Annotated in this window: 107 protein-coding genes and 4 tRNA genes (1 of these 111 running past the window's edge); 72 read left to right on the top strand and 39 right to left on the bottom strand. The window is 62.7% G+C overall.

From position 1 onward, the window contains the following. The 5 genes from G522_RS26365 to G522_RS0109960 form a co-directional block, all read left to right on the top strand. Positions 1–1,441: the 3' portion of a stimulus-sensing domain-containing protein gene (locus tag G522_RS26365; RefSeq protein ID WP_425414052.1), read on the top strand. It extends 332 nt beyond the left edge of the window; the window shows 1,441 of its 1,773 coding nt (coding positions 333–1,773); the start codon falls outside the window, past its left edge; it ends in the stop codon at positions 1,439–1,441. Continuing rightward, entirely contained in the window at positions 1,438–1,890 is a 453-nt protein-coding gene (locus G522_RS0109975; RefSeq protein ID WP_026790910.1) for an HPr kinase/phosphorylase, read from the top strand. Before G522_RS26365 ends, G522_RS0109975 begins: the two co-directional genes overlap by 4 nt. 261 nt (positions 1,891–2,151) lie before the next feature. Next, a complete protein-coding gene (locus G522_RS0109970; protein WP_026790909.1) occupies positions 2,152–2,553 on the top strand; it encodes a PTS sugar transporter subunit IIA in 402 nt (133 codons plus the stop codon). Beyond that, on the top strand, positions 2,550–2,843 hold the full coding sequence (locus G522_RS0109965) for an HPr family phosphocarrier protein (protein WP_026790908.1): 294 nt from the start codon (positions 2,550–2,552) through the stop codon (positions 2,841–2,843). Before G522_RS0109970 ends, G522_RS0109965 begins: the two co-directional genes overlap by 4 nt. A gap of 5 nt (positions 2,844–2,848) precedes the next feature. After that, entirely contained in the window at positions 2,849–3,355 is a 507-nt protein-coding gene (locus tag G522_RS0109960) for a GNAT family N-acetyltransferase (protein ID WP_036838826.1), read from the top strand. A 95-nt stretch (positions 3,356–3,450) separates the two neighbouring features. Here G522_RS0109960 and mutL read toward each other — a convergent pair whose 3' ends face one another. Next, complete coding sequence (gene mutL, locus G522_RS0109955; protein ID WP_026790906.1) at positions 3,451–5,322, bottom strand: DNA mismatch repair endonuclease MutL; 1,872 nt, start codon at positions 5,320–5,322, stop codon at positions 3,451–3,453. Between the two features lie 149 nt (positions 5,323–5,471). On the opposite strand from mutL, the gene G522_RS0109950 reads away from it, so the two are divergent. Further along, the gene (locus G522_RS0109950) at positions 5,472–6,224 is read left to right on the top strand and encodes an NAD-dependent deacylase (protein WP_036838823.1); all 753 of its coding nucleotides are present in this window, start codon (positions 5,472–5,474) and stop codon (positions 6,222–6,224) included. Here the strand turns inward: G522_RS0109950 and G522_RS0109945 are convergent. Then, a complete protein-coding gene (locus tag G522_RS0109945; protein ID WP_026790904.1) occupies positions 6,213–6,740 on the bottom strand; it encodes a P-loop NTPase family protein in 528 nt (175 codons plus the stop codon). The two genes, G522_RS0109950 and G522_RS0109945, sit on opposite strands and share 12 nt — an antisense overlap. An 82-nt stretch (positions 6,741–6,822) precedes the next feature. On the opposite strand from G522_RS0109945, the gene G522_RS0109940 reads away from it, so the two are divergent. Continuing rightward, the gene (locus G522_RS0109940) at positions 6,823–7,674 is read left to right on the top strand and encodes a TIGR01459 family HAD-type hydrolase (protein WP_245586635.1); all 852 of its coding nucleotides are present in this window, start codon (positions 6,823–6,825) and stop codon (positions 7,672–7,674) included. Positions 7,675–7,734: 60 nt separating this feature from the next. On the opposite strand, the gene G522_RS0109935 is transcribed toward G522_RS0109940, so the two are convergent. After that, entirely contained in the window at positions 7,735–8,370 is a 636-nt protein-coding gene (locus tag G522_RS0109935; protein ID WP_210162910.1) for a protein phosphatase CheZ, read from the bottom strand. A 159-nt stretch (positions 8,371–8,529) separates the two neighbouring features. Then, positions 8,530–8,913, bottom strand: coding sequence for a response regulator (locus G522_RS0109930; RefSeq protein ID WP_026782148.1), 384 nt, complete (start codon positions 8,911–8,913; stop codon positions 8,530–8,532). A gap of 457 nt (positions 8,914–9,370) precedes the next feature. On the opposite strand from G522_RS0109930, the gene G522_RS0109925 reads away from it, so the two are divergent. The 5 genes from G522_RS0109925 to G522_RS0109905 all read left to right on the top strand — a co-directional run bounded on the left by G522_RS0109925 (position 9,371) and on the right by G522_RS0109905 (position 17,008). Continuing rightward, positions 9,371–10,345 carry a bifunctional riboflavin kinase/FAD synthetase gene (locus tag G522_RS0109925; RefSeq protein ID WP_026790901.1) on the top strand — a complete coding sequence of 325 codons (975 nt, stop codon included), beginning with the start codon at positions 9,371–9,373 and terminating at the stop codon, positions 10,343–10,345. Positions 10,346–10,469: 124 nt separating this feature from the next. Continuing rightward, on the top strand, positions 10,470–12,437 hold the full coding sequence (locus G522_RS26360; RefSeq protein WP_051228499.1) for a methyl-accepting chemotaxis protein: 1,968 nt from the start codon (positions 10,470–10,472) through the stop codon (positions 12,435–12,437). A gap of 379 nt (positions 12,438–12,816) precedes the next feature. Further along, the gene (gene ileS / locus G522_RS0109915) at positions 12,817–15,768 is read left to right on the top strand and encodes an isoleucine--tRNA ligase (protein WP_026790900.1); all 2,952 of its coding nucleotides are present in this window, start codon (positions 12,817–12,819) and stop codon (positions 15,766–15,768) included. After that, on the top strand, positions 15,765–16,265 hold the full coding sequence (lspA, locus tag G522_RS0109910; protein WP_026790899.1) for a signal peptidase II: 501 nt from the start codon (positions 15,765–15,767) through the stop codon (positions 16,263–16,265). The genes ileS and lspA overlap by 4 nt, the downstream gene beginning before the upstream one ends. An 86-nt stretch (positions 16,266–16,351) precedes the next feature. After that, complete coding sequence (locus G522_RS0109905; RefSeq protein WP_026790898.1) at positions 16,352–17,008, top strand: hypothetical protein; 657 nt, start codon at positions 16,352–16,354, stop codon at positions 17,006–17,008. A 104-nt stretch (positions 17,009–17,112) separates the two neighbouring features. Here G522_RS0109905 and G522_RS28940 read toward each other — a convergent pair whose 3' ends face one another. Beyond that, positions 17,113–18,516: an EAL domain-containing protein gene (locus tag G522_RS28940; protein ID WP_051228498.1), complete on the bottom strand. Its 1,404-nt coding sequence runs from the start codon at positions 18,514–18,516 to the stop codon at positions 17,113–17,115. A 243-nt stretch (positions 18,517–18,759) separates the two neighbouring features. Between G522_RS28940 and G522_RS0109895 the strand changes: the two genes are divergently transcribed. The 7 genes from G522_RS0109895 (at position 18,760) to groL (ending at position 24,948) form a co-directional block, all read left to right on the top strand. Next, complete coding sequence (locus G522_RS0109895; RefSeq protein ID WP_026790897.1) at positions 18,760–18,954, top strand: heavy-metal-associated domain-containing protein; 195 nt, start codon at positions 18,760–18,762, stop codon at positions 18,952–18,954. A 207-nt stretch (positions 18,955–19,161) separates the two neighbouring features. Beyond that, a complete protein-coding gene (locus tag G522_RS26350) occupies positions 19,162–20,490 on the top strand; it encodes a sigma-54-dependent transcriptional regulator (RefSeq protein ID WP_026790896.1) in 1,329 nt (442 codons plus the stop codon). A gap of 219 nt (positions 20,491–20,709) precedes the next feature. Then, positions 20,710–21,294 (top strand): hypothetical protein, encoded by a 585-nt coding sequence (locus tag G522_RS0109885; RefSeq protein WP_026790895.1) that lies wholly within the window; start codon positions 20,710–20,712, stop codon positions 21,292–21,294. Between the two features lie 7 nt (positions 21,295–21,301). Then, positions 21,302–21,790 carry a GNAT family N-acetyltransferase gene (locus G522_RS0109880; protein WP_026790894.1) on the top strand — a complete coding sequence of 163 codons (489 nt, stop codon included), beginning with the start codon at positions 21,302–21,304 and terminating at the stop codon, positions 21,788–21,790. Positions 21,791–21,939: 149 nt separating this feature from the next. After that, the gene (locus G522_RS0109875) at positions 21,940–22,821 is read left to right on the top strand and encodes a DMT family transporter (protein ID WP_169453500.1); all 882 of its coding nucleotides are present in this window, start codon (positions 21,940–21,942) and stop codon (positions 22,819–22,821) included. 154 nt (positions 22,822–22,975) lie between these two features. After that, the gene (gene groES, locus G522_RS0109870; RefSeq protein WP_026790892.1) at positions 22,976–23,263 is read left to right on the top strand and encodes a co-chaperone GroES; all 288 of its coding nucleotides are present in this window, start codon (positions 22,976–22,978) and stop codon (positions 23,261–23,263) included. A gap of 53 nt (positions 23,264–23,316) precedes the next feature. Further along, complete coding sequence (gene groL, locus G522_RS0109865) at positions 23,317–24,948, top strand: chaperonin GroEL (RefSeq protein ID WP_026790891.1); 1,632 nt, start codon at positions 23,317–23,319, stop codon at positions 24,946–24,948. 168 nt (positions 24,949–25,116) lie between these two features. On the opposite strand, the gene G522_RS30265 is transcribed toward groL, so the two are convergent. Continuing rightward, entirely contained in the window at positions 25,117–25,257 is a 141-nt protein-coding gene (locus G522_RS30265) for a hypothetical protein (protein WP_169453499.1), read from the bottom strand. Positions 25,258–25,279: 22 nt separating this feature from the next. Here G522_RS30265 and G522_RS0109855 point away from each other — a divergent pair, with 22 nt between their 5' ends. The 5 genes from G522_RS0109855 to hisG all read left to right on the top strand — a co-directional run bounded on the left by G522_RS0109855 (position 25,280) and on the right by hisG (position 31,446). Further along, complete coding sequence (locus G522_RS0109855; RefSeq protein ID WP_026790890.1) at positions 25,280–27,085, top strand: ABC transporter ATP-binding protein/permease; 1,806 nt, start codon at positions 25,280–25,282, stop codon at positions 27,083–27,085. Between the two features lie 166 nt (positions 27,086–27,251). Then, entirely contained in the window at positions 27,252–27,668 is a 417-nt protein-coding gene (locus tag G522_RS0109850) for a DoxX family protein (protein WP_026790889.1), read from the top strand. Positions 27,669–27,824: 156 nt separating this feature from the next. After that, positions 27,825–29,321, top strand: a complete 1,497-nt coding sequence (gene hisS, locus G522_RS0109845; protein WP_036838813.1) for a histidine--tRNA ligase — start codon at positions 27,825–27,827, stop codon at positions 29,319–29,321. Continuing rightward, positions 29,318–30,454 carry an ATP phosphoribosyltransferase regulatory subunit gene (locus G522_RS26345; protein ID WP_036838808.1) on the top strand — a complete coding sequence of 379 codons (1,137 nt, stop codon included), beginning with the start codon at positions 29,318–29,320 and terminating at the stop codon, positions 30,452–30,454. The genes hisS and G522_RS26345 overlap by 4 nt, the downstream gene beginning before the upstream one ends. Then, entirely contained in the window at positions 30,451–31,446 is a 996-nt protein-coding gene (hisG, locus tag G522_RS0109835) for an ATP phosphoribosyltransferase (protein WP_026790887.1), read from the top strand. The genes G522_RS26345 and hisG overlap by 4 nt, the downstream gene beginning before the upstream one ends. 38 nt (positions 31,447–31,484) lie before the next feature. Here the strand turns inward: hisG and G522_RS0109830 are convergent, their stop codons facing one another. Beyond that, positions 31,485–32,105 (bottom strand): DNA-3-methyladenine glycosylase I, encoded by a 621-nt coding sequence (locus G522_RS0109830; protein WP_156886896.1) that lies wholly within the window; start codon positions 32,103–32,105, stop codon positions 31,485–31,487. 117 nt (positions 32,106–32,222) lie between these two features. After that, on the bottom strand, positions 32,223–32,927 hold the full coding sequence (locus G522_RS0109825) for a protein phosphatase CheZ (RefSeq protein WP_026790885.1): 705 nt from the start codon (positions 32,925–32,927) through the stop codon (positions 32,223–32,225). Between the two features lie 315 nt (positions 32,928–33,242). Here G522_RS0109825 and G522_RS0109820 point away from each other — a divergent pair, with 315 nt between their 5' ends. Together G522_RS0109820 and G522_RS26340 are read left to right on the top strand one after the other, a co-directional pair. Continuing rightward, positions 33,243–33,950 carry a L,D-transpeptidase gene (locus G522_RS0109820; RefSeq protein WP_026790884.1) on the top strand — a complete coding sequence of 236 codons (708 nt, stop codon included), beginning with the start codon at positions 33,243–33,245 and terminating at the stop codon, positions 33,948–33,950. A gap of 158 nt (positions 33,951–34,108) precedes the next feature. Further along, complete coding sequence (locus G522_RS26340) at positions 34,109–34,786, top strand: L,D-transpeptidase (protein WP_245586634.1); 678 nt, start codon at positions 34,109–34,111, stop codon at positions 34,784–34,786. 42 nt (positions 34,787–34,828) lie between these two features. Here the strand turns inward: G522_RS26340 and G522_RS26335 are convergent, their stop codons facing one another. After that, a complete protein-coding gene (locus G522_RS26335; RefSeq protein WP_036838905.1) occupies positions 34,829–35,161 on the bottom strand; it encodes a lysozyme inhibitor LprI family protein in 333 nt (110 codons plus the stop codon). A 319-nt stretch (positions 35,162–35,480) separates the two neighbouring features. On the opposite strand from G522_RS26335, the gene G522_RS0109800 reads away from it, so the two are divergent. Genes G522_RS0109800 through G522_RS0109785 form a run of 4 tightly spaced genes read left to right on the top strand, consistent with a single transcriptional unit; the run spans position 35,481 to position 38,959 of the window. Continuing rightward, the gene (locus G522_RS0109800) at positions 35,481–36,248 is read left to right on the top strand and encodes a (Fe-S)-binding protein (protein WP_026790883.1); all 768 of its coding nucleotides are present in this window, start codon (positions 35,481–35,483) and stop codon (positions 36,246–36,248) included. Next, on the top strand, positions 36,245–37,669 hold the full coding sequence (locus tag G522_RS0109795; protein WP_026790882.1) for a LutB/LldF family L-lactate oxidation iron-sulfur protein: 1,425 nt from the start codon (positions 36,245–36,247) through the stop codon (positions 37,667–37,669). Before G522_RS0109800 ends, G522_RS0109795 begins: the two co-directional genes overlap by 4 nt. After that, the gene (locus tag G522_RS0109790; RefSeq protein ID WP_342663885.1) at positions 37,666–38,340 is read left to right on the top strand and encodes a LutC/YkgG family protein; all 675 of its coding nucleotides are present in this window, start codon (positions 37,666–37,668) and stop codon (positions 38,338–38,340) included. Before G522_RS0109795 ends, G522_RS0109790 begins: the two co-directional genes overlap by 4 nt. 4 nt (positions 38,341–38,344) lie before the next feature. Further along, on the top strand, positions 38,345–38,959 hold the full coding sequence (locus G522_RS0109785; RefSeq protein WP_026790880.1) for a LysE family translocator: 615 nt from the start codon (positions 38,345–38,347) through the stop codon (positions 38,957–38,959). A 16-nt stretch (positions 38,960–38,975) separates the two neighbouring features. On the opposite strand, the gene G522_RS0109780 is transcribed toward G522_RS0109785, so the two are convergent. Then, entirely contained in the window at positions 38,976–39,869 is an 894-nt protein-coding gene (locus tag G522_RS0109780) for a LysR substrate-binding domain-containing protein (protein ID WP_026790879.1), read from the bottom strand. Between the two features lie 272 nt (positions 39,870–40,141). On the opposite strand from G522_RS0109780, the gene G522_RS0109775 reads away from it, so the two are divergent. The 6 genes from G522_RS0109775 (at position 40,142) to xseA (ending at position 45,192) form a co-directional block, all read left to right on the top strand. Further along, positions 40,142–40,465, top strand: coding sequence for a YjiS-like domain-containing protein (locus tag G522_RS0109775; RefSeq protein WP_026790878.1), 324 nt, complete (start codon positions 40,142–40,144; stop codon positions 40,463–40,465). A gap of 187 nt (positions 40,466–40,652) precedes the next feature. Then, complete coding sequence (locus G522_RS26330; protein ID WP_036838799.1) at positions 40,653–40,991, top strand: DUF1127 domain-containing protein; 339 nt, start codon at positions 40,653–40,655, stop codon at positions 40,989–40,991. After that, entirely contained in the window at positions 40,988–41,224 is a 237-nt protein-coding gene (locus G522_RS26325; protein ID WP_156886894.1) for a glutathione S-transferase, read from the top strand. Before G522_RS26330 ends, G522_RS26325 begins: the two co-directional genes overlap by 4 nt. 166 nt (positions 41,225–41,390) lie before the next feature. Further along, positions 41,391–42,134 (top strand): 16S rRNA (uracil(1498)-N(3))-methyltransferase, encoded by a 744-nt coding sequence (locus tag G522_RS0109760; RefSeq protein ID WP_026790877.1) that lies wholly within the window; start codon positions 41,391–41,393, stop codon positions 42,132–42,134. Positions 42,135–42,257: 123 nt separating this feature from the next. Beyond that, entirely contained in the window at positions 42,258–43,646 is a 1,389-nt protein-coding gene (locus tag G522_RS26320) for a glutamate--cysteine ligase (RefSeq protein ID WP_051228495.1), read from the top strand. A 112-nt stretch (positions 43,647–43,758) separates the two neighbouring features. Further along, positions 43,759–45,192: an exodeoxyribonuclease VII large subunit gene (xseA, locus tag G522_RS0109750; protein ID WP_026790876.1), complete on the top strand. Its 1,434-nt coding sequence runs from the start codon at positions 43,759–43,761 to the stop codon at positions 45,190–45,192. Positions 45,193–45,196: 4 nt separating this feature from the next. Here the strand turns inward: xseA and G522_RS0109745 are convergent, their stop codons facing one another. Continuing rightward, positions 45,197–46,831: a histidine kinase N-terminal 7TM domain-containing diguanylate cyclase gene (locus G522_RS0109745; protein WP_026790875.1), complete on the bottom strand. Its 1,635-nt coding sequence runs from the start codon at positions 46,829–46,831 to the stop codon at positions 45,197–45,199. Positions 46,832–47,044: 213 nt separating this feature from the next. Here G522_RS0109745 and G522_RS0109740 point away from each other — a divergent pair, with 213 nt between their 5' ends. The 8 genes from G522_RS0109740 to G522_RS0109705 all read left to right on the top strand — a co-directional run bounded on the left by G522_RS0109740 (position 47,045) and on the right by G522_RS0109705 (position 58,882). Continuing rightward, positions 47,045–49,213, top strand: coding sequence for a malate synthase G (locus G522_RS0109740; RefSeq protein WP_026790874.1), 2,169 nt, complete (start codon positions 47,045–47,047; stop codon positions 49,211–49,213). A 123-nt stretch (positions 49,214–49,336) separates the two neighbouring features. Further along, positions 49,337–50,167 carry a universal stress protein gene (locus G522_RS0109735; protein ID WP_026790873.1) on the top strand — a complete coding sequence of 277 codons (831 nt, stop codon included), beginning with the start codon at positions 49,337–49,339 and terminating at the stop codon, positions 50,165–50,167. Between the two features lie 66 nt (positions 50,168–50,233). After that, complete coding sequence (locus G522_RS0109730) at positions 50,234–52,924, top strand: bifunctional acetate--CoA ligase family protein/GNAT family N-acetyltransferase (protein WP_026790872.1); 2,691 nt, start codon at positions 50,234–50,236, stop codon at positions 52,922–52,924. A 314-nt stretch (positions 52,925–53,238) separates the two neighbouring features. Then, complete coding sequence (locus tag G522_RS28935; RefSeq protein ID WP_051228494.1) at positions 53,239–55,626, top strand: methyl-accepting chemotaxis protein; 2,388 nt, start codon at positions 53,239–53,241, stop codon at positions 55,624–55,626. Between the two features lie 189 nt (positions 55,627–55,815). After that, complete coding sequence (gene tal, locus G522_RS0109720; protein WP_026790871.1) at positions 55,816–56,775, top strand: transaldolase; 960 nt, start codon at positions 55,816–55,818, stop codon at positions 56,773–56,775. A gap of 66 nt (positions 56,776–56,841) precedes the next feature. Continuing rightward, on the top strand, positions 56,842–57,849 hold the full coding sequence (locus tag G522_RS0109715; protein WP_026790870.1) for a sugar-binding transcriptional regulator: 1,008 nt from the start codon (positions 56,842–56,844) through the stop codon (positions 57,847–57,849). Positions 57,850–57,910: 61 nt separating this feature from the next. Then, on the top strand, positions 57,911–58,315 hold the full coding sequence (locus tag G522_RS0109710) for a YybH family protein (protein WP_026790869.1): 405 nt from the start codon (positions 57,911–57,913) through the stop codon (positions 58,313–58,315). 168 nt (positions 58,316–58,483) lie between these two features. Continuing rightward, positions 58,484–58,882, top strand: coding sequence for a dihydrofolate reductase family protein (locus G522_RS0109705; protein ID WP_026790868.1), 399 nt, complete (start codon positions 58,484–58,486; stop codon positions 58,880–58,882). A 117-nt stretch (positions 58,883–58,999) separates the two neighbouring features. Here G522_RS0109705 and G522_RS0109700 read toward each other — a convergent pair whose 3' ends face one another. Both G522_RS0109700 and G522_RS0109695 read right to left on the bottom strand, forming a co-directional pair. Beyond that, positions 59,000–59,698, bottom strand: a complete 699-nt coding sequence (locus G522_RS0109700; RefSeq protein WP_026790867.1) for a beta/alpha barrel domain-containing protein — start codon at positions 59,696–59,698, stop codon at positions 59,000–59,002. 230 nt (positions 59,699–59,928) lie between these two features. Further along, the gene (locus G522_RS0109695; RefSeq protein WP_026790866.1) at positions 59,929–60,480 is read right to left on the bottom strand and encodes a hypothetical protein; all 552 of its coding nucleotides are present in this window, start codon (positions 60,478–60,480) and stop codon (positions 59,929–59,931) included. A gap of 200 nt (positions 60,481–60,680) precedes the next feature. Between G522_RS0109695 and G522_RS0109690 the strand changes: the two genes are divergently transcribed. Together G522_RS0109690 and G522_RS0109685 are read left to right on the top strand one after the other, a co-directional pair. Beyond that, the gene (locus G522_RS0109690) at positions 60,681–61,394 is read left to right on the top strand and encodes a response regulator (protein WP_026790865.1); all 714 of its coding nucleotides are present in this window, start codon (positions 60,681–60,683) and stop codon (positions 61,392–61,394) included. Then, positions 61,391–62,704: an ATP-binding protein gene (locus tag G522_RS0109685; protein WP_051228493.1), complete on the top strand. Its 1,314-nt coding sequence runs from the start codon at positions 61,391–61,393 to the stop codon at positions 62,702–62,704. Before G522_RS0109690 ends, G522_RS0109685 begins: the two co-directional genes overlap by 4 nt. Positions 62,705–62,773: 69 nt before the next feature. Here G522_RS0109685 and G522_RS0109680 read toward each other — a convergent pair whose 3' ends face one another. The 4 genes from G522_RS0109680 to G522_RS26310 are packed head-to-tail and all read right to left on the bottom strand — an operon-like array spanning position 62,774 to position 67,204. Then, on the bottom strand, positions 62,774–63,781 hold the full coding sequence (locus G522_RS0109680) for a DUF4340 domain-containing protein (protein ID WP_026790863.1): 1,008 nt from the start codon (positions 63,779–63,781) through the stop codon (positions 62,774–62,776). Positions 63,782–63,803: 22 nt separating this feature from the next. Further along, positions 63,804–65,678, bottom strand: coding sequence for a GldG family protein (locus tag G522_RS0109675; protein ID WP_026790862.1), 1,875 nt, complete (start codon positions 65,676–65,678; stop codon positions 63,804–63,806). A 9-nt stretch (positions 65,679–65,687) separates the two neighbouring features. Next, entirely contained in the window at positions 65,688–66,434 is a 747-nt protein-coding gene (locus G522_RS0109670) for an ABC transporter permease subunit (RefSeq protein ID WP_026790861.1), read from the bottom strand. A gap of 29 nt (positions 66,435–66,463) precedes the next feature. Continuing rightward, the gene (locus tag G522_RS26310; protein ID WP_036838791.1) at positions 66,464–67,204 is read right to left on the bottom strand and encodes an ABC transporter ATP-binding protein; all 741 of its coding nucleotides are present in this window, start codon (positions 67,202–67,204) and stop codon (positions 66,464–66,466) included. 256 nt (positions 67,205–67,460) lie between these two features. Here G522_RS26310 and G522_RS0109660 point away from each other — a divergent pair, with 256 nt between their 5' ends. From G522_RS0109660 to hcp, 4 genes are all read left to right on the top strand, one after another. Beyond that, complete coding sequence (locus G522_RS0109660; protein WP_156886911.1) at positions 67,461–68,864, top strand: ethanolamine ammonia-lyase subunit EutB; 1,404 nt, start codon at positions 67,461–67,463, stop codon at positions 68,862–68,864. After that, on the top strand, positions 68,861–69,610 hold the full coding sequence (gene eutC / locus G522_RS0109655) for an ethanolamine ammonia-lyase subunit EutC (protein WP_026790859.1): 750 nt from the start codon (positions 68,861–68,863) through the stop codon (positions 69,608–69,610). The genes G522_RS0109660 and eutC overlap by 4 nt, the downstream gene beginning before the upstream one ends. A gap of 118 nt (positions 69,611–69,728) precedes the next feature. Continuing rightward, the gene (locus G522_RS0109650) at positions 69,729–71,045 is read left to right on the top strand and encodes an ABC transporter substrate-binding protein (RefSeq protein ID WP_026790858.1); all 1,317 of its coding nucleotides are present in this window, start codon (positions 69,729–69,731) and stop codon (positions 71,043–71,045) included. Positions 71,046–71,283: 238 nt separating this feature from the next. Beyond that, positions 71,284–72,867, top strand: coding sequence for a hydroxylamine reductase (hcp, locus tag G522_RS0109645; protein ID WP_026790857.1), 1,584 nt, complete (start codon positions 71,284–71,286; stop codon positions 72,865–72,867). A gap of 84 nt (positions 72,868–72,951) precedes the next feature. Here the strand turns inward: hcp and G522_RS30630 are convergent, their stop codons facing one another. Continuing rightward, on the bottom strand, positions 72,952–73,086 hold the full coding sequence (locus G522_RS30630) for a hypothetical protein (protein ID WP_281168455.1): 135 nt from the start codon (positions 73,084–73,086) through the stop codon (positions 72,952–72,954). A gap of 216 nt (positions 73,087–73,302) precedes the next feature. Between G522_RS30630 and hydE the strand changes: the two genes are divergently transcribed. The 3 genes from hydE (at position 73,303) to G522_RS26300 (ending at position 75,519) form a co-directional block, all read left to right on the top strand. Next, entirely contained in the window at positions 73,303–74,352 is a 1,050-nt protein-coding gene (gene hydE / locus G522_RS26305; protein ID WP_051228492.1) for a [FeFe] hydrogenase H-cluster radical SAM maturase HydE, read from the top strand. A gap of 322 nt (positions 74,353–74,674) precedes the next feature. Further along, entirely contained in the window at positions 74,675–75,067 is a 393-nt protein-coding gene (locus G522_RS0109630) for a DUF1236 domain-containing protein (protein WP_026790855.1), read from the top strand. A gap of 179 nt (positions 75,068–75,246) precedes the next feature. Next, entirely contained in the window at positions 75,247–75,519 is a 273-nt protein-coding gene (locus tag G522_RS26300) for a YMGG-like glycine zipper-containing protein (protein ID WP_051228491.1), read from the top strand. A gap of 146 nt (positions 75,520–75,665) precedes the next feature. On the opposite strand, the gene hydF is transcribed toward G522_RS26300, so the two are convergent. From hydF to hydG, 3 genes are read right to left on the bottom strand one after another with little or no spacing between them, the layout of a single operon-like run. Beyond that, complete coding sequence (gene hydF, locus G522_RS0109620) at positions 75,666–76,898, bottom strand: [FeFe] hydrogenase H-cluster maturation GTPase HydF (RefSeq protein WP_026790854.1); 1,233 nt, start codon at positions 76,896–76,898, stop codon at positions 75,666–75,668. A gap of 14 nt (positions 76,899–76,912) precedes the next feature. Beyond that, entirely contained in the window at positions 76,913–78,304 is a 1,392-nt protein-coding gene (locus tag G522_RS0109615; RefSeq protein WP_026790853.1) for an aspartate ammonia-lyase, read from the bottom strand. A gap of 24 nt (positions 78,305–78,328) precedes the next feature. Continuing rightward, positions 78,329–79,729: a [FeFe] hydrogenase H-cluster radical SAM maturase HydG gene (gene hydG, locus G522_RS0109610; protein WP_026790852.1), complete on the bottom strand. Its 1,401-nt coding sequence runs from the start codon at positions 79,727–79,729 to the stop codon at positions 78,329–78,331. Positions 79,730–79,974: 245 nt separating this feature from the next. On the opposite strand from hydG, the gene hpaR reads away from it, so the two are divergent. The 6 genes from hpaR (at position 79,975) to G522_RS0109575 (ending at position 82,537) form a co-directional block, all read left to right on the top strand. Continuing rightward, complete coding sequence (gene hpaR, locus G522_RS26295; RefSeq protein ID WP_084633105.1) at positions 79,975–80,520, top strand: homoprotocatechuate degradation operon regulator HpaR; 546 nt, start codon at positions 79,975–79,977, stop codon at positions 80,518–80,520. 15 nt (positions 80,521–80,535) lie between these two features. Beyond that, positions 80,536–81,120, top strand: coding sequence for a DUF1349 domain-containing protein (locus G522_RS0109595; protein WP_425414055.1), 585 nt, complete (start codon positions 80,536–80,538; stop codon positions 81,118–81,120). 16 nt (positions 81,121–81,136) lie between these two features. Continuing rightward, on the top strand, positions 81,137–81,940 hold the full coding sequence (locus tag G522_RS26290; RefSeq protein ID WP_036838788.1) for an ABC transporter ATP-binding protein: 804 nt from the start codon (positions 81,137–81,139) through the stop codon (positions 81,938–81,940). Positions 81,941–81,979: 39 nt separating this feature from the next. Next, a tRNA-Pro gene (locus tag G522_RS0109585) sits at positions 81,980–82,056 on the top strand. 67 nt (positions 82,057–82,123) lie between these two features. Further along, on the top strand, positions 82,124–82,429 hold the full coding sequence (locus G522_RS0109580) for an ETC complex I subunit (RefSeq protein ID WP_026790850.1): 306 nt from the start codon (positions 82,124–82,126) through the stop codon (positions 82,427–82,429). Positions 82,430–82,460: 31 nt separating this feature from the next. Then, positions 82,461–82,537, top strand: a tRNA-Arg gene (locus G522_RS0109575). Positions 82,538–82,613: 76 nt separating this feature from the next. Here the strand turns inward: G522_RS0109575 and G522_RS0109570 are convergent. Then, positions 82,614–83,378, bottom strand: a complete 765-nt coding sequence (locus tag G522_RS0109570) for a methyltransferase domain-containing protein (protein ID WP_026790849.1) — start codon at positions 83,376–83,378, stop codon at positions 82,614–82,616. A 533-nt stretch (positions 83,379–83,911) separates the two neighbouring features. Here G522_RS0109570 and G522_RS26285 point away from each other — a divergent pair. Continuing rightward, positions 83,912–84,286: a VanZ family protein gene (locus G522_RS26285; RefSeq protein WP_036838786.1), complete on the top strand. Its 375-nt coding sequence runs from the start codon at positions 83,912–83,914 to the stop codon at positions 84,284–84,286. A 2-nt stretch (positions 84,287–84,288) separates the two neighbouring features. Here G522_RS26285 and G522_RS0109560 read toward each other — a convergent pair whose 3' ends face one another. The 5 genes from G522_RS0109560 to G522_RS0109540 form a co-directional block, all read right to left on the bottom strand. Then, a complete protein-coding gene (locus tag G522_RS0109560) occupies positions 84,289–85,053 on the bottom strand; it encodes a DeoR/GlpR family DNA-binding transcription regulator (RefSeq protein ID WP_026790848.1) in 765 nt (254 codons plus the stop codon). A 155-nt stretch (positions 85,054–85,208) separates the two neighbouring features. Beyond that, entirely contained in the window at positions 85,209–86,027 is an 819-nt protein-coding gene (locus G522_RS0109555; protein WP_026790847.1) for an ABC transporter permease, read from the bottom strand. A gap of 3 nt (positions 86,028–86,030) precedes the next feature. Further along, entirely contained in the window at positions 86,031–86,909 is an 879-nt protein-coding gene (locus G522_RS0109550; RefSeq protein WP_026790846.1) for an ABC transporter permease, read from the bottom strand. A 1-nt stretch (position 86,910) separates the two neighbouring features. After that, a complete protein-coding gene (locus G522_RS0109545; RefSeq protein ID WP_026790845.1) occupies positions 86,911–88,017 on the bottom strand; it encodes an ABC transporter ATP-binding protein in 1,107 nt (368 codons plus the stop codon). Positions 88,018–88,093: 76 nt separating this feature from the next. Then, positions 88,094–89,233 carry an extracellular solute-binding protein gene (locus G522_RS0109540; RefSeq protein ID WP_026790844.1) on the bottom strand — a complete coding sequence of 380 codons (1,140 nt, stop codon included), beginning with the start codon at positions 89,231–89,233 and terminating at the stop codon, positions 88,094–88,096. Positions 89,234–89,534: 301 nt separating this feature from the next. On the opposite strand from G522_RS0109540, the gene fabG reads away from it, so the two are divergent. Beyond that, positions 89,535–90,311 carry a 3-oxoacyl-ACP reductase FabG gene (fabG, locus tag G522_RS0109535; RefSeq protein WP_026790843.1) on the top strand — a complete coding sequence of 259 codons (777 nt, stop codon included), beginning with the start codon at positions 89,535–89,537 and terminating at the stop codon, positions 90,309–90,311. A gap of 96 nt (positions 90,312–90,407) precedes the next feature. Here fabG and G522_RS0109530 read toward each other — a convergent pair whose 3' ends face one another. The 10 genes from G522_RS0109530 to G522_RS0109485 form a co-directional block, all read right to left on the bottom strand. After that, positions 90,408–91,736 carry an aspartate aminotransferase family protein gene (locus tag G522_RS0109530; protein ID WP_026790842.1) on the bottom strand — a complete coding sequence of 443 codons (1,329 nt, stop codon included), beginning with the start codon at positions 91,734–91,736 and terminating at the stop codon, positions 90,408–90,410. Then, positions 91,733–92,737, bottom strand: coding sequence for a phosphotransferase enzyme family protein (locus G522_RS0109525; protein WP_026790841.1), 1,005 nt, complete (start codon positions 92,735–92,737; stop codon positions 91,733–91,735). Before G522_RS0109525 ends, G522_RS0109530 begins: the two co-directional genes overlap by 4 nt. Before the next feature lie 186 nt (positions 92,738–92,923). Continuing rightward, positions 92,924–93,859, bottom strand: a complete 936-nt coding sequence (locus tag G522_RS0109520) for an ABC transporter substrate-binding protein (RefSeq protein WP_026790840.1) — start codon at positions 93,857–93,859, stop codon at positions 92,924–92,926. A gap of 263 nt (positions 93,860–94,122) precedes the next feature. Beyond that, entirely contained in the window at positions 94,123–95,130 is a 1,008-nt protein-coding gene (locus G522_RS0109515; RefSeq protein ID WP_026790839.1) for an ABC transporter permease subunit, read from the bottom strand. 32 nt (positions 95,131–95,162) lie between these two features. Beyond that, positions 95,163–96,710, bottom strand: coding sequence for a sugar ABC transporter ATP-binding protein (locus G522_RS0109510; protein WP_026790838.1), 1,548 nt, complete (start codon positions 96,708–96,710; stop codon positions 95,163–95,165). Beyond that, positions 96,694–97,962: an ROK family protein gene (locus G522_RS0109505; protein ID WP_026790837.1), complete on the bottom strand. Its 1,269-nt coding sequence runs from the start codon at positions 97,960–97,962 to the stop codon at positions 96,694–96,696. Before G522_RS0109505 ends, G522_RS0109510 begins: the two co-directional genes overlap by 17 nt. Before the next feature lie 272 nt (positions 97,963–98,234). Further along, positions 98,235–99,794: a D-aminopeptidase gene (locus G522_RS0109500; RefSeq protein WP_026790836.1), complete on the bottom strand. Its 1,560-nt coding sequence runs from the start codon at positions 99,792–99,794 to the stop codon at positions 98,235–98,237. Between the two features lie 129 nt (positions 99,795–99,923). After that, positions 99,924–101,045: a DmpA family aminopeptidase gene (locus G522_RS0109495; RefSeq protein WP_026790835.1), complete on the bottom strand. Its 1,122-nt coding sequence runs from the start codon at positions 101,043–101,045 to the stop codon at positions 99,924–99,926. A 475-nt stretch (positions 101,046–101,520) separates the two neighbouring features. Beyond that, positions 101,521–102,891, bottom strand: coding sequence for a PleD family two-component system response regulator (locus G522_RS0109490; RefSeq protein ID WP_026790834.1), 1,371 nt, complete (start codon positions 102,889–102,891; stop codon positions 101,521–101,523). A 25-nt stretch (positions 102,892–102,916) separates the two neighbouring features. Then, positions 102,917–103,288: a response regulator gene (locus G522_RS0109485; protein ID WP_026790833.1), complete on the bottom strand. Its 372-nt coding sequence runs from the start codon at positions 103,286–103,288 to the stop codon at positions 102,917–102,919. Positions 103,289–103,462: 174 nt separating this feature from the next. Between G522_RS0109485 and G522_RS0109480 the strand changes: the two genes are divergently transcribed. Together G522_RS0109480 and G522_RS0109475 are read left to right on the top strand one after the other, a co-directional pair. After that, entirely contained in the window at positions 103,463–103,750 is a 288-nt protein-coding gene (locus tag G522_RS0109480) for a DUF3572 domain-containing protein (protein ID WP_026790832.1), read from the top strand. 35 nt (positions 103,751–103,785) lie between these two features. After that, positions 103,786–105,072: a DNA polymerase IV gene (locus G522_RS0109475; protein WP_026790831.1), complete on the top strand. Its 1,287-nt coding sequence runs from the start codon at positions 103,786–103,788 to the stop codon at positions 105,070–105,072. Positions 105,073–105,110: 38 nt separating this feature from the next. Here the strand turns inward: G522_RS0109475 and G522_RS0109470 are convergent, their stop codons facing one another. Then, positions 105,111–105,557: an Lrp/AsnC family transcriptional regulator gene (locus tag G522_RS0109470; RefSeq protein ID WP_026790830.1), complete on the bottom strand. Its 447-nt coding sequence runs from the start codon at positions 105,555–105,557 to the stop codon at positions 105,111–105,113. A gap of 132 nt (positions 105,558–105,689) precedes the next feature. On the opposite strand from G522_RS0109470, the gene rocF reads away from it, so the two are divergent. After that, positions 105,690–106,616, top strand: a complete 927-nt coding sequence (gene rocF, locus G522_RS0109465; RefSeq protein ID WP_026790829.1) for an arginase — start codon at positions 105,690–105,692, stop codon at positions 106,614–106,616. Then, on the top strand, positions 106,613–107,668 hold the full coding sequence (locus G522_RS0109460) for an ornithine cyclodeaminase (RefSeq protein WP_026790828.1): 1,056 nt from the start codon (positions 106,613–106,615) through the stop codon (positions 107,666–107,668). Before rocF ends, G522_RS0109460 begins: the two co-directional genes overlap by 4 nt. On the opposite strand, the gene G522_RS0109455 is transcribed toward G522_RS0109460, so the two are convergent. Further along, the gene (locus G522_RS0109455; RefSeq protein ID WP_026790827.1) at positions 107,661–108,140 is read right to left on the bottom strand and encodes a hypothetical protein; all 480 of its coding nucleotides are present in this window, start codon (positions 108,138–108,140) and stop codon (positions 107,661–107,663) included. The genes G522_RS0109460 and G522_RS0109455 overlap by 8 nt on opposite strands. A gap of 383 nt (positions 108,141–108,523) precedes the next feature. Between G522_RS0109455 and G522_RS0109450 the strand changes: the two genes are divergently transcribed. The 7 genes from G522_RS0109450 to G522_RS0109420 all read left to right on the top strand — a co-directional run. Continuing rightward, on the top strand, positions 108,524–110,230 hold the full coding sequence (locus G522_RS0109450; protein ID WP_026790826.1) for a methyl-accepting chemotaxis protein: 1,707 nt from the start codon (positions 108,524–108,526) through the stop codon (positions 110,228–110,230). 96 nt (positions 110,231–110,326) lie between these two features. After that, positions 110,327–110,403 (top strand) — tRNA-His (locus G522_RS0109445). A gap of 419 nt (positions 110,404–110,822) precedes the next feature. After that, positions 110,823–111,149 (top strand): hypothetical protein, encoded by a 327-nt coding sequence (locus tag G522_RS0109440; protein ID WP_026790825.1) that lies wholly within the window; start codon positions 110,823–110,825, stop codon positions 111,147–111,149. 255 nt (positions 111,150–111,404) lie between these two features. After that, positions 111,405–111,481, top strand: a tRNA-Arg gene (locus G522_RS0109435). Between the two features lie 54 nt (positions 111,482–111,535). Continuing rightward, positions 111,536–112,153 (top strand): TetR/AcrR family transcriptional regulator, encoded by a 618-nt coding sequence (locus G522_RS0109430; protein ID WP_245586632.1) that lies wholly within the window; start codon positions 111,536–111,538, stop codon positions 112,151–112,153. Between the two features lie 71 nt (positions 112,154–112,224). Beyond that, positions 112,225–112,968: an SDR family NAD(P)-dependent oxidoreductase gene (locus G522_RS0109425; protein WP_026790823.1), complete on the top strand. Its 744-nt coding sequence runs from the start codon at positions 112,225–112,227 to the stop codon at positions 112,966–112,968. A 245-nt stretch (positions 112,969–113,213) separates the two neighbouring features. Beyond that, the coding region (locus tag G522_RS0109420) for a transposase (protein ID WP_036838783.1) at positions 113,214–113,456 on the top strand (243 nt) is incomplete at its 3' end.

The following is a 113,456-nucleotide window of genomic DNA, read 5'->3' as shown; positions in this document are numbered from 1 at the left end:
GGCCGGTGGCGAAGTAACCCTCCCGACCGATACGGAGAGTCTCGATTTTCCGATCAACCCGGAGAAGGTGGCGCCGCTGTTGCGGCGACTGATCACACCGACCAAGACACGGGCGCGGATCTATGACCGTGACGGCATCCTGATCCTCGATTCGCGCTTTCTCTATTCCCGAGGACAGGTGCTGCGATTCAACCTGCCGCCGGCCAAACCGGAACCGCCGTCACTGATCGAACAGGCCATCAACGCCGTTACCTACCGCCTGAGGCGGTTCGATCTCCCCGTCTACCGGGAGCTTGGCGGAGCCAACGGGCGCGGGTATCCGGAGGTGGAGCAAGCGCTCAACGGCTCGCCCGGCACTGTGGTGCGCGTCACCGAAGCCGGCGAGATGATCGTGTCGGTGGCTGTGCCGGTGCAGCGCTTCAACGTCGTCGTCGGCTCGCTGCTGCTCTCCACCGAGGGCGGCGACATCGACGCCATCGTCACCGCCGAGCGCTGGGGCATCTTCCGCGTCTTCCTGGTGGCGGCGGCCGTCACCACAACGCTGTCCTTCCTGCTGGCCGGCACCATTGCCCGGCCACTTCGCCGCCTTGCCGCCGCGGCCGACCGCATCCGGCGGGGCATCAAGCAGCGCGAGGAGATCCCCTCCTTCGACCGCGAGGACGAGATCGGCGATCTCGCCCGCGCCTTCCGCGACATGACCAACGCGCTCTATAGCCGGATGGACGCCACCGAGAGCTTCGCCGCCGACGTTGCCCATGAACTCAAAAATCCGCTGACCTCGCTACGCTCGGCAGTGGAGACGCTACCGCTCGCCAAGAGCGACAACAGCCGGGCACGCCTCCTGGAAATCATCCAGCACGACGTCCGTCGCCTCGACCGGCTGATCACCGACATTTCCGACGCTTCGCGCCTCGACGCCGAGCTTGCGCGCGAGGACGTAGCGCCGCTCGATGTCGGCCGGCTCGTCGAAGGCGTCGTCTCGCTGGCCCGTGAGACGGGCCGCCATCAGGAGATCGGCATCGACCTCAGAATCGACCGTGGCGAAGGCGACAAGCCACTGATGGTACTCGGCCATGACAGCCGGCTCGGACAGGTGTTCAACAATCTGATCGATAATGCCCGCTCCTTCTCGCGGGAGGGAGGGCAGGTCGAGGTCACCGTCTGCCGCGACGATCACAAGATCGAGGTCATTGTCGACGACCACGGGCCAGGCATCCGTGCTGAAAAGCTCGAGCGGGTGTTCGAACGCTTCTATACCGATCGCCCGGAAGGCGAAGGCTTCGGCAATAATTCCGGCCTGGGTCTGTCGATTTCCAAGCAGATCGTCGAGGCCCATCGCGGAACCATCACGGCCATCAATCGCAAGGATGACCCCGCTGACCCCGACCGCGTCACCGGTGCCCGCTTTGTCGTGTGTCTGCCAGCGGATCTCGCTGCATGACCCAGCCAACCGTCCATGCCACTGCCGTCGTTGTCGGCGAAACCGGCCTGCTGATCCGAGGCGCATCGGGCGCCGGGAAGACATCGCTCGCCTTCGCGCTTGTCGATGCTGCCCGGCGGAGCGGTCTCTACGCCGCCTTCGTTGCCGATGATCGCGTGGCGCTCACCGTCTTGAACGGCCGGCTCATTGCTCACTGTCCTGAGACCATCGCCGGCCTTGCCGAACGGCGCGGTCGCGGCATCGAATCGGTGGAGTACGTGCCATCCGCAGTGATCCGGCTTGTTGCCGATCTCATCGATGCCGGAACAATGATGCGCCTGCCCGAAGCGGCGGAGGAGGAGGCGGACATCGACGGGTTGAGACTGCCCAGACAGGCGATTCCGGCTCGGCAAACCTCCGTTTCGCTACCGCTGCTCCATGCCGCGCTCGTGGAAATGAACAAGTTTTAACGATCGAAGCCGCAATTCCGACAAACCTTACGCTTTTCCCCTAAAGTCCCTCAAGGTCCGGCTTTTCGGGCCCGTATCAAGCATCTTTTGTTAAGTTGACTGTCTCATCCCGGTCTCGGAACAGGCGCCGCACCGGCTCACAATCCGATTTCCTCTTGCAAGAAATCCCGCTCTGGTGAAGATGTGGCCCGTTCCAGCTTGGAGCGAAACCAACATGGCGTGCCGCATGATCTTCGCAATCTACAGGGATCGGACCCCAGCATGATCGGGTTGGTTCTGGTGACACATGGTCGCCTGGCAGACGAATTCCGGTCGGCACTCGAGCATGTGGTCGGTCCTCAGGCCGATTTCGAGACGATCTGCATCGGTCCTGAAGACGACATGGAGCAGCGGCGGAGCGACATCATCGCCTCGGTCGGTCGGGTCAATTCCGGCAAGGGCGTCATCCTGCTCACCGATATGTTCGGCGGCACTCCGTCAAATCTCGCCATTTCCGTCATGGACATCGGCGATGTCGAGGTGATCGCCGGCGTCAACCTGCCGATGCTGGTCAAGCTCGCAACGGTGCGCAAGGAACGGCCGCTCGCTGAGACCGTCACCGAGGCTCGCGACGCCGGTCGGAAATACATCTCTGTCGCCAGCCAGGTACTTGCCGGATCATGACAGACGACACAGACGACGGTGCCATCGTTCGTGAACTGCAGATTCTCAACAAGAAGGGCCTGCACGCCCGCGCTTCGGCGAAATTCGTTCAGTGCGTCGATCGGTTCGAGGCGGAAGTCTTCGTGCTGAAGGATGGCCAAAGTGTATCGGGCACGTCCATCATGGGCCTGATGATGCTGGCCGCCGGCATCGGCTCGTCGATCGAGGTGCGCGCCGCAGGGGCTGAGGCCGAGGCGGCCATCGAGGCGATCGCGGCGCTGGTCAACGACCGCTTCGGCGAGGGTGAATAGGCCCGATGGCCCCACCGCTCCGCGTCGTTCCGGCCACCCCTGAGCTTCTCGCACCGCTACCCTCCTGGTTTTCAACGCCGGAAGCACTTGCCCAATGGGGCGGCAGCGGCCTCCGCTTTCCTCTCGACGCCGGCCAGATTGCCACGATGCTCTCGGAGACGCTGACGACGCCGCCCCTTCGGCTAGCCTTTGTCGGCCTCGTCGGCAATGCGACGGTGGCTCACGCTCAGGTGGTCCTTGATTGGACGGACGGCGTGGCTCGTCTCGCGCGCTTTGCCGTGGCTCCAAATTATCGCGGACAGGGAGTGGCACGGCCATTTCTGGCTGAGGTGTTCGCCCGGCTCGATGCGATCGGCGACTTTCCGCGGTTGGAGCTCAACGTCTATACGTTCAACACGCCAGCCATCGCGCTCTACGAATCCCTCGGCTTCGTTCGCGAGGGCGTACGCCGCTCGTCCGTCAAAGTCGGCGCTGCCCGCTGGGACACGGCGATCTACGCCATCATCCGCTAGAGCGTTTCCATCTTCTACGGAAACGCTCTCTTCCTGAGTTGACGCATTTTCTTCCAGCGAACCGGTACCCACTTCGCTGGAAAATGCTCTCATGATCAGCGGCGGCCAAACAGCCGTTCGATGTCGCTGAGCTTCAGCTCGACAAAGGTTGGGCGGCCATGGTTGCACTGACCCGAGTTGGGTGTCGCTTCCATCTCGCGCAGCAGCGCATCCATCTCTTCCACTCTGAGACGGCGGCCGGCACGGACCGAGCCGTGGCAGGCCATGGTGGCGGCAATGGCGTCGAGCTTCTCCCTGAGGCGTGTCGCCTGGTCCCATTCGGCGAGGTCGTCGGCAATGTCGCGCAAGAGCGCTGCCGTATCGGTGCGGCCAAGCAGCGCCGGGATTTCTCGGATGGCGATGGCGCCCGGTCCGAAGCTTTCGACAACGAGGCCGAGCTCGGCAAGCTCTTCGGCACGCTCGATGAGGCGATCGACATCCTCCTCGGGCATGTCGACGATTTCGGGGATCAGCAGCATCTGCGTCTCGACGCCCTTGGCGATCTCCTGCTTCAGCCGCTCGTAGACGAGGCGCTCGTGCGCCGCGTGCTGGTCGACGATGACGAGGCCGGTTGCGGTCTGGGCGACGATATAGGTCTCGTGGATTTGCGCACGCGGCGCGCCCAGCGGCCGTGACACGCTCTCCACCGGCGCCTCGGCAAGACCAGGGCGGGCATCAGCGGAGACAGCGTCATCGACAACCGAGAAACTGGTCTGCGGCGAACCGGCATCGAAGGAAACCGCGTCTTCCGCGAAGGCGCGCGACAGGGGGACCTCGCCCGGCAGCGGCCGATCCGGAGCGGTCCGCCAGTCGAAGGCGACCGGCCGGCTCTGATAATCCGACCGCCAGGCTGAAGATGCGCTGGTCGGCATCGGGCGAACGGCGGCCGTGAGTACGTCGAGCGTCGCCGCGCCATGGGTAGAAGCGGCGCGATGGCCGGCGTCGGCATGCGCCCGTCGGAGCGCGCCGACCAACAAGCCGCGCACCAAGCCGGGATCGCGAAAGCGAACGTCGGCCTTGGTCGGATGCACGTTGACGTCAACCTCGTGCGGGTCGAGGTCGACGAACAGCACGGCCGCCGGAAATCGATCGCGGGCCATGACGTCGGCGTAGCCGGCGCGGATGGCGCCGATGAGCAATTTGTCGCGCACTGGCCGGCCATTGACGAACAGATACTGGCTCTGGGCATTGGCCTTCTGCAGCGTGCCGAGACCGGCAAGACCGGTGAGGCGCACGCCTTCGCGCAAGGCGTCGATCTCGATCGAGTTCTCCGCAAAATCGGCGCCCATCACTTGCAGCGCCCGCCCCCTGAAATCGCCTGCCGCCAGCGCCGGATAGTCGAGGGGCGAACGATCGGAGCCTGACAGAGAGAAGCGGATCTCAGGGTGGGCGAGTGCCAGACGCTTGACGACATCGGTGATGGCGCCGGCCTCGGCGCGTTCGCTCTTCAGGAACTTGAGGCGGGCCGGCGTTGAGAAGAAAAGATTTCTGACCTCGATGCGCGTGCCCCGGCTCAACCCCACCGGCTCAATGTCCGAGCGGCTGCCACCGGAGACCGTGATCGCCCAGCCATTATCCTCCGACGCATGCCGCGTCTCGATCCTGAGGTCGGCCACCGAGCCGATCGACGGCAGCGCCTCGCCACGGAAACCAAGGGTGCGGATGTCGAGAAGGTCGTCCTCGATCAGCTTGGAGGTACAGTGCCGCTCCACAGCCAGAGACAGGTCCGCCGCCAGCATGCCGACGCCGTTGTCGGTCACGCGGATCAACGTCTTGCCACCGCCCGACGTCACCACCTCGATGCGATCGGCGCCGGCATCGATGGCGTTTTCCACCAGTTCCTTGACCACGCTCGCCGGCCGCTCCACCACCTCGCCGGCGGCGATGCGGTTGATGGTGACGGGCGAGAGCTGGATGATAACGGACATGGGGCCGGGATTCGCTCGCGTCTGATGGGCTGGAAGGGTGACCATAACCGAAGCCGCCAAGCGGCGCGAGGTCGTCGCCAGCCACAAATTCGTCAACACCGCCGCCCATCCACGGGTCTATAGTCGGCAGCGTGTTATGAGGAGACCCCATGAAGAACGTCGAAATTTCGGCGGCGACGTCGATCGTCGTGCTGACCGGCGCCGGCATTTCCCAGGAATCGGGCCTCGACACCTTCCGCGACGCCGGTGGCATCTGGGCGCGCTACGACATCGAGGACGTGGCGACGCCGGAGGGCTTCCGGCGAAATCCGCCGTTGGTGCACGACTTCTATAATACGCAACGTCGCGAGGCCGCGCTCGCCCTCCCCAACCCCGCGCATGTCGCGCTCGCCGAGCTTGAGAAGGCCTGGCCGGGGCGATTCCTTCTGGTCACCCAGAACATCGACGGCCTGCATGAGAAGGCCGGTTCCCAAGCACTGTTCCATATGCATGGCACGCTCGACGGCTTCCTGTGCGAAGCCTGTGGGAGACGCGGCCCTTGGGTGGATGACATGTCGACGAGTTCGGCCTGTCCGCTTTGCGGCCGCAGTGGCGGGCTTCGGCCCGATATCGTCTGGTTCGGCGAAATGCCCTATCACATGCCCGAAATTTATCGAGCGCTCGGCGAGGCCGACCTCTTCCTCTCCATCGGCACGTCGGGCACCGTCTATCCGGCGGCCGATTTCGTGCGCGAGGCGCGGCAGGCCGGCGCCGTTACCGTGGAATTGAACCTCGAAGCCTCCCGCAAGGGACACGGTCTGTTCGATCTTGAGATCGAGGGCAAGGCGGGCGACTGCGTGCCGGCTTTCGTCAGCGATCTCCTAAGTGGGCGACTTACCCGAGGCCGGACGTCAGAGGCTTAAGTTCCAGTCCGCGTAACAACGCCGGATGGCGTCAGCCGAGGCCAGTTGAACCCTGGGCAAGTCCAAGCCCTCGAACATTCCGGCATAACGCCGACGGTTCCCAGGGGTCACAACGACGATATGGTGGAGCATCTCCCACTTGACGCTGTCGCGTCCGCCGGCCAGTCCACCTTTTCGCTCGGACTGAAACAAGCAGCGCCTGATATAGCGCCAGAGACTCAGCGCTGTCGAAACCTCCAGCAAGATGACGCCAGTCGCCCGCTCAAAGCGTTGGGGCATGCAGACGGAATAGTTTCCCTCCATCACCCAGCTCTCTCCCTGGATTGCTTCATCATGGAGAGCAACGAACTCTTGCCTCGGACGAGGCACCCAATCGGTATCTGGGAGATGAAAGAGCTGATCGAGATGGACCACCGGTAGACCGCGCTTACGGCCGATCGCCACGGCCAATGTTGATTTGCCGCTGTTGGAAGGACCCAAGATACAGATTCGGTCGCCGAGATGCTCCAGCCGCATGGTGCCAGGCCCCTTTCGCCCCTGCCACTGCCTTGACCTTGTCATGTAGCGCCCTTATCGGGATGGCATGCAAGAGTTCGACATGATCGCGGGGCTTTCGGCCCTCGCCGAGGCCTATGACGGCGTCATCTGCGACGTCTGGGGCGTTCTTCACAACGGCATATCGCCCTATCCGGCCGCGGCCGAAGCCCTGTCCCGCTTCCGTGCGCTCGGCAAGGCGGCGGTGCTGCTCACCAACGCACCGCGCCCGACGAAAGCCGTCGAGGATCTCCTTAGCCGGCAATATGCCATCGGTCCGGCCAGCTATGACGAGATCGTCACCTCCGGCTCGGTCGCCCGCGAAGTATTTGCGAATGAGTCACGCCGACGACTGTTCCATCTTGGACCGGCGCACAATGTCGGTCTGTTCGACGGGCTCGACGTCGAACTCGTCGGCGAGGAAGCAGCAGAATACGTGGTGCTGACCGGTCTGTTCGACGACGAGAAGGAAAGCCCCGAATCCTACCGGCCGATGTTCCGACGCTTTATCGAGCGCGGCCTCAAGGCCTATTGCGCCAATCCCGACGTCATTGTCGAACGCGGCGATCGGCTCGTCTACTGTGCCGGCGCACTCGCCCAACTCTACGTCGAGCTTGAAGGCGACATCACCATCATCGGCAAGCCCTACAAGCCGGTCTACGACGCGGCGCTTGCCGCCATTGAGCGAGCACTCGACCGCCCGGTGGCGAAAAGCCGCGTGCTCGCCATTGGCGACGGCTTGCCGACGGACATCAAGGGCGCCCATGGACAGGGCATCGACGTGCTGATGGTGACGGCCGGCATCCATGGCGCCGATTTCGGCGAACTGATGAACCCCGACCCGAAAAGACTGGCCGCACGGCTCGATGCTGAGGGTCTCGGCATCCGCGCCGCCATTCCGCGCCTTGTCTGGTGATGATACCTACGAAAAGAGGCCCGATCGGGCCTCTTTCATTCGAACCTGATGCAAGTGTCCTCAGAAGAAGGCGTCGACGTCGTCCTGGCTGACGCCCTCGCCACTGAACTGAGGCCCATTCAGCATCAGCTCGCGGGCGCGCTTCTCGGCCGCCGTCTCTTCACCTGCAACGTCGGAAATCCGCAGGATTTTCAGCTTTTCCACCAGGGTGGTGATGCGCTTGTCGAGGGCGTTCAGGGTGGAAACGACCTTGGAAATACGCTGCCCCGTAATGTCCTGGAACGAGCAGGCCTGGAAGATGTCGATCACCTTCTCGCTCACCAGGCCCTGATAGGCCTCGATGTCGGCCGCGTCGGCTCCCATGATCTCCTCGGCCGCCGACATGATGGTGTTGGTCGCCTCCTCGGTCGCCTCGACGATGGCGTCGAGCTCCCGACCGGCGGTGGGGATGTGTTCGTCGCGCATATCGCTGAGACGGAGAAGCGCCAGCTCTTCCTTCATGTTGGCGATTTCGCGGGCCATCTCGCCGAGTTCGGAATAAATGTCGAGGTCCATCGTCTTGAAGAAGGACTGGAAGCTCTCGGCCATCAGTTCGGCAAGCCGCATGACGTCCTCAAGCGACACATCCTCCGACTTGCGACCATTGCGCAGGAAGTCGATGATCTTGGCCACGTGCTCTGAAGACATGTCAGACATCGAAGGGCCTCTTTCTGAGGTGCGCGCCGAGGGTCGCCCAGAAGGGGCGGCGATACGGACATCTCGATCTTGTGATAAATGCAACGGCAACGTTGTGCCTCTCCGGGTCCGCGGTAAGCGGCACATCACCGCTCCGCGTTGTCCCGGTCCGTTCCAGCATCAGTCGCCGAATACGGCTTCGATCTTGCTCTTCAGCGTCGGCGCGTTGAAGGGCTTGACGATGTAGTTGTTGACGCCGGCCTTCTTGGCGGCGATCACATTCTCGGTCTTGGATTCGGCCGTCACCATGATGAATGGCGTCTTCGACAGCGACGAATCCGAACGAACCTGCTTCAGCAACTCGTAGCCGGTCATCGGCTCCATGTTCCAGTCGGAGATGACGAGGCCATAGCGGCGCTCTTTCATCTTGCCGAGGGCTTCGGTCCCGTCAGCCGCCTCATCCACGTCCTCGAAACCGAGCTGCTTCAGGAGGTTCCTGATGATTCGGATCATGGTCTTATAGTCGTCGACCACGAGAACCGGAATCGATGTGTCAAGTGCCATCGTTTACTCCACACTGCCGCGGCGCCACCCGCGCCTCGATGACGAGCTCAATGCACGAGCGGGTGAACGTCCCTGCCGGGGCCCGTGCTTGAAGGAAACCATACAACGGGGACCTGAAAAGTCGGTTAATTCTCATCCCCGTGGCTTTTTCAGCTGTTGCTGTCGAGAGAGACGCTTGATTTACAATTCGTTTTTCCTCTGAATCGTTTTTGTGGCGCTGTTCGGCGGTTTTTTCCTGGGTTTATCGTAAATTTCCCGTCGGCCGATTTACGTTTCGCCAACCATGTCGGAGATTCCCTTAGCTATTGTGTATCTTCTTGGGCGTCGCGAAGGCGCTCCTGTCCCGGCAATTAGCCGCTTGACCTTGCCTGGGGCAGAAGGCACGGTCACGCCGCGCTGCCGAGCCGCTTGACATGCGGCACGATGGCGTTTCCAGCGACAGCAGATTTCAGAGCCCATGCCTCCGTTCCAGTTCGTCGATCGTCAGTCCGTTTCGCCGTCCCTTCGGGGAGGCGCCGTCGCCATCGGCAATTTCGACGGCGTGCATCGCGGCCATCAGGCAGTTCTGGAGGCGGCCCTCACCGTGGGCCGTCAGCGCGGCATTCCCGCCGTCGCCGTCACCTTCGAACCACATCCGCGCGACGTTTTCCGGCCGGAGCATCCGGTGTTCCGCCTGACGCCGGCGCCCGTGAAAGCGCGACTGGTCGAGGCCATGGGTCTCGATGGTCTGGTCTCCATACCATTCTCATCTTCCTTTGCGGCCCAAAGCCCGGAAGAGTTCGTCGAGCGTGTGCTGGTGGACGAGCTCAGCATCCGCCATGTTGTGGTTGGCTGGAACTTTCATTTCGGCCAGGGCCGGCACGGCACGCCGCAAAAGCTTCGCGAGCTCGGCGAGAAGCACGGTTTTTCGGTGGAGGTCATCGCTCCCTTTGAGACCGAGGACGGCTACACTGTTTCCTCGAGCGAAGTGCGCGATCGGCTTGCCGAAGGCGTGTTGGCCGAGGCCGCTGGCCTGCTCGGCTGGCACTGGTTCTTCGAGGGAACCGTCGTCGATGGCGACAAGCGGGGGCGCACCATCGGTTTTCCGACGGCCAATATTCGCCTGCCGTCACAGGTTCGGCTTTCCGAAGGTGTCTATGCGGTTTTTGCCGAGATCGACGGCATTCGTCACGCCGGCGTGGCAAGCTGGGGCCGCCGGCCGACCTTCGACAACGGCGCGCCGGTGTTCGAGACCTTCGTTTTCGACTTTACCGGAGACCTCTACGGCAAGACGATCACCGTTATGCCGATCGCCTATCTCCGCCCCGAACTGAAGTTCGATGGCGTTGCCCCCCTGATCGAACAGATGAATAGAGACGCCGACGAAGGGCGTGCACTGCTCGCCGCCTTCGACGGGTTCACGGCACTCGATCGGGCGCTTTGGCGGGTTTGAGCGCTGCTGACGCAATTGTCCGGTCAGTTGTTTTGACAATAGTCAATTTCTATTTGCGACATCAAAGGTCATTATTAATCAATCGACGCCAACCTGTTCAGACTTCAAGGCGCGAGTCACGAACATGCTTGGTAAAATTCGCATCGGACATCAGATTCTACTTAGTGTGATCATCGCCGGCATCGGCTTTACGGTGATCGCTACGAACCTGCTATACATGGGGCGGCAGGTCGACACCGCGACATCCTCTGCCCGTCTCGGGCGGGAGGTTGGTTCCGACGCAGCAAGCTTTCAACAGCTGATGCTGCAGGTTCGGCGCGCGGAAAAGGACTTTCTCCTGCGGTCGGACAAAACTTATGCCGATCGAAATCTCGCTCAGGTGGCCGAGGCACAGACCGCGCTCGCCGCCCTGCGCAACAAAGCAAGTCCTCTCGACGACAACGAGATCATGACCGCCATCGATGAGATCGGTCATCCGCTCGCTGCCTATCAAACCGCATTCTCCAAGCTAGCGACGACGCGCATCGCCATGGGGCTGACGCCGGATGAAGGGCTCGAGGGTGATCTTCGCAAAAAGGTGCATGATCTTGAGAGCGCCTTCAACGCGCTGCAGGACAAGGACCAGACGATCCGCGTGCTGATGCTTCGCCGCCATGAGAAGGACTTCATGTTGCGGCGGGACGATGCCTCCCTCGACAAACATGCCAAGATGATGGCCGAATTTCTGGCGGCAATTACCGCTGCACCGATCGATGGCGCCTTGAAAGCCAAGCTGACCGACCTTGCCAATGGCTACGGCACATCGTTCAAAGCCTGGTCGACAGCCGCGCGAGACCTGCAAGCTGACCAGCAGACGGTTTCCGACGCCTACGCTGCCCTTGAACCGCTGGTCACCACCGTTACCAAAGTGGCCGCCGACCTCGGCAACAGCCTCGAAGCCAGTGCGGAGGCCACCCGGCGCACCTCTGACCGGCTCACTTATCTCACCATCGTCATCGCTATGCTCACGGCCACTGGTTTTGCGCTGGTTGTCTGGCGTTACGTGTCAAAGTCGCTCGCACGTATCGAGGGATGGATGGGACGCCTATCGTCAGGCGACTATTCAGCCCAGTCGACCGATACGGCAGCCCGCAACGAGATTGGCTCGATGGCCCGCGCCCTGGCAGATTTCAGCGGCAAGCTCGCCGAGGCGGAGCAGTTGCGTCGCGAGGCAGCCGAAGCGGAAATCCGCCGACGCCACGAGAGAGCCGAGGAAATGCGCGCGCTCATGGCAGCTTTCGATTCCAGCGTTGGCGAAATCATCACCACCGTATCATCGGCGGCGCAGGAACTGCAGGCAGCGGCCGGCACGCTCACAGATACGGCTGCCAATACATCGATCAGATCGACCGGCGTCGCCAAGGCAACCGAAGTGATTGCCGAACAAGTGCAGGCTGTGGCGGCGGCATCGGAGGAGCTATCCGCCTCGATCGGCGAAATCGGCCGTGGTATCAACCAGTCGCACCAGATCTCGACACAGGCTGTCGGCGAAGCACGCGAAGCGGCTTCAACGGTCGGCGACCTCGCGGTCACCGCGGAAAAGATTGGCGAAGTCATTCAGCTCATCGACAGCATTGCATCCCAGACCAATCTCCTCGCCCTCAATGCAACGATCGAGGCGGCGCGAGCCGGTGAAGCCGGCCGAGGGTTTGCCATCGTCGCCGCCGAGGTGAAGAATCTGGCCGGCCAGACGTCCGAAGCGACCTCCCAGATCAGCGATCAGGTCACGCGTATCCAGGCGGCGACGGGCAACACGGTGGAGGCTATCCGCCGGGTGTCGGATATCATCGACAAGGTCAACGCGATCGGCGCCTCCATCGCCTCGGCGATCGAAGAGCAGGCCGCGACGACCCGTGAGATCTCGGATCGAATCCATAACGTTGCCACCGAGACCGGACGCACCTCGGTCAGCATTGGCGACGTTCTGATGGCGGCGGAGGAAACCTCCGGCGCTGCGACGCAAGTGCTCGCCTCGTCAGGTGATCTGTCACAGCAGGCGGCCAACCTCTCCTTGAGGGTGCGCCACTTCATTTCCAACGTCGCCGCCGCCTGACAAGGGATGCGCAGCAATTGGCTCGAGACCGGTTCGCCGCCAGAGAAATCTGGCGGCGAACCCTTTATTTCGCCGCGCTTTGTCGCTAGAGCTTCTCGATGAAATCAATGGGCCAGAGCCGGCCGTCCGGTCGGCTTCAACCCCGGTGCGCCGTGACAACATGGGTCGCGCCGTCATTCAGTATTTTCGGTCGGAACAGGCCATGTGCATCCGAACTTTCGGCGCCGCGACGTGCCGGATCAGAGAGCGAATTATCGGCCCGGCCCCGATGAACCGCCGCTAAGGTGGTGGGATCGAGGGACCGGGAGCCAAGCCCTGGCCGATCGCCGGCAATACCGCGCCGGCCATCCTTATTGTTGTTACACCGACGAGACATTCCATGACCGACACGCCCGCCCCGACGTCCGAAGCGACGCCGACCCGCGACTATTCGCCCACGCTCAATCTCCCCGCCACCGACTTTCCGATGCGCGCCGGCCTGCCGGAGAAGGAGCCGAAGCTGATCGCCCGCTGGGACGAGATGAAGCTTTACGAAAAGCTGCGCGAGACCGCCAAGGGACGCGAGAAGTTCGTGCTGCATGACGGCCCTCCCTATGCCAACGGCCACCTGCACATCGGACATGCGCTCAACAAGATCCTGAAGGACATCATCACCCGCTCCAGGCAGATGATGGGCTACGATTCCAACTACGTCCCCGGCTGGGACTGCCATGGCCTGCCGATCGAGTGGAAAGTCGAAGAAGAGTATCGCGCCAAGGGCAAGAATAAGGACGAGGTGCCGATCAACGACTTCCGCGCCGAATGCCGCCAGTATGCCGAGGGCTGGATCAAGATCCAGGCCGAGGAATTCCGCCGGCTGGGTGTCGAGGGGGATTTCAAGCGCCCCTACACCACCATGGCCTTCACCTCGGAGGCGGTGATCGCCACCGAGCTCCTGAAGTTTGCCACGTCCGGCCAGCTCTATCGCGGCTCCAAGCCGGTGATGTGGTCGGTCGTCGAGCGGACGGCGCTCGCCGAGGCCGAAGTCGAATATCAGGACTACCAGTCGGACACCATCTGGGTGAAGTTCCCGGTGACCGCTGGCGCAGCCGAATTCGCTGGCGCATTCGTGGTGATCTGGACGACGACGCCCTGGACGATCCCCGGCAATCGCGCCGTCAGCTACTCGCCGAAGATCGCCTATGGCCTTTATGAAGTGACGGAGGCACCCGAAGGCAATTGGGCCAAGACCGGTGAAAAGTACATTCTTGCCGACGCCTTGGCAGAGGCGGTGTTCAAGCAGGCCAAGGTAACTGGCCATCGCAAGGTGGCGGCCGTTCCGGCGAGCGTGCTCGCTGGCCTCACCTGCGCCCATCCGCTGCGCGGTCTGGACGGCGGCTACACCTTCGATGTCCCCCTCCTCGCCGGCGATCACGTCACGGACGACACTGGCACCGGTTTCGTCCACACCGCTCCCGGCCATGGCCGCGAAGACTTCGAGGTGTGGATGGACTATGGTCGGCAACTGGCGGAGCGCGGCATCTCGACGGCGATCCCCTTCACGGTCGACGACAACGGGTTCCTGACAGATGAGGCACCCGGTCTCGTTGGGCGCCGTGTCATCACCGACAAGGGTGAAAAGGGCGATGCCAATCAGGCGGTGATCGATGCGCTGGCCGCTGCGGGCATGATGGCGGCGCGCGGCCGCCTCAAGCATACCTATCCCCACAGCTGGCGTTCCAAGAAGCCGGTGATCTTCCGCAACACGCCGCAGTGGTTCGTCTACATGGATCGCCCCATCGGCAAGGGACCGGAGGGCGATACGCTGCGTGCTCGTGCGCTCAACGCCATCGACGCCACCACCTTCTATCCGCCCGCCGGCCAGACGCGCTTGCGGTCGATGATCGAAAACCGGCCCGACTGGGTGCTGTCCCGTCAGCGGGCCTGGGGCGTGCCAATCGCCGTCTTCCGCAACACTGAGACCGGCCAGCTCATCCCCGGCCCGGATTTCGCGCATAACGACGCCTATGCCAGCCGCATCCGCGAGGCCTTCCTTGCCGAAGGTGCCGATGCCTGGTTCGCCGATGGCGCCAAGGAACGTTTCCTGGCCGGCTTCGTCAAGGATACGTCCGCCTGGGAACAGGTGCGCGACATCCTCGACGTCTGGTTCGATTCCGGATCGACGCATGAATTCGTGCTGAAAGGCCGCCCCGACCTCAAGTGGCCGGCCGACGTCTACCTCGAGGGCTCGGACCAGCATCGCGGCTGGTTCCATTCATCCCTGCTAGAGTCTTGCGGTGTCAACGGTGTTGCCCCCTACAAGACGGTGGTGACGCACGGCTTCACCATGGCCGAGGACGGCCGCAAGATGTCGAAGTCGCTTGGCAACCAGGTGCAGCCACAGGACGTCATCCGGCAGTCGGGTGCCGACATCCTGCGCCTCTGGGTCGCCTCGACTGACTATTGGGAAGACCAGCGCATCGGCAAGAAGATCCTCGATGCCAACTCCGATGCCTATCGCAAGATCCGCAACACCCTGCGCTGGATGCTCGGCACGCTCGCCCATTACGATGGTGACGCGGTGGCCTATGCCGATCTGCCGGAACTCGAGCGGGTGATGCTGCACAAGCTCGCCGAAGTCGGCGCCCAGGTGGAGGAAGGCTATCGGGAATACGACTTCAAGGCCGTCTTCTCGTCGGTGCTCAACTTCATGAACATCGAACTCTCCGCCTTCTACTTCGACGTTCGCAAGGACGCGCTCTACTGTGATCCGAAGTCGAGCCTGAAGCGTCGTGCGGCACTTCATGTTGTGGCGGTGCTCTATGACCATCTCATCAAGTGGCTGGCGCCGCTGATCCCGTTCACCGCCGAGGAAGCTTGGCTAGAACGGCACCCAGGCGATGCGTCTTCCGTTCACCTCGAGCTTTTCCCGGCGGTTCCGGAAGAATGGACCAACGCGGCGCTCGACGAGAAGTGGGAGAAGGTAAAGCGGGTACGGCGTGCCGTCACCGGCGCACTTGAAATCGAGCGGCGGGAAAAGCGCATCGGCTCGTCTCTCGAAGCGGCGCCGATGGTGCATGTCGAGGACAAGGATCTGCTGGCGGCGCTCGACGGGCTCGACTTTGCCGAGATCTGCATCACCTCGCAGATCGCGGTTACCGACGCACCGGCGCCTGAAGCTGCGTTCCGCCTTGACGACGGCACACCGGTTGCGGTGGTTCCCAAGCTTGCCGAGGGACGCAAATGCGCCCGTTCGTGGAAGATCCTGCCGGAAGTCGGCAGCGATCCTGAGTATCCGGACGTGACGCTTCGTGACGCCCAGGCGCTGCGCGAGCTGGCGGCTGGCGCATGACGGCGGCGTCAAGCAATCTCACGACACGGCGGACGCGGCTTGCCGCGCTCGCCATCGTCTTGTTGACGCTGGTCGTTGACCAGGCGAGCAAATACTGGGTGCTGAACCATACCAGCCTGCCGGACGGCGATCGCATCTCGCTGCTGCCGGTGTTCGATCTCGTTCTGACCTGGAACATGGGTATTTCCTATGGCCTGTTCCAGCAGAATGAGGCCCTGGGACGATGGCTGCTAATCGGGCTCACCGCGTTGGCAACCGTTCTGCTTGCCGTCTGGCTGTGGCGGTCGCGAGACCGGCTGGTGGCCTGTCTGGCGCTGGCGCTGATCATCGGTGGTGCTCTGGGCAACCTCGTCGACCGCGTCGTGTTCGGTGGGGTCATCGACTTCCTCTACCTGCACTACGGTTCTTTTTCCTGGTACGTTTTCAATCTAGCCGACTGCGCCATCGTTGCAGGGGTGGGCGCACTCCTGTATGAGTCTCTGCGCTTGAGGTCATAGTGATGCCTCAAAAGTCGGCTAGGCGCTGACCGGAACAGGGTCTTACTTTGGCGAGGCCCGGCACGAGAGCGAGAGTGACGATATCAATGACCCATCTGCTGACCGGCAAGCGTTGCGCTCTTCTTGCCATAGCCGCTTTGAGTCTCTCTGCCTGCTCGGCGCTGGGCACCTCGGTGGCCGACGACGATCCCGAGACGGAAGTTCCCAACGTGTCGATGGGCCGCGCCGTCATGGAAGGCCTCGGCGCCGTTCCGTCGCGCAAGACAGCCATCAACTATACTCCGCGAGCCCCGCTGGTGGTGCCACCGAACAAGCTGGCTCTCGTGGCTCCGGAAGATCCCAAGCGTCTTGAGTCGAGCGGCACTTGGCCGGAAGACAACGACATCAAGGCGCGCAAGGTTTTGACCGACGCGGCGGCCCGCGAAGCCGGTCGCGACGACAAGGATCTGCTGCCAGCCTCTGAGATGACGGCTATTCGCGTTCCCGATGCAAGGACCGCCGAAGCTTCGGATGCCAGCGTTACGACGAGCGATTCCGACAGGCGGCGTCTTCTCCCAAGTCAGCTCGGCAACATACCGCGCGACAAGTCCACCCGACTCTATGATGCCAATGGCAAGCCGGTGCGCAGGGCGCTGGTCGAGCCGCCGGTGAGCTATCTCGAGCCAGCTCCCGGCGTGCCGGTGACGACCGACGATGGTGCTCCGCCGGAGCAGCAGACGAAGAAGTGGTGGAAGTTCTGGTGAGGCACCGGGGCGCTCCGCGCTCCTAGCCGTAACACCAATATAAAAAAGCCGCGGGTCCCGCGGCTTTTTTCGTTTCACATGAACTTCTTCGGTCTCTTCGCCGATCAGCGACGCGCCGCTCCCGCGCGCTCGCCCCCCGCCTGTGTCGGACGCGCCGGCGCGCTGGCCGAAGCCTGAGCGGCGCCGAGCACTTCCGGCCGCACCTGACGCGGGCTGGAGAACAGGTTGCCCTGCCCGAAGGTGAGACCGTAGTCCAGGAGATCAATCACCTGGGCTTCCTGCTCGACGCGATCGACGATCAGCGTCAGTCCCTGCCTCTGCAGATGCCCGGCCATATCCTCGACATGGATGTCGCCGGTGACCAGCGGGGCCCGGCCGAGCAACCGGTCAGCCGCCACCTTGATCGAGCGGAAGCCAAGATCGGACCAGCGACGGAAATCGGCACGCAGATCGGTGACGTTGTCGATCGAGAAGTGGAAGCCAAGGTCGGCGACTGCCCGAAGGCTCTCGACCTCGAGCGGACCCATCTCAGCGAGCGCATCCTGGCGGAATTCGAACTGTACCAGATCGGCCATGGCTCTGTTCTGACCGAGAAAGCCCTGGAACTCGCGGAAGAAGGCGGACGAGGCGAGGCTTTCCGCCGACAGGTTGATAAAGAGGCCGACATCACTGTTGCGCTGCGTGAGACGCTTCAGGATCTGGAACGACCGGATCACTTGGTAGGTATCGAGCTTGGCAATCAGCCGGCTCTTCTCGGCGACAGGAATGAACTCGGCAGCCGGAATCAGGCCTGAAGCTCCCTTGAGTCGGGTCAGCACCTCATAGGAGCGAACGAGCCGCTGCGGCAGCGTCACCACGGGCTGCAGATGCAACTCGATCTGCTCCTCGCGGATGAGACGCTCTACCTCGCGCTCCAGGGCCGGATCGGTGTCGGGAACGAACAAGGAGTTTTTCATGCTGGCGGAGACGTCACCCCGCCCCTCTCCCGATCGTCCACGACCCTCCTCGAGATAATCGTCGACTCGCACCCGGCGAGACCGCCGTCCGGTGTCCTCAGCTTCCCGGATATGCCGTTCGAGGGCACTAAAGCGCGCATTGACGCCATCGAGGCGGCCATCGACGGTGGATTCCAACTCGGCCAGCGTCTCCGTCACCTGCCGGAGCAGTTCTCCGACAACCTCGACCTCGGCAGCGAGTTCGCCGGTCTGCTCGCGCACCCGGCCCGGCAGCGCCTGCTCCAAGCGATTGAGGCGGGCGGCAATCTTCTCGATCTCGGCTTCGCCGTCGCCGGCGACGGCGGCAAGCTCGGCCAGCCGGCTCTCGATCCAGGCGCGCTCCCGGCGCCGCTCCATCGGCTGCTGCAGGCTGACCATGATCAGCATCAGGCCAATACCGACCACCAGTGCCGAGCCCGCCGACAGGCCGAGCTGGAAATACAGCACCACCGCGGCCGAGGCGGCGATCACGCCCATGGCGATCAGGATCATCGTCGATGACGACCGGTTCATTCGCCTGCCCACTCCAACACGAAACCCACGCAACGAATCACTCAGCATTGTTGCCGTTTTCGTGAGCGGAAGCGAAGACGGACAATGGTTTTCCAAGGGTTTTCAGGGGATTTCGCCAACCGAGAGTGCTTTCGGTGCTCCACGCGATGCTTATCGCCGCCTTGACCGCTGCCGAGCGCCGTCCCATGTTCGACGCGTCTCGTTGGCGGACAGTCGCCGACAAGAAAAAACCGGAGACGAAGCATGCTCGAACTCAACGTCAAAGGCATGATGTGCGGTGGCTGCGCCAGTTCGGTCGAGAAGGCGATCAAACGCGTCGATGCCGACGCCAGCGTCAAGATCGACCTGGCCTCCGGCAAGGTGAGCGTCGAGACCAAAGCCGACGCCAAATCGCTTGGTGAGGCCATCGAAGCCGCCGGCTACGAAGTGGCGGCCTGACGTCGATTCCCGATAGCGCTTCCGATTCCGGTCTCTGAGATGAGGTTGGGAGCGCTCGTTGCGAGCTGGTTTCCTTCGCGAAAAGCTGCCTTGAAAGACGTCTGTGACGTCCTGTTAACGGTTATCAACCCTTTATTTACCATGATCGGGGCAGAGTTCCGCCGTACGCAGTGCAATTTGCAACTGGTTGGCAGGGAACGCTTTCCGATGTCGGTTAGCCCGCGCAGCACATCGACGGTTCGTCTTCTAATCGTCGATGCAGACGTCTCGTCTCGGCGAGTCGTGCGCAAGGCGCTTGAGGCGCGCATCGCTCGGCCGATGTTGATTCTCGAGACTGCCGAGCGTGACGCTGCACGCGTGATGGCCGGCAAGCAGACATTCGACATCATCGCCATCGATTTGGAGACCATCGGCGGTCCCCAGGCCTTTCGAGCGTTCACCGAACAGCTGACGCCCACCACCGTGTATGCCATGGGCGATCCCACCAACGTCCAGGCGGCAGTCGCTTGCGTCCGGGCGGGTGCTGCCGATTTCATCGAGAAGCCGCTCGATGGCAACGCTTTTGCGCGCCGCGTCGAGCGCCAGTTCGTCGAAAGCATTGCCAACGCTGTCGATGAAGCCGATGGCCTCATTGGTTCATCACCGGCAACCCGTGCCCTTTCCGAGCAGATCCTGCGCGTTGCACCGTCGCTCGGGCCGGTGTTCATTTCCGGCGAGGCCGGCAGCGGCAAATCTCTGGTGGCTCGCTCCGTCCATATCCGCTCTCGGCGCCGCAACGGACCGTTCGTCACCATCGACTGTTCACGGACGCCGGTCGATCGGTTGGTGGCCGATCTCTCGGAAGCCGACGGCGCCCTGGCCTCCGCCGACGGCGGGACGCTGTTTCTCGACGAGGTTGGGCATCTTCCGGACCCAGCCCAGCTGGCGCTGATGCGCTTTCTCGATACAGGAGAGATCGCCGGCTTCGATGGAGGCCACCGTCTGTCAGTCCGCATCATCGCCTCATCGCGGCGACCGCTCGATGATCTCAGCGGTCCGGCAGGCCTCCGGCAGGATCTCTACTTCCGCCTCAACGTGCTGACGCTGGCCGTACCGCCGCTCCGGGACCGGACGGAGGACATCCCGCTCCTTGTCGATGCCATGGTGCGGCAGATCAATCGCGATAGCGGCTCCCGTTATACGCGCTTCACAGCCGCTGCCGTGCAGTGCCTTATCGGCCGCGCCTGGCCCGGCAACGTCGCCGAGCTTAGATCGGCGCTCGAAACCTTGATGACGCTCTATCCCGGCGACCTCGTGACAGCCGATATGGTCGTACCGGTGATCGTCGCGCCGGCAGCCATAGCCGCCGCGCCGAGGAAGAAACTGCCAGCCGAGGTCAGGCCACTTTGGATGGAAGAGGCGCGGGTCATCGAGGAGGCGATCACTGCTTTCGACGGCAATATCGCCAAGGCCGCGGCGGCTCTTGAGATCAGCCCGTCGACCATTTATCGCAAGCGCCGCGACATCGAAGATGCGATGGCTGCCCGCAGTGCCTGAGTAGTTCTGCGGAAAGTTTGGCCTGACCTTGGAAACCGGCAAATAGATCAGTAAGATAGTATCGGACCACAATCGCGTTGGCCGCCGGTCTCGGTTGACCTTGTCGGCGAGCTCCCGGCAGATGCTGTTGCGTTTGTGGAAGGGGTCAGATTATTCGCTTGAGCGGCCGCGTTTCGATCCGTCCGATCGGCCGGTGCTCTGGGGGAAGGACAAGCGGTCATGCACGGGTTGCGTTTTCTTGCTGCTTTTTCCGCCTGTGTGATGGCGGCATCCACCGTACTGGCGGGGCCGATCCTCGACGAGGCCAAGACAGCCGAGGCATTGCTGGCCGAGGGCAAGGCGGTGGAAGCGCTGGCGTCGCTGGAAGCGGCCTTCAATACTGCCTGGGACGCCGCACCGCTCGGCTTCTCGGAGGCGACCTTCGTCACCGGCAAGCCGGCCGGCTTCGGCATCTACGACACCCGCCCCAATGCCGTCTTTCAGCCAGACGAGCAAATGCTCGTCTATGCCGAACCCTTCGGCTACGGTTTTGGCAAGGAAGGCGATCTGTTCAAGATCGACTTCTCGGCCGACTTCGAACTCCGCACGCCGCGCGGCCAGATCCTGCATGCACAGGAAGGATTTGCCTCTCTCGACATGGTGTCACGCCGCCGCAACAAGGAGTTCCAGGTCTATATCGTGTATAATTTCAAGGGCCTGAAACCCGGCGATTATGTGCTGGTGACCAAACTCAGCGACCGCAATTCTGAGAAGAAGGGCGAGTTCGAGCTGCCGTTCACGATTGCCGACAAGCCGGCCGGCTGATCTGCCGATGACCGAACAGCCTCTTATTCGGCCCGCCGTCGACGCCGACGGCCTGGGTATTGCCCGATTGATCGCCGCCGTCTTCGGGGAATATGACGGCTGCCCGTTCGTCATGGCCGAGTTCCCCGAACTGGCGGCGCCCGCCAGTCACTATGAAAAGCGAGGCGGGCGGCTGTTGGTGGCCGAAGACAAGGGCATCATCGTCGCCTCCTTTGCCATATCGTCGCCCGATAGAGACGGCGTCTTCGAGCTCAACAAGGTCTATCTCGATCGCGACCGGCGCGGCTCCGGTTTGGCGCAGCGGCTTTATGCGACTGCCATCGAGGAAGTTCTTCGACGCGGCGGACGGACGTTGAAGCTCTGGACCGATACCCGTTTTCTGTCCGGTCATCGGTTCTACGAAAAGCTCGGCTTCGTTCGTCAGCCGGTTGTCCGCTTCCTTGCCGATGCTACCGACGGCTGGGAATTTGCCTATCGACTTGAACTGGATCGCTAAGCGCTGCTTTTCGGGTTGGATGCTGCCACGTTTTGACCTAGAGGCCACTTAGGCATGCCTGCTGACCTTGCCGGGAATACGCCCAAAGCGTAGAAGCCGCGCTCTGGCTGCGCTTTCGCTGCCCTTTCGGAGATGTCATGCAGCCGTCGATGCGCCTGCGGGCGGCAGGCGCCGCCCTCCTTGCCGTCCTCCTGTTCTCCGGGTTGGACGCGTTGGTCAAGGCGACCACCTACGGCACTCCCCTGGCCATGGTCGTCTTCTTGCGCTATGCGGCCGGCCTTATATTCTCTGCAGGATCGGCAGCCGCGCAAGGCCAGATTCAGCCCAGCCGGGCCACTTTCAGGCGCGCGGTCGGCCGGGCATTGGCGGGCCTCTGCTGCGCTATCCTGTTCTTCGGCGCACTCAAGTTGCTGCCCCTCGCGCAGACCGTGGCCCTCACGTTCACTTCGCCCTTTTTCATGGTGTTGATCTCCGCGGCCATGATCGGTGATCCGATGACGCGTCGGTCTCTGTTCGCTGCCGCCTTCGGTTTTCTGGGCGTCGTGATCATGCTGTCGGAGAAGCTGAGCTCGGAGGTTGGCAGCCCTCTCGGCTTTGCCATGGCACTCGCATCAGCTATCGCCTATGCCCTCTCCATGATCATGGCACGCCGCGATACCGCGCATGACAGCGTGCCGCAGATGATCCTGGTTCAGAACCTCATTTGCGCAGCGGTTTCCCTGCCTTTTGCGCTGTATTGGTTCGAACCGTTGCCGGCCAAAACCTTGCTGATGTTCCTGGCGATTGGCGCCCTTGGCACCGGCGGTAACTACGCCATCACCTGGGCCTACAAGCATGCGCCGGCGACGCTGCTCGGCCCCTTCGAGTTCACCGCTCTGATCTGGGCCGTCACATTCGGCCTGATCTTTTTTTCCGAAGTGCCGAGCATCTATACCCTGATCGGCGCCGCCATTATCATTGGCGCCTGTGTCTTGGTCGTACAGCCCACGTCTACGCCCGCCGTGCCCAAGGTGGACGACGCCTGTTCGTAAAACACCGGACCCACCCTTGACAGCCGCGCGCCATGCGCCTATCTCCGGCGCGCTTAGCACTCATCACAGGTGAGTGCTAACAGCAGATATTTTTTGCTGTGGCCTGCGAGGCAAAAGCGCGCTCGCCACAGGCAGTTCAAATAAGGAGCCGAACATGAAGTTCCGTCCCCTGCACGACCGTGTTGTCGTTCGCCGGCTGGAGTCTGAAGAGCGCACCGCTGGTGGCATCATCATCCCGGACACCGCCAAGGAAAAGCCCCAGCAGGGCGAAGTCGTGGCCGTTGGCCCCGGTGCCCGCAATGAGAAGGGCGAACTCATCGCTCTCGACGTCAAGGCTGGCGACAAGGTGCTGTTCGGCAAGTGGTCCGGCACCGAAGTGAAGATCGACGGTCAGGACCTCCTGATCATGAAGGAATCCGACGTGATGGGCATCATCGGCTGATCCGTTCAGTCCGTTTCGTCCTCCGTTAACCTCTCATTTCAAGGAAGAATCCCATGGCTGCCAAGGAAGTCAAATTCGGTTCCGACGCCCGCGAGAAGATGCTGCGCGGCGTGGACATCCTCGCCGATGCCGTCAAGGTCACGCTGGGTCCCAAGGGCCGTAACGTCGTGATCGACAAGTCGTTCGGTGCCCCGCGCATCACCAAGGACGGCGTGACGGTCGCCAAGGAAATCGAGCTTGCCGACAAGTTCGAGAACATGGGCGCTCAGATGGTCCGCGAAGTCGCTTCGAAGACCAACGACAAGGCTGGCGACGGCACCACCACCGCCACCGTTCTGGCCCAGGCCATCATCCGTGAGGGCGCCAAGGCGGTTGCCGCCGGCATGAACCCGATGGACCTCAAGCGCGGTATCGACCTCGCCGTCAGCGAGGCCGTCAAGGACCTCAACGCTCGTTCGAAGAAGATCTCCACCTCGGCCGAAGTCGCCCAGGTCGGCACGATTTCCGCCAACGGCGAGATCGAAATCGGCCAGATGATCGCCGATGCCATGCAGAAGGTCGGCAACGAGGGTGTCATCACCGTCGAGGAAGCCAAGACCGCCGAGACCGAGCTCGAAGTCGTCGAAGGCATGCAGTTCGACCGTGGCTACCTCAGCCCCTACTTCGTAACCAACGCCGAGAAGATGGTCGCCGATCTCGACGATCCGTACATTCTCATCCACGAGAAGAAGCTCTCCAACCTGCAGGCCCTGCTGCCGGTGCTCGAGGCTGTCGTCCAGTCGTCGCGTCCGCTGCTGATCGTTGCCGAGGACGTCGAGGGCGAAGCCCTTGCCACGCTCGTCGTCAACAAGCTGCGCGGTGGCCTGAAGATCGCCGCCGTCAAGGCGCCGGGCTTCGGTGATCGCCGCAAGGCCATGCTCGAGGACATCGCCATCCTGACCGGTGGCCAGGTGATCTCGGAAGATCTCGGCATCAAGCTCGAGAACGTCACGCTCGCCATGCTCGGCCATGCCAAGCGCGTGTCGATCTCCAAGGAAAACACCACGATCGTCGACGGCGCTGGCGCCAAGGCCGACATCGAGGCCCGCGTTGCCCAGATCAAGGCGCAGATCGAGGAGACCACCTCGGACTACGACCGCGAGAAGCTGCAGGAGCGTCTGGCCAAGCTCGCCGGTGGCGTTGCCGTCATCCGCGTCGGTGGCTCGACCGAAGTCGAAGTCAAGGAAAAGAAGGACCGCGTCGACGACGCGCTGAACGCCACCCGCGCTGCCGTTGAAGCCGGCATCGTCCCGGGCGGTGGTACGGCTCTCCTGCGCGCCAAGGCCGCCGTTGCCAAGCTCTCGTCCGACAACCTCGACATCGAGCGCGGCATCAAGATCGTTCTCGCCGCCCTTGAGGCGCCGATCCGTCAGATCGCCGTCAACGCCGGCGTCGAAGGTTCGGTCGTCGTCTCCAAGGTGCTCGAGAAGGGCGATACCTTCGGTTTCGACGCCCAGAACGAGACCTATGTCGACATGATCCAGGCCGGCATTATCGATCCGACCAAGGTCGTGCGTACGGCTCTGCAGGACGCTGCCTCGGTTGCTGGCCTGCTGGTCACCACCGAAGCCATGGTCGCCGAGCTTCCGCGCAAGGAAGCTGCTCCGGCCATGCCGGGCGGCGGCATGGGCGGCATGGACTTCTGATCTAAAAGATCTGAACGTCCATAAAAGCCGCCCATCACTAAAGGTGGTTCAAGTCGGCAACAGCCGACTTGAGCTGGCGGCATGGACTTCTGATCTAAAAGATCTGAAGCTCAACATGGGGCGTCGCGAAAGCGGCGCCCTTTCTTTTTGTCTGCCAAGACCCTCGCCTTACAAAAGCTTCATCCGCTCCGCCGCAATGTCGCCGCGATCGGGACGTGCTGTCACGTCAAGAAAATTGGCGGGGTCCTTGCCGAGGACAATGAATTTCATTGTAACCGTGGCGGGATTCTGCGTCAGTTCATCGAACAATTCGCCGTTCCGGGGACACCTGATGAAAGCACTCTTAGCGACGCTCGCACTGGCCTGGCGCCTCGCCGTTCCTTATTTCAAGGAAAAGCAGCAAGGCGAGCTGGCCTTCCGATGGTTCAAGATCCACCTGCAGGAGCGCTGGATCGCCCTCAGCCTTCTCGGCATCATTCTGGCCATCAACGTCGCCCAGGTCTATCTCAACGTCCAGTACAACGCCTGGAACAACCGCTTCTATACGGCGATGCAGGACCGCAACGGACCTGTCTTTTGGTACGAGCTTGGCTTCTTTACGATTATCGCGTTCTTGCTGATCGCTTCAGGCGTGATCGAGATCTATCTAACCAGTTGGCTGCGTATCCGCTGGCGCGACTGGATGACCCAGCGCTTCATCAACCGTTGGCTGGCCAACTCAAACCATTACCGTCTCAAGACGAGCTACGGGAAGACCGACAACCCCGACCAGCGTATCGCCGAAGACATCAGCGATTTCATAACCACCACGCTCAGTATCTTCGTTCAGGTCTTCAACACCGTTCTGACGCTCTATGCCTTCAGCAGGGTGTTGTGGGCCATATCTTCAGCTTTTCCCTATTCGATCGGCGGCTTCAACTTTTCGACCATTCCCGGCTACCTCGTTTGGGCTGCCGTTCTCTATTCGATCTTCGGAACCTATCTCACCCATCTCATCGGTCGGCCGCTGATCAAGCTGAACTTCCAGCAGCAGCATTTCGAAGCCGACTTCCGCTATTCCATGATGCGGCTGCGCGAGAACTCCGAGGAGATCGCGCTTCTCAAGGGAGAGCCTGCCGAGAAAAAGGTGTTCGGAAACGCCTTCCAACGGATTGTTGCCAACTGGTACCGCCTGATGGATGCCAACCGGAATCTGCGGACGTTCACCAGTTTCTACGATCAGTTCTCGGTCGTCTTCCCCTTCCTGATGCTGGCGCCGGCCTATTTTATTGCTGGCTCCACCATGCAGCTCGGCGTTCTTATGCAGACGTCACAAGCCTTTGGGCAGGTCCAGGGTAACTTCTCGATCTTCGTCACGCTTTACGGGGCGATTGCCAACTGGAAGGCTGTTCTGGACCGCCTTACCAGCTTCCAACAGGCCATGTCGGCCGCCGAAGTAGACGCAGCCCAGCCGGGCGTTGCCCTCAAGCCGGTCGGAGGGGACGCCATTGTCGCCGATGGAACTGTCGTCGCGCTGCCCGATGGACGGCCGTTGGTTCGCCTCGATGGCGCCAGCTTCGAAAAAGGCGATGCCGTTCTCATTTCCGGCCCATCCGGAATCGGCAAGACCTCGGTGTTCCGCGCGTTGGCCGGAATCTGGCCGTTCGGCAGTGGCGAGTTCGGCATTCCCAGCAACGCCCGGGTGATGGTGTTGCCGCAGACCGCCTATTTGCCGCTCGGCACGCTCCGCGAGGCGCTGGCCTACCCGAATCCAGTCGAGACATATGGTGATGCGGACGTCCGCGACGTCCTGTCCGCCGTCGGGTTGGGCGCGTTCATCGATCGGCTCGATGATCTTTCGGAAGGCACCAATCTCGCCAGCCGCCTCTCCGGTGGCGAACAGCAACGGGTGGCCATTGCCCGAGCGATTCTGGCAAAACCGGACTTCCTGTTGCTCGATGAGGCAACGGCCTCGCTCGATGAGACCTCGGAAGCGGCTCTCTACCAGTTGCTGCGAGACCGCTTGCCGCAGGCAGCCATCATCTCGATCGGTCATCGCTCGTCGCTCCGCGCCCTTCACGACGACCTCATCGAACTTCGTAAGCAGGACGGCGGACCAGCCATCCTCGGCCGGGCGACGCCAATCGCCGTCGGTTGATCGGGCCGACTTTCTGAACACCAAACGGCAAGAAGCGACGCATTGTTTCCTTGGCGGGAACAATGCGTCGCTTTTTTCATGTCTATGCCGATGAAGGCTGCGTAGCTATACGGACAGCAACGGCGTCAGGCGATGCCGCCCACCTCTCGTTTGTGGAGTCTCCGATATGGACAGCATCAAGGCCCCGGCTTTGCTCGCCGGACGCATTCTTCTCTCTATCCTCTTCATCACCTCCGGCTGGGGCAAGATTGTCGGTTATGCCGGCACTGCGGGCTACATGGAGGCCATGGGCGTGCCGTCCATCCTGCTGCCGCTGGTCATCCTGACCGAGTTCGTTGGTGGCCTCGCCATCCTGGTCGGTTTTCAGACTCGCATCGCCGCCTTCCTGCTGGCCGGCTTCTGCGTCATCTCCGGCTATCTGTTCCATTACAAGGCGATCAGTGGCACCGCCGGCCAGGAAATGATGGACATGATGAACTGGCTGGGCTTCATGAAGAACATCACCATTGCCGGTGGTTTCCTCGCGCTGCTCGGCGCCGGTGCCGGTGCGCTGTCGGCCGACGCCAAGCTCGGCAAGGCCTGATCAGACAATACAACCGAGGGGGCGACGAAAGGTCCGGACAGACCGCTTCGCCTTGCCCTTTCGGCGCTTATCGATTACTTGAAAACCCGCGCGCCTCGCTCGCGGGTTTTCGCGCGTTTTGGCCTGTTACGGCCGCTATTCCAGGGCACAAGACTGATGTCGGATTATCTCAAGGCGCGCCTGCCGCGCGGTCTCGTCGATCGTACCCCCGCCGAACTCAAGGCGACTGAGGCCATGATCGAGACCATCCGACATACCTACGAACTCTACGGTTTCGAGCCGGTGGAAACGCCGCTGATCGAGTATACCGACGCGCTCGGCAAGTTCCTGCCCGATCAGGACCGCCCGAACGAAGGCGTTTTCTCTTTCCAGGACGACGATGAACAGTGGCTGTCGCTCCGCTACGACCTGACGGCGCCGCTCGCTCGCTTCTACGCCGAGAACCATGAGAAGCTGCCGAAACCCTATCGCAGCTACCGCAACGGCTGGGTGTTCCGTAACGAGAAGCCCGGCCCCGGCCGCTTCCGCCAGTTCATGCAGTTCGACGCCGACACGGTCGGCGCGCCGTCGGTGGCCGCCGATGCCGAGATCTGCATGATGATGGCCGACACCATGGAGGCGCTTGGTCTCAGCAAGAGCCAGTTCGTCGTTCGCGTCAACAATCGCAAGGTGCTGGACGGGGTGATGGAAGTCATCGGTCTCGCCGGCGATGACAAAGCCGGGACGCGTCTCACCGTGCTGCGGGCCATCGACAAGCTCGACAAGATCGGCTCATCGGGCGTGCGCGACCTCTTGGGTGCTGGCCGCTGGGAGAATCCCGAGGAGAAGTCCGGCGACTTCACCAAGGGCGCTGGCCTTCCCTCTGAGGCGGCAGACGTCGTGCTCGCTTTCGTGGCGAGCGGCGCCGACAACGCGGCCGATACCGTTGCCAATCTCGGCAAACTGGTCACCGGCAGTACTCGCGGCAGCGAGGGCGTCGAGGAACTGAAGCTGATCGCCAACCTGGTTGACGCGGCTGGATATGCCGACCGGGTGAAGATCGACCCGTCGGTGGTGCGCGGCCTCGAATATTACACTGGCCCGGTGTTCGAAGCGGAGCTCACCTTCGAAGTAACCGGTGACGACGGCCGTCCCGTTCGCTTCGGATCGGTGGGTGGTGGCGGCCGCTACGACGGTCTCGTCGGCCGCTTCCTGAAGGAACCGGTGCCGGCCACCGGTTTCTCGATCGGCGTCTCCCGTCTGATGGCGGCGCTCCGGACGCTCGGCAAGATGGGTGTCGATAAGGTCAGCGGCCCCGTCTGCGTCCTGGTCATGGACAAGGGACCGGACGCGCTCGCCGGCTATCAGAAGATGGTGGCCGAGCTGCGTGCCGCCGGCATTGCCGCCGAAATGTATCTCGGCGCCTCCGGCATGAAGGCGCAGATGAAATACGCCGACCGGCGCAATGCGCCCTGCGTCATCATCGAAGGCTCCAACGAACGTGACGCCGGTATCGTGCAGATCAAGGATCTGGCGCTCGGCAAGGAGCTGTCGGCCGGCATCACCGACAACGCCGAGTGGCGCGCCTCGCGTCCCGCCCAGAAGGAGGTCGCCCGTGCTGACCTCGTGGCCGAAGTCAGGGCGATCGTCGAGGCAGCGGGAGGCGCGGCATGACCGACGCCATCCAGATTGCCCTCGACAGTTTCAAGGTGGCTGGGTTCACTGCTGTCGATGTGCCGGTTCTGCTGCCGATGGAGGACTTCGTCCGCATCTCCGGCGAGGAATTTCGACGCCGCATTTTCGTGACCTCGTCGAACGCCGGTCATGACTGGTGCCTGCGCCCCGAGTTTACCATTCCTGTGGTGCGCACCATGCTGGCTGCTGAGCCTGTCGGTGGCCGCTTCTGCTACTCCGGCCGGGTATTCCGGAACGGCAGGCCCGGTGAGGCCGACGAGGTGTGGCAGGTGGGCGGCGAAATTCTCGGCGACCACGATCCGGTGGCAACGGACGCTGCCGCGCTTGCCCATGCCGTGGCGATTACCGCCGCCTGCGGCGCATCCCGTCAGCGCATCATCATTGGCGATGTGGCATTGTTCTCAGCGCTGCTGGCCGCCCTCGACATTCCACCGGCCTGGCGTGCCCGCCTTACCACCCTATTCGGTGAGCCGGAAAAGATCGCCGACACACTGGCGCGCCTCGAGCAGCGGCGTTTCGGCTTCCCCAGCTTTGCCGCCCATGCTGAGATCATTGAAGCGCTCTCGGCCTTCCCGGCCGAGAAGGTCGGCCAGCTGTTCGCCGATATCCTGTCGATTGCTGGTGTGAAGACGGTCGGCGGCCGCACCACCGGCGAAATCGCCGAGCGGGTGCTGGAGCAGGCGATGCTCGCCGCCTCCGATGGCGTACCGGCGGAAACCATTGCAGCGATCGCTGAGTTCATGTCGATGCAGGACGAGAAGGGTGGCGATCTTTCCATCGCCGATGGCGTTCTCCGTCTCGAGGCGCTGTCGAGCCGCATCGGCGATCGCCCACCGTTCCGCGCTGCCGTCGATCGCTTCAAGGCGCGCGTCGCGGCGATCGCCGCGCTCGGCGTCGATCTCACGACGCTGCACTATGCCGCCGGCTTCGGCCGCCGCCTCGGCTATTACGACGGCTTCGTGTTCGATATTCACGATGCAACGCGCGTCGAGGTGGGACAGGTCAGCGGCGGCGGCCGCTATGACGGCCTAGTCCGCCACTTCAAGGCTGCAGAGACCGTCAAGGCGGTCGGCTTCGCCGTCTGGCCCGAGCGCTTCCGGAGGGCGTCATGACCGAACCCCTAATCGTTGCCGTGCCGTCCAAAGGCCGGCTGCAGGAACAGACGCTCGCCTTCTTCGAACGATCGGGGCTCCCGATCCGACAGGCGCGCGGCGCGCGCGACTATTTCGGCACCATCGACGGGCTGAAGAACGTCGAGGTGCAATTCCGCTCGGCCTCCGAGATTGCCCGCGAGATTGGCGCCGGCAACGTGCACCTCGCGGTGACCGGCATCGACCTGTTGCACGAGACGCTGGGCGGCGACGACGGCGCGCGAGTGGTTGCCGAGGAAGCCCCCTACCCGGCGCATATCGTGACGCGGCTCGGCTTTGGCCGTGCCGATGTCGTGGTGGCCGTGCCGCAGGCCTGGCTCGACGTGCAGACGATGGCCGACCTTGCCGACGTCGCCGCCCGTTTCCGCCTGAAGCACTACCGGCCGATGCGCGTCGCCACGAAATACGTCGCCCTGACCCGGCGCTTCCTGACTGCCCACGGGGTGCACGACTACCTAATTGTCGAGAGCCCTGGTGCCACCGAGGGAGCACCGGCTGCCGGGACCGCCGAACTGATCGTCGACATCACCTCGACGGGCCAGACGCTGGTCGAAAACGGCCTCAAGATCGTTGATGACGGCGTCATCATGCGGTCGGAGGCAGCGCTCGCCGCCTCGCTTGCCGCCTCCTGGACGGACGCTGCCCGCACGGCCTGTCGGGGCATGCTCACCCGCATCGCCGCCGATGATCGGGCGCGGTCGGTGCGGCGTATCGACGCCGTCATGCAGCCATCGTCGGTGCTGCCCGAGGAGCTCAGAGCGCGCACCGACCTGACACTGCTATCGCTGCACGATGAAGGGCTCAGCCTTCTGGCGCCGAAGGCACGCGCGCAAGCGGAAGCCGAGGCGCTGATCGCTCGTGGCGCGACGACGGCCGTGGTTTCGTCGGTGGAGTATGTCTTCGAAGCGAAGAACGCCCTCTACGAGACGCTCGAAGCGAAAATCAGCCGATAACCGATGGGCGCGGGAGGCCCCGCCTCCCACGCGATCGCTTATCTCGGTCGGATGAAGGCGGCCCGATCCCTTTCGACGGCCTCGCGAATGTCGCATCCCTCAAGGTGATCGTTGACGAGGCCCATCGCCTGCATGAAGGCATAGACGGTGGTCGGGCCGACAAAGCTCCAGCCGCGTTTCCTGAGCTCCTTGGAGAGTGCCGTCGATTCGGCCGTCTTCGGCTGAATGTCCTTCATGGTGAAAATCGCCGGCCGGTTTGCCGGATCGGGTTCGAAGCGCCAGACAAAGGCCGCCAGCGACCCGGCCTCCGCCTGCAATTCCAGGGCACAGCGAGCATTGTTGACGGTCGAGACGATCTTGCCGCGATGTCGAACGATGCCGGCATCACCCACCAGCCGCTCAACGTCGGTGTCGGTGAAGGACGCAACGGTGGGAATGTCGAAGCCGGCGAAAGCGGCGCGAAAGTTCTCGCGCTTCCTGAGTATGGTGATCCACGCCAAGCCCGACTGGAACCCTTCGAGACAGAGTTTTTCGAAAAGACGCGTGTCGTTTGCGACCGGCCTGCCCCATTCCTCGTCGTGGTAGCGGCGATAAAGCGGATCGCCGCCCGCCCAGAAGCAGCGTTTGATGCCGTCTTCGCCCGTGGTGATGCCGTCCATGCCTTCGCCCCCCATCAAGATAGCCGGGCGACCCTAGCGGCGCCTGCCGTCATGAACTGGCAGTAGCAAAAAGGCGGTCGGGTTCCGACCGCCTGGCAATCATGACCTGGATTGCGGTTAAGCGAACAGCGCGTCGATGTCGTCCTGGCTGGCGCAATCGGCGGTCGGCAGCGCCGGTCCGTTGAGCAGCGCGGCGTCGCCAACACGGCGCAAGGAATCGTCCGCTTCGATCGAGTTGAAGGCTTCCATGCCGCCCCAGATCTCCATCATGCGGTTGACGCGATCTTCAATGAAGCGAAGCACGTTGACCACCTTGGTTATGCGCTGTCCGGTGAGATCCTGGAAATTGCAGGCCTCGTAGATGGCGAGCACACGCTCCTGGATGTCGGCCGCCATTTGCTCCTGCTCACCCTTGAGGTGGGCGACGAGGTTATTGGCGTCCTCGTCGATTTTCTCTACCGCCGACAGGATGCTTTCGGTCGCCTGTTCAGTCCCTTCCACCACGGCGTCCAGCTCGTCGGTGACGCGGCTCATATCCTCGCCTTTGAAGCCCGACACATGAAGGCTGGCGATTTCCTGCTTGGTGCGAGAAATCGCTTCCTGAATGGTGTCCATTTCGCTCTTAAGCTTGTAGGCCTCGGTGAACTGCTTCTGATAGTCGGCGATGATGTCCTTGCTGATCTCCTGCTGCGGTTTGACCAGCTTCTTGATCTCGTTGAGCTCGCGAAGGATCACGTCGGCACCTATGCCGCTTGCCGGCTCAGACACCGCGCCGACGCCAAGCATAGCTTCGATACGATAAGCCTTGCGAGCCAACGCCATATTCCACTCCTCGCATCCGCGGTCGGATAGGGTCGCCAAGAATAGACGCCGCCGCTGAATGTCTTAACTCTAGGGCGAGGCGGTTAACAACGCGTATGCCTGGCGCAAGCTTGGGCGAAATTTCCCGTAGAGTTTCATATAGTTGGGAGCCCCCTCGATACGTTTCCTTAACCATGACGATAAATCGCTCGAATTGAATGGATATAGGTTGCATCTCGTTCACCATTCCTAGAGCGCCCATCCCTAGCCTCATCGGCTGTATGCGGGCGGCCGATCCGCCGGCCGCGCCGCCACCATCAACCGAGGTTCTCACCGATGAGAGCTGCTGCCTTGTTCTTCGCCGGAGTTGCCACCGTCATTGTTTCGACGGGCTCGGCCACCGCCCAAGCGGGCCGCTATCTTGCGCCGCCGCCGATCGTGCTGTCGCCAAATCTCACCGATCCCTGGGTGATGCAGCTCCAGCCAGGCAATGTGCCGATCTACGCGGCGCCCCAGGCGCGCAGCCCGCGTGTCTGGTCTACGCCACCAGATGCCACAGCGAACGTGGCACGCAAGATTGACCCACGGACGCTGCCGCTCGCGCCCGAGTTTCTGCCGCAGGAAGTCGCCTACAACGGTCCGGCGGCTCCCGGTTCGATCGTCATCGATACCGTCAATCGCTTTTTGTACCTCGTCGAGGATGACGGGATGGCGCGCCGCTATGGCGTCGGCGTCGGACGTCCCGGATTCACCTGGGCGGGGGAGCACCGCATCACGCGCAAGGCCGAATGGCCCGACTGGCATCCGCCGGTGGAGATGCGCCAGCGCCAGCCCGGCCTGCCGGTGATGATGCCAGGCGGTCCTAAAAACCCGCTCGGAGCCCGCGCCATGTATCTCGGCTCAACGCTCTATCGCATCCACGGCACCGCTGAGCCCTGGACCATTGGGCACGCCGTTTCGTCCGGTTGCATCCGGATGCGCAATGAAGATGTGACCGATCTCTACCAGCGGGTCAAAGTTGGGACGCGCGTCATCGTGTTGTAGCCGCCTCACCTTGCCCTTTTTTGCTTGGGGCCGGGCGATACGTACCCTTTTCGGCTGCGGCGGTCTCGACAGCGGAGACTGCCGCCTTCTAGTTTCACGTAATTGTCGTGATTCGCTTTGCTCCGCCGACCGGTGGAGTCACTTCCTCAGGTTTCTCCATGATGACACTATCCGTCGTTCCGGCGCGTCCGCTCATGCTGGCGTTCGCCGCTGGTCTTGCCCTTTCCGCCTGTGTTTCATCGAAGCCGGTGGAGCCGCCCAAGCCTCCGGTCGTCGAGGCGCCCATCCCCGTCAAACCGCTGTCTTATTTGCCCGACGACACCGCTGATGACGCCCGCGACCTCACCCTCGCCGGCGATCAGCTGCCGCCCGAACCCTTCCGGCGCGCCGAGGTCGATTTTCCGACCGACCAGCCGCCGGGCACCGTGATCATCGACACATCGGAAAAGCATCTCTATCTCGTCGAGGACGGCGGCAAGGCCCTCCGCTATGGCGTCGGCGTCGGCCGCGAAGGCTTTGCCTGGAAAGGCATGGTGGAGATCGGCAGCCGCCAGAAATGGCCGCGCTGGTTCCCGCCCAAGGAGATGATCGCCCGCGAGGACGCGCGCGGCCATCACATCCCCGACATGATGGAAGGGCAGATCGGCAATCCGCTCGGCGCCCGTGCCCTCTACCTCTACGACGGCACCAAGGACACGCTGTTCCGCATCCATGGCACCTTCGAGCCGAAGAGCATCGGCACCAATGCGTCCTCGGGCTGTATCCGCATGGCCAATGCCGACGTGATGGACCTTTACGAGCGCGTCAAGGTCGGCACCCGCGTGGTGGTACGCTAAACGATCTCCGAAGCCCGTCTCGGGAAAGCTCTGAGGCGGGTTTCAGAACTGGGCTATTCGCTTGGTATAGGCGTCCAGGACGCAGCCACGCGGATCGCCTGTTTGGGCGCATTTCAGCATTTGCGTCCGCCATGCGCGTTGAGACGACTTGAGCTCCGGGACCTGATCGGCGCTGGCGCGGGCAAGCGCCCTGGCAAAATCCCTGGCAAGGCGCAGATCGAGATCGGCGAGTGCATCGTCGCCGCAGATCATTTTCTCGACTTCCGACTTGGCGCCGTCGCAATCGAAGCTGGGTTGAGCCGCCCTGGCCGGCAACGTCCACATCGTCAGAAGGACGATGGCAACGATACCCGAACCTGCCACCAACCCATTCATGCTCGTACCCTTTCTTTGGCCACCGCGACCGTTGATGAGCCGACCTGACAGCTCCGGCGGCAACGCGCCAGTCTTTTTCCAAGATTAGCGCATGACCCTACAGTCCGTCCATGGTCCCTTACATGGAAGTGAACCACTGTCACTTCTATAGAACACTGGAAAGATGCCGTTTTTACGGGCGAAAGCAGACTTTTAAAAGTCGACGGCGATTTCCATGCAGCAGTGCTGAAAAGACCCGAGCGTCACGGCCTTCGCCGATTGCGAAGATCGATCGTTGCGCGTATCACCTTGGCCGCGAAATAAATAGAACGGGGCCACCATGACGACGCCGAAACCGCAGGTCGGACTCTTCGTGACCTGCCTTGTCGACTTCTTCCGCCCGACCGTCGGCTTTTCAGCCGTAAAGCTTCTCGAAGACGCCGGCTGCGAGGTGTCCGTGCCGGCCGCCCAGACCTGCTGTGGTCAGCCAGCCTATAACTCCGGCGACCGGGCCGGCGCGCGGGCGCTGGCCGAGCAGGTCATCGCTCTCTTCGAAACCTTCGACCACGTGGTTGTACCTTCCGGCTCCTGTGCCGGCATGATCAAGGTGCACTATCCGGATCTGTTCTCCGGCGAACCTGGCTGGCGGCTTCGCGCCGAGCGGCTCGCAGCCAAGACGCACGAGCTCACCTCGTTCCTGGTCGACGTCCTCGGTGTGGCTCCGCTGCCGGTCAGTTGGGAGGGAACGGCGACCTACCATGATTCCTGCTCCGGCCTTCGGGAGCTGGGCGTCAAGGCGCAACCGCGCCGGCTGCTGTCGGCCGTTGACGGTCTCGCAATCAAAGAGATGCGCGATCCGGAGGCCTGCTGCGGCTTCGGCGGCACCTTCTGCGTCAAGTATGACGAGATTTCCAATGCTATCGTCGACCGCAAGACGGCGGACATCAAGTCCACCGGCGTCGACCTGCTGCTGTCGGGCGATCTCGGTTGTCTCCTCAATATGGCGGGCAAGCTGAAGCGCGAGGGGAGCAGGGTCGAGGTGCGTCATGTCGCCGAAGTGCTGGCCGGCATGGCCACCGGACCGGCCATCGGGGAGAAGACAAAATGAGTGGCGGTCTCAGTTCCGCGTCCTTTCCGAAGAATGCCCATGCGGCGCTGGCCAATCCGCCGCTCCTGAAGGCGATCGCCCATATCGAGGAGACGCTGGTCAGCGGCCGCCGCCGGGCCGTCGACGCGCTGCCGGAGTTCGAGGCGCTGCGCGACGCCGGACGCGATATCAAGGCGCACACGCTTGCTCATCTCGACCTTTACCTCGAAGCCTTCGAGAAGAAGGTGGTGGAGGCGGGAGGCTTCGTTCACTGGGCGGCCGACGCCGCGGAAGCCAGCCGCATCGTTCTCGACATTTGCCAGGCGGCCGGTGCGCGCCGGGTAACCAAGGGGAAGTCGATGATCACCGAGGAGGTCGGCCTCAACGCCTTCCTCGAAGCGAATGGCATTACCCCGGTCGAGACTGATCTCGGCGAATATATCATCCAGCTCCGAGGCGAGACGCCGAGCCACATCATTGCTCCCGCCGTGCACGTCAACAAGGAGCAGGTGGCTGCCGACTTCCGGCGCGTGCATACCAAGCTGGATCCCTTGCGCAATCTCGAGGAGCCAACGTCGCTGCTCGCCGAAGCGCGCGGCGTGCTGCGCGAGCGCTTCCTGACGGCCGATGTCGGAATCACCGGTGCTAACTTCCTGGTCGCCGAAACGGGATCTACGGTGATCGTCACCAACGAAGGCAACGGCGACCTCACCCAGATCCTGCCGAAGACCCACATCGTCCTCGCCTCGATCGAAAAGGTAGTGCCGACGCTCGAGGATGTCGCCACCATCATGCGACTTCTTGCCCGCTCGGCCACCGGGCAGGAAATGAGCGTCTACACCACGCTTTCCACCGGTCCCCGCCGTGCTGGCGATCCCGACGGTCCCGAAGCCTTTCATGTGGTGTTGCTCGACAACGGCCGCTCGGCCATGCTCGGCACCGAGTTCGAGGACATGCTGCGCTGCATTCGCTGCGGCGCTTGCATCAACCATTGCCCGGTCTACCGCTCGGTCGGCGGCCACGCCTACGGTTCGGTCTATCCGGGACCGATGGGGTCCGTGCTGACGCCGTCGCTGCAGGGGCTCGAAAAGGCCGCTCATCTGGCCAATGCGTCGACGCTCTGCGGCCGTTGCGAAAGCGTCTGCCCGATGCGCATTCCCCTGCCGAAGATGTTGCGGCACTGGCGGGAAAAGGAATTCGAGCGTCACCTGACGCCGAAGAAGGCTCGCTTCGGCCTCGCCGCCTGGCGTTTCCTCGCCGCGCGCCCGCGCCTCTACGGTGCGGTGACCAGGATGGCCGCCTGGAGCCTCGCGCGCCTTGCCGGCAAGGACGGCGCACTCAAGCAACTTCCTCTCGCGAGCGGCTGGACGCGCTGGCGCGATCTGCCGGCGCCGGAAGGCGGCACGTTCCGCACCGAATGGGCCAAGCGAGGGAGAAAATGATGTCGAGCCGTGATGCCATTCTTGGCCGCATCCGCCGGTCGCTCGGAACATCGGAGAAAGATGCCCCCCGGCTCGCCGCCGTTCGCCATCGTCTCGCCGAAACGCCTGTCAATGTCGTGCCGGCGCGCGGCCAACTGCCGGATGCCGAAAGGGTCGAGCTGTTCATCCGCAAGGCGGGGGAGGTGTTCGCCACCGTCGCTCGCCTCGGCAGTCGCGACGACATCCCCGCCGCAGTGTCCGAATATCTTCGGGACCGCAATCTGCCACAGGCGATCCGGCGTGGTGCCGACGCACGCCTTGCCAATTTGCCGTGGGAACGGGAAGCGCAGCTCGCGGTAACGGTCGGGCCGAGCGCCGGGCAGGATCTCGCCGGGCTCAGCCATGCCGATGCCGGCGTTGCCGAAACGGGGACCGTGGTGCTGACCTCCGGTGCCGACAATCCGACGACGCTCAACTTCCTGCCCGATCACCACATCGTGGTGGTCGATACCTCGACGGTCACGGGCGACTATGAGACGGTATGGGCCGGCTTGCGCCGGCGCTTCGGTGCCGGCACGATGCCGCGCACGGTCAACCTCGTGACCGGTCCGTCGCGGTCGGCTGACATCGAGGAGACGCTGCTGCTCGGGGCTCACGGCCCGCGCAGCCTTCACATTCTGGTGGTGGGGTAAACCGATGCCGATCCTGACGCTTGTCTTCTATACCGGCGCCCTCGCCTTGGCAGCGGCCTCGCCCGGCCCCGGCATGACGGCCGTGGTGGCCCGAGCCCTCGGCGGCGGTTTCCGGGCGGGCATGACCTTCATCATCGGCATCGTGTTCGGCGATCTTTTCTACTTGACGCTGGCCATCTTCGGCCTTGCCTCGCTGGCCCAGGAGTTCAACCTCGCCTTCCTGGTGATCCGCTATGTCGGCGCCGCCTACCTACTCTATCTGGCCTACAAGCTCTGGACCTCGCGCGCCGATCCGGCCGACGTGGCGGCCAGGGTGCGTTCCGAAAGCGCCTGGCGGACGGTGCTGGGCGGTTTCACGCTGACGCTGGGCAACCCGAAGACCATCGTTTTCTACATGGCGCTGCTGCCGTCGCTGATGCCGATCGAGACGATCACGCTCACCGGCTATCTGGAGCTGATCGCCGTTTCCATCGTCACGCTGACCATCGTTGGTCTGGTCTACGCAGCGGCGGCCGCTGGAGCGCGCGAGTTCTTCCGTAGCCCCAAGGCGATGCAACGCCTCAACCGCACCGCCGGCACCATGATGGCCGGTGCGGCGGCTGCGGTGGTGGCGCGATAGACCGTCGTTTCCCGGTTTACTCCGCCGCCAGGCTCATCGCCTGATCGGCGGCACCGAGGTTGCCGAGCGAGGTCACGATGTGCTTGGCGAGCGCGTCGTGGATCGGGCTTTTGGCGTGCTCGGCACGCAAGAGACCGATCTCGGCCGGCTCAAGCTCCGGGAATCCCTCGCGCAGGCCGAGAATGCGCATGTTGGCCTTGAGAGCGCTTTCCGGCAGCACCGACACGGCAAGACCGGCCAGCACGGCACCCGACAGCGCCAGTGCTGCACTGGAAATATAGGCGACGCGGAAACGCCGCCCCTCCCGGTCCAGGGCGCGCACGACGTTGGCACGCCAGCAGCAATCATCGGGTCCAAGCGCCAGCGGCACCGGATCGAGCTCATGAACGCTGTGATCGCGCGAGCCGACCCAGAACAGCGGTTCGCGCCGGATCACCTCGCCGCGAAGCGAACCATAATAGCCGTGATTGATGATGCCGAGGTCGAGCCGGCCGTCGCGGATCATATCGGAAACAGTGACCGAGCGCTGACATTCGACGGTGATCTCGATCAGCGGATTGATGCGCGAAAAGCCGGCCAGCACCGGTGGCAGCAACCGATCAGCATAATCGTCGGGGATGCCGAGGCGAACCGAGCCGGTCAGGCCGGGATCCTCGAAGGCGGCCAGCGTCTCGTCATTGAGGCGAATGAGACGGCGCGCATATTCAAGAAGACGGCGGCCGTCCTCGGTGAGCCGGCTCTGGCGGCCATCGCGCGAGAAGATCGGCTTGCCGACTCGATCTTCAAGGCGGCGCATCTGCATGGAGACGGCCGACTGCGTCTTGTGAACGACGTCCGCCGCGGCCGTGAATGACCCCACCTCGGCGATGGCGACAAAAGTCCTCAGTTGATCAAGGTCAAGAACGTTCATCTTCAACAATCCTGATGAGTGGCCGATTTGTAGAGCCCACAGGCGGTTCGTTCGGTTTTCGGGTGGCGTCCCATCACGCCGTATGATCACCTATAGTCAAGATGTTGATATCAAATTCCGTCATGGAAAGCATCAAAAACATGCGTTGGACTGATTGATAGCCCTATGAGATAAATCCACTATCGAAACACCGCAGCGGCGTTCCTACCTCAGATACGCGATGCTGCCATGTTCTGCCCCTTGGGTGGAGCAAGCTCGCTGGAGCCAAGACAATGACCCTGATCCTCGATCATGCGTCCTCGCGCCGTGTCTCTCATTCTCGCCCCGTTCACGAGGCGATGCGTCTTGTAGGCGCTCTGTTCAGCCGCCTGGGCGCGCTGATTGCCGCGGAAATTGACCGCCGGCAAACGATGCAGCTGCTCGAGTTCGACGCGCGTGCGCTGAAGGACATGGGCATTTCGCATGCCGATGTCGAAGGCGCGCTGCTCGTGCCGATCGATCGGAAGCCGAGCTACGTGCTGGCCGCCCGCCGCGCCGAAGCCCGCCGCGCCGAGCATGAAAAGGCGCTGGAAGCTGCTGCCGCGCTTCGTGAATAACACGTACGTATTTCATAAGAGATCCACATCGGTCCGGCCTGAAACATTCACCGGGCTTATGAACTGGTAAACAAAACTTCAACGGGGCTTCCAGGCGGAGCCCCGTTGCCGCCTCCACCCCTGCCCCTCAACCCCTGACCCAACGCGCAATGCGCCAAACCATCCAAGCCCCTTGATGGAGCCGATCATGTCCACGACCCTCGCGTCCACCACCTTCGCCGCCGCTTTCGTTACGACGTTCACCTCGCTGGTGCGCGCCGCTGCCGAGCGCACGGGGTTCGTCGCGAAGATTATGGTCAATCGATGGATGGCCAAACAACTCTGCGACTTCACCGATCACGAGCTGGCCGACATCGGCCTCAGCCGATTTGACGTACGCGAAGCCCTCGACGGTCCGCTTTACGCAGACCCGTCGCTCAGGCTCGCCGCCGTCGCTCACGGCAACTCGGTGAATATGAACAGTGTTGTGCTGCATCGCGTGAAGAGCGTGGATTTCACGCCCTTGGTCAGGGGGAGGGAAGAATGATCGCACCCAGACTGGAAGACTGCGTCAACGATCTCTGCCCACTCACCCGCCGTCCCGTCAGCCCCGACGCCCTGACCTACTATAAGGGCAAGGTGGTTGGTTTTGCTGACCGTCAGGCGCGCGACACCTTCCTCGCGGCGATGCTGACCTTCGAGACGGCCATTCAGCCGCCGCCAGTGGTTCATTACTCCATGCCGCTCAAGAAGCGGCAGAAGGAACTGGAAGCGGCCTGACCTTCGCATCCGACGGGCGCACCGCCACCCCAGCGCGTCCGTTTCAGGGTCCGGACCCGCCTCCCTTCCGGACCCTTCCCATCCCGGCCCCCTGCCGGATCACCTGGCGGCGTCGCAAGGCGCCGCCTCTTTTTTTGCCCCGGCCGGGCGTGCTATTGGCATCTTCATGGCCCATTCCGATTTCCGCACGCCGCGCGTCTTCGCCGCGACGCCGCTCGACGGCGCCCCAGTGTCCTTCGACCGCGACCAGAGCAATTACCTCCTCAACGTGCTGCGCCTCAGGGAAGGCGACGACGTCCTGGTGTTCGATGGCCAAAATGGCGAGTGGCGAGGCCGGCTCGGTCTTGCCGGCCGAAGATCGGCCGAACTCACCCACCTCAGCCTGAGCCGTCCTCAACCGTCCGCGCCCGATCTCCTCTATCTCTTCGCGCCGCTGAAACATGCTCGGCTCGACTACATGGTCCAGAAGGCGGTGGAGATGGGTGTCGGGCGAATGCGTCCGGTACTGACGCAGCATACCCAGGCGAGCCGGGTGAATATCGAACGGATGCGCGCCAACGTGGTCGAAGCGGCCGAGCAGTGCGGCGTGCTGCACGTCCCCAGCGTCGAGGATGAAGAGAAGCTCGACCGAGTGCTTGAACGCTTCGCGCGCGACGAGCCGAACCGGCGCCTGATTTTCTGCGATGAGGGCGAGGAAACCACCAACCCGCTCGCCGTGCTGTCGGCCCTACCCCGCGGCCCTCTCGCAGTTTTGATCGGGCCGGAGGGCGGCTTTTCGGAAGACGAACGGCGCATGTTGCGAGCCCTGCCCTTTGTCACGACGATTCCTCTCGGCCCGCGCATTCTGAGGGCCGACACGGCAGCGGTGGCCGCGCTTGCCGTCATTCAGGCGACGCTCGGCGACTGGTAGTTCCGCTTCCTGACAAAATCTCGACGGCGCAGGGAGCAAAACGTTTCCCGCCGACCGCTCGGCGGCAATTGAACAAACCTTGCCGGGCAGCTAGGTTGCCGCCCAATCCGAGGGAGCCTCTTCATGGCGCGCGACACGTCCGATACAACGCCGATCACTTCCGTTGCCGATCTTGTCGAGCGGATCGCCGGGGGCTGCAAACCTAAAGAGCGTTGGCGGATCGGCACCGAGCACGAGAAAGTCGGCTTCCGCAAATTCGATCATACGCCCGTGCCCTACGAAGGCCCCGGTGGCATTCGTCAGTTGCTGGAAGGCATGGAAGGGCTGCTCGGCTGGGAGCCCATCGAGGATCAGGGCCGGCCGATCGGCCTGCTCGACCCAACGCATGGCGGGGCCATCAGCCTTGAGCCGGGCGGCCAGTTCGAACTCAGCGGCGCGCCCCTCATCAATCTGCATCAGACCGCGACCGAGTTGCAGGCGCATATGATGCAGGTGCTGGAAATCGCAACGCCGCTCAGGATCGGCTTCCTCGCCCTTGGCGCCAGTCCAATTTGGACGCTGCCCGAGACGCCGGTGATGCCGAAATCCCGCTACGCCATCATGTCCGACTATATGCCGACGGTGGGCACACGCGGCCTCGACATGATGTTCCGCACCGCCACCGTGCAGGTGAACCTCGACTTTGCCTCCGAAGCCGACATGCGCCGGAAGATGCAGGTGTCGATTGCCCTGCAACCGATCGCCACAGCGCTGTTTGCCAATTCGCCCTATCTCAACGGAAAAGCCACCGGCCGTCTTTCGGAGCGCTCGGAAATCTGGCGCGATACCGATAACGCGCGGGCCGGCATGGTTCCCTTCGTGTTCGAGGAGGGCTTCGGCTTTGAACGCTATGTCGAGTGGGCGCTCGACGTTCCGATGTATTTCATCAAGCGCGGCGACACTTACCATCGCGCCACCGACATCACCTTCCGCCAGTTCATGGCCGGCGCCTTCCGCAACCGGCTGCCCGGCGTCGAACCGACCGTCGGCGATTGGGACAACCACCTGGGTACGCTGTTCCCGGAAGTACGGATGAAGCGTTATCTGGAGATGCGGGGCGCCGACTCCGGCTCTACCGACCACATTCTGGCGTTGCCGGCCTTCTGGGTGGGGCTTCTTTACGACCAGACCTCGCTCGACGCCGCCTGGGATCTCATCAAGAGCTGGACGGCCGAGGAACGGCAGCGCTTGCGCGACGACGTGCCGACGCTGGCGCTCAAGGCGAAGATTGCCGGGCGAACGGTGCAGGATATTGGTCGCGAGGTGGTCGCGCTGTCGCGGGCCGGTCTCGCCCGTCGTGCCCAACTCAACCGCTGCGGCCAGGACGAGACGCAATATCTCCGGCCGCTCGATATCATCCTCGATCGCGGCAAGACGGAAGCCGAGGTGCTGCTGGAGAAATTCGGTGGCAATCTCGACGGTATCTTCTGCGCTCTCGACATGCAGCCGATGGGCGACCTCGGCTGCCTCTGATCGCCTGCCGGCGGCCGGCGGAGGTTTGACGCCCCGGCTTGCGGCCGCCATGATCGCCTGATGATTTCCGAGTCGTCCACGCGGCTCGCTCAACCCTGCCGGACAATCCTCGGTGACCGACGCCCCTACCAACGCTGCCGAATTCACGGTTTCCGAGATTTCCTTCGCGCTGAAGCGTAGCGTCGAGGATCAGTTCGGCTTCGTGCGCGTGCGCGGTGAAATTTCCGGCTATCGGGGGCCGCATTCCTCTGGGCACGCCTATTTTGCCCTGAAGGACGAGGGCGCGCGCATCGAGGCCGTGGTCTGGCGCGGCGTGATGGGCAAGCTGCGTTTCAAGCCTGAAGAAGGCATGGAGGTGATTGCCACCGGCAAGCTCACCACCTACCCCAACTCCTCCAAGTATCAGATCGTCATCGACGCGCTGGAACCAGCAGGCGCCGGCGCGCTGATGGCGCTCCTCGAAGAGCGCAAGCGCAAGCTCGGTGCCGAGGGACTGTTCGATCCCAGCCGGAAGCAGCTGCTTCCCTATCTGCCGCGCGTCGTCGGTGTCGTCACTTCGCCCACCGGCGCCGTCATCCGCGATATCCTGCATCGCCTTGCCGATCGCTTTCCCGTGCATGTGCTGGTCTGGCCGGTCAAGGTGCAGGGCGACGGCTGCGGTAACGAGGTGGCGGCCGGTATTGCCGGCTTCAACGCGTTGCCGGAGGGCGGCCGCATTCCGCGCCCCGATGTCCTGATCGTGGCGCGTGGTGGCGGCAGCCTCGAAGACCTCTGGGGGTTCAACGACGAGGCGGTCGTGCGCGCCGCTGCTGCCAGCGACATCCCCTTGGTTTCGGCCGTCGGCCATGAGACCGACTGGACACTGATCGACCTCGTCGCCGATGTTCGTGCGCCCACGCCGACCGGTGCCGCCGAAATGGTGGTGCCGGTGCGGCGCGAACTGATGGACCGCGTCGACGATCTCGGCCGCCGACTTACCGGCGCCAGCCTTCGAGCCGTCGATCTCCGGCGGACCCGGCTCATGGCCGCCGCGCGTGCCTTGCCGCGTGCTTCCGATATCCTTGCCCTGCCGCGCCAGCGTTTCGACGCCGCAGCCAATGCCTTGCCGAAGGCCCTGACAGCCAATACGACGCTGCACGCCCGGCAGTTCGAACGCATCACCGCTCGCCTGACACCGGCCAGCCTTCTCAGGACGCAGGCTCAGCTCGCCGAGCGACTGTCGGTATTGTCGGCACGCAGCGGCCGTGCGGTGGCCGAATTGATCGCGCGGCGACGGGGGCGCCTCGATCAGGTGACTTCGGTGTTCGATGCGGTCAACCACATGGCAACGCTGAGGCGCGGCTATGCGCTGGTGCGCGACGGCGAGGGAAAGCCGGTGTTTCGCGCCGGCGGGCTCACAGAGGGCGCGGCGATCGAGATCGAGTTCGCCGATGGCCGGGTTCGTGGCCGGCTCGGCGACGATCCGACACCGGTGAACGAAGCGAAACCAGTAGCACGCCGATCAAAAGCAAAGCCCGAGCCCGAAGATCAGGGCAATCTCTTCTGACCGATCAGGATTGGGCCAAGCGCGTCCGCCCATCGCCCAGTTCGCCCGGCTGGCGGGCGACCACGACTCGATTGCGGCCGGCCCGTTTGGCGGCATAGACGGCCTTGTCGGCCTGCTGCAACATTTGCTCGAACGACGCAGCTGTATCCGGATAGGCCGAAATGCCGGCCGAAAAGGTAATTTCGGCTGGCCCCAGGCTGGTGACCACCGGCTGGGAACGGATGACCGCCCGCCATGCCTCGGCGCGGGCGCGCGCCTCCTCGATGTCTGCGTTGGGCATCAACACCAGAAACTCCTCGCCGCCCATGCGCACGGCCACTTCACCGGGGCGGAGCGAGCGGGTGAGAACGCCCGCCATCGCCACCAGGGCGTCATCACCGGCCTTGTGCCCATAGGTGTCGTTGAGCCGCTTGAAATGGTCGAGATCGAGCGAGACGGCGACCAGCGATCGTCCCACGGCATCGGCTGTGTCGATCAGCCGATCGGAGATATTCTCCAGAATGCGCCGATTGTTGAGACCGGTCAGGCTGTCACGGTGCGCCATCTCGTGTAGTTGCTCCTGCAGGCGCAGGTTGGCCTCGAGACGATCCTCCATCAACCGGGTGGAGATCTGAAGGTTTTCCTGAGCCCGCAGATAGTCGGTGATGTCGCGCAGCACGTAGGCAACGCTCTGCGAGTAACGCGCAGCTTCGACAACAACCGTTCGCACCTCATATGTGCGCTCGCCACGCCGCCAGCGATGAACCAACTCACTGCCATCGAACAGACTCGCGCGATCGGCGGGTCCGAACATGGTGCCGAGGTCAGAGAAGGGCTTTCCGACGAGCTGGCGATCACCGAAGATCGCGCGCATCGCACCGTTGGCCTCGGTGATCAGGCCATGTCCTGAAACGACCAGAATACCGTCGGGATGGGCGGCCACCACCGCGCTGATGGCGACGGGCGCCAGCGACAGGAACTGGTTACGGCTGACCAGAACGCTGTAGATCATCGGCACCACGACATAGGCAAGCGGTGTCGGATCGAATCCAAAGATACGAATGCCAGCGAAATTATAGGCGGCGTTGGCCGTCCAGGGCACCATGGCCGAAACCAGAAGACCGATGAACTGGGCGCGATGCACCTCCGGGGCATGAATGGCTGCCCATAGCGTCCGGATGGCCGTCATCAACATGAAAAAGTAGATGGCGATCATCGCTGCGAAGAAGACCGGCCCATGATCGTAACGCAACTGATGGGGATAGGCTGGCGACGGGTCAGGCGTGACGGCGACGTAGATCAGATGATGCAGATCGTTGGTCATGGCGATCGTCAGCACCACAAGCCCGGCGGCAATGGACAGACCGGTGTAGAGCGAGGCACTGGGCAGATCGGAGCCACGAATGTAAGCGGCCATGAACAGCATCCACGAGATCGGCGTCGTGATGATGCCGTACCAAGCCAGTTCCGAGTAGAAGATCTTGGACGCCGGATCGGTGGCGCTGACGTCGAAGAAGGCACTGACTGCCCACCAGCAGCCGGATGCCATCAGCATCAGATAATCGGTGCGACCTGGGAAACTGCCCACTCGCAGCGTATGCCACGTGGTCAAGACCGTCCCGACCACGACGAAAGCCAGAATGACGGCGGCAGGCTGCACGAGTACTCGAGCTCCGGGACAATCGTTCGTTTAGGGCGATAGCGGCGACGTTATTCTGCGGGTTCTTTCGAATTGGTTTCGAATTTATGCATGCCGTATCGAAAAAATACGGAGCCTTAAAGGCAGACAGGACTGGACAGGCAACGTCGCAACGGTTTTCGTGGGACCTATCGCCCATCCGGCCAAGCCGCCTCCCAACCGAGACATATCAAGATGACTGCTTATCGCACGCTGAACGGTTTCAAGGTTGCTACGGAACTCGCCGACTTCATTGAACGGGATGCGCTGCCCGGCACAGGTCTGGAGCCCGGCCGTTTCTGGGCAGCGCTCGCTGATATCCTCGGTCGCTTCGGTCCGGAGAACAAACGCCTTCTCGACCAGCGTGACGCCTTGCAGCAGCAGATCGACGCCTGGCACACCGCTCATCCCGGCATTGTCGAGCCAAATGCCTACCACGCCTTTCTGATGGAGATTGGCTACATCGTTCCCGAACCGGCGCCGTTTTCCATCGAGACGACGGGCGTCGACCCGGAGATTGCCGAGATCGCCGGGCCCCAGCTCGTCGTTCCGGTAATGAACGCCCGCTATGCGCTCAACGCCGCCAACGCTCGCTGGGGCAGTCTCTACGATGCCCTCTACGGTACCGACGCGCTCGGTACGCCACCGCCGCAAGGCGGCTTTGACGCGGAGCGGGCGAAAGCGGTGGTGGCGCGCGCCAAAGCCGTGCTCGACGGCGCCTTTCCGCTCGAATCCCGAGGCCATTCGGATGTGGTGGCCTATGTCGTCATTGCCGGTCAGCTGAAGGTTCGCTTTGCCGATGGCAATGAGGAGGAACTCACCAATCCCGAGGTTTTTGTCGGCTATCGCGGCGATCCCGAGGAACCGGCAGCCATTCTCCTGAAGCGAAACGGTGTGCATGTCGACATCCATATCGATCGAGGCGAACCGATTGGCTCCAGTGATCCGGCGGGCATCAACGACATCCTGATCGAAAGCGCGCTCACGACCATCATGGACTGTGAGGACTCGGTCGCGGCCGTCGACGCCGAGGACAAGGTGGCCGTCTATCGCAACTGGCTCGGCCTGATGCGTGGCGATCTCGAAGCAAGCTTCGACAAGGGGGGCGTTACCGCGACACGACGGCTCTCGGCCGACCGCAATTTCATCCGTCCCGACGACTCGGACGGTTCGCTCAAGGGCCTCAGCTTGATGCTGGTGCGTAACGTCGGCTCGCTGCTCACCACGGACGCGGTGCTCGATGCCGACGGCAACGAGACGGCCGAGTGTCTTCTCGACGCACTGGTCACCTCGGCGATTGCGCTCCACGACGTCGGTCCGAACGGCCGGCACGCCAACAGCCGCACCGGCGCCGTCTATATCGTCAAGCCGAAGATGCACGGCCCGGAAGAGGTTGCCTTTGCCGACCGGCTGTTCGCGGCGGTCGAAACGGCGCTGGGTCTCAAGCCACTGACGCTCAAGATGGGCATCATGGACGAGGAGCGGCGCACCTCGGTCAATCTGCGCGCCGCGATCGCCGCGGCGACATCGCGCGTGTTCTTCATCAACACGGGCTTCCTGGACCGCACCGGCGACGAGATCCACACCTCGATGCTGGCCGGCCCCATGGTGCGGAAAGGCGACATGAAGTCGTCCGCCTGGATCGCCGCCTATGAGGCGGGCAATGTCGATGCCGGCCTCGCCCTCGGCTTTTCCGGCCGCGCTCAGATCGGCAAGGGCATGTGGGCGGCACCCGACCGCATGGCGGCGATGCTCACGGAAAAGATCGGCCATCCGCGCGCCGGAGCCTCTACCGCCTGGGTGCCGTCGCCGACGGCGGCGACGCTGCACGCCCTGCACTATCTGGAAGTTGATGTGGCCGCCCGGCAAGCTGAGCTCGCCAGCCGCGAACGCGCGTCGCTCAATGCGTTGCTGACGCTGCCGATCGCCCCGGATCGTCCATGGAGCCCCGCCGAGATCGCCGAGGAGCTCGACAACAACGCGCAGGGCCTTCTCGGTTACGTCGTCCGCTGGATCGACCAAGGTGTCGGCTGTTCCAAGGTGCCCGACATTCATGACGTCGGTCTGATGGAAGACCGGGCAACGCTGCGCATTTCCAGCCAACATATCGCCAACTGGCTGAAGCATGGCATCGTCAGTCGCGAACAAGTGATGCAAACACTTGAACGGATGGCGGCCGTTGTCGACAGGCAGAATGCCGGCGATCCGGCCTATCGGCCGATCGGCAATGATTTTGCAGGTTCGTTGGCGTTCCAGGCCGCCGTCGAGCTGATCATGACCGGTGACCGTCAGCCGAACGGCTATACCGAACCGGTATTGACCGCGTTTCGACGTAGGCGAAAGGTCGAGATCGCCATGAGGTGAATTGATTGGCGCCAAGACCTATCTAAGGATGAAGGCATCGACGGTTTTCTGGTCTTGTACAAGACCTTGCCGCCGGTGTCGGGCCGCCAGGGTCCTGTTTGAAGTCGCTGAGGAGGCGCCGCCATGACCGTCAGGGACATCTTCACCATCATCGACATTTACAACGACAAGATGAACGCCTCCACGGCGGCGCTGGAACTTGCATCACGACGAAAGGCTCACGTTACCGGTCTCGCGCTGGCGCTGGAACCGATAGCGCCCGGCTTCCTCGCCTCGCCGGTGCCGGCGGAATATCTCGTCGAGGCGATCACCAACGCTGAAAATTCGGCCAAGGATGCCGCTGCGGCCTTCACCGCTGAAGCGGCCAAATTGGGGGTGGACGCCGAGGCCCGCACCGCCACGGTCTATTCCGGCGGCACGCCGGCCATCGTGCGGCAGGCGCAGCTGTCCGACCTGATCGTCGTCGGTCAGGATGATCCCGAGCACGGCGAGCCGATGCGCGCCGCCATCATCGAGACGCTGCTGTTCGAATCCGGGGTGCCGGTGCTGATCGTTCCCTCGGGATGGAACAAGCCGATCACCTCCGAGAAAGTGATGATCGCCTGGGACGGCTCGTCAACTGCGGCCCGTGCGGTTCACGCCGCCCTGCCGGCACTGAGAATCGCTACTTCGATCGAGATCGTGATGGTGGCCGGCTCCAAGAAGTGGTCCGGCGAGCCCGGAGCCGACGTTGCTGCCTATCTTGCCCGGCATGATCACACGGTGACGGTGACGACGCTGCCGCGCTCGGCTTCCGAAGTATCGACGGTGCTGAACAACCACGCGGCCGAAAGTGGCGCCACCATGCTGGTCATGGGCGGCTACGGTCACAATCGATTCCGGCAGTTTGTGCTTGGCGGCGTCACCCGCGACATGCTGGAAAAGATGACTATTCCAACGCTGATGACTCACTGACCCAGACTATGGAACGCGGCCAACCGGCCGCGTTCCGCTTCCCGCATCGCCGAGTCCTGGCCCGACATGAGCCTTCAGAGTCTCGACCCCTTTTTCCGGCCGAAGCGCGTCGTGCTGATCGGTGCGACGCCCCGACCCAATTCGGTCGGCTCGGTGCTGGCGCGCAACCTTATGGCTTTTGGTCGCGACCGGGTATCCTTCGTCAATCCGTTCTTCACCGAGATCGACGGCAGCCCCGTCTATCCGTCGGTCGCCGACCTGAAAGCGCCGTCTGATCTGGCCGTTGTCGCCGTACCTCCGGAAGCGATCATCGAGGTGATGGAGGGGATCGGCGCGGCCGGCATCCGCCACGCGGTGGTGATCACCACCGGTCTTGGCCACGGGCCGGGCAGTCTTCTCGAAGCGATGACCGCTGTGGCGAGGCGGCACGGTATCCGGGTGCTCGGTCCCAACAGCGCCGGCCTGCAGATTCCATCCATCGGCCTAAACGCCAGCTTCGCACAGCGAGCGGCAGTGCCGGGCGATCTGGCCTTTGTTTCACAGTCGGGTACGCTCACCCATGCCGCGCTCGATTGGGCGGCCCGGCATGGCGTCGGCTTTTCCGGCATCGCCGTGCTCGGGGATGCCGTCGACGTCGACTTCGACGAGATGCTCGATCATTTCGCCCTCGACCACCGCACCCGGGCGATCCTCCTCTATCTTGAAAGTATTCGCGACGCCCGCACCTTCCTGTCGGCGGCCCGCGCCGCCGCCCGCTCCAAGCCGGTGGTGGTGATCAAGGCCGGCCGGCACGCCGCTGGCGCCCGTGCAGCCCGATCGCATACCGGTGCGCTGGCGGGTATCGATGCCGTCTACGATTGTGCCTTCCGCCGGGCCGGCCTGCTTAGGGTGGCCGACCTCGATGAGATGTTCTCGGCTGCCGAAACGCTCAGTATGGTCCCGCGCATCCAAGGCAAACGCATCGCCATCATCACCAACGGCGGCGGCGCCGGCGTGCTGGCCGCTGACCGTGTCGTCGACCTCGGCGGCGAGCTTGCGACCCTTGGCGACGACACCATCGCCACGCTCGATCGGCAGCTGCCGCCTGGCTGGTCGCGCGGTAACCCGGTCGACCTCGTCGGCAATGCCGCCGCCGACCGTTATGGCGCGGCGACGCGGGCGGTGCTCGCCGATGGCGGCGTCGATGCGGTGGTGGTCATCAATTGCCCGACGCCGCTTGGTCCTTCCAAGCTCGCCGCCGACGCGGTGGTCGAGGCCGTCGCCGACTATCGCCGAGGCCGCTACGACGGCAAGCCGCTGATCGCCGCCTGGCTCGGCGAGGATGACGGCTGGAGTTCTGCCTTCGCGCGAGCGCGCATCCCGGCCCTGGAAACGCCGCACGGTGCCGTCGAGGGATTGATGCAACTCGTCCGCCATGCCGAAGCCCAGACAGCTCTGACGGCGACGCCAGCCGACGTTCTTGCCGGCTTTTCGCCTGACCGGGGTCGAGCGTCGGCGGTGATCGCCGCGGCCCTGGCCGATGGTCGCCTTTGGCTCAAGGCAAGCGAAGTGGTGGACCTTCTGGCCGCCTATGACATTCCGATCGTGCCCGCCCTCGCCGCGGCCGATGCTACGGAAGCCCGGCAGTTGGCAACTCGTCTTCTCGGCGAATACCGCTCGCTGGTCGTGAAGATCGCTTCCCCCGACATCGTTCACAAGTCCGACGTCGGCGGGGTGGAATTGGAGTTGTCCAGCCCCGACGCGGTGGTGGTGGCGACCGAGGCGGTGATCGCCCGCGCCAGGGCCGCCCGGCCCGGCGCGCGCATTGATGGTGTGACGCTTCACCCGATGATCGTGGCGCCGAAGGCGGTGGAATTGATCGCCGGCGTGACCGATGACCCGGTTTTCGGACCAGTCATGGTGTTCGGTCGTGGCGGCACCGCCGTGGAGGTCATCAACGACCGGGCGCTGGCGCTGCCGCCACTCGACGCCAACCTCGCCCGTGACCTGATCGCCCGGACGCGCGTTGCCCGCCAGCTTCAGGGCTATCGCGATCGCCGACCCGTCGATGTCGATCACCTTGCCGGCATTCTGCAACGGCTCGCCCAGCTCGTCGCTGAACATCCGGCGATCGGGGACATCGACCTCAACCCGCTGATTGCCGAGGCAGATCGGCTGACGGTGGTCGACGCGCGGGTGACGCTGGTTTCCGACTCCCCGGCGTCGGGCGCTGCGGTGCATCATCCCCGCCTCTCGATCCGTCCCTATCCGACCGAGTGGGAAGACACCATCACGCTGCCCGGTGGCCGCTCGGTATTCGTGCGGCCGGTGCGACCAGAGGATGAAGGTCGCTATCTCGACTTCTTCTCAAAGATGACCGCCGAGGATATGCGGCTGCGCTTCTTCCAACGCGTCCATGACCTCGGCCACGCCTTCGTCGCCCGTCTGACCCAGATCGACTACGCCCGCGCCATGGCCTTCGTCGCCCTCGATCCTGACAACGGCGACATGCTGGGCGGCGTACGGCTGCACGGCGACCCCGGCGGCGGCGACGGCGAATATGCCGTGTCGGTGCGCTCCGACCTCAAGGGGCTGGGCCTAGGCCGAGCGCTGATGCTCCAGATCATCCGTTACGCTCGCCGTGAGCATTACGCGCGTATCCACGGCGAAGTCCTCGTGGAAAACCGCCAGATGCTCAGGATGTGCCAACGGCTTGGTTTCTCACTGACACCCGACCCGGATAGCCCCGACATCATCAAGGTTAACTTCGACCTCTGATCAATTACCAACTAGCCTAAAGTCTATTTGCAAGACACTTCTGTCCTATATTCTGGCAGAGCCAGCATCTCCAGCGCGACGCCTACTCCAAGACCTTCGATTTTCGCGCCATTTCCGGCAGTTGCAGGAAAACGGTCCTCAGATACCACGCACTTTGAATATTTATCTTTCGCAAGCGATTGCGAAGCCGATGAATTTTCCTCGTTTTGGCCGGGTTTCATCCACTTTTTCTTTACCGGAACGCTGCAAGATTTGCGGATACGCGTAGAGCCAGCGCGCCGTCTTTGTGGCGGGCGCCAATCCGGGGGGAGAAGATGTCGCTCACGGCTTTCCTGTCGAACCGTTCGATTTCGGTGAAAATCGGCGGTGGACTCATTTCCCTTGCGGTATTGGCCGCCGTTGTCGGAGGAGCCGGATTTTTCGGCCTCAACCGGCTGGGCCTCGCGGTCGATATGACGTCGAAGTCAGCTTCGGTGCTGGCAACCGTCAACGATGCTGGCAACGCAGTCACGACATTCATCCAGAATCGCGATAACGGCGCTGCTTCGGAGGCCGGGCACCTCCTGGATCAGGTCAATGCCAGCCTCGACGAGCTGGGCGGCAAATCCGACCCTGGCCTTGCCCCAGCTTATACGGCGGTTGATCAGTTCCGCGCGTCGATCGGCGTTCTGTCCTCCTCTTCGGACGCAGTGGCCGCCACAGCCGCGGCTACGATGGAACTGCTGTCCAACATGCAGAGCCGTGCCGGCCAGATCGAATCCGACGCGGCAGCCAAAGCCAAGCAGTTCCAGACCAAGGCTAGTGAATCCGCCCTTGCCACCAACTCGGCCGCCGATCTCGCAGTCACCGCCTACAAAATCGAGATTTCGGCCCTTCAGGCCAACGAACTGTTGGCTAAATTTGCCGCGAGCAGCGATACCACCAACATCGACGCCGCCCTGAAGGCTGTGATGTCGGTGAGGACAATCGTCAACCAGATCAGGGCTGTCGGCGCCGATGATGAAATCAAGGCGCAGGCGAGCGCCATCGAGGAGGCTGCTAAGGCACTTGTTCCGTTGCTCGACGAGATGCGGAGTGGGTCCAATCCGTTCGCCGTCGAGCAGAAGCGGGTTTTCGCACTTGATGGTCTTGGCAAGCTGAGTAAGGGCACGGATGAAATCATCCGTTTGGCCGGCCAGCAGCGGGATCTTGCCAGCTACAACATGCAATCCCTACTCGATGATGCCGCCAAGGCGCGCGAGCTGTCCGACCTTGCCACCCTGTTCGGTGGTGAGATCGACGAACTGGCCTTGCAGACCACGACCTATCGTTACGATCCGGAAGCGGTCAGCACCAAGATGATGCTGAAATCCGCCGACGCGGCCAAGGAAACGGGGCAGAAGATCGTCGCTGCCGGGGGCGTCGACCCGTCCAAGGATATCGACCGCTTCAAGGACGCCTTCACCAAGCTGGTCGATGCGTCGAAGGCTTTCGTTGGCGCTCGTGAGGATTCGCGCAGTCAGTCGGCCGCCGCCATTTCCGCCATCAAGACGGTGGTGGACGATCGTGCCGCGGCAGCCAGCCGCAACCGCGCGTCGAGCACCTTCACCATGTCCGGTACATTGGGGGCGGCGCTGGTGTTCGCGCTCATCATCGGTATCGCGCTTTCGCGACTGATCACCCGACCAATCACCATCCTCACCGCTGCCATGCGGCGACTGGCGACGGGCGACACCGACATGGCGCTCGATCTCGCTGGCCGCAAAGATGAGATTGGCGGCATGTTCGGGGCCGTGCGCGTCTTCCGCGACAACGCCATCGAACGCCGCCGCCTCGCCGAGCAGACCGAAGCCGAGCAGCAGGCGCGGGAACTTCGTCAGGAAACCATCGAGGGCGTGATCAACGATTTCCGCCTGGAAATCGAGCAGCTCGTCAGCCTCGTCGGCGGCAACGCCGACCAGATGGAGGCGACCGCCAAGGCGCTGGCTGCCATCGCCGAAGAAGCACGCGAGCGCGCCGGTACGGCGGCCTCGGCCTCCGAACTGGCGTCTGACGGTGTCCAGACGGTGGCTGCCGCCGCCGAGGAACTGTCGGCGTCGATCGGGGAAATCTCTCGCCAAACCGAGACTGCGACCGTGGTCGCCCAGCGCGCCACCGGCGAAGCCAAGAAGACCGACGCCACGATTTCGGGGCTTGCCGACGCGGCAACACGCATCGGCAATGTCATCACCCTGATCAAGGCGATTGCCGAGCAGACCAACCTTCTGGCGCTCAATGCGACCATCGAGGCTGCACGCGCTGGTGAAGCCGGCAAGGGCTTCGCGGTGGTTGCCTCTGAGGTGAAGAACCTCGCCGGGCAGACCGCCAAGGCGACCGAGGAGATCGCTTCGCAGATCGCGCAGATCCAGGCCTCGACCGGAGAAGCCGTGGCGGCCATCCGCGCCATCTCCGACATCATGGGCGAGGTTGACCGCACCACCAATGTGATCGCCACGGCCGTCGGCGAGCAGGGCAATGCTACGGCGGAGATTTCGCTCAATGCTCAAAAGGCAGCCGGCGGGACCAAGTCGGTCGCTGACGAGACGCAGGCTCTGACCCGTGTGGTCGGCGAAACCTCGCAGTCGGCCAGCCAGGTGCTGGCGGTGTCCAACGACATGAACGATCAGGCGACGCGCCTGCGCGAGGTCGTCGAGCGCTTCATCAATCGGGTGATGGCCGCCTGACAAGTTTTCGGGGGGAGAGGGAAGCGGGCGGGTTCCAAAGGGGGCCCGCCCGCTTCATTTGCCGGCTTAAAATGCAATTAATTTCTTTTTATCGCTTTCTTGCATTTTGATACGCGAGAGACCATAATTTTGAGGGACGGAGATTGGCCGAAACCCAGAGCGGTATTGGCCAGATATGGAGTTGAGGACATGGCTTCCAAGCTAGACCAATTGCGCGAGATGACCGTGGTGGTCGCCGATACCGGTGACATCGACGCCATCAAGAAATTCAGACCGGTCGACTGCACGACCAACCCGACGCTGGTGCTGAAGGCTATTGGCCTGCCGGCCTACGAGCCCATCCTGGCCGATGCCGTCGCCTGGGGTAAGAAGCAGGCCGGCTCTCAGGAGGCTGCCGTCAAGGCGATCGGCGATCGTCTCGCCGTTGCCGTCGGTACCGAACTCACCAAACTGGTGGAAGGCCGCGTCTCCACCGAGGTCGATGCAGATCTCTCCTTCGACACCGCCGCCACCATCGAGAAGGCGCGCGCCATCATCGCCGCCTACAAGGCCAACGGCGTCGAGCGCGAGCGGATCCTGATCAAGGTTGCTGGCACGTGGGAAGGTATCCGCGCCTCGGAAGTCCTTCAGAAGGAAGGCATCGACACCAACATGACGCTGATCTTCGACATCGCCCAGGCCATCGCCTGCGCCGATGCGAAGGCCTTCCTGATTTCGCCCTTCGTCGGCCGCATTCTCGATTGGCATGTCAAGGCAGAGAACCGCACCTTCACGCCGCAAGAAGATCCGGGCGTCATCTCGGTGCACGGCATCTATGACTACTACAAGGCCCACGGCATCCCGACCGTGGTGATGGGCGCCTCCTTCCGCTCGCAGGGCGAAGTCGAGGCTCTCGCCGGCTGCGACCGCCTGACCATCTCCCCGGCGCTGCTCGACGCTCTGGCTGCAGACAATGGCACCCTGCAGCGTGCTCTGTCGCCGCACAAGCCCGGCCCGAAGCCGGACGTGGTGAAGCTCGACGAGAAGGCCTTCCGCTGGGCCATGAACCAGAACGCGATGGCCACCGAGAAGCTAGCCGAGGGCATCCGCCTGTTCGCCAAGGATCTCGGCGAGCTGCGCAAGATCGTCGCCAAGCGCTTCGTCGCCTGACGACCGGCGGCTGGCCGGCACCATCAAGTCAGTGCCAGCCAGCCCTCTCCCCGGACCGGCACGCCGATGACGGACGGCGTGCCGGACGCCGGAGATGATAATTTCCTCACCACCAAGGCGCGCAGCATGCCCCGGCCCCGCCGCAGCGAAGACATGATCGTTGAGATCGCTCGCCTCCGCTACGAGCAGCGCCTGCCGCAAACTGAGATCGCCCGCCTCCTTGAAATTTCGGAGGCTACGGTCAGCCGGGCGCTGAAATCGGCCCTGGATCTCGGCTATATCGAATTCCAGGTAACGCCCAAGGCCTTCCGCGACGGCGCTGCCGAGCAGCGACTGAAGGCCTACCTTGGCCTTCGTCTCGCCGTGGTCGTCGAGAACCGCGCCGGTACCCACGCCGACACGCTGGGCAAGGCTGTGGCCCGCGTCATCGAAGACACGCTGAAAAGCGGCGACGTGCTGGGCGTTTCCGACGGCGCCACGGCGGCGGCCATTGCTGCGGCTGCGCGCCGGGCGGCGGCTCGCGATCTCAACGTGGTCGCTCTGGTCGGTGGCGTCGGCGCGCCGGAACATTATACCCACTCCTCGGAGGTCTGCCGCCGATTTGCCGCCGGGCTTGGCGCCCAGGCCTGGCAACTGCCGGTACCGGCCATCGTTGACGACGCTGGCGCGGCGCGCCTCCTGCGCGAGACAGGCACCGTGCGCGGCGTATTTTCAATGATGGACCACCTCGCCATCGCCGTGGTCGGCGTCGGCGCCATTTCCGCCACCGCCATGGTGTTCCGCGAAGGGTTCATCGCCCCCGGCAAGCTCGAAGAGATCCGTGCCCACGGCGCCGTCGGCACCATCTGCGGCCGCTTCTTCGGCAGGGATGGACGACCCGTCGGCACGGAATTCGACGACCGAACCCTTTCCATCTCACTCGAACGGCTTTCCCGCGTGCCGCTGTCCATCGCCGCCGCCCTGTCGCCGCAGAAAGCCGAGGCGATCCGTGCCGCCGTGGCAGGCGGCCTCGTCAACGCGGTCGCCACAGACGTCGAGACCGCCGAAGCGCTGATGGCGATGCCCACCGGCTGATACTGACAGACGCCGACACAGAGCCGACCTAATCTCCCGCCGAAGCTGGGGGGAGATTGCCATGACCATTGCCGACGACATCATCGCGCTCGAAAAGGACGCGCTCGACCGCTGGTGCGCCGGCGATCCCGACGCCTTTCTCGATCTGTCGGCCGACGACGTCACCTATTTCGATCCGTTCCGCGAAGCGCGGCTCGACGGCAAGGCGGCGCTGACAGCGCTCTATGCCGAGCTGCGCGGCAAGATCTTCGCACCACGTCACGACATGATTGAACCTATGGTCCAGATAGTGGGCGACGCGGCCGTGCTGACGTTCCGCTTCGTGTCGTGGAATGGAAGCGAGGGCGACCGCGTCGCCTGGAATTGCACGGAAGTTTACAGGCGTGATGCCGAGGGATGGCGGATCATCCAGACGCATTGGTCGTTTACCGCGGCCGGTCTTGCCGCAGGAAAAGCGGACGCCTGAGGACGCGAGGCAGCCACTTCTATTCGAAACAGGCGGGCGCGTTGTCTTCCTGGATCAAGCGCATCTTCACACGCACCGGTGTCTATTTTGCTCGAAAATGCTCTATTGGGTTTTCCGCTTAGGCATTGCTATGTTCGGTGGCAATCGCAACAACAGGCGGATGGAATCATGGCGGATGTACGGGCTATCTGCGCGATCGGGCAGCGCGGCCAGATCGGACTCAACGGCACGCTGCCCTGGGAAGGCAACCCGGGACGCGAGTTCGTTGCCGATGTCGAGCGCTTTTACGAGGTGACACGCGGCCATGTGATGCTGGCCGGGCCGCACACTATTTCCACCCTGCCCGGCTTCATGCAATTCGATCGCACGCTATGCCCCGTCCGCTCCGGTGACCGCCCGGAAGACGTGCTGGCTCGGTTTTCCGACCGTGTCGTCTACGTCGCTGGCGGGCCGGCCGTGTGGGAGGCCTATGCCGGGTTCATCCGCCACTGGGATATCAACCGCCTTTCTTATGATGGCCCTGCTGACCGCTGGTTCAAGCCGGAGTGGCTTGTTGCGACACGCTGATCGGCCCGCCGCGCGGACAGTGAAAAGGCGCCGGGAGCATGGCTCCGGCGCCTTTGTTGTTTCCATAATCTCAAAAAGCGTTTCTGAAACCACGGCGCTGCGGCCTTTGTTTCTGTCTCAGAGGCTCTTCAGCCATTCCATGCGCTTGCCGAGATCGGGGGCATCGAACACCAGCTTGCCGGCGACGATGGCCTGGGCGCCGGCCTTGCGCAGCACTGGTACTGTGTCTTCGCGGATAGCGCCGTCAGCAACCAGGATGATCCGATGATCGCTGGGAATGCCACCGATATACTTCTGCGCCTCCTGGATACGCTGGGTAGCGGACTGGCTGATGCCCTCACGCTCGCCGATCCCGGCCCCAAACAAGGTGACCAGTTGGACGCGCGGCAAATGGCGGATCAGCTTGGCAACCGGCGTGTCGACCTTGAGCACGATGCCAGCAACGAGACCGAGCTCGTTGATGCGGGCGATGCCACTATCGGTGAGCAGCGTGTTCTCGGCGTGAATGGAAATCGCGTCGGCGCCAGCGGCCGCAAACTGGTTGATCTGATTGATCAGCGCCGGCTCGCCCACCATCAGATGGACATGAATCGGCTTGTCGGTGATGGAGCGGATGCGAGCGACGATTTCCGGAAACATCAACAGCGTGTCGGCAAATACGCCGTCCGACGCGTCGATGTGAATGACATTGGCATAGGGCTCGATGCGAGCCACTTCGTCGGCGATGCGCAGGAGGTCGGACGACCAAATCGAGAACTCAGTAATCAGGTGGTCGGTTGGGAGGCGGTCGATCCATCCAGCGGCGGGGCGGTTCATCAGGCGATTCTCCGGGGACAAAACAAGCACGGCACCTGGCGTTCCAACGGCCCTCGCCGGCCAGTTGGTACGCCGTGTTCAAGATTGCGCACAAGTACTTGGATAGCACTAGTGCTTTCGTAGCGAAGAGCGCTTTTTTCGCGCGGCCGCCATGCCATGGCATGACTTGTCCATATCAACGCAAACGGCGGAGCAAAGCTCCGCCGTTCGGTCTGCGATCAATTATTTTTTCAGGCGACCAGATCGAAGAGATAGCTGGTGCTGCTCGACGAACTTGAGGTGCCGTTGGCGCTGTAGGAGGTCTGGCTACTTTCGGTCAGAGCATCCTGGAGCTGCTTCAGGATGTCGGTAATCGACGTGCTGGACGACGAACTGTCGTCCGTGGCTTCCGTCGACTGACCTTCCTCGGGCGGCGGACCGGGAGGCGGCCCGCCAGCACCCTGCGGCCCGCCGGCACTTTGAGTGCCCTTGCCCTTGGAGAAGGTGTCGTCGAAAACCTGAGCCAGTTCAGTGGCCTGATCGGAAGTCAGCGTGCCAGCGCTGACCTGCTGCTGGATAAGATCGGCGATCTTTCCCTTCATCTCGTCACGTGACGGCGGCTTGCTGCTCGATGTGGCACTCGAGCGGTTGCTCGACAGCGTCCCATCTATATTTTCAAGTGCGGTGGCAAGAGCCGATTGGTCGCTCGACTTGATGCTGCCGGTGCTGATGTCGGACTGGAGCGTCGACTGCAGCCGGGCGAGCGGCGATTGATAAGCAGTGGTCGAAGAAATCGAGGTCATTTTTACCCTCGGGCTAGAGTCTTACGCATTACATTCGAGTAGCCAGGCGCTTCGCTCGTTAACGAGTGGTAACCAATACGCGGGTGCGGTAACCATGCGTTTCGGTGGTCACAAGAAGAAACATATGGATACAAAATAACTGTCGGACCCAGCCGCCTGAATGCTAAAGCTCGGCCGTTGAATAGGAATGGCTTTTCTTCATGCAGAACCACATCCTGCTGGTCGAAGACGACAATGACATCAATACGCTGGTCTCGCGCTACCTGAAGGCAAACGACTGCCGCGTATCTGTGGCACGCGATGGCCGCGAGATGGATCGTATACTGACGACATCACGCGTCGACATCGTGCTACTCGACATCATGCTGCCGGGCGAAGACGGGCTCAGCATTTGCCGGCGCCTGCGCAATACGTCCACCATTCCGATCATCATCCTGTCGGCGCGCGGCGAGGAGATCGACCGCGTGGTCGGCCTGGAGATCGGTGCCGACGACTATGTCGCCAAGCCTTTCAGCGCGCGCGAACTGCTGGCACGTATCCGTGCCATCCTGCGGCGGAGCAGCTTGCCGGCTGCCAAGGCAACGCGTTCAGAAGCGCGCCGCCTGAGTTTTGCCGGCTGGGTGATCGATACACGCGAGCGCAGCCTGACGACGCCATCCGGCGCCAAGGCGACGCTGACCGGCGCGGAGTTCGATTTGCTGGTCGCCTTTGCCGAGCGTGCAGGCATCACGCTGAGCCGCGACCAACTTCTGGAACTGACCCAGGGCCGGCTCGCCGCGCCGTTCGAGCGATCGATCGACATTCTGGTGAGCCGCCTCCGGCGCAAACTCTCTCCCGACGACGAGAAATCGGAGTTTATTCGCACCATTCGTTCGGAAGGCTATCTGTTTACCCCGGAAGTGGCGGCCTCATGATCGGCAGGATACTGCGCCTGGTCTTCGGCTCTGTCGCAGGCCAAGTCATCGTCTTACTGGTGCTGTCGATTGCCTCCATGCATGGGCTTCTGACCGCTTACTTCTTTCTATCCAATCCACGCACTATTTTCGCCGCCTCGCCGGGCGAGATAACTGGAGAAATCGGTGCCACGGCCCACATGCTGGCCGCCGCCAGCCCGGCCGAGAGGCCACGGCTCGTTGAGCTCTTGAAAGGGACGTTTCCATCGATTGCCGCCTGCAGCGGCCCTGTGCCCGCGAACGCCGAGGAAATCAGGTTCGGGCCGCTTGCCTCCCGACTTGGAAATGCTGCCTCCGCCCGCAAGGTATTCGACGGCCAGCCGGCACCAGGTGACGAACTGGTCGGGCCGCTCTTTCTGGTCCTGTCGGACGGCAGTTGTTATTGGCTCAATTTGGCCAACACGCATGGACCGCGCTTCTTCGGACCAAGTACCATCGTGCTTGGCTTTTTGTTGCTCACGACAGTGGTGCTGGTCATTTGGGCCATGCTGGTCATCATAAGGCCGCTTCGGCGTTTCGAGGCTGCCGTCGAGCGCTTGCGTGACATGCGGTCCGAGGTCTTGGTTCCCGAAAGTGGGCCGCGCGAGCTGCGGTCGACGATTTCCGCCTTCAATCGCATGCGCGCCCGCATCGGCAAGTTGATGGCTGAGAAGACGGCCATGCTGGCTGCGGTGAGCCATGATCTACGCACGCCGATCACCCGTCTGCGGTTGCGCGCCGAGTTCATCGAAGACGAGACGATCCGCGAACCGATGCTGGCCGACCTCGATCATATGGCGGCGCTCGCCCAGGTGGCGCTGGTCCATCTCTCCGGCACCGACAGTCCCGAGCCCTTCGACAAGACGGACTTGCCGAGCCTGTTGCAGACCATCGCCGATCAGTTCGCCGATCTCGGGCACGCGGTTACCTATGAAGGGCCCAGCCGGCTTGCCGCCCGTGTGCGCCATCGGGACATCCTGAGGGCGGTGAGCAATCTCGTCGAAAACGCTGTGCGCTATGGCGACAAGGTTGTGGTGTCTCTGAACAAGCTGTCGGATCGCCGACTGGCCATTTCCGTTGCCGACAATGGCCCCGGGATTCCGCCCGCCGACCGTGAACATCTGCTCGAACCTTTTGTTCGCGGCGACAGCGCCCGCAGTTCACTGCCAAACTCCGGCTTTGGGCTCGGTCTTACCATTGCGCGCGATGTTGCCGAAGCGCACGGCGGCTCCATCATACTGGCCGACAACCCGCCTCACGGCTTGCTGGCGACGTTGGAAATCGACGGATAAACAGTCTCAAAAAGACGACGGCCGGCGAGTTTCCCCGCCGGCCGCCGAACCTTCCAGGGCAACGGGCCGTCAGCCTTCCTTGGCAAGGCTTGTCACCGTCCAGCCGAACATCTCCGTGTGGATGGTGTTGACCTTGAACTCGTAGCCCGCCGCCTTGTCGTTGATCGCCTTGGCGGCGTCGGTAGCCTTGGGATCGATTGCTTCGGCCTTGATCCGGATCCAGCCTTTGCCGGCTTCGTTCGTCGCCGGCACTGCCGTGGCGGTTACCGCGAGACCATCGGTGGTCTCGTAGCGCAGACGCATCGTGTTGCCGATAGTAGCCGGCGTTTCCTTACGGACGTCACTGAAGTCGAAGGCCTGTAGGAAGGCGGTCACCCGGTTGGCCTTGCCCTCATCAGGTGCCTTGCCGTCCGGCAGCGCGGCGGGAAGCAGCTTGTCGCCCGTTCGCGTGAAATCGACGGTAGCGCCCGAGGCGTCGGTCAAGGTCACCTTGGACAAGGTCGCCGGCTTGATGTCGGTGAGGCGAGCATCGAACCAGTCGGCGCGAGCGGTCGGCATATCGAGTGAGCCGCGCACCAGATAGGACTGCGGGTTGCCGTCGAGGCGAACATACTGGCCACCGCGACTGCCGCCCACCGTGTAGTCCTTGGTGCCGGCATAAATGGCGGCGACCGGTTTGCCCGCCTTGTCGAGGAGCGCCACCTTGGTGGCCCCACCCTTCTCCGCCTGGGGATCGGCAAGGCCGATGTCCTCATAACGATCGGGCTTGTCGGTCTTGTCCTCGTCGATGGTCAGCGTCGCCAGCGACGACACCAACTTGCGCACTTCGTCGATCCGCGCCGGGTAGCCCGACGTATCGACGAAGCGATCACCGTCACGCGTCAGCGTGGTGGTGTCCTTGCCGATGGTGATTGCAAGACGATCGACCGAGGCGGATGTTTTGACGAGGTCGGGCAGCAGCGCCCGCCCCCGGTCGGCGACCGCGCTGCCGGCAGAGTTTCCTCCAGCGACCACCACGGCCGCCGCAACGGCGGCGGCGGTGATGACGGCAAGGCCGATGAGCGATTTCGGCGTCATTGTTTGTAACTCCTCGCTGGAATCAGGCTTTGCGGACCGGCACTGGCCGCCGGGGCCGACGCAGGGCGAAGACGAGGGCGATCAGCGCCACCGCCGCCGGCACGACGCCGATGATCAGGATCATGATCCAGTTCTTGAGGCTCGCGACGTCGGCGCGGAGGTTGTACTGAACCTCGCGCAGTTCGGCACGGGCGGCCAAGAGATCAGATTTGAAGCTCTCTGTCGCCTTGGCCTGATCGGTGGAGACCAGCTCGCCATCCTTGGCTTCACCCGTGGAAGACGCATCCTTCAGCTTCTTCTCGGTGTCAGCGATGCGCTGCGTCAGCTCCTGCTGCTTGGCGAGGAACCTCTCCTCGGCGGCACGCTCCAGCGCGTCGATGCGGGTGAACGGCCGCCAGGAGACAGTACGGCTCCGGAGATCGGCGAGCGCCACGCCGCCGGCCATCTGTTCCACAGCGTTGAGCAGGAAGTCGCCGTTGTTGGCAAAAGCCTGCGCCACCTGCCGGCCGAGCACGGTCTGCTTCTGCAGCCAGTTGCGGTCGGACAGCATGTCGGCGTCGCCGACCAGGATGACGTTGGGCGCCGAGGCGCTTTCCTTGACCGACGTACCGCCGGCGGCCGAATCCTTCGGCTTGCCATCCGCGAAGGCCGTATGAAGTTTGCCCTCAAGGCGCGCGGCAACCACGGGACGACCGCCGGCCTTCTCGATCTTGGAGAGAAGGGCACGCGGATCGCCATAGGGATCGGCAGCCTCACCGGCCGGCAGAAGGCCGGCGTTGGCGGAGGCATACATCAACGGCTTCAGCGTCACATCCTTGCCGGTGGCCGTGAAGGAGCCGGCGGTGGTCATGACCACGGCTTGAAGCTTGGAGGTCACCGCATCGCCCCGATCGAAGCCATCGTCATGAATGGCAAACCAGGGATAGTTGGCAACCTCAGCCTGACGACCGCCGATGTTGCGAACGGTGCGGATGGCCCAGTCGGGATCGCCGATCGCCTTCTTGGCGTCGAAGCCGACACCCCAGGCGTCGAACATCTTCTGGAAATCGGTGGCGTTGTTTTCCGCTGGCACGCCCGGCTGCGGCCCGGCCTGCGTCTCCGCGAAGGGATCGGCGAACACCAGCGTTGCGCCACCCGACAGCACCCACTGGTCGAGCGTATAGAGGGTGCGATCGGACAGCTTCTGCGGCTGCACCACCAGCACGACGCGCGTGTTGTCGGGCAGCTTGTCGATATCGCCAGCGACCGTCTCGACGCTGTAGGTTTCCTTCAGCATCGACAGGATCTGGGCAGGCTCCTGTCCGGTCATCGGATTGCCGGCTATGCCGAGGCCATCGAGCAACGCGACCACCGGCTTCTTGGTCTGGCCAAGTTCGGCGACGAGGCGCGTCAGGTCATACTCCAGGAAGGCTTCACGATCGGGCGTGAACACCGGAATATTGGCTGAGCCATTGGTCGAGTTGGTGGCGGCGAGGCCGAAATAGATGGGGTCGGAGGTGCCGTCGAGGCTGATCCGGTTGATGCCGAGGCCGACGGCCCGGTCCTCTTCTTCCGAATAGGGCTGCGGATCGATCACTTCGAGGGTGATCTTGCCGTGCGACAGGCTCTCATAGGTATCGAGCATGGCACGGACGCGCGAGGCGTAAGCCGACAGTGCCGGGGCAGCCTCATGCAGGCTCGCCGACATGAACAGGCGCATGTGGATCGGCTCGGCGAGCTTGTCGAGCATTGTCACCGTGCCGTGGGACAGCGAATAGAGGCCGCCATCGGTGAGATCGATGCGGCTCGAGCGGAACAGCGTCGCCGACAGCGAATTGATGGCGAGATAGAGGACGATCGCCAGAACGGCGCCGACGGCGACGAGACGGGACTTTGGAATCCGGTTGAGTTTCGACATCGTGGACCCTCAGGCGGCTTTCTTGGCATCGACGACCTGGACGTTGATCCAGAGCGCGAGCACGATTGTCGATACGAAAAGGATGACGGCGGGCGCCTCGAGGACACCGCGCGTCAGCCGGTCGAAGTTGGTGATGAAGGAGAGCGACTGCACCAGATCGACGATCAAGGCCGGCGCCCAGCCGCGCAGGGCGGCCAGCACCAAGTTGGTGCCGGACATCACCAGCAGGAACGACACGATGGCCGCCAGGATGAAGGCGATCACCTGGTTCTTGGTCATCGCCGAGATGCAGGCGGAAATGGCCAGGAAAGCACCGGCCATCAGGAAGGAGCCGATATAGCTCGCGATGACGATGCCATTGTCCGGAGAGCCGAGGTAGAGCGTTACCAGCCAGAAGCTCATGGTGAGCACCAGCGCCACTGCTGTGAACGCCCAGCCGGCCAGGAACTTGCCGATCACCACTTCATGGGCACGCACCGGCAGCGTCATCAAAAGCTCGATGACGCCGGAGCGCCGCTCATCGGCCCAAAGGCGCATGCCGATCGCCGGCATCAGGATGAGAAACAGCCAGGGGTGCCAGGCAAAGAACGGGCCGAGGTCGGCCTGCCCGCGCTCGAAGAAGCCGCCGGCGAAAAAGGCAAGGCCCGCCGACAGGGCGAGAAACACCAGAAGAAACACGGCGGCGAGCGGCGTCGCGAAATAGGCGCGGAACTCGCGGCCGAACACCAGAGCAATGGTGCGGAAAGAGGTTTTCATCTCGGATCGTCTCCGGAAGGGAAGCGGCGTCAGGCGGCCTTGCTGCCGGTGATGGAGCGGAACACGACTTCGAGCGTCGGTCGCTGGCCATCGACGGCGGCGGCGTCGAGAAGAGCGGACGGCGTCGCATCGGCGACCACCTTGCCTTCGGCGATAATGACGACGCGGCTGCAGATCGCCTCGACTTCCTCGAGAATATGCGTCGAGATGACGATCGCCTTGCCCGGCGCGATGGCCGCAATCAGCTCACGCATGTCGTGCTTCTGGTTGGGGTCGAGGCCATCGGTCGGCTCGTCGAGGATCAGCACTTCCGGATCGTGGATCAATGCCTGAGCGATGCCGACGCGGCGCTTGAAGCCCTTGGAGAGCGCATCGATCGGTCGGTTCCAGACGGCTGCGAGATTGACCCGCTCCACCATCTCGGCGAGGCGCTCATTGAGCGTGCTATTGATGAGGCCGCGCATGCGGCCGACAAAGGCAAGGAAATCGGCAACCGTCATGTCGCCATAAGCAGGGGCGCCTTCCGGAAGATAGCCAAGATGGCGGCGGGCGGCGATGGGATCTGCGAAGACGTCATGACCGGCGATCGAGGCGGTGCCGGCATCCGGCTCCAGAAAACCGGTCAGCATCTTCATCGTCGTCGACTTGCCGGCGCCGTTGGGACCGAGAAAGCCTACGACCTCGCCACGGCTCACCTCGAGGCTGACGCCGTCCACGGCGCGCAGCTTCGAAAACGTCTTCACCAGGCCGGTGGCCTGAACGAGTTGCATGCCTTTTCCTCCAGCGTTCGTAAAGTCCATCCGGGGTGCCTTGCGGCGCCGGACCCTCTGACGGCCGCAGCTACCACAGGCGGGCAAGCAGGGATATCGGATTCTTGGCAAAATCGTGTTCAAAAACAGACCTTACCGATTGTTCATCAAACGACCGGCGACGCGTCGGTAACAGTCCATAGGTGATTGCGGCCGAGGCGGCACCTGCCCAACAAAACGCCTTGGCCAATTCATGGGCGATGGTAGACTGTCCGGCATGCCCAGCTATGCCATCCTCCTCGGCCGCCAGCGCCATGTTTTCGATGATCTCAAGGCCCTGATGGCCGCCGCCTCGCCGGAAAAATCCGGCGATCGGCTGGCCGGCATCGGAGCCGACACCAATGAGCGTCGGATCGCCGCCCGCTATCTCTTGGCCGACGTCCCGCTCCGCACGTTCCTTGAGGAGCCTCTGATCCCCTACGAGGCGGATGAGGTCACCCGGCTGATCCTCGACAGCCACGATGCCCAAGCCTTTTCGCCGGTCGCCCATATGACGGTCGGTCAATTTCGCGACTGGCTGCTCTCCTACGAATGCACCACCGCCGAGCTTTCCAAGCTGGCACCCGGCCTGACGCCGGAGATGGTCGCCGCCGTCTCCAAGATCATGCGCAACCACGACCTGATCGTCGCTGCCGCCAAAACCAGCGTGGTGACCGGCTTCCGAACCACGATCGGCCTCAAGGGACGCCTTTCCAGCCGCCTGCAGCCCAACCATCCGACCGACGATCCGGAGGGTGTTGCCGGCTCGACGCTGGACGGACTGACCTACGGTGTCGGCGATGCTGTGATCGGCATCAACCCGGCCGGCGACAACCTCGAAGCCTGCATGCAGTTGATGGAATTGTTCGACCGCCTGCGCCAGCGCTTCGATATCCCCATGCAGTCCTGCGTGCTGACCCATGTGACGACGTCGATCAAGGCGGTGGAGGCCGGTGCGCCGCTCGATTTGGTATTCCAGTCGATCGCCGGCACGGAAGCGGCCAACCGTGGCTTTGGCGTCGATCTCCAGGTCCTCCGCGAGGGGCGCGAGGCGGCGCTCAGCCTGAAGCGGGGCACCGTCGGCGACAATGTCATGTATCTCGAAACCGGTCAGGGCTCGGCACTTTCCGCCGACGCCCACCACGGCGTCGATGAGCAGACCATCGAGGCGCGTGCCTATGCCGTCGCCCGCCACCTGAAGCCGCTGATCGTCAATACCGTGGTCGGCTTCATCGGGCCGGAATACCTCTACGACGCCAAGCAGATCATCCGCGCCGGGCTCGAGGATCATTTCTGCGGCAAGCTGCTTGGCGTGCCGATGGGCGTCGACGTCTGCTATACCAATCACGCCGAAGCCGATCAGGACGACATGGACAACCTGATGTTCCTGCTCGCCTCGGCCGGCGTCAATTTCCTGATCGCCGTGCCCGGCGCCGACGACGTCATGCTGAACTACCAGTCGCTCAGCTACCATGACATCGTCAGTTTGCGGCATTCCTTCGGTCGGCCGCCGGCTCCGGAATTCGAAGCCTGGCTTTACCGCATGGGGCTGCTCGATGGCGAAGGGCGTCTGGCACCGCAGGCCAGCTCCGTTGCGCGCAACCTTATCGACTATCGTCCCGATATCAGGGCCTCGGCATGAGCAACCCCATCGACCTCGACCCGTTTGCCCGCTTCCGCAGCGTCACCCGCGCCCGCATCGGCCTGGGGCGGGCCGGTGACTCATTGCCCATTCGTGCCGTGCTCGACTTTCAGCTCGCGCATGCTCGCGCCCGCGATGCCGTGCATGGTCACGTCGACTTTGCCGCCATGGCGGCGCGACTTGGCGAGACGCTGCCGGTAACTCGCCTCAGGTCACGCGCGGCCGACCGTTCAATCTATCTCGCCCGTCCCGATCTTGGCCGGCGGGTCGATCCGGCGGGACTCGCGACTGTCCAAAAGGGCGACTGGGACGTCGCCTTCGTCATCGCCGATGGCCTGTCGGCCGCAGCCGTGGAGGCGCATGCCGAGATCGTGCTCTCCGCCTGCCTGCGCCGGCTCGGTGATCTGAAGATCGCCCCGGTGGTGCTGGGCGAACAGGCACGCGTCGCTTTCGGCGACGAGGTTGGCGAAGCCCTCGGCGCCCGCATGGTGGTGGTGTTGATCGGCGAGCGGCCGGGACTTTCGGTTCCCGACAGCCTCGGTGCCTATCTGACTTTCGGTCCGAAGGTCGGCCGGCGCGACAGCGAGCGCAACTGCATCTCCAACATCCACGCCGACGGACTGCCGCATGAGACGGCTGCCGACAAGATCGCCTGGCTGATCCGCGAAGCTCTGCGGCTCGGCCTCACCGGCGTAGAGCTCAAGGAAGACATGAGCGGCGCAGCAGCCCTTCCCCTCACCCCCTGACCGGGTTTCTTTCACGATCGGTCGCGTAGGTACCCCTTCGCTAATACATTCGAATCCCTTGCTGCACTAACATCCCTATTATGGGATGGGCGGATTCGGCTTGGCGGAGGACGGGACGATGCGCTTCAGAGCATTTCTCGGAGCGGTCATGTTGGTTGGGGCGGCTGGTGCTGCAACATCGGCCGAAATGCTGACGATTGCCGCCGTCGACAATGCCGACATGCTCCGCATGCAGGAGCTCACCGACGATTTTGTCGCGCATAACCCCGGCATTCACCTCAATTGGGTGATTTTGGAAGAAAGCGTTCTGCGCCAGAAGATCGCCACCGACATCGAAACCCACGGCGGGCAGTTCGACATCATCACCATCGGCAACTACGAAGTGCCGATCTGGGCGCGGCAGGGCTGGCTGCAGCCGCTCGACGATCTCGGCGATCAATACGACGAAAACGACCTCCTCCCGGCCATCCGAAAGGCGATTTCCTACAACGGCAAGCTCTACGCCTCACCCTTTTACGGTGAAAGCGCCATGCTGATGTACCGCACCGACCTGTTTCAGGCGGCCGGGCTGGAGATGCCGCCCTCGCCGACCTGGACCTTCGTGCGCGAAGCGGCGCTCAAGCTCACCGACAAGGCAGCGGACCGCTACGGCATCTGCCTGCGTGGCAAAGCGGGCTGGGGTGAGAACATGGCCCTGCTGACCGCCGCCGGCAATTCTTTCGGCGCCCGCTGGTTCGACTTCACCTGGCATCCGGAATTCGACACGCCGGAATGGCAGCGAACGCTCAGCTTCTATGTCGACCTGTTGCAGACGGCTGGCCCGCCAGGGGCTGCGTTCGACGGCTATGCCGAGAATCTCGATCTTTTCCGCGCCGGCAAATGCGCCATGTGGATCGATTCCACCGTCGCCGCCTCGACGCTGAGCAACCCCAAGACTTCGGACGTCGTCGGACGCGTCGGTTACGCGCCGTTCCCCACCTTCGGGACTCTCGGTAACCACGGCAATTGGCTGTGGACCTGGAATCTCGCCATTCCCGCCGGCACGTCCAAGGCCGGTTTGGCCCAACGCTTCATCGCCTGGGCAACCAACCGGGACTATGCCGAACTGGTCGCCGCCCACGAGGGTTGGCCTTTTGCCCCACCGGGCACACGGATATCGCTCTACAACAATCCCGGCTACCGGTCGGCAGCGCCGTTTTCCGGCTATACGCTGACTGCCATCGACACTGCCAATCCCAACCAGCCGACCGTCAAGCCGGCGCCCTATACCGGCAGCCAGTTCGTGGCGATCCCTGAATTTCAGCGCATTGGCAATGCCGTTGGCCAGATCTTCGCCGCCGCGGTCGTCGGGCAAATGAGCGTGGCGGAGGCGCTCGCCTCGGCCAATGACCTGACCCTTCGGGAGATGACACGGGCAGGATACGTCAAACCCTAGAGCATTCGCCAACCAAATTGAAAGATTTGGTCGGCTAGCGAATGCTCCAGAGCCATTTGCTGGAGCAGCCGCTTTTCGATCAGGTTGTTTCAACCTGATCGGCGGGTGCTACAGTGAAATCGCTGGCCTATTTGTTGCTGCACAACGTCGTTGGTGCGCGTGGCGCCTAGGTTCTCCTCCATTCCGCCGGCCTGGCCGGCAAGAAGGGCTAGAAGCCCCCGAGGATGGAGACGGACAGATGTTTTGCTACCAGTGTGAACAGACCTCGCGCGGCACCGGTTGCGTGACGCGTGGCATCTGCGGCAAGTCGCCAGAGGCCTCCGACCTGCAGGACGTGCTCGTCCATGCGGCCAAGCGCCTGGCGACCCGTTACGCCAACGTGCCTGCCGCCGAGCGGCCGGCGAGCCTTGCGCCGATGCTCGAAGACGCGCTGTTCGTCACCGTCACCAACGTCAACTTCGACACCGCCTCGATCCTCGGCAAGATCCGCGAAGTGGTCGCTGCCGCCGGTCCCACCGCCGGCGTAGCCACTGAAGCTTCGGAAACCGCGCTGGTTTCCTGGTCGCGTGCCTCGATGATCGACTCCCGCAAGGCGAGCCTTGGCGACGATATCACCGGCCTGCAGGAACTGCTGCTCTACGGCCTCAAGGGCATGGCTGCCTACGCTCATCACGCCCGCCAGATGAACCGCGCCGACCCGGTGGTCGATGCCTTCACGGTTGAAGCGCTGGCCAAGCTTGATGCTGGCGTCGCCACCGTCGATGAGCTGCTCGCTCTCAACCTCAAATGCGGCGAAGTCACCGTCAACGTCCTGGCGCTGCTCGATGCCGCCCACTGCGACACCTATGGCAAGCCGACCCCGACGCCGGTGTTGATGGGCCACGTTCCCGGCAAGGCGATCCTCGTCTCCGGTCACGACATGGTCGACCTCAAGGCGCTCCTGGAGCAGACCGAGGGAAAGGGCATCAACATCTACACCCACGGCGAGATGCTGCCGGCCCATGGCTATCCCGAGCTCAAGAAATTCAAGCACCTCGTCGGCCATTTCGGCGGCGCCTGGATGCTGCAGCAGCGGGAATTCCCCAATTTCCCCGGCGCCATCCTGATGACCACCAACTGCCTGATGCAGCCGTTCGAGGATTATGAGGGCCGTCTGTTCACCCGCAACCTCGTCGCTTGGCCCGGCATCGCCCATATCGAAGATCGCGATTTCACGCCGGTCATCGAAGCCGCGTTGGCCGCCCCCGGCTTCACCGACTCGGTCAGGAACGGCGAGCATCTGGTTGGCTTCGGCCATGACGCCGTGCTGGGCGCCGCCGACAAGATCATCGGCGCCGTCAAGTCCGGCGAGATCAAGCACTTCGCCGTCATCGGCGGTTGCGACGGTTCGGAAGGCGAGCGCTCCTACTATACCGACCTCGGCACGACCATTCCCAAGGACTGGGTGATCCTGACGCTCGGCTGCGGCAAGTATCGCCTGCTCGGCCACGACTACGGCACGGTTGCCGGCTTGCCGCGTCTTCTCGACATGGGCCAGTGCAACGACAGCTTCTCCGCCGTCAAGGTGGCACTGGCGCTGGCCGATGCCTTCGGCTGCTCGGTCAACGACCTGCCGCTCTCCATCGTGCTGTCGTGGTTCGAGCAGAAGGCGGTCTGCGTGCTGCTCGCCCTGCTGCACCTCAACGTCAAGAACATCCGCATCGGACCGCGCCTGCCGGCTTTCCTGACGCCGGCCGTCCTGAAGGTGCTGGTCGATACCTTCGGCCTGAAGCCGGTTGGCGAGGTGGAGACCGACCTCAAGGCGATGTCCAACGCCGCCTGACCGGATACTGTCCGCGAGGAGGGAAAACGGACCGGCCGGGCATCGCTGCCCGGCCGGAGTTTCCACGAAGAGCTGTTGCGCGTATCAAACGCCGACGGCGATGGCCTGAAGGCCAAACAATACCGTCAGGAATGCCGCGGCAACAGCGATCCGCAGGCAGAAACCGGCAGAGGGACACGTCAGCGCCCTTCCTGCCTCCTTGACCATCGTGACAATCACGGCCGCCTCCCTGTTGCGTTCGCAGGTCACCGATGAACCATGAAGTCCGGCAAGCTCCTCCACGCCGGACCGCACGTCAGTAAAAATTAGAATCGAATCTGACCAAGAGTCATCCAAAACGTTTCGTCTAAGTATTCGGAGGGATGGTCGCCGCCTGTCTTCAGAGGCTTGTTCAGGCTATATCTTTCCCAACACATATAAGTTTTCGGACGACCCATGAGCACCATTGCAGCCCTTCAGGAAGAAGTCCCCGCCGGCGGCGCTTTCGACCGTGCCGCGGTCAAGGCATTGTTCGACCTGCCGCGTGAGACGCTGTTCGCCCGTGCCGATGCGGTGCGCAAGGACAACATGGGCGACGAGGTGTTCCTGCGCGGCATCGTCGAGTTCTCCAATATCTGCGCCAACGACTGCCTCTATTGCGGTATTCGCAAATCCAACAAGGATGTCCGCCGTTACCGTATCGATGAGGATGAAATTCTCGAAGTGGCCCGCCGGATGGAAGGCTGGCAGCAGACCACCATCGTGCTGCAGTCGGGCGAAGTGGCCGCCGAGAAGGAAGACGAGCGCATCGAGCGCCTCATCCGCCGCATCAAGACAGAAACACGGCTCGCAGTGACGATGAGCGCCGGCAATCGGCCGCGCGACACCTATGCCCGCTGGCGGGCGGCCGGCATGGACCGTTATCTCCTGCGATTCGAAACGTCGAATCCCGAGCTCTTCTCCTTCCTGCATCCCGATTGCGAACTTGAAGAGCGCATTCGCTGTCTCAAGGATCTGCGTAGCCTTGGTGTACAGGTGGGATCGGGCTTCATGATCGGCGTGCCCGGCGAAACGTTGGACATCCTCGCCGACAATGTCCTGCTCTGCCGCGATCTCGACCTCGACATGATCGGCATCGGGCCGTTCATTGCCCATCCCGACACGCCGTTGGCTGGTCAATCAAACGCCTACGCGGACGACCATGACATGTTCTTTGCGGCGGTATCGGCGCTCCGCATCGTCAACCCCAAGGCGCACATCCCGGCGACCACCGCTTTCGATGCCATTTTCCCGCATGCCGGCCGCGACCTCGTGCTGCAGCGCGGCGCCAACGTTTTCATGCCCAATGCCACGCCCGGTCGCTTCCGCAAGAACTACATGCTCTATCCGGACAAGCCCTGCGTCGATGAAGACGACCATCAGTGTTCGGGCTGCGCTGCCGCCCGTATCTGGTCGATCGGCCGGGTGATCGGCCAAGGGCCAGGGCATTCGATCAAGGCGAGATAATCCGCTGCCTGCCGAGATATCAATCGACGGTAGTCCAACCCAAGCTTGCTTTGAGGGCGTGGCAGGCGATCGCCATGTCCGAAATCATGCGTCGGCATAGGGGCAGAATTTCTTTTTCCTCAGCAGTTTATCATTGCGTCACCTGGCTCGTTGCGAGCAGGCAGCAATGCTTCTCGTCTTGAAGTCCCAAAGGGGCGTCGATCCGAAACACGCCTCTTGCCTGCCCAAGACCGATGTTCGCAAGGCGCCTGCTGGAAATCTCAATTTGGAACTTTTTCTGCCGGTCAGCTGTTGTCGGGGCATCAACTGACAGGAGTCTGAGATGAACAAGATCCTTGCAGCCTCGCTTCTCGCCGGCGGTCTTCTCGCCACTTCGACCGCCTGGGCGCAGGAAGGCACCGTCGCCGGCGCAGCCGGTGGTGCCGCTACCGGCGCTGTCGTCGGTGGTCCGGTGGGAGCCGTGGTCGGCGGTGTTGCCGGCGCTGCGGTCGGCACTATCCTCGCTCCGCCGCCGCCGGAAGTCCGTACCGTTGTCGTTCAGCAGCAGGTGCCGTCGGTGGTCTACCAGGACCCGATCGTGGTTGGGCAGCCGTTGCCGCCGACCGTGGTGCTTCACCCGGTTCCGGGCTACGAGAATTACTATTATACGGTCGTCAACAACGAGCGCGTCATCGTCGACCCGCAGAGCCGCACGGTGCTACAGGTCGTCAACTGACAATAGAGGAACGACCGAAAAGCGGGGCTTCGGCCCCGCTTTTTCATTGAGCGGTGTTGGGTCGCTTAAAAGCGATACACGCCAACGGCCCGCGCCACGGACCAACCGCCGTCAAACCCGATTGGGAACTTTTCCATTGGCTACCCGTTGTCAGACTGTCAACCAAAGGAAAGCCTAAGATGAAAAAGATCCTCGCAGCGTCGCTGCTCGTCGGCAGCCTTGCATTCACTCCGGCGGCTTTTGCCCAAAACGGCACCGCGGTCGGCGCCGCAGGCGGCGCCGTCACAGGTGCTGTCGTAGGTGGCCCGGTGGGGGCCGTCGTGGGCGGAGTCGCCGGTGCCGCCGTCGGCACCATAGTCGACGACAATCGGAAGTCCGCACCGTCCAAACGACACCATCGCTGCCCCAAGGGCACCCATTTGTCGGCGAACAAGCATTGCGTATCGCCGTAATGGTCCACGCGACGTTCGTTTACGCCGACGAGCAATAGATCGACCGCGCATGGAGCGGGTCAGCGTCGGCTGACAAAGCGGCACCTGTTGCAGGTCATTAATTGGGGGCTCGAGGCCCAGAAAAGCCGGGCTTCGGCCTCGCTCTTTCAGTGAGCAGCGTTGGCCCTCTCGAAAGCAATGCGCGCTGAAGGAAATGGACCGAGCGACCGGTGGAGGACGCCCTGCACGCGGCTGATGGCAACGCCATAATTGGTGATGGGCACGCCTTGGCGTTCCGCTTGGCGAATCCTGAGCAAGGCCTGTTTGCGATTGACGGTACAGGCGCCGCACTGGACGACGAGCGCATAAGGGCTCAGGTCTTCGGGGAAAGCGCGTCCGGCCATCGTCTCGAACTCGATGTCGCCGCCGGCATACTGGCGGAACCAGCGAGGAATTTTTACCCGACCGATGTCGTCGGCCATCGAGTGGTGCGTGCAAGCTTCGGCAATCAGCACTTTGTCACCCGGTTTCAGCTGATCGATCCGGGCCGCGCCTTCGGCAAGGCGAACGAGATCTCCTTTGAAGCGGGCCATCAGGATCGAGAAGGTGGTGAGCGGCACGTCGTCAGGGGTGTCGGCCGCTGCCTTCAGCACGATCTGGCTGTCGCAGACCACGAGGTCTGGTTTCTTGCCGAGCGACTTCAGCGTCGCGGCGAGCTCACGCTCCTTCACCACCGTGCAACTGGCGTCGGCATCCAGAATGTCGCGGATCGCCATGACCTGTGGCAGGATCAGCCGTCCCTTGGGTGCCGACAGATCGATCGGAACGACCAGCACGACATGGCCACCGGCCGGCACCAAGTCGGCGAGCAGATGCGGTACCTCGAAGGAACTTTCCGGTGCCGCCTCCAGGATGACCTCGCGGACGCGGGCGGCGTCTGCCTTTGAAGCCGTTGAGATCAAAGCGAAGGGAACGTCGCGCGCCTTTACCAGCGCCAGCGCCTCGGCAGGCGGAGTGCCCAGGTCAGCCTTGGTGAAGACGACGCAATATGGCGTCTCGCGTTCGGCAAGCGCATCCATCAGCTTGATCTCGTCATCACCGACCGGGCCGTCGGTGACAATGATCCCGAGATCGGTGTGATCGAGCGCTTTGAGTGTTTTCTCCACCCGCATCCCACCGAGGTCGCCGACATCATCGATGCCAGCGGTGTCGACGAACAACACTGGGCCGATCGGCAGCAACTCCATTGCTTTTTCGACCGGATCGGTGGTGGTGCCCGCCACATTCGAGACGATCGATACGTTCTGACCGATCAGCAGGTTGACCAGCGACGACTTGCCGACATTGCGCCGACCGTAGACGCCGATATGGAGGCGAAGACCCTTGGGCGTGGCGAGCATGGTCTGGTCCTTGTCTATTTCGTACCGAGGGCGGTCATGGCGTTGGCGGAGAGCAGATGTTCAAGGTCGACGGGCTCGATCAGCTTGCGTTCGAGAACGATCTCGATCACCGAACGGCCGCTATCACGCGCCGCGATCGCCACTTCGGTAGCCGTCTCGTAACCGAGGCGCGGCAGTAGGGCGGTGACGACGGCACGGCTTTCGGAAACCTGCTTGCGACAGGCGGCTTCGTCGACCGAGAGGCCCTCGACGCAGCGTGTCCGGAAGATAGTCGAGGCAGCTTCCAACAGACCGACGCTGTCGAGCAACGCATCAGCCAGAAGCGGCAGGAAAGCGTTGAGTTCGAGCTGGCCGTTCTGGGCGGCTAGCGTCACCATCTGGTCGTTGCCCATTACCCGCATCGCCGCCTGCCCGACCGCTTCCGGGATCACCGGGTTGACCTTGCCAGGCATGATCGACGAGCCGGCCTGAACCGCCGGCAGCAGGATTTCGCCGAAGCCAGCCTGCGGGCCCGACGACAGCAGGCGGAGATCGGAGGAGATCTTGAACAGGTTGACGGCGTTGGCTTTCAGGATGCCCGATACTTCGACGAAGGCATCGGCATTCTGCGTGGCGTCGACGAGGTTCTCGGCGCGGGCAAGGCCGAGGCCGGTCACCTCGCGTAGCACCTCGTTGACCATGAACACATAGTCGCGCGGCGCAGCGATGGCGGTGCCGATAGCAGTACCGCCGAGATTGACGACGCGCAGCCGTTCCTCGCACTTGAACACACGCCAACGATCGCGTGACAGTGCCTCGGCCCAAGCCGAGAACACCGCGCCATAGGCGATCGGGCAGGCGTCCTGCAGCTCGGTACGAGCGATCTTGACGACACCCGACCAGGTCCGCTCCTTCTCCTGGAAGGCCACCTGAAGGTCGGCAATCGCCTTCTCAAGGCGATGCAGCAGACGGATGGCGGCGATCTTCAGCGCCGTCGGGAAGGTATCATTGGTCGACTGGTTGAGGTTGACGTGATCGTTGGGATGAACTCGAGCGTGTTGTCCGCGCCGGCCGCCAAGCAGTTCCTCGGCGCGGTTGGCGATCACCTCGTTGACGTTCATGTTGAGCGAGGTGCCGGCGCCGCCTTGCAAGGCGTCGACGACGATCTCCGACAGGAGCGTGCCATCCTCGATCTCGCGCGCGGCGCGCACGATCGCCTCCGCCACATCGTCAGTAAGGAAACCGAGGCGGTGGTTGGTCTTCGCGGCGGCGATCTTCACGGCCGCGTAGGCTTTGATCAGTTCGGGGTGCGCCGGCCGGCCGGAGAGCGGGAAATTCTCGCGTGCTCGCGCCGTATGGATGCCTGAAAGGGCATCCTCCGGGATATCACGCTCGCCGATCAGATCGGCCTCGCGCCGCGTCGCCATCGCCTGCCTCCAGGCGGCGTCTCCTTAGCGGTAGACGTCGCGCTTGCCCTCACGCACCTTGCGCATCATCGTCTCAGAATAGCGAGCGATCTTCGGCTCCATGGTCGCCACCTCGGCGGCCACCGTTTTTTCGCCGGCGGCGCAGGTATCCTCGGAGCCGTAGTCGAGCATGTATTCCATGAAGGACGACAGGGCATTCGGTCCGCACATTTCACGGATGAGGCCGGGCTTGGCAAGGTCCATGAAGTCGGCGCCGGTGCGGCCCATGCGATAGCAGGCGGTGCAGAAGGACGGCACGCAGCCGCTGGCGGCGATATCGCGCACCACTTCGTCGAGCGAACGATGATCACCACGGGTGAACTGGGCGGCCTGCTCCTCAACCGGCGTCGCATAGCCGCCGGGATTGGTGCGGCTGCCGCCGGAGATCTGCGACACACCAAGCCGGAAGGCATCGCGACGCATCTCCGGATTCTCGCGAGTCGACAGGATAATGCCGGTATAGGGCACGGCGAGGCGCAGGATGGCGATGATCTTCTTGAAGTCGAAGTCGGAGACTATATGCGGCGGCGCCATCGACACATCCGAGCCAACAGCCGGCTCCATACGCGGCACCGAGATGGTGTGCGGGCCGACGCCGAAGGCATCTTCGAGATGGGCGATGTGCTGCATGGTGGCCAGCACCTCGAAGCGCCAGTCGTGCAATCCGAACAGCGGACCGATACCGACGTCGTCAATGCCGGCGGCCATGGCCCGGTCCATTACCGACACGCGCCAGTCGAAGTCGGCCTTGGCGCCCGATGGATGCATCGCTTCGTAGACCTTGCGATTGTAGGTCTCCTGGAACAGCTGGTAGGTGCCGATGCCGGTTTCCTTCAGGCGGCGGAACTCATCCGTCTCCAGCGGCGCGACGTTGACGTTGATGCGGCGGATCTCGCCGCGGCCACGCTTCACCGAATAGATGCGCTCGATGGCGTCGACGAGATATTGGAAGCCGGTCTTCGGAAAGGCCTCGCCGCCGATCAGCAGCAGGCGCTTGTGGCCCTGGTCAATCAGCGCAGCCGTTTCCGCCTCGATTTCCTCCATGGTGAGGATCTTGCGGTCGAGTTCCTTGTTGGACCGTCGGAAGGCGCAATAGACGCACTCGTTGAGACAGATATTGGAGAAGTAGAGCGGCGCGAACAGCACGATGCGCGGGCCGTAGATCTCGGTCTTGATCTTTTCGGCGGTGTGGAACAGCTCGGCCACAAGGTCGGGATCGGTGACGGCGCAGAGGACGGCAACATCGTCCTCCGAAAGGCCGCCGAGCGTCGATGCCTTTTCGAGAATCTCGCGCACGCGGAGCTTGTCCGCGCCGGCGGCGGTGGCGGCGATCTCAGCCTCGATGCGCGTTTCGTCGAGCCAGGTGATCCGTTCGGTCTTGGTCATTGTTGCAGCCTTTCACCCGGCCCGTCCGCCGGAGCTTTCTGCACATGACACTGCCTGATCTCGCTCCAAGACGATTTGCGCGAGATCAATCCTAATTCGGTTAAACTGGAATAGCGGGGTAATAAAAGCGAGAAGACCCTCGTTTCGGGCGGCGTCCATCGTTCATATTAGGACTATTAGCAAGCCAACATTTCCTGTGACGGCAAAAGCGGGTAGGCTCAAAACGAGTCGGCGAGGATTTTCAAATGAGCGACAGGGACCAGGAAGCCTTATCCGGCGCCGCGGCCGGACGGCAGGGCGGCGCCCGCGATCGGGGCCGGCTGAGAGACGTTTCCCGTTCGTTGCCAATCGCCCTTCTGAGGACCCGGGAAGCAGTGATGCGCCAGTTCCGGCCGGCCCTGCGGTCCGTCGACCTCACCGAGCAGCAATGGCGCGTGTTGAGAGCTCTCGACTCGGTGCCGGAAATCGATGCTACCGGCCTTGCCATGGCAACCTTTCTGCTGCCGCCGTCGCTATCGCGCATTCTGCGCGACCTCGAGGGACGACAGCTGATCCGCCGTCGTCCCGATCCGGCCGACCTCCGCGCCTGGATGATCTCGTTGACGCCGGAAGGCCATAAAACCATCGATGCTGCCGGCGTCTGGGTCGAGACGATCTATGCCGCCATGACGGACCGGATCGGGCGGGAGCGTCTTGACGTGTTGATGCAGCTCCTCCGGGACGTCGAGCAGGATCTCGATACACCGGTTGTCGATCGGGGCCGCGAAGCACCAGAATTGCAAGGCGAGTGACCGGGGATGGACATGCTGAAGACTGGATTTGGCGGCGGTGCCTGGCTGAACGAGCCATCCCGCTGGAGCATCGATGGCGACCAGCTAACGGTGACGACCGAGAACGAAACCGATTTCTGGCGTGAAACCTATTACGGCTTCGTTCACGACAACGGACACGCCTATCTGCTGCCGGCCGACGACGGCTTCACCGCCATGCTGCGCGTCCGTGCCAACTATACGGCCAACTTCGATCAGGCCGGCATGATGCTTCACCTCGACGATCGGCATTGGCTGAAATGCGGCGTCGAACTGACGGATGGCGATCGCTTCCTATCCGTAGTGGTGACCAACGGCCGCTCCGACTGGTCGGTCTGTCAGCCGTTTCGCGAACTCGGCGATTATCGCCTGCGCATGACGGTCAAGGATGGTTCAGTGCTAATCCACGCCTCTCGTGACGGCGCCAATTGGTCGATGTTGCGAGTGGCCGCCTTTGCCGCCGCGCCAAGTTATCGCGTCGGTCCCATGACCTGTTCGCCGTCGCGGGCTGGCCTTGAGGTCGTATTCTCCGACTTCTCGATCGGTCCGGCCTCCACCGAGCCGTTGCACGCCGAGGTTTGAGGCGCAGGAGTTTTCGATGACCGTTCCTCCTGCGATCCGACTGACCGGTGTCGGTAAGCTGTTCGCCGCCGAGTCCGGCGGTGCGGTGAGAGCGCTTGCCGAAGTCGACGTCGATGTGGCGGCCGGCGAATTCGTCGCGCTGATCGGCCCGTCGGGCTGCGGCAAGAGTACCATTCTGCGGCTGGTCGCCGGCCTCGACCGGCCAAGTGAGGGTGCGGTGACCGTCCATGGCGGCGCGCCCGAAGCGCTCAGCCGCGCCCACAAACTGGGCTTCGCCTTTCAAGATGCGGCGCTCCTACCCTGGCTCGATATCCGCGAAAACATCGCCGTGCCCTTCCGCCTTGCCGGCGTTCAGAAAGACATGGCCCGGGTGGCCGCGCTCATCGACCTCGTCGGCCTCACCGGTTTTGAGCAGGCGCGACCGAACGAACTATCTGGCGGCATGCGCCAGCGGGTCGCCATCGCCCGAGCACTGGTGCTTGAGCCGGAGGTGCTGCTGCTCGACGAGCCGTTCGGCGCCCTCGATGCGGTGACGCGGCGGCAGATGAACCTCGAGCTGCAACGCATCTGGAGCGCCACCAAGACGACCACGCTCCTCGTCACCCATGCCGTCGATGAGGCGCTATTCCTCGCCGACCGTGTGTTGATCATGAGCCCGCGCCCCGGCCGTGTCCTCGAAGCGATAACGGTACCCTTCGGTCGGCCGCGCGCGCCGGCTCTTCTGCGTGAAGCTGCGTTCCATACGCTGGAGGACAAGCTGACGGAGGCGCTTATTCCAGATGCGAATGACGATGCGGCACGCATCCAGCCTATTGCGTAGCCGCGTTCAAAACGCTAGGTAACCTTCACGTTTTGGTCGCGGGGCATAGCGCAGTCTGGTAGCGCACCTGCTTTGGGAGCAGGGGGTCGCAAGTTCGAATCTTGCTGCCCCGACCAAACGGCGGCCCTCGATCGCGGACCCGCGGGCGGCGGGCCTTCACGGCGACAGAGGAGAAGGGCCAAAATGACGGCGCGAATCTACAAGCCTGCCAAGACCGCCATGCAGTCGGGACGCGGCCGCACGGAACGCTGGCTGCTGGAATTCGAGCCCGAAAAGCCCAAGACCATCGAACCCCTGATGGGCTACACCTCGTCGCGCGACATGAAGCAGCAGGTACGCCTCTCCTTCGACACCCGCGAAGAGGCGATCGCCTATGCCGTGCGCGAGGGCCTCGCCTATCAGGTGATGGAGCCCAAGGAACGGACGCCGAAGAAGCTCTCCTATTCCGACAATTTCAAATACTCCAAGGCCGAAACCTGGACGCACTGACCCGTCCCCTCGGTTGTCTGGCCTATCCCATGGCTCCATAGCTCAGCTGGATAGAGCAGCCGCCTTCTAAGCGGCAGGTCGCAGGTTCGAGCCCTGCTGGAGTCGCCATTCCTCATCCGCACAATAAGTCGCGAAACTGGACGCAATAAATGCGGAACTGACCGCGCAGAAAATCGGATCGAAATCACGATTTCCGGCAGACGGCTCCAATCCACGGTAGCGCAAAAAAGAAACGGCCTTCTGCGACATCAGCCGCCAATCGGCCAGCCCAATGGGCAACATCTTCATCGCTGATGCCGAGTTCTGGGGCTAGATCGGCCAACCAGCGAACATAATCTCCTGCGTAACTGCCTGGAGAAAGGTCGAAATCGACAAACAACTTAGCCTCGAGTTCCACCGAAGCAAAGCCTGCGTTGGCAACCAACCCAGGCAACAGACGCCCCATCCGGCCTTCCGCCGCGTCCTGCCAAGCCTGCTTGTGATCGGCAAAACCATGAACTAAGCGTCGTGTCAGATCCCGGTCCTCACTCGCCAGGATGATGCCGTCAAAGTCGTGATGACCAAGTAGCAATCTTCCGCCGGGTCTCAGGATGCGTTTGGCCTCAGCGACCAAGGCTTCACGTTCGTTCACGCACTCAACGACATTCTGGCACAACACGACATCGAACTGCCCATCGCGGAATGGTGTAGCCAAGACGTCCGCCTGCACGACTTCCAATCGCGCGTCGTTGATCTCACGATCGAACCTGCTAGCGACATCTGCAAGCGACCGGGCCATCCTATCGAGCGCTACAACCTTGCCTTCTCCCCCGACGGCATCGAGCATTGCTGCCAGCGATCTACCAATCCCACAACCGAGATCAAGGACATGGTTGCCGCTCTTGATCTCGCAGAGTTCGACAAGCGCCTCATGAAAGCGAACGGTGTCCCATTTTTGGGAAGAGTGCATTCGTGACCCTCAATAGTGACTGGTCTTTACATCACATCAGTGGCCACGATACTTCCGACACACGACGGTACCTACTATCCAATTTTCAGGTTCGGAGCCGAGTCGGAAAGGACCATGCGAGTATCCTGGATGATCACACTATTCTTAACAGTGCCATCCTGCCCAACGGGAACAAAGCCTCGGCGCACATAGAATTGATCAGCGCCAACTGCCGCCTTCAGACAGGTTATGACGGCCCCTTGGGCTGCCGCATCCCTGAGTTAGGCGTCGAGAAGACTTCGGCGGCTAGCCAGCAAGCGTCAGTTCACGCTTCTTGCATTTGGCCTATTCCAATTTCACCCTTTTTGCGCGCGGCCGCAGGATTTTTGCGCGACCTGGCACCAAACGCGTAAAATCGAACGCTCGCGAGTTTCATGACTCCTTGCGTCATTCATTCCTCCGCATTCTTGCATTACGTCATGGTGCTGCCGCCTTTTCCGGCAAAGGAACTGGCGAGCAAATTGCATCTGCGAAGCCATCGCAGGAGGAATCGGATGGATTCGGAACGTATCGGACGGCGCCTTTTCCAAGTGGCAGGCATTATCTGTCTCGCCGCCATCGCGGTGCTGTCCGTTCTGCCCGGCACCGATCGTCCGCACGTTTTTGCCTCGGGCAACGTCGAGCATCTGCTCGCTTATGCTGGGGCGGCCTTCTTTGCCTCATCGCTGCCCGGTCTACGCGGATGGCGCGTGGTACTGCTGCTGTCGGTGGCTTCGTTGGCGTTTGAGGGCTTGCAAATACTCATTCCTGGCCGCAGCCCCGGCCTCGACAATTGGCTCGCCTCAACCTTAGGCGCCCTTATCGGCATGGTCTTTGCCCGGGCCTTCTTCACCCTCGCCCGCACCACGCTTTCCATCGCCTCACGCTGAACTCAGCTCGCCGTCACCAGTTCGACGCCCGACTGGCGGAGAGCCGTCGCCAGCTTCTCCGGCGGCGCTGCGTCGGTGACAAGCGCATCGACATCCCGCCACGGCGCATAGCGCGACGGGAAGATGGCGTCGAACTTGGAATGATCAGCCACCACCACGCATTTGGCCGCCCGCGCCACCATGGCTGTATAAACAGCCCCACATTCGAGCAGCGCTTCCGATGGACCGTCCGGCGCAAGGCCCGAAGCACCGGTGATGGCATAATCGGCGTAGAAGTTGCTGAGAAACGACACGGCGTGCACGCCGACAGTGGCGCCTTCGCTGGCGTGATAGTCGCCGGGCAGCATCAGCACCTTGATGGTTGGGTTGAAGGCCAGCACCGTCGCCACGCCAAAGGAATGGGTGATGACGGTGATGTTCTTCATCTCCACGGCGATGCGGCGGGCGATGTGGACGGTGGTAGCGCCCGATCCGATCATCAGCACGTGCCCCTCGCCGATCACCTTCAGCGCGGCGCGAGCGATGTGCTGGCGCTCCTCGACGTAGAGGCGATGCCGCTCGGTGACCGACGGCTCGCTGGACAGCGGCCGGACGGCGCCGCCATAGGTGCGATTGAGCAGGCCCTGGGTCGTCAGCTCATCGAGGTCGCGGCGAATGGTCTCGGTGGAGACATCAAGCCGACGGGCAAGTTCAGCGACGCGCAGCGACGGACTCGAATCCAGCTCGGCTAGGATCTGTGTCTGCCGCGATGATTTGGTTCGCTTCATGCTGCGCGCCATGGTTCCGTTTGGCCGGTCGGCTTGGCGCCGATTCGGTCATCCCCTTGAGTTGAGAGGTTTTCAGGTCGAGGTGATGGCGGTCAAGGCGTCTTATTGGCTGCTGCAGTCGCTGGCAGGCGCGCTGCCTCTGGGCCTTCCCTGCTTTACCCTTCCCTCGCCCGCAACTCGGCGCGTCGCCGGATCAGGAACCGGATGAGTCCACCACCGAGCAGAAGCGCCGCCGCCGTCAGCGTGCTCATAGTGCCGAGCGCCGGCACCATCGGCGTGTAGCCGGCTACCATCTTGGAGTACAGCCATTTCGGGATCGTCGAGTCGGCGCCGGCGGTATAGAGCGACAGCGGGAAGTTGCCCCACGAGAGCAGAAAGGCGAACAACGCGCCCGACCAGATGCCCGGCCAGAGGATGGGCAGCGTTACCGTACGGAGCGTGAAGAGACGCGAGGCGCCAAGGTCGCTCGCCGCTTCTTCCAGAACGGGGTCGAAGCTGAACACTTGGATGGCGATGACCAGTGTCACCACCGGTACGATCCAGACGAGATGGGCGACCACCGCCGTCTTCCAGGTGGGGCTGATGCCGAGTGCGTTGAACCACAGGAGCAGCGCCAGGCCGAGCACCGGCTGTGGGAAGAAGATGGGCAACAGCAAGAGGCGCTGGAAGGCACGCCGACCTTTCCAGGGATAGCGGGCGAAGGCCAGCGCACCAAAGAAAGCAAAGAGGACGCTGAGCACGGTAACGATCAAGGCGATCAGCACCGAGTTCTGAACGAGGACCTGAATTTCGAGGGAATCCCAGGTCTTACCCCACCATTCGCCGGACAAGATTTTCACCGGAAAGGCGAAGTAGCGCCCCTTGGAAAGGCCGGCCAGTGCGCCACAGGCGATCGGCAGGTAGATCGCCAAGACGACAAAGGCGGTCCAGGCACGGATGAGAAAGTGAGTGCGGGTACGTCCGACAGTCTGCATGGCTCAGCGCTTTCCGAGGATCTTGTCGAGGTCGAGCCGAGCCATGGCGGAGAGCGCCAGACCGGAGACGATCAGAACGAGGATGAGGGCGAGCGCCGATCCCATCGGCCAGTTCTGGGCGTAGGTGAAGGCCACCTCGATATCCTGAGTGATGGTGATCACCGACTGGCCGCCAAGGATCTTCGCTTCGGCCACGGCGCCGGCCGCCAGCACGAAGGTCAGCAGCGCGCCAATCAGGATGCCGGGCATGGCGAGCGGCAGCTCGATCTCTCGCCAGATCATCAATCGCCCTGCCCCCAGATCGCTGGCAGCGTCGACAAGGTCCCTGGGAATCATGGCGATGCCCAGCGTCATCGGAAACAGCATGAACGGCAGGTAGACGTAGATCATGCCGAACAGCGTGATACCGGGCGTATAAAGCAGCTCCGGCCCGCCGGAAAAGCCGAACCATTTCAGCGCGCCGTCGAGCACGCCGTTCTTGATGAAGAACAGCACCCAGCCATAGAGGCGGACGTTTTCGGAGACGAACAGCGGGAAGACGAACAGCACCGACACGAAGCCGGACCACTTGCCGAATACCTTGTTGAGGCCAAAAGCGATCGGGTAGCAGATGACGAGCAGGATGGCGACGCAGGCGAAGGCCAGCGCCAATGACCAGACGAAAGACGTCCAGACGGTATTGTTTGGATCGAAGATCGCCGAGAGGTTCTCAAGCGTGAAGGACCGGAAGACGTCGAAGCTCTTGGGCGTTGCAAAGGCGTAGGCGGCCACGGTGAGAAGTGGGGCAAGGAAGCCAGCGATCAGCAGGAACAGCACCGGCAGCGAGGCCCGCAAGCCGGGCGACAGCTTCGGCCCGGGGGCGGAAAGGGAGGTGTCGGCCATCTCAGCCTCCCACCACGATGGCGTTCACCGCGTCCCAGCCGATCGTCACCTCGCCATCGCCCTTCCAGGCAGCGGCGCGCGGCACTTCGACCAGGAAGGTGCGGCCGGTGCGACTCCTCACTTGATATTGCAGACGCGAGCCCAGCGAGTATTCATTGAAAATGCTGCCGGATAGCGTGTTTTCGGCACCGGCGCCGTCGGTAACGAAGCGCATGTATTCGGGCCGAATGACGACGCTGGCTTCGTCGCCATCAACGGAAACGCCTGGCGCCACCGCCACCGGCTTGCCATCTTTGCGCACCCAACCGCCTTCGGCACGGCGGATCGGCACGATGTTCACCTCGCCGAAGAACTCGGCGACGAAGCGGTCGGCCGGCGTCGAATAGATCTGCTCGGGCGTGCCGATCTGCACCACCTTGCCAGCCCGCATGACGCCGATGCGGTCGGACATCACCATCGCCTCTTCGAGCGAATGGGTGATGTAAACGAAGGTCTTGCCGCTTTCGCGGTGCAGATCCTTAAGCTCCTTTTCCAGAAGCTTCTTAAGTTTATAGTCCAAGGCGGATAGCGGTTCGTCGAAGAACAGAACGTCGGGATCGTAGGCGAAGGCGCGGGCCAGCGCCACGCGCTGCTTTTCGCCGCCCGAGCAGAGCATGACGTTCTTGGAATAGTAGTCTTCCGGCAAGCGCACCTTGGCCATTAGCTCGAGCGCCCGCTTGCGCCGCTCCTCGGGTGCCATCTTGCGAACGCGCAGTGGGAACTCGATGTTGTCGCCCACCGTCATATGCGGGAACAGCGCCAAAGACTGGAAGACAAGGCAGGTCGGCCGTCGATTGGACGGCACGTCGTTGATCAGCTCGCCGCGCAGTGTGATGTAGCCATCGCTGGGGCTTTCGAGGCCGGCCAGCATGCGGAGCAGCGTCGTCTTGCCCGAGCCGGACGGACCGACGATGGTGACGAACTCCCCCTCTTCGATGTCGAGACTGATGCCGTCGACCGCCGCGAAGCCATCGAACACCTTGCGAACATCAACGAGCTGCAGCACCGGCCGCGGCGTTTTCAAGGAGGCGGGTGAATCGGACACGGGAGAGGCGGCAACAGACGACATGGGCGAGCGATCCTGAAAGCAAACCAGAGGGAGGCCGCCCGCCACCTGTGGCGGACGGCAGCGTTCGTGTGGGCGATCAGCCGCGCTGGCGCTTGGCGCCGAGCATGATTTCCAACGCCTTGTCGTAGTCGGGCACGATGTCGTATTCGGCCGAGCGGGCCATCTCTTCCTCAAGGCTGTCCCACTGGATGGCGTCGAGCTCGTCCTTGGTGAATAGATCGAAGCAGGCCTTGTTGCCCATCTGCGCCACCGGGTTGAAGGTTCCCTCGGCGAAAGCCACGGTGTGCGCCACCTTGGGATCCTGGACGTATTGGAGGAACTGGGTGGCGAGCGGGGAAAGCTGCGGGTTGTTGACCGTCGAGGTGATCTCGATCCAGGACACGCCGCCCTTGCCGTTGATCGGCCCCTTGAGCGGCGTGACGGCGCGCAGGTTCGGGTAACCGTCGGCACGGGCGGGCGACACCGAATAGGTGCCACCGGTGAAATGCAGGTCGATCTCGCCGGAGATCAGCGCCTGGTTCATGGTAGCGATATCGCCGATCATCTTGGCGCCCTTGAAGATGCGGACGGCGGTTTCCTCGAACAGCTTGAAGTCGGCGTCGGTGTGGGCCACGAACGGGTTGATACCGGCGGTCAGGAAGGTATCGAAGACGTTCCAGTCGTCGGATTCGAGGATGCCGTACTTGCCGGCCAGCGACGGATCGTTGAACAGGTTCCAGCCCTGCTCCTCGGCCGTGGCGCGACTGATCTTGTCGGTGTTGACGACGAAGGAGTAAGGCCCGAAGCGCTGGGCCATGCCGAGCAGATCCTTGCCGTCGTCGCTCATCGCCCAACGGTAGGGCGCCTTGAACTCCGGCAGCATCTTGTCGAAATAGGGCTCGAAGGTTTCGCGCGGCAGCGGCTTGATCAGGCCGGCCGGCGCCATCACCTTGCGCGCCCAGGGATTGTTGACGTTGATCAGATCCCAGACGTTAGTCTCGCCAGCCCTAAGGCGGTTGATCATCGTCGGATCGTTGGTGAGGCTTTCGGCCTTCACCGTGGCGCTCTTGGCCGACCGGAACGGGTCGAGCACCTGGGCCGAGTTGTAGCCCTCCCAGCAGAGGATGTTGAGCTCGCCCTCGCGGGCTGCGAAGGCACGACTCGCCGAAAGTAGCGGACCGGCGAAGGCCGCTGCTCCCATCACCTGCAACATGTTGCGCCTGGACATCGGACCCATCGGAAAACCCTTTCCTGCTGACGGTTGGTCTGTTCCTTTTTGTTATGTTGGAAGTCTGTCGCAAAAATGTGTTGTTTACAACATTAATTTCATTGGGCATGCTGACGGACATCGAAGGGCAGCCGTGCGACCAACGAGGAGCTCGAAGGTTGCGCGCATGTTATCGACGCGCGTAAATTTCCTTGTTTTCAGGGAAATTTCACGCTTATGCGGCCTATCGCACCTTTTTTGATCGGTGACTGCCGCAGGCGTAATCGATGTGCCGGAATTTTGATCAAACAACAACAGAAGGTGGAACAGAATGTTGAAGTCGCTACAAGGAAGGACGGTGATTGTCACCGGCGGCAGCCGGGGTATCGGAAAGGGAATCGCCCTTCGTTTTGGCGAGGCCGGCCTCAATGTGCTGGTGGTATCGCGCAGCGAGTCCGACGCTTCGGCGATCGCGAAGTCGATCGGCCCGAATGCCAGTGGCTTTACCGCCGACGTCTCGACACCCGAGGGATGCGTGGCGATGGCCAAGGCGGCCATCGATCGCTATGGCGCCATCAACGTCCTCTGTGCCAACGCCGGCATCTTCCCGGCGGCGAAGCTGTCGGAGATGACGCCGGCCGACTTCGATCACGTGATCTCCACCAATCTTCGCTCCACCTTCCTCAGCGTGTCGGCAGTGTTGCCCGCCATGACGGCGGCGGGAAGCGGCCGCATCATATTGACGTCGTCCATCACCGGACCGGTCACAGGCTATCCCGGCTGGTCGCACTATGGTGCCAGCAAGGCTGGTCAGCTCGGCTTCATGCGCACGGCGGCGATCGAGCTGGCGCCAAAGGGCATCACCGTCAACGCCGTGCTGCCGGGCAACATCTTCACGGAGGGATTGGAAGGAATGGGGCCGGATTACATCGCCAAGATGGAAGCGTCGATCCCGATGAAGCGGCTCGGCACGGTGGCGGATATCGCCAACGCAGCGCTGTTCTTCGCGTCGGAGGAAGCGGCTTACATCACCGGCCAGACCATCACCGTCGACGGCGGTCAGATCCTGCCGGAGAGCTTGGGCGCCCTTGAGGCGATGGACGGCTGAAATCGGCCCAAGGCTCGTCGCCACATTTGAATACGGGACGGTGCCGAGGTGCAGTCCCTTTTTCTTGTGGCTCTCGGAGGCGAAAGGCGGCTGAGCTCACCGGCCGGCTAAAATCGCCTTCAGCGTCTCGACAAAGAAGTCGGCGTTTTCGTTTGAGAAGCAGAGGGGTGGCCGGATCTTCAGCGTGCTGCCCCACAATCCGGCGGCACCAATCAGAACGCCGTGTTCCTTCATAGCGTTGATGACGAAGGTGGCAAGACCCTGGTCGGGCCGGCCATGGGCGTCAACGAAGTCGAGACCGATGAACAGGCCGGCACCGCGCATCGCGCCGATGTCGCGGCGATTGCCCATCACCGACGTCAGGCCGGACTTGAAATAGGCGCCGACGTTGCGGGCGCTGTCGATCAAACCTTCCCGCTCGATGACGTCGAGCACGGCCGACCCGGCAGCGGCGGCGACCGGATTGCCGCCAAAGGTGTTGAAGTAGCCAGTCTCTTCACAGAACTGGGACAGCAGCTCGGGCCGAGTGACAACGCCGGCCATCGGGAAGCCGTTGCCCATCGGCTTGCCCATGGTGACGATGTCGGGAAGAATGCCGTGCCGCGAGAAGCCCCAGAGCCCACCACCCGTACGACCGAACCCCGGCTGCACCTCATCGGCAATGAACAGACCACCCGCCTTGTGCGCCACCTCGACGGCCGCCTGAAGGAAGCCCGGCGGATCGGCAAAGATGCCGTCCGAGGAAAAGATGGTGTCGACGATGACGGCGGCGAAGCCGATCCCCTTTTCTTCGAGATCGTCGATCGCCGCCTGAAGATTGCCAGCAAAGAAGGCTGCAACATCGCCATTGGGCGCCAGTACCGGATCCGGCTCGGGGATGACGCGAACGAAGTCGGGCACAGGCTTCGATTTCATCGACGACGGCGAAATAGCCGTCACGTGATGGGTGTTGCCGTGATAGGCGGTGCGGGTCACGACGAAGCCGCGCTTGCCGGTCGCCGCCTCGGCGATGCGCATGGCGAGGTCGTTGCTCTCCGAGCCGGTGCAAGTCATAGTGAGGTTGGAGAGCGGCGCCGGAAACTTCGACAGCAGCTTCTCGGCGTAAGCCTCGACCGGCTTGGTCAAATAGCGCGTGTGGATGTTGAGGACGGCAATCTGCTTGGCCACCGCCTCGGCAACGGCCGGATGTGAATGGCCGACCGACGGCACGTTGTTGTAAACGTCGAGATAGCGCTTGCCGTGGACGTCATACATGAAGACGCCCTCAGCCCGCACCATCTCGATCGGCTCTTTGTAGAAGAGAACCGACGAGGCGCCGAACGTTGCCTGCCTCTTGGCAACGCGTGCCGCCAACTCCTGTGACAGCGCCGCGCCATCAGACGCCTCAAAGCGGTTGAGGGCGAGGATCTGTTTGGTCGGGCTCATGCGACACCCTTCAGGAAATCGGCAGCAAGATAGCGTTCAGCGAGATCGACAGTGCCAGCGGTATAGGCGGTCCCCATCAACTGGGCGGTCGGCGTTTCGGAGTGCGAGGCGATCCAGGCGGTGAGCTGCATCCGTCTCAACATGACCAGCATGGGCAGCGCCGCCGCTTGCTCAGGATCAAGCGGGGCGACACGGGCGTAACCGTCGAGCCACGCCGCCATCAACTCGGGAATGAAAGGTTCGGTCTCCATGAAGGAAATCGAGGCGGCAAAATCATAGGCGAACCAGGAGAAGCCGCAGTCGTCGAAGTCGATGACGCCAAGCCTGTTGCCATCGACCAGCAAGTTGGCAGCGCGCATGTCGGCATGGATCAGGCCGAAGCGATCGTGGGTCGTGCCGAAGCTCACCGTCTCGCGGTGAAGTCGCGCAGCCACTGTCTCAAGCACGGCTCTGCCGGCGGCATCGAGACCGAGTGCCTCGCGCCAGTCGCCCCAGTAGGCGTTCGGACCGATGATGGTATCGAAGGTCCAGGTCTTGCGGACGAAGCCTTTGGGGGGCGACCACGCCCTGCTATGGGCATGGAGGCGCGCTGAAATCTCGCCTAGATGACCATACCAGCGAGTGAGGTCGCCGGCCTCGTCGGGTGCCCGACCGCTCATGAACTCAAAGGCCACCGCTTTGCGATGGGTCTCGCCATCGAAAAAACTGGCGAGCAGCCGGCCATCCCCAGCGTGAATCGGAGCGGGCGTGACAATGACGCCCGCCGTCCGCAGGGCCTCGATCCATTCCAGTTCCGAGACAATCTCTTCATCACTGTGGTAGGTCGGACGATGGACACGTAGGATCAGCCGACGGTCGCTTTTGTTATCGTCCACCAAAAAGGTTGCATTTTCCGAGATGGTCAGCAGTGAAAGCCGAGCCGTTTCGTCGATATTCCAGGTTGGTAGCGCTGAACGCAGGCCGTCTTCGAGGCGGGCAAGGAAGGCTTCGTCGTAGAGCATGCTAACCGGATCCGTCTTTGTCTATGTTTGGGAATGCAACAACATTAATGTTGGAATTGCAACATCAAAAAGCGGGCACCCCTGCCCAGCTCGTTGGCAGATAAAACCCATCGCCCGGAAAAGAACATCCCCGGGAAGCGGCGCCTCCCGGGGATGCAGTTTAGATCCAACGAGTTGGAATGCGACTCAGCGCTTGGCAGTCCAGCCCTTGTAGTCAGCGATGTTGTCGCGCGTCACCAGCTTGGACGGCAGCAACGTCACCTGCTGCTCGGGCTTCTTGCCGTTGAGCAGGTCGATGCCGATCTGCGTGGCAAGCTGGGCCATGGCATAGGGATCCTGGCTCGACGAGGCGAGAACCAGCGACGAAGTGTCCTTGAGTTCGGCCTCGATATCCGGCGCGCCGTCGACGGAGGTGATGAACAGGCTCGTGCGGTTGGCCTGCTTGGAGGCGAGGCTGGCGCCGATACCCGTCGGGTCATTGATGGCGAACACGGCGTCGATCTTCTCGAAGCGCGTCAGCATCGACTGCATGACGTTCAGGCCGCCATCGCGCGAGCCCTTGGCGTCCTGATCGTCGGACAGCACCTTGATACCGGCATTAGCGCCAAACACCTTCTTGCAGCCGACGACGCGGTCGATAACGGCCGATACCTGCGGACCGTTGATGATGACGACATCGCCCTTGCCGCCAAGCTTGTCGACGATGAACTGGCAGGCGATCTCGCCGGCCTGAACGTTGTTGGTCGTGACGGTGGCATCGGCGCCTTCGGCGGCGGTATCAACGGCCACGACCGGGATACCGGCTGCCTGGGCGCGGGCGATGGCCGGAGCCACAGCCTTCGGGTCGGCCGGGTTCAGGAGGATCAGGTCGACGCCAGCGGCGATGAAGTTGTCGATCTGGGTGAACTGCTTGTTCAAGTCGTAGTCATAGCCGAGAGCGGTGACTTCGACGTTGGGATTGACTTCCTTGGCCTTGTCGGTCGCGCCGCTGGCCAGAGCCACGAAGAACGGATTGCCCATCGAGCCGAGGGAAATGCCGATCTTGTTGAGGTCCTTGGCGGCAGCGGCGCCGGTGAAGGCGACGGCAGCGGCGGCGGCAAGCAGAATGCTGCGAGACTTCATAACCTTACTCCTCCTTGGGGTGCCGGCTGCGTCTGGCGGAGCTCCTGCTGCCTGACGCGCCTGCTATTGTCCGGCCGGCCTTGTGGCGGTCCTGCCGGTAGATCGCAGGGGTGTCGTGGACGCCGGAACAGCCCGGCTGATACGCCACCCCAGATGCGGAGGCGGGGACGGCCCGCCGCCGAATTTCGGGGTTGGGGCTTTTGCCCCAACCTTTGTTGCGCATCCGCTTGGTCCGAAAAGTCTCCAACTTTTCGGGTGGATGCTCAGGTCCTGGCGCCGCCCTGTGAACGGACACGGTCGAGCGCCACGGCGATGATGATGACCAGGCCCTTGATGATGTACTGCCAGATGTCGCTGACACCGATGAGCACCAGGCCGTTGGACAGCACGGCGATGATCAGCGCGCCGATCAGCGTACCCCAGATGGAGCCGACACCGCCGGTGAACGACGTGCCACCCAGGATGACGGCGGCGATGGCGTCGAGCTCATAGGACTGGCCGAGCTGGGTGCCGTTGGCGGCGAACAGGCGGGCCGCACTCATCACGCCGCCAAGGCCGGCCATCAGGCCCGAGAAGCCGTAGACGAACAGGAACACAGCCCACACCTTGATACCGGAGAGGCGAGCCGCGCTCTCATTGCCGCCGGTGGCGTAGATATGCACGCCCAGCACGGTTCGTCGCAGGATGACCCAGGTGACGATGACCGACAGGAAGGCGATGATCACCAGCCAGGGAATGCCGAAGAAATAACCGTTGCCAATGAAGGCGAAGGGCATGTGAGAGTTGAACACGGTCGTATCGGCGCCGAACAGACGGGCGACGCCGCGTACCGCGGTCAGTGAGCCGAGTGTCGAGATGAACGGTGGCAAGCCGACGAAGGCAACCAGCGAACCGTTGATCAGACCGAATATGAGACCGGCGAACAGAGCCAGCGGAATGCCGATCATGCCGATTTCGGGCCACAGCGAACCGATGACCGCCACCATGGCCGAGGCGGCGAGGATGGATCCGACCGAAAGGTCGATGCCGCCGGTGAGGATGACCGCCGTCATGCCGCAGGCGAGCACGGTGTTGATCGAAGCCTGCTGGGTGACGATGGAGAGGTTCTGTGGCGAGAAGAAGCGGCCGGACATCAGCTGGAAGCCGATGCCGAGCAGAATCAGGATCGGCAGCATGCCGACGGTGCGGATGATCTGCTGGATGAGGACTTGGCGATTGGCAGCGGCCTTTTCCTGGGCGAGCTCAGCTGCCGACGAGGTATCCTGGGACATGGCGGTTCCCTTGCTTCTTGTACTGTGTGACGTCAGGCAGCCGGGGCGCTGGGATGAGCCAGGCCGGCAGCCAAAGCGATGATGTTTTCCTGGGTAATCGCGGTGCCGGTGGTGCCGCCGACCTCGCCGACGATATGACCTTCCCGCATCACCAGCACGCGGTCGGCGATACCGACGACTTCCGGCATCTCCGAGGATATGACGAGCACGCCGACGCCGGTCTTCACCAGGTCGTCGATGATGCGGTAAATTTCCGACTTCGCCCCGATGTCGACGCCGCGCGTCGGCTCATCGAGAATCAACACGCGCGGCCGTGTCTCCAGGAGGCGCGACAGAAGAACCTTCTGCTGGTTGCCGCCCGACAACGACCCCACATTGATGGCCGGTCCGGTGACGCGGATCGACAGCGCCCGGATGGCATCGACGGCGCGCGTCCTTGCCTTCTTGAGATCGAGCAGGCCACCTTTGCCGGCATCGCGGCCGATCACCTGCAGGTTGATGTTTTCCTGCACCGTCATATCGAGGAAGAGGCCCTGCCCCTTGCGGTCCTCGGTGAGATAGACGATGCCGGCATCAACCGCCTGGATCGGCCTGCTGATGTCGAGCGGCTTGTCGCCGAGCGTCACCGTGCCACTCTTGCGGCCGTCGGCCCCATAGATCAGGCGAGCCAGCTCGGTGCGCCCCGAACCGACAAGGCCGGCGAGGCAGAGAACCTCGCCACGGTGTAAATCGAAGGAGCAGCCGCGCACGCGGTGGCCGTCGCTCATGTCGCGGACCGAGAGGATTACCTCCCCACGGCTGCCATGAGCGTCGTGATCTTTCTTGTAGAACTTCGAAAGATCGCGGCCGACCATCATCTTGACCAGCTTCTCGGCCGACAGTTCGTCACGCATCAGAGTGCCGACGTAGCTGCCGTCGCGCAGCACGGAGCAGCGGTCCGCCAGTTCATAGACCTCGGCCATGCGGTGCGAGATATAGATGATGGCAAGGCCGTCGGCGCGCAGCGTCCGGATGAGGGCGAACAGCTTGTCGGTCTCGCGCGACGACAGGGCGGTGGTCGGCTCGTCCATGACCAGGATGCGGGCATTGGCATGGATGGCGCGCGCGATCTCCACCATCTGCCGTTCGGCGATCGACAGCGTTGAAACGACGGTCGCCGGCCCGAAGGTGGCGCCGAGCCGATCGAGCACGCCCTGGCATTCGGCACGCATGCGGGCCCGATCGACCTGCCCACCCGACGACAGCTCACGGCCGAGGTAGATGTTTTCGGCCACCGTCAGGTTGGGCGACAAGCTGAGTTCCTGATAGATGACGGCGATGCCCTTCGTCTTGGCACTCAGCGGACCGTCGATGTGGATCACCTCGCCGTTGATGCGCAGCTCTCCGCCGGGGTCGGCCCGATAGGCACCCGACAGGATCTTCATCAGCGTCGACTTGCCGGCGCCGTTTTCGCCCATCAGGGCGTGCACTTCACCGGGGTAGACGGTGAGCTCGACGTGGGCGAGCGCCTTCACGCCGGGGAAAGTCTTGGAGATGCCGCGCATCTCGAGGATAGGTGTCGTCTCAGGCGCGGACGGCATAGTCTCTAAACTCCCTGAACATGGGCGCCGTGCCGGTCAGGATCGACGAGCGCGGCGAGAAGTTGAAGAAGAGCGGCAGCGTGGCCGCACCAAGCGCGCCCGCCCGAGCCCGGAACGAGCCGTCGAGAACCTTGGGAACGGGCACGCTTTCGGGCGTGGCGGCTGCGAGTGCGACGGCAAGGCGCTCGACAATGGTCTCGATGAGGCCGCAGTCGAGATCGCCTTCCAGAATGACGTGGTCGACGTCGAGCGTCGCCGTGGTGGCGAGGATGGCCGGCACGAAAGCGGCGACGGCGTCGTCGATCCACTCATCGAAGGCAACCGGACGAGGCTCGCGGCGGAACAGATCGCCGATCTCGGCCAACGTATCGACGACGTGACCATGCCAGCGCAGGTGCCGCTTGAGACCGGCCAACGATGTGCGGGTCAGCAGCACATCGAAGGAGCGCTCCGGCTTGGGCACCGACGGCAGCGTCGAAGCCGGCACCGGCATCATGGCAAAATCACCGGCGTTGCCGCGGCCGCCACGCAGACAGTCGCCGTCCAGCACGATGCCACCGCCAACAGCGCCGCCAATGAACAGATAGACGAAATCGGACAGCGCCCGACCATGACCGTAAAACAGCTCGGCGATGGCAGCGGCATTGCCGTCATTCTCGACGAAGACCGGGATGCCGGTTTCTGTTTCAAGAGCGGCGCCGAAATCGAAATCGTCCCACAGGCGGAAGGAGTTGGCCGGCAGTTCGAGCTCCCTCAACCAACTGCCGAGGTGATAGGGCTGGGCGAGACCGATACCGGCAAGCCGTTCCCAGCGCTCCGGTCCGATCTCCCTCTCGATCGACTTGATGTCGGCGGCGACAGCGGCCAGCATGTCTTTCGGCGGCGGCAACAGAGTATCATGCGACCGGCTGGCCAGGATGTGACCGCCAAAGTCGACACACACCGTCTCGCAGCCGACACGGTCGATGCGGACACCGATGGAATAGGCCCCCTCCGGCGCCAGCGCCAGCATGGTAGCCGGCTGGCCGCGCTGCCCCTCGCGCTTCTTGCCGAGTTCGACCACGAGACCGGCGGCGGCGAGAAACGCCGTAATGGCGCCAATGGCATTGTTGGTGAGGCCGGCCGCCCGGGCGAGATCAGTCTTCGACGCCTCGCCGAAGCGACGCAGCGCCTGAAGCACAATCCGCTCATTATAGAGACGAACCTGAGCAGAGTTTGAACCCTGCCCGGTCCGCGTCTTGCGGCCCGACATTATGACTCCCCCGGAGCAGAGACGAAGCGATCATCTTGTCGGCTGTTGAAGGTAGCGACGACGGCCTCCCAACCGTCGTCGCTCAGCCGAGGCAAGTCTCCCGTGCTTCCCTCGATTAATTAATTCACGATGAAGAACTTAGGTCCGATGGATCGGGCGGTCAATTCAGCCAAAAGAATGAGCGAGTGCCCGTTGACTCAAGCGAGGAGTTATCGCAATGCGCGCAAGCGCATCGATCTGCGAAACTTGAATTGTTTCAATACGCTAAACGCTCAGCCAATTCGCGAAAAGACAACGTTTCGGGCAAGCCAGCAGCCGATGGTGACGCCTTCGATAGTCCCATCCGACATTCGGCGAACCTGGACAGTCCAGTCACCCGGAGCCGGTGCATCCATGCCGCGCGGTGTCGAAAGCTTCCAGACATCACCGCCAAAGGGTCTGAGCGCGTGCATTGGACCACGACCGAGAAAGCCGTCGAAACGCCCGGCAAAGGTCGCTCCCACCGCTTCGATCTCCAGGGTGGATTCCGTTTCCGCCGACCAGTATCGACCGGCGATGTCCTTCGCGTCGGCGCCGTCAAGACGCTTGGCCAGGCCACGAAGGTTGTCACCCGGACGCTCGATCCGAAGGTCATCGCCTTCCCGGGAAAGTATCATCCCTACAGAACGAGCGATGCCATCCTCACCGAAGGACAGCACCTCGGTACCGCCGCCGAGGCTGGCGAGAATCGCGTTGCCGTGCGCGGTTATGTCGAGCGAAAGGCCTGACGACTCCTCGAGATAGCCGCCAGCCCAGTTTTGATCGGCGGGGATGCCATTGCGCGGCATCGACGGGCGGCCGAGGGCGGCCCGCATGACAAACAGGGCGGCAGCGTGCGCATCAGCTTCGTGGTTGAACATGACCACAACCGACAGCCGCTCGGCTGCCGCGTGTAGGCGGCGAATCCGGAAACCTCGCAATGCACCACCGTGGCCGGTGATGGCGACATCATCGATTCGGTCATGCGCGAGACCCATGCCGTAGCGAGCCGGACGGCCATCCGAGAAGGCGGACGGCACCGCCAATCGACCGTAAAGACCATTCGCATCGTTGCGCGTACGGTCGATGAAGCACTCCCAGGCGAGCATGTCGTCAAGCGTGGCCACAACACCGGCGTCCCCCGACCAGAAGATGCGATTCGTCGCCGGGAACCAGCCGATGGCGGCGTTGCCTTCGTGGCCAATCGTGCCGTTCAGCGGCGCCACCGTATCGGAGGCGAGCCGCGCGTCCCGCATGCCGGCCGGACCGAAGATGTGGCGCCGGTAGAGTTCGGAGAGTGAATGGCCGGATCGCTCCTCGAGGAGATCGGAAAGGATGCGGAAATTGCCATTGGAATAGGAATACTGGCTGCCCGGCTCGAAATGGGTGGTCTTCATGCGGGCAAACAATGGCCGCGCATCCTCGCGGCGAAAGGTGCCCTCGTGGTGGGCGCCGTGGAGCACGGTGAGCGCCCAATAGTCGCGCAGGCCCGAGCGATTGTCGCAGAGTTCGCGGACGGTCGGCCGCCGTCCTTCCAGATTCGGCAGGAACTCCGCGAGCCGATCGTCGAACTCCGACGGGTCACCGACAAGGTCGAGAAGTACGCCGCAGGTCATCTGTTTGCTGATCGAACAGATCGGCAGCAGGCGGGACGGCGTCATTGCAAGGCCTGTATCGGGATCGGCGTACCCCCAGGCCTCCCGGACGATAACCTCGCCGTCCTTCATCACGCCAACGGTGCCGCCCGGTCCCTTGAAACGCTCCGGCAGCGAGGCTACGGCGGCGGCAAGGGCGGCCCGATCGATCGACGACATCTTTCACTCTTCCTTCGTTTTGGCTGGACCAGCTAAAGCGGCAACCCTTCGCCGCGCAAGGCTTTTCCAGCCCAAAACGGTTCTCTCGGCATATAGAGAGAGCCAGGGCGCGGCGCCTTCCTTGGGGGCTTATCTTGCATAACCGAAGGTCATCCGCAGCCAGTCGTGTGGCAGGGCCGGCACGAAATTGCCGTCCCGGCCGGTCATGTCGGCATTGGCTATCAGGGCGTTGAGAATGGCTTCCTCCACCGCCTGAACGGTGGCGTCGAAAAAGGGATCGATATCGACGTCGGGAATCGCAGCCAGTGACAGAAGATTTCCGGATCGACCCGCCGCTGCTTCGCCATTGGCGGTGGAGAAGGCAAGGAAGATATCGCCGGATGAGTTGTAGCCGAGGCCGCCGGTCCAGGCGATGCCGAGCGGCACGCGCCGTGCGAGACGCTTCAACTGGTGCGGCAGAAGCGGCGCGTCGGTGGCGATGACAGCAATGATAGAGCTCTTCTCGGCGCGTGGCGTACCTTCTTGGATGCGGGGCTCGGCGAGCTCCGCCCCGACGCGGTGACCACGGATCATGAAATTGCGCCGTTTGCCGAAGTTGCTCTGTACGAACACCCCGAGGGTGAAGGTCTTGCCAGCCCAGTGGACGCGGCGCGACGCGGTGCCGGAGCCTGCTTTGAACTCGAATGTGGACATGCCGGTGCCGCCACCCACCGAGCCCTCCTCGATCGGGCCGGCAACAGCTCCATCCAGGGCAGCAAAGACATGCGCATCGGTCAGGTGATGACCGTTGATATCGTTCAAGAAACCATCGTAGGTCTCGCCGACGACCGGCAATCCCCAGGCGGAAGCCAACGCCTCGGGCCGGTGCGCCGCTACCCATTTCAGTGTCGCATCGCGAGCAACGCCGAGGGAATGGGTGTTGGTGATGGTGATCGGCAGGCTGAAGGCACCGACTTCTTCGATGAGGTGAATGCCGGTGAGCTCGCCGTTGCCATTGCCGGAAAAGAAACCGGCGTAACAGGGGCGCGCGATATCGGCCGGCGGTCGCGGCAGAATAGCCGTCACGCCGGTCCGCACCGGACCGTGGCCGACATGAAGCGGTCCGCTGCCGGAAATCAGCGTCGCATAGCCGACGCTGACACCTGGAACGTCGGTAATGGCGTTGAAAGCGCCAGGCTCGCCATCGAAGGGGATCGCAAAAGCGCGGGCGCGCGGCAGGCTCGACGGCGTCGAGAAATGGAAATCTGTCACGGCATCTCCAAGGCGCTCATAATAGGCAGGAGATGCAAGATAATTGCCGTCTACGCCGAAAAGGCAAGAGTGGTCGGTCGATACCGGGTCAACGAGGAGGCCACTCTCGCCGGCATCGACCGACCGACCCGACAAGACCAGGAGATGCGGCGGACCTGGCTTCACCGGGTTGTAGTTTGGAAAGCAACTGTATTTCTTTCCAAAATCTCATAAACTATCAACACTGTTTTTCTACCTTTTTAACGAGTTGTTTACAACGTCATACCTACAAGTCCGGACTACTCAGTGAGTTAATCATGAACGGGTAACCTTAATATCTAGAGTTAAATTAACCCGCATAAGCGACATCTTGCCAGCATAGACCACCGGCATAGATCGACCGTCGCTTTGATCGCCACGATCCGCCCGCCAGGAAGTCCTGATGGTCGGCAAATGGCGTGACGCAAAGATTGATGTAATGGACGACGAACTGCGTTCAGGCGGCAGCGAGAACGACGCGGTTCCGGCCTTCCGCCTTGGCGCGGTAGAGGGCATTGTCGGCGCGCTTCAAGAGCGTCTCCGGCGTATCGCCGTCATGCAGGATATAGGCGGCGCCAACGGAAATCGTCACGTCGACGAACTCTGCCCCGCCGTGAATGGCGAAGGGATCGCGGGCGATCTTGGTGCGCAGCCGTTCGGCAACGACGGAGGCGATGCCGTAATCGGTTTCCGGCATGACAATCACGAATTCCTCGCCGCCGAAGCGGCAGGGCAGATCGAGAGCGCGCAGATTACGGCGGATGCGGGTTGCGAACTCCCGAAGGATTTCGTCACCGGCATCGTGGCCGTGGGTGTCGTTGACCCTCTTGAAAAAGTCGATATCGACGATCAGCAGCGACAGATCGCCCTTCTTCTCTGTGGCCCGCTCGACGAGAGCGGCGAGATGGGAATCGAGGTAACGGCGATTATAGAGGCCGGTCAGCGCGTCAGTGATGGCCAGTTCCATCGTTTGCAGCACGCTGGCACGCAGCCGGTCGGTATAGCGCTTGCGGCGGATCTGGGTACGGCAGCGGGCGGTGAGCTCCTGAGGGTCTACCGGACGGATCAGATAGTCGTTGATGCCGAGCTCGAGGCCACGCGCCAATCGGGTACCCTCGTCGGGATCGGAAATCAGCAAGATGGGCAACAGGCGCGTCCGGTCGAGCGATCGCAACTGCGAGCAGAGGCGCAACGCGTCATAGTCGTCGAGGCTCATGGAAATCATCGCCAGATCGTAGTCGCCCTCAGCGGCGCGGAACAGGGCCTCCTGCGGGTTGGTCTCGATGTCGACCGTCATTTCGCTGGCGAGCACCTGGGCGATCCGCACATAGGCCGAACGACGATCTTCGACCAGCAACACGCGGCCTGGGGCGCGGGCGGTAAGGTCGGCGTAGGTCATCGCCCGATCGAAGGCGACCGAGCCCTGATTGGCCCTGAGGTCGAGCTCATCGGTGAGTTGCTTCAGGCGCACGAGGCTTTTGACGCGGGTAATCAGCTGGGTGTCGGACACCGGCTTGGTGAGAAAATCATCGGCGCCGGCTTCGAGACCGTGGACGCGGTCGGCCGGCTGGTCGAGGGCGGTGACCATGATCACCGGCAGTTGCGTGGTCTTTGGATTGGCGCGGATGCGACGACAAACCTCGAAGCCGTCCATACCCGGCATCATGACATCGAGCAGGACGATGTCGTAGCTGGCATTGTCGAGCATCGCCAACGCCTCGGGGCCGGACGTGGCAGTGTGGACATCGAAGTATTCGGCAGTGAGGCGAGCCTCCATGAGGCGCACGTTGACCGGGATGTCGTCGACAACAAGAATACGCGCTGTCATCACACTCTTCCGTTCCGGACGACGCTTACTGGTCGCCGATATAGGTCCGCACCGTCTCGATGAATTTTGAAACCGAAATCGGCTTGGAAATATAGGCCTCGCAGCCGCCCTGGCGAATGCGCTCCTCGTCACCCTTCATGGCAAAGGCGGTGACCGCGACCACCGGGATCGAGCGCAGCTCGTCATCCTCTTTCAGCCATTTGGTGACTTCGAGTCCCGACACTTCCGGCAGCTGGATATCCATCAGAACGAGATCCGGCCGGTGGGTACGCACCAGTTCCAAGGCCTCAATGCCGTTACGTGTTTGAATCGTGCGATAACCATGCGCTTCCAAGAGATCATGGAAGAGCTTCATGTTGAGCTCGTTGTCCTCGACGATGAGAACTGTCTTGGCCATTCGACTCTCTTTCCGCCTCGCGCGCCGGTGTCGCCGGGAGCTCGGCGGGTTCTCATTCCTGTGCACGCGGCTCGTACGCAGGAACGCCATCCGGTGGGGATAGGTTGCCGCACTGATTCCAGTATAACAAATATAGTACGGATTCCTTTAGCAATCCCAAACGGTGGTCAAAACATGCCAATTGGTAAAAGGCTTAGCGTCGATGCGGCGGAAGAGCTGGCCATTTCCGCCCTCGCCTACCTCGCCGGCAATCCCGATGCGCTCGGCCGCTTCCTGTCACTTTCCGGCATAGGTCCGGCTGATCTTCGGGCGGCGGCGCGTGAGTCCGGCTTTCTCGCCGGCGTTCTGGAATTCTTCCTTGCCGATGAATCGTTGCTGTTGGCCTTTGTCGAGGCAGCGCAGGTCAGACCGACCATGATAGCGGCCGCACGTCACACGCTGGCCGGCGAAAGCGAGTTCTGATCGGTCACTCAAATGCGAACTGGTGGGGCGCGGGCATGTCCGAGGTGGCGAGCGGCTTCTGCAGGGATTGCCTCAGCCCGGCGCCGGCCGAGGGTCGGCGCTGCCTCAGTTGTGGTGGCCCGCGCCTTCTGCGCCATCCCGATCTTCACCGCCTGGTCATCGCCCACGTCGATTGCGATGCCTTCTATGCCTCGGTGGAAAAGCGAGACGATCCGTCGCTCGCCACCAAGCCGCTGATCATCGGCGGCGGCAAGCGCGGCGTCGTATCAACGGCCTGCTACATCGCCCGTATCAGCGGCGTGCGCTCGGCCATGCCGATGTTCAAGGCTCTGCAGCTTTGCCCCGACGCCGTGGTGATCCGTCCCAATATGGAGAAATATGCCCGCGTCGGCCGAGAGATCCGACGGCGGATGCTGGAGCTGACGCCGCTGGTCGAGCCGCTTTCCATCGACGAAGCCTTCCTCGACCTGTCGGGGACCGAGAAGCTGCACCGTGCCAGCCCGGCACTGGTGCTCGCCCGGTTTGCGAAAGAGGTGGAGCGGGAGGTCGGCATCACCGTCTCCGTGGGGCTCGCCGCCAATAAATTTCTCGCCAAGATCGCCTCCGACCTCGACAAGCCCAGAGGCTTTTCGGTGATCGGCCAATCGGAAGCGGCAGCCTTTTTGGCTCCAAGGCCGGTGACGACGCTCTGGGGCGTCGGCCGCGCCTTCTCCGAGCGCCTCGCCGCCGATGGCTACCGGACGGTGGGAGATCTGCAAATGGCGGACTCGACCGAGCTGGCCAGACGTTATGGGGCACTCGGCCTCAGGATCGCCAAACTGTCTCGCGGCGAAGACAGCCGGCATGTCGTCCCCAACTCCAAGCGCAAGAGCGTCGGTTCCGAGGTGACCTTCTTCGAGGATCTGGCCGACATCGGCGATCTCCGGCCCATCCTGCGCGAACAGGCGGAGCGCGTTTCTTTCGGCCTCAAGCATGAGGATATCGCGGGATCGACGGTGACGCTGAAGCTGAAGACCGCCGATTTCAAGCTGAGGACGCGAGCCCGGCGCCTCACCGACCCCACCCAGCTCGCCGACCGCATCTTCGCGGCCGCTGACGCCCTCCTCGCGGAAGAAGCGCACGGCCAGAAGTACCGGCTTCTCGGCGTCTCGGTCGCCGACCTCTGTGAAAGCCGCTTTGCCGATCCAGCCGACCTCGTCGATCAGAAGGCGACACGCAAGGCTGCCGCCGAGCGGGCCATGGACGAAGTTCGCCAGAAGTTCGGTAAACAGGCCCTGGAAACCGGCCTCGTTTTCGGCAATCACCGCCGTCGCAAGGAGTAATCGGCAACGGCTTGGTCGCCGTTCTTGCCTTGAGGACGTCAGCCGCCACTCAACCGGGCACGCGTCGTGCGAGGGGTTGTCAGCAGCAGGCTAGTGTCAGACCCGGTAATACCAGGCAGCAGACGGATACGTCGCAGCACGGTGTCGAAATCGGTGAGTGTTGCCGCCCCGAGTTCGACAACGAGGTCCCAGCGACCGTTGGTGGTATGGATCGCCGCCACCTCGGGAAAGCCCTCGAGCTGGCGGATCACCTTGTCGAGAACATGCCCCTCGATCTCGATCATCATCACCGCCCTGACCGGCGCCTCGATGGCGTCGTTACGAAGGATCACTGTGTAGCCGAGGATGTCGCCGTCGCGTTGGAGACGTTCCATGCGGGCACGCACCGTGGCGCGCGACACGCCCAATTCGAGAGCGAGATCGGATACCGAACGGCGGCCGTCGTGACGCAGTAGGGTCACCAATTGCTGATCGAGCCGGTCCATAAATCACCGTTTTGGGCAATATAACTGCCGTTTTGATAAGCCCATCCGTTTCATTTGCCAATCCCGTCTGTTCACTTCGCCGGCCGACGATGGCCTTATGCCGGCAGTCCAACCGAGCGAGGGCAAACGGGCATGAAGGTGAGGCTTCTGGGGATTCCGGTGGAAGATGGCGCCGGCCGCATGGGCTGCGAGATGGGACCGAGCGCCTATCGCACCGCGGGCATCGTCGAGGCGATCACCGAACTCGGTCACGAGGTCGAGGATCTCGGCAATGTTGGCCGCGGGCCGCTGCCGACCGTCACTCCTCCCTACCCCCATCTTCGGCGTCTCCCCGAGATTGTCGCCTGGATCGACACGGTGACCGACGCCGCCCATCGGGCAAGCGACGGCGCCCTGCCGGTGTTCCTCGGCGGCGACCATGCACTGGCCGCCGGCACGGTGCCCGGCATGGCCCGCCGCGCGGCAGAGGAGGGGCGCCCCCTCTTCGTGCTATGGCTCGATGCGCACACGGATTTTCACACGCTCGACACGACACAGAGCGGCAATCTTCACGGGACGCCGGTCGCCTATTTCACCGGTGCGGACGGCTTTCACGGCTGCTATCCGCCGCTCTCCCATCCGGTTCCGCTGGATAATGTCGCCATGGTCGGCATCCGCTCGGTCGACCCTGCGGAACGTCGCGCCATAGCCGGCTCGGGCATAACGGTACACGACATGCGCGCCCTCGACGAACATGGCGTCGCCACCCTGGTCTGGCGCTTCCTCGAGCGCGTCGCGTCGGCGAATGGCCGCCTGCACGTCAGCCTCGACGTCGACTTTCTGGACCCATCGATCGCTCCGGGTGTCGGCACCACAGTGCCGGGCGGAGCGACCTTCCGTGAGGCGCATCTCATCATGGAGATGCTGCATGACAGCGGCCTCGTCTCCTCGATCGATCTCGTCGAACTCAATCCCTTTCTCGACGAGCGCGGTCGCACCGCCACGCTGATGGTCGACCTTCTCGCCAGCCTGATGGGCCGCACCGTGATGGACCGGCCGACCCGGAGCTTTGCAGCATGAAAGCCATTTCCCCGCTCGCCATCGTCCCGTTCGTGTCGGTCGACAACATGATGCGCCTGGTGCTCAGCATCGGCGTCGAGACCTTCCTCACCGAGCTCGCCGGCTATATCGAGGAGGACTTTCGCCGCTGGCCGACCTTCGACAAGACGCCCCGTGTCGCCTCCCATTCGGCGGACGGCGTCATCGAACTGATGCCGACCTCCGACGGTGCCCTCTACGGCTTCAAGTATGTCAACGGCCACCCCAAGAACATGCGGGAGGGCAAGCAGACGGTGACCGCCTTCGGTGTATTGGCCGATGTCGGCTCGGGTTATCCGATGCTGCTCACCGAGATGACGCTGCTGACCGCTCTCAGAACCGGCGCCACCTCGGCGATGGCGGCGCGGCGCCTTGCGCCGAAGGGCGCGGATACCATGGCAATCATCGGCAACGGCGCCCAATCCGAATTTCAAGCCTTGGCCTTCGCCGCCATTCTGGGTATCCGCAATTTGCGTCTCTATGACATCGATCCGGCTGCGACGGAAAAGTGCCGGTGCAACCTCGCGCCGCTCGGCTTTTCGATCACCGCCTGCCGCTCCGGCCAGGAAGCGGTCGAAGGCGCCGACATCATCACCACAGTGACGGCCGACAAGCAGTATGCCACCATCCTGACCGACAACATGGTCGGCTCCGGCGTGCACATCAATGCAGTGGGTGGCGACTGCCCGGGCAAGACGGAGCTTCACCACGACATCCTGAAACGGTCGTCGATCTTCGTGGAATATGCGCCGCAGACAAGGATCGAAGGTGAGATTCAACAGCTTGCCGCCGATCATCCTGTCACCGAACTTTGGGAGGTTCTCAGCGGTGCTGCGCCAGGCCGTGTCTCACCCGTCGAGGTGACGCTGTTCGATTCCGTCGGCTTTGCCATCGAAGACTTTTCAGCACTCCGCTACGTGCGCGACAAGCTCGCCGGAACGCCCTTCTACCAGGAACTCGATCTGCTCGCCGATCCCGACGAGCCGCGGGATCTCTATGGCATGCTGGTGCGCGCGGAGGCGGCAGCTATTTGAGGTGGTCCTGGATCGCCTGAAAGCGGGCTGCCAGCTCGGAAGAGCCACTCGATGAGCTTGTGGCCTTGCTTGGCAGGCTATAGCCGGGAACTTCGATACCCTGGTCTAGCATTTCCTTGATTGTGATCGTGCCGGCATCGACGATCTCGCCGGTGCTGGCATTGGTGATGTAATGCCGATAGGTGTTGCTGCCGACCTTCCAGTAAGAATGGGTCTTCTTCATTTCGAGATCGGCAGCGGTAGGCGGCAGACGCGGTCCGGGACCCGGCGAGGCTACCTCCAAGGGCTTCACATAAAACCAGATTGCCAGGACAATCGACGCGAGCACCAACGCCACGATGCCGGCAATGATGATGGAGCGAGCGTCTTGATGGCCGCCATTTTTGCGGCGGCCGGCAGACGTGATCTTGCCTCCCTTTTTCTTGGCGGGAGTGCCGATCGAAGTGTGGTGCGAGGCGACCCGTGACTGCATGACACCTTCCCCCCCAAACGCGCCCTACCTCCGCATGCCGAACCCACCTCGCTCAAAATGGCATGACAATCAGAGCCGGCTCAACGAGCCGCTCACCTTGGCCTGTAATAGATATGGGCATAAAGCTTTTCTTTCCCTTGCGAGTCGAATTTTCCGGAAGAGAAAAAGAATTTTAAGCTGAACAATTCCTTAACAGCGCCCGGGCATTGTCCGTATCCCGCATGTTCATGCCCGTCGCCCTACCTCGCCGGCCCTCGCACGGGCGGGTTGAGACTCAGCATTTATGCGAAGGAGTCTGCGCATAAGCGCAAGTTTAAGTCTTGGTTCATCATTATTGGCGCATTGCAGGTAAGTTACGGTTTTTACTACAGAAGAAGCGGAAAATGTTCCTCAATCGAGTCAAGTTGTGGAAGACCATTGGTGCAGCCGTCGCGATATCCATTACACTGACCGTCTGCCTTTTGCTGTCTGTCGTTTACGCCACACTCTCGAATGACGCCGCGCGGCAGGCATTGGAAAAACAGACGATCGCCATCAGGACAGGCGCCCTTCTGATGCAGAAGGACATTGCCGGTGCGACCATCGCTTGGTCGGGGGATGCCGTCGATCATATCGAGGTGCCGGCCCTTCCCTCATTCCCCACGCACGATCTCATCGACAACCTCACCCGCACGGCAGGCGCCGCGGCTACGATCTTCGCCTATGACAAAGCCAAGGACGACTTCACGCGGGTGACGACGTCGATCAAGAAAGCCGATGGCAGCCGCGCAGTAGGGACCGACCTTGGCAAGACATCGCCCGCCTACGCGGCGATCAAGCAGGGCCGTAGCTTCGCCGGTGAGGCGGCGATTCTCGGTGCGCCTTATCTTACTCTCTACATCCCGATCAAAGATCCCTCCGGCCAGGTCATCGGCATTCTGTTCGCCGGCATTCCCGAGGCGACCGTCGCGGCAACCAAAGACGGGCTGGTCCTGAAGATCTCGCTGCTCGGTCTGTTGATGGCCGCCGTCATCTCGACTGGTGCGTCTTTGCTGGTCGCACGCCTTATCCGTCCCGTGACGCTTCTCTCGGTGCTGATGGAGCGAATTTCGCGCGACGATCTCGCCGAGGACATTCCCTATGCCAACTATGGCAACGAAGTGGGCAGCATCGCCCGTGCCGTCGTCATTCTCAAGAACAGTGCGGCCACCCGCATCGCGCTCGAACGGGACAAGGGCGCCGAAGTCGCCGAACGGGTCGCACGGCAGGAGCGCGTCGAAGCGTTGATCGGCGAATTCCGCGCCTCCACGCAGATGGCGCTCGGCGCTGTGAACAAGACGGTCGATGATCTCTTGGCGACTGCCAGTTCGTTGACAACCGGCGCGCTCCGCACCGTGGAGGACGCCGGCGCCGCCTCGAACGCCTCATGTGACGCCACCGACAATGTACAGACCGTCGCCTCGGCAACCGAGGAACTCTCCGCGTCGATCGGAGAGATATCCGCCCAGATCCACCGTACCGGTACCGTCGTTGCCGATGCCGCGCGCGGCACGCGCGACGCCGACACTAAGATCAACCGTCTCGCCGCTGGCGCCACCAAGATTGGCGAGGTGGTCACGCTGATCAGGGCGATCGCCGAACAGACCAACCTCTTGGCGCTCAATGCAACCATCGAAGCGGCGCGAGCCGGTGAGGCGGGCAAGGGTTTTGCCGTCGTTGCGGCGGAGGTGAAGAATCTCGCCGGTCAGACCGCCAAAGCGACCGAGGAAATAGCCGCTCAGGTCGATAACATTCAGGATGCGACAGCGGATGCCGTGGAGGCGATCCAGGCGATAAGTTCCACCATGCAGGAGGTCGACCGCTATACTGGAACGATTGCCTCCGCAGTTGAGGAGCAAGGTGCGGCAACCGACAACATCAGCCGCTCGGTCAACGCGGCCGCTGCCGGCTCGCAGCGGGTGGCAACCAATGTAAGCGCCGTGCTGGCAACGGCCCGCGAAACAGAGGTGGCGGCCCACAAACTCGATCAGGATTCACGTGAGGTTGCCGGCGAAGCGCGCCAGCTCCGCTCGACGATCGACGCTTTCCTTGGAGCAGTCATCGCCGCCTGACCTTTGGGTTACCGATCATTTCCCACCGGCCGCAAAAAAGTGGCCGGCGGGGCTTGCAATGCCAGAACGATCCAACTAGGTTCCGCGCCGTCATGTGCAGCTGTAGCTCAGTTGGCTAGAGCGTCGGATTGTGGCTCCGAAGGTCGCTGGTTCAAGCCCAGCCAGCTGTACCATTACCTCTCCCTAATTCTGCTGCTCGCGCCAACTTGGCGATTCGAACCGCGTTGCGTTTCGCCCATCGAAATCGTGTATCTGTCTCCCCAGCCGCACTTCGGTAGATCCGTCAACTTCCGGCCGTCCTGTAGCCGGTAGCCGCCTCGATCGGGCGCTCCAGCCAAAAAAACAAGCCCCCCGAGACCATATCAAATAGTCGTGCGGGACCAGTCGCGATGAATTGCGCCGACGATCACAGCTTCACACGAACTCGTGAAAACAGTTCACGGAATCCATCGTGTCATATTGATTTGAAGTCCCCTTTTTCCGTGAAGAGCATCGGCATACGTCTGTGATTATCGAAGCGAGACGAATGTCCGGGGCTGGATATGAACTTCCAACGGCCTAACGACGCTATCGAATTACACGGAGTATGGAAATGAACACCTTTGCTCTTGCCGTCGTTGCTGTTACCGCCATCGCCCTTCCGAGCCTGGCCTCCGCTGCCGAACAGACCTACTGGGATCCGGCCGATAGCACCTTTGCCGTCGGTTCGGTGAAGGCCCCGGCAACCGCCAACAATGACACGGCGCGTTATACTGAGACCTCCACCATGTGGGATCCGGCCGACAGCGCGTTCGTAACGACCAAGGTCGGCGCTGCGCCGGTGATCGGCACCCATGAGGCTGTGAAGACCAATGCCACGATCGTGCGCATGTGGGATCCGGCCGACAGCACCTTCGTCGAAGTTCCCGTCGGCAAGTAATAGTCCCTTCAGACGCTGCCCAATCAACGGCGCCGGTCCTTCCGGCGCCGTTTTCGTATGCAGCTTTCCATCTACATGCCGACCATAGCCATGTGTTGATCAGGCAATGCGGGGTGGCTGCCTGCGCTCGCGCGGGGGGGCGCCACACGTATTATCCTTGCCATTGGTTCGCCGCACGAAAGGCATTGCTTTTTCCTTTGCCTTGTCCGCGAAGTCGGTTATACGAACCGTGTTTCGCGTGTTCGCGACGATCACGCACCCGTAGCTCAGCTGGATAGAGTGCTGCCCTCCGAAGGCAGAGGTCACAGGTTCGAATCCTGTCGGGTGCGCCAGTTCCCTTCCCAAAGCCGCCAGTTTCCTCCCACGTGAACGTGATCGCCTCATTCTTGACCGATCAGTCCATAACGCGCTACATCTCCGTCATGGCAAGACCACGGGAGTTCGATAGGGATGCAGCGCTAACGGCTGCGATCGATGTGTTCTGGTCCAAGGGCTTCGCGGCTACGTCGACGGAGGACCTGGTCCAGGCGATGAATATTGGCCGACAGAGTTTCTACAACGCTTTCGGCGACAAGCGTCAACTCTATCTGGAAGCCCTGGAAACCTATCAGCGAAACGCCACGAGTTGCCACCTCGGGCGCCTAACCACACCGGCTTCGCCGCTGAAAGGCCTGCTGGACCTGTTGGTCGGCCTCATCCCGGACGATGACGCCTTGCGCTGCAAGGGCTGCATGGGTGCTGGATCGATCGGCGAATTCGGTATCACCGATCCCGAGTTGGTGGAGATGCGAGAGAAGATGATCGCGGTCTTCCACGCCAAGGTGGTGGAACGCATTCGGGAGGGACAAAGGCTGGGTGAAGTCGATCCCAACGTCGACGCCGAGCAGGCGGCTGCCTTTATCGAGATCACGATGACCGGCTTCCAGCTCGCGGCGAGAGGCGGCGCGGGAGCCCAGGAACTTCACGCCCTCGCCGCCTTCGCAGTGGAACGCCTCAGAGCATAATAGAATTGAAATCGGGGACCTGCCCGAAGCCTGATCAATTATGGACTAATCAGTCAAAAATGGAGAAGACGATGAGTGACGACAACAGGAAAGTAGCCCTGGTATTCGGCGGTTCGCGCGGCATCGGTGCCGCCATCGTGTCACGGCTGGCTGAAGACGGCTACACCGTTCCCTTCACCTACGTCTCGCGCCCGGATGCCGCCGATGATTTGGCCGCCAAGGTGCGCAATGCCGGCGGCGAGGCGTTGGCCATCAAGGCCGATAGTGCCAGCCAGAACGATATCAAGGCCGCCGTTGGCACCACCATCGATCGCTTCGGCCGGCTGGATGTCGTTGTCGTCAACGCCGGCGTCGCCCGCATGGGCATGGTCGATACCGTTCCGCTGGAAGATCTCGACCTACAGCTCGACGTCAACGTGCGTGGCGTGTTCCTCGCCATCCAGGCGGCCCTGCCGCATCTGAAGGACGGCGGGCGCATTATTACCATCGGCAGCAACATCGCCGTGCGCAGCGGCTTCCCGGGTGCCAGCGTCTACCAGACGACCAAGGCGGCGGTGGCCGGCATGGTCAAGGGCCTCGCCCTCGATCTGGCGCCGCGCGGCATCACCATCAACAATGTCCAGCCCGGGCCGACCCGGACCGACATGATCGGCTCCCTTGGCAACGAGGGGATGGACATGGTGATGGGCATGGTGCCGCTGAAGCGCATGGCCGAGCCGGATGAGATCGCCGGCATGGTCTCCTACCTGACGCGCGGCGAAGCCAGTTTCATCACCGGCGCCAGCCTGACCATCGATGGCGGTTTCGCACTCTGACGAGCCAGACAGATGGGCGCCCAAGGGTGCCCCCTTCATTCTTCTGGTTTCAGGTCATGCCGCGCTTTCACCAAGCTTGGGTGCGTTGAACAGATGAACGCCCGCCTCCGTCAGCCGGCGCGTGAGGTCGGCATTGGGTGCGTCACTGAGAGCCTCGCAGGTGGTATGAAATTGGACGCTTCTAAAAACCTCGCCAAATCAGTGGTTTTATGATTCCCTTTGCCTTGTGGCGGAGGGCTCTGGCGATGTCTGGACTGCCTGGCTTTTTTGACTTCGATGACCGGCTGAAGCGGCTGAGCGACCTCGGTGACCAGTTGGAGGCATTTGGCAAGACCGTCGACTTCGAGATATTCCGAGCCGATCTGTTGACGGCCCTTGATTACACCAACGGCCCGCAAGGCGGTCGGCCTCCGTTCGATCCGGTGATGATGTTCAAGATCCTGGTGATCCAGGCGGCCAACAACCTCTCTGACGAGCGGGCCGAGTTT

Source organism: Pleomorphomonas oryzae DSM 16300 (assembly GCF_000422965.1).
In the GTDB taxonomy this organism is placed as follows: Bacteria; Pseudomonadota; Alphaproteobacteria; order Rhizobiales; family Pleomorphomonadaceae; genus Pleomorphomonas; species Pleomorphomonas oryzae.
The sequence above is the reverse complement of the archived record's forward strand: the minus strand, read 5'-3'. Positions and strand labels throughout refer to the sequence as shown.

Excerpts from the sequence above, each read along its gene's own strand:
- G522_RS26310 (WP_036838791.1), bottom strand. The coding sequence starts at position 67,204 with ATGCAACTCGTTCAGGCCACCGGCCTGGTGAAGACGTTTTCGAAGCTG.
- G522_RS0109500 (WP_026790836.1), bottom strand. The coding sequence starts at position 99,794 with ATGTCGTCGATCGATCGGGCCGCCCTTGCCGCCGCCGTAGCCTCGCTG.
- G522_RS26325 (WP_156886894.1), top strand. The coding sequence starts at position 40,988 with ATGATCGCACCCAGACTGGAAGACTGCGTCAACGATCTCTGCCCACTC.
- G522_RS0109475 (WP_026790831.1), top strand. The coding sequence starts at position 103,786 with ATGTCCGAGGTGGCGAGCGGCTTCTGCAGGGATTGCCTCAGCCCGGCG.
- G522_RS0109555 (WP_026790847.1), bottom strand. The coding sequence starts at position 86,027 with ATGCAGACTGTCGGACGTACCCGCACTCACTTTCTCATCCGTGCCTGG.
- G522_RS26335 (WP_036838905.1), bottom strand. The coding sequence starts at position 35,161 with ATGAATGGGTTGGTGGCAGGTTCGGGTATCGTTGCCATCGTCCTTCTG.
- G522_RS0109550 (WP_026790846.1), bottom strand. The coding sequence starts at position 86,909 with ATGGCCGACACCTCCCTTTCCGCCCCCGGGCCGAAGCTGTCGCCCGGC.
- G522_RS0109935 (WP_210162910.1), bottom strand. The coding sequence starts at position 8,370 with ATGTCTGACATGTCTTCAGAGCACGTGGCCAAGATCATCGACTTCCTG.
- G522_RS0109685 (WP_051228493.1), top strand. The coding sequence starts at position 61,391 with ATGATCGGCAGGATACTGCGCCTGGTCTTCGGCTCTGTCGCAGGCCAA.
- G522_RS26330 (WP_036838799.1), top strand. The coding sequence starts at position 40,653 with ATGTCCACGACCCTCGCGTCCACCACCTTCGCCGCCGCTTTCGTTACG.
- G522_RS0109780 (WP_026790879.1), bottom strand. The coding sequence starts at position 39,869 with ATGAACGTTCTTGACCTTGATCAACTGAGGACTTTTGTCGCCATCGCC.
- mutL (WP_026790906.1), bottom strand. The coding sequence starts at position 5,322 with ATGTCCGTTATCATCCAGCTCTCGCCCGTCACCATCAACCGCATCGCC.
- ileS (WP_026790900.1), top strand. The coding sequence starts at position 12,817 with ATGACCGACACGCCCGCCCCGACGTCCGAAGCGACGCCGACCCGCGAC.
- G522_RS0109785 (WP_026790880.1), top strand. The coding sequence starts at position 38,345 with ATGCCGATCCTGACGCTTGTCTTCTATACCGGCGCCCTCGCCTTGGCA.
- G522_RS26290 (WP_036838788.1), top strand. The coding sequence starts at position 81,137 with ATGACCGTTCCTCCTGCGATCCGACTGACCGGTGTCGGTAAGCTGTTC.
- G522_RS0109530 (WP_026790842.1), bottom strand. The coding sequence starts at position 91,736 with ATGAGCCCGACCAAACAGATCCTCGCCCTCAACCGCTTTGAGGCGTCT.
- G522_RS0109525 (WP_026790841.1), bottom strand. The coding sequence starts at position 92,737 with ATGCTCTACGACGAAGCCTTCCTTGCCCGCCTCGAAGACGGCCTGCGT.
- G522_RS0109490 (WP_026790834.1), bottom strand. The coding sequence starts at position 102,891 with ATGACAGCGCGTATTCTTGTTGTCGACGACATCCCGGTCAACGTGCGC.
- G522_RS0109880 (WP_026790894.1), top strand. The coding sequence starts at position 21,302 with ATGACCGAACAGCCTCTTATTCGGCCCGCCGTCGACGCCGACGGCCTG.
- hcp (WP_026790857.1), top strand. The coding sequence starts at position 71,284 with ATGTTTTGCTACCAGTGTGAACAGACCTCGCGCGGCACCGGTTGCGTG.
- G522_RS0109925 (WP_026790901.1), top strand. The coding sequence starts at position 9,371 with ATGCCTCCGTTCCAGTTCGTCGATCGTCAGTCCGTTTCGCCGTCCCTT.
- G522_RS0109440 (WP_026790825.1), top strand. The coding sequence starts at position 110,823 with ATGAACACCTTTGCTCTTGCCGTCGTTGCTGTTACCGCCATCGCCCTT.
- G522_RS0109705 (WP_026790868.1), top strand. The coding sequence starts at position 58,484 with ATGGCGGATGTACGGGCTATCTGCGCGATCGGGCAGCGCGGCCAGATC.
- G522_RS0109710 (WP_026790869.1), top strand. The coding sequence starts at position 57,911 with ATGACCATTGCCGACGACATCATCGCGCTCGAAAAGGACGCGCTCGAC.
- G522_RS0109855 (WP_026790890.1), top strand. The coding sequence starts at position 25,280 with ATGAAAGCACTCTTAGCGACGCTCGCACTGGCCTGGCGCCTCGCCGTT.
- G522_RS0109790 (WP_342663885.1), top strand. The coding sequence starts at position 37,666 with ATGATGTCGAGCCGTGATGCCATTCTTGGCCGCATCCGCCGGTCGCTC.
- G522_RS0109830 (WP_156886896.1), bottom strand. The coding sequence starts at position 32,105 with ATGGACGGCATCACCACGGGCGAAGACGGCATCAAACGCTGCTTCTGG.
- G522_RS0109895 (WP_026790897.1), top strand. The coding sequence starts at position 18,760 with ATGCTCGAACTCAACGTCAAAGGCATGATGTGCGGTGGCTGCGCCAGT.
- G522_RS0109905 (WP_026790898.1), top strand. The coding sequence starts at position 16,352 with ATGACCCATCTGCTGACCGGCAAGCGTTGCGCTCTTCTTGCCATAGCC.
- G522_RS0109675 (WP_026790862.1), bottom strand. The coding sequence starts at position 65,678 with ATGTCGAAACTCAACCGGATTCCAAAGTCCCGTCTCGTCGCCGTCGGC.
- G522_RS0109505 (WP_026790837.1), bottom strand. The coding sequence starts at position 97,962 with ATGTCGGGCCGCAAGACGCGGACCGGGCAGGGTTCAAACTCTGCTCAG.
- G522_RS0109520 (WP_026790840.1), bottom strand. The coding sequence starts at position 93,859 with ATGAAGTCTCGCAGCATTCTGCTTGCCGCCGCCGCTGCCGTCGCCTTC.
- G522_RS26360 (WP_051228499.1), top strand. The coding sequence starts at position 10,470 with ATGCTTGGTAAAATTCGCATCGGACATCAGATTCTACTTAGTGTGATC.
- groL (WP_026790891.1), top strand. The coding sequence starts at position 23,317 with ATGGCTGCCAAGGAAGTCAAATTCGGTTCCGACGCCCGCGAGAAGATG.
- G522_RS26345 (WP_036838808.1), top strand. The coding sequence starts at position 29,318 with ATGACCGACGCCATCCAGATTGCCCTCGACAGTTTCAAGGTGGCTGGG.
- G522_RS26350 (WP_026790896.1), top strand. The coding sequence starts at position 19,162 with ATGTCGGTTAGCCCGCGCAGCACATCGACGGTTCGTCTTCTAATCGTC.
- hisS (WP_036838813.1), top strand. The coding sequence starts at position 27,825 with ATGTCGGATTATCTCAAGGCGCGCCTGCCGCGCGGTCTCGTCGATCGT.
- G522_RS0109775 (WP_026790878.1), top strand. The coding sequence starts at position 40,142 with ATGACCCTGATCCTCGATCATGCGTCCTCGCGCCGTGTCTCTCATTCT.
- G522_RS0109795 (WP_026790882.1), top strand. The coding sequence starts at position 36,245 with ATGAGTGGCGGTCTCAGTTCCGCGTCCTTTCCGAAGAATGCCCATGCG.
- G522_RS0109580 (WP_026790850.1), top strand. The coding sequence starts at position 82,124 with ATGACGGCGCGAATCTACAAGCCTGCCAAGACCGCCATGCAGTCGGGA.
- G522_RS0109740 (WP_026790874.1), top strand. The coding sequence starts at position 47,045 with ATGACTGCTTATCGCACGCTGAACGGTTTCAAGGTTGCTACGGAACTC.
- G522_RS0109630 (WP_026790855.1), top strand. The coding sequence starts at position 74,675 with ATGAACAAGATCCTTGCAGCCTCGCTTCTCGCCGGCGGTCTTCTCGCC.
- groES (WP_026790892.1), top strand. The coding sequence starts at position 22,976 with ATGAAGTTCCGTCCCCTGCACGACCGTGTTGTCGTTCGCCGGCTGGAG.
- G522_RS0109965 (WP_026790908.1), top strand. The coding sequence starts at position 2,550 with ATGACAGACGACACAGACGACGGTGCCATCGTTCGTGAACTGCAGATT.
- G522_RS0109660 (WP_156886911.1), top strand. The coding sequence starts at position 67,461 with ATGCCCAGCTATGCCATCCTCCTCGGCCGCCAGCGCCATGTTTTCGAT.
- G522_RS0109695 (WP_026790866.1), bottom strand. The coding sequence starts at position 60,480 with ATGACCTCGATTTCTTCGACCACTGCTTATCAATCGCCGCTCGCCCGG.
- hydG (WP_026790852.1), bottom strand. The coding sequence starts at position 79,729 with ATGACCAAGACCGAACGGATCACCTGGCTCGACGAAACGCGCATCGAG.
- eutC (WP_026790859.1), top strand. The coding sequence starts at position 68,861 with ATGAGCAACCCCATCGACCTCGACCCGTTTGCCCGCTTCCGCAGCGTC.
- G522_RS0109545 (WP_026790845.1), bottom strand. The coding sequence starts at position 88,017 with ATGTCGTCTGTTGCCGCCTCTCCCGTGTCCGATTCACCCGCCTCCTTG.
- G522_RS0109700 (WP_026790867.1), bottom strand. The coding sequence starts at position 59,698 with ATGAACCGCCCCGCCGCTGGATGGATCGACCGCCTCCCAACCGACCAC.
- G522_RS0109885 (WP_026790895.1), top strand. The coding sequence starts at position 20,710 with ATGCACGGGTTGCGTTTTCTTGCTGCTTTTTCCGCCTGTGTGATGGCG.
- G522_RS0109875 (WP_169453500.1), top strand. The coding sequence starts at position 21,940 with ATGCGCCTGCGGGCGGCAGGCGCCGCCCTCCTTGCCGTCCTCCTGTTC.
- G522_RS0109690 (WP_026790865.1), top strand. The coding sequence starts at position 60,681 with ATGCAGAACCACATCCTGCTGGTCGAAGACGACAATGACATCAATACG.
- G522_RS0109425 (WP_026790823.1), top strand. The coding sequence starts at position 112,225 with ATGAGTGACGACAACAGGAAAGTAGCCCTGGTATTCGGCGGTTCGCGC.
- G522_RS0109515 (WP_026790839.1), bottom strand. The coding sequence starts at position 95,130 with ATGTCCCAGGATACCTCGTCGGCAGCTGAGCTCGCCCAGGAAAAGGCC.
- hisG (WP_026790887.1), top strand. The coding sequence starts at position 30,451 with ATGACCGAACCCCTAATCGTTGCCGTGCCGTCCAAAGGCCGGCTGCAG.
- G522_RS0109715 (WP_026790870.1), top strand. The coding sequence starts at position 56,842 with ATGACGGACGGCGTGCCGGACGCCGGAGATGATAATTTCCTCACCACC.
- G522_RS26285 (WP_036838786.1), top strand. The coding sequence starts at position 83,912 with ATGGATTCGGAACGTATCGGACGGCGCCTTTTCCAAGTGGCAGGCATT.
- rocF (WP_026790829.1), top strand. The coding sequence starts at position 105,690 with ATGAAGGTGAGGCTTCTGGGGATTCCGGTGGAAGATGGCGCCGGCCGC.
- G522_RS0109670 (WP_026790861.1), bottom strand. The coding sequence starts at position 66,434 with ATGAAAACCTCTTTCCGCACCATTGCTCTGGTGTTCGGCCGCGAGTTC.
- G522_RS0109940 (WP_245586635.1), top strand. The coding sequence starts at position 6,823 with ATGATCGCGGGGCTTTCGGCCCTCGCCGAGGCCTATGACGGCGTCATC.
- G522_RS0109930 (WP_026782148.1), bottom strand. The coding sequence starts at position 8,913 with ATGGCACTTGACACATCGATTCCGGTTCTCGTGGTCGACGACTATAAG.
- G522_RS0109970 (WP_026790909.1), top strand. The coding sequence starts at position 2,152 with ATGATCGGGTTGGTTCTGGTGACACATGGTCGCCTGGCAGACGAATTC.
- G522_RS28940 (WP_051228498.1), bottom strand. The coding sequence starts at position 18,516 with ATGAACCGGTCGTCATCGACGATGATCCTGATCGCCATGGGCGTGATC.
- G522_RS0109950 (WP_036838823.1), top strand. The coding sequence starts at position 5,472 with ATGAAGAACGTCGAAATTTCGGCGGCGACGTCGATCGTCGTGCTGACC.
- hpaR (WP_084633105.1), top strand. The coding sequence starts at position 79,975 with ATGAGCGACAGGGACCAGGAAGCCTTATCCGGCGCCGCGGCCGGACGG.
- G522_RS0109615 (WP_026790853.1), bottom strand. The coding sequence starts at position 78,304 with ATGGCGACGCGGCGCGAGGCCGATCTGATCGGCGAGCGTGATATCCCG.
- G522_RS0109570 (WP_026790849.1), bottom strand. The coding sequence starts at position 83,378 with ATGCACTCTTCCCAAAAATGGGACACCGTTCGCTTTCATGAGGCGCTT.
- G522_RS0109460 (WP_026790828.1), top strand. The coding sequence starts at position 106,613 with ATGAAAGCCATTTCCCCGCTCGCCATCGTCCCGTTCGTGTCGGTCGAC.
- hydF (WP_026790854.1), bottom strand. The coding sequence starts at position 76,898 with ATGCTCGCCACGCCCAAGGGTCTTCGCCTCCATATCGGCGTCTACGGT.
- G522_RS0109825 (WP_026790885.1), bottom strand. The coding sequence starts at position 32,927 with ATGGCGTTGGCTCGCAAGGCTTATCGTATCGAAGCTATGCTTGGCGTC.
- G522_RS0109735 (WP_026790873.1), top strand. The coding sequence starts at position 49,337 with ATGACCGTCAGGGACATCTTCACCATCATCGACATTTACAACGACAAG.
- G522_RS26320 (WP_051228495.1), top strand. The coding sequence starts at position 42,258 with ATGGCGCGCGACACGTCCGATACAACGCCGATCACTTCCGTTGCCGAT.
- G522_RS0109760 (WP_026790877.1), top strand. The coding sequence starts at position 41,391 with ATGGCCCATTCCGATTTCCGCACGCCGCGCGTCTTCGCCGCGACGCCG.
- G522_RS0109540 (WP_026790844.1), bottom strand. The coding sequence starts at position 89,233 with ATGGGTCCGATGTCCAGGCGCAACATGTTGCAGGTGATGGGAGCAGCG.
- hydE (WP_051228492.1), top strand. The coding sequence starts at position 73,303 with ATGAGCACCATTGCAGCCCTTCAGGAAGAAGTCCCCGCCGGCGGCGCT.
- G522_RS0109480 (WP_026790832.1), top strand. The coding sequence starts at position 103,463 with ATGCCAATTGGTAAAAGGCTTAGCGTCGATGCGGCGGAAGAGCTGGCC.
- G522_RS0109960 (WP_036838826.1), top strand. The coding sequence starts at position 2,849 with ATGGCCCCACCGCTCCGCGTCGTTCCGGCCACCCCTGAGCTTCTCGCA.
- fabG (WP_026790843.1), top strand. The coding sequence starts at position 89,535 with ATGTTGAAGTCGCTACAAGGAAGGACGGTGATTGTCACCGGCGGCAGC.
- G522_RS0109450 (WP_026790826.1), top strand. The coding sequence starts at position 108,524 with ATGTTCCTCAATCGAGTCAAGTTGTGGAAGACCATTGGTGCAGCCGTC.
- G522_RS0109485 (WP_026790833.1), bottom strand. The coding sequence starts at position 103,288 with ATGGCCAAGACAGTTCTCATCGTCGAGGACAACGAGCTCAACATGAAG.
- G522_RS0109850 (WP_026790889.1), top strand. The coding sequence starts at position 27,252 with ATGGACAGCATCAAGGCCCCGGCTTTGCTCGCCGGACGCATTCTTCTC.
- G522_RS0109560 (WP_026790848.1), bottom strand. The coding sequence starts at position 85,053 with ATGAAGCGAACCAAATCATCGCGGCAGACACAGATCCTAGCCGAGCTG.
- G522_RS0109680 (WP_026790863.1), bottom strand. The coding sequence starts at position 63,781 with ATGACGCCGAAATCGCTCATCGGCCTTGCCGTCATCACCGCCGCCGCC.
- G522_RS0109510 (WP_026790838.1), bottom strand. The coding sequence starts at position 96,710 with ATGCCGTCCGCGCCTGAGACGACACCTATCCTCGAGATGCGCGGCATC.
- G522_RS26340 (WP_245586634.1), top strand. The coding sequence starts at position 34,109 with ATGATGACACTATCCGTCGTTCCGGCGCGTCCGCTCATGCTGGCGTTC.
- G522_RS0109800 (WP_026790883.1), top strand. The coding sequence starts at position 35,481 with ATGACGACGCCGAAACCGCAGGTCGGACTCTTCGTGACCTGCCTTGTC.
- G522_RS0109820 (WP_026790884.1), top strand. The coding sequence starts at position 33,243 with ATGAGAGCTGCTGCCTTGTTCTTCGCCGGAGTTGCCACCGTCATTGTT.
- lspA (WP_026790899.1), top strand. The coding sequence starts at position 15,765 with ATGACGGCGGCGTCAAGCAATCTCACGACACGGCGGACGCGGCTTGCC.
- G522_RS0109975 (WP_026790910.1), top strand. The coding sequence starts at position 1,438 with ATGACCCAGCCAACCGTCCATGCCACTGCCGTCGTTGTCGGCGAAACC.
- G522_RS0109730 (WP_026790872.1), top strand. The coding sequence starts at position 50,234 with ATGAGCCTTCAGAGTCTCGACCCCTTTTTCCGGCCGAAGCGCGTCGTG.
- G522_RS0109470 (WP_026790830.1), bottom strand. The coding sequence starts at position 105,557 with ATGGACCGGCTCGATCAGCAATTGGTGACCCTACTGCGTCACGACGGC.
- G522_RS0109650 (WP_026790858.1), top strand. The coding sequence starts at position 69,729 with ATGCGCTTCAGAGCATTTCTCGGAGCGGTCATGTTGGTTGGGGCGGCT.
- tal (WP_026790871.1), top strand. The coding sequence starts at position 55,816 with ATGGCTTCCAAGCTAGACCAATTGCGCGAGATGACCGTGGTGGTCGCC.
- G522_RS0109945 (WP_026790904.1), bottom strand. The coding sequence starts at position 6,740 with ATGCGGCTGGAGCATCTCGGCGACCGAATCTGTATCTTGGGTCCTTCC.
- G522_RS28935 (WP_051228494.1), top strand. The coding sequence starts at position 53,239 with ATGTCGCTCACGGCTTTCCTGTCGAACCGTTCGATTTCGGTGAAAATC.
- G522_RS26300 (WP_051228491.1), top strand. The coding sequence starts at position 75,247 with ATGAAAAAGATCCTCGCAGCGTCGCTGCTCGTCGGCAGCCTTGCATTC.
- G522_RS0109455 (WP_026790827.1), bottom strand. The coding sequence starts at position 108,140 with ATGCAGTCACGGGTCGCCTCGCACCACACTTCGATCGGCACTCCCGCC.